The sequence below is a fragment of the Mesorhizobium sp. L103C105A0 genome, from assembly GCF_000502215.1.
Taxonomy (GTDB): Bacteria; Pseudomonadota; Alphaproteobacteria; order Rhizobiales; family Rhizobiaceae; genus Mesorhizobium.
Genome location: NZ_AYXF01000006.1, coordinates 333,642 through 444,604 on the forward strand (window position 1 = coordinate 333,642; position 110,963 = coordinate 444,604).

Below are 110,963 nucleotides of genomic sequence, written 5' to 3' on the forward strand. Positions count from 1 at the left end.
GGCGCCGCCTGATACGAGGCGATGCGCGGGAAGGACGCTGCGGCTCCCCTTGCACCCCGGCAACCGGTCTGCTAAATACTGAACCGTATGGTTCAGTATACCGACTTGGATTCCTCGTTCGCCGCGCTCTCGGACGCCACCCGGCGTGGCGTTCTGGAGCAGCTCGGACGCGCAGACGCTTCGATCACCGAGCTTGCCGGAAAGTTCCACATGACCCTCACGGGCATGAAGAAGCACGTCGGCGTCCTGGAGCAGGCGGGGCTCGTCACCACGCAGAAGGTTGGCCGCGTGCGGACCTGCAAGCTCGGCCTGCGCGGACTGGAGGAAGAGGCGGCCTGGATCGAGCGGCACCGCCTGCTCTGGGACGCACGCTTCAACGAGTTGGACAAGGTTGTCGAGGAATTGAAACGGAAGGAGAAAGCCGATGCGCCAAAGAACCGAGAGTGAGCCCACGAACAGCCGCACCACGGTCGAACGGAAGTCCGAACGGGAGCTGGTCGTCACGCGAACGGTCAACGGTCCGGCGCGCATCGTGTTCGAGGCGTGGACCAAGCCCGAGCTGTTCAAGCAGTGGTGGGTGCCGAAGTCGATGGGCATGTTCCTGCGTTCATGCGAGATGGATGCTCGTACCGGAGGCACGTACCGCCTGGTGTTCGGCCACGACGCCTCGGACCTTCACGAATTCTTCGGCAGGTATATCGAAGTGACACCCCACTCACGCCTCGTCTGGACCAATGAGGAAGGTGGTGACGGTGGACCCGTCACCACGCTGACCTTCGAGGAAAAGGGTGGCAAGACGCTGCTGGTCATGCACGAACTCTATCCCTCGAAGGAGGCTCTCGACGCGGCCGGTACCGGGGCGGCGGATGCGATGGGCGAGACGTTCGAGCAATTGGACGAGCTTCTCGTCGTCTTGGGCGAGGGCGTGAGGCGGTCATGACGTCATCGGTCTCGCGGACGGGGTAGCTGCCGCCCTCGACGACGAAAAGACCGGGACAGTGATCCGCAAGCGCCGCACCGAGGCGAAGAAACGCGGCGTCATCGCTTGATCGGGATCACGCTGCCCTCAACCCTTCCCATGCCGTAAACACCGAGACAGCAAACAGCAGCAGTCCGGCCGCCCGGCCCGCAAAAGCGGTCGCCCGCGGATTGGCCACCAGCAGATTGCGGCTGCGGCCGGCGGTGATGGCGAGCCCGCCATAGATGGCGGCCTGCGTCAGCATCGTCAGCAAGCCCATGACCGTCGCCTGCATCCAGATCGGGCCGTAATCCGGCTTCAGGAACTGCGGATAGACGGCAAATATGAAGAGATAGGCCTTCGGGTTGATCAGGCAGGTCACCAGTCCCTGGCGAAAGGCCTTCCAGGCCGTACGGCTGCCGGCGGGCCCGTCGTGGCCGACGGTGATGGAACTGCGCATCAGCGAGATGCCGATGAAGGCCATGTAGGCGGCGCCGGCTATCAGCAGCGGCTTGTACAGGATCGGTACGAAATGCATCAGCAGGCCGACGCCGATGGCGCCGTTCAGCGTGTGCACGATGCCGCCGACCATGATGCCACCGGTGGCGGCGAGGCCCCGGTCGCGGCCGCCGGTGAGCGCATTGGCAAGCACGAACAGCATGTCCATCCCGGGTACGATGATGATGCCGTACAGCAGGATAAAGAACAGCCAGAGATTTTCCGCGTAGCTCATGTCAGTTGCCTGTCGCTTCCTGCTGGGGTGCCGTGGAGGAATTTGTTGATTTTCAACCCGATAGGCAGTCCAATAAATCATCCCAACTGACGGGGATGTGTCAGTAGCGTTCATCAGGGAGAGGAAATGCGCAAGGCGTCGCGGCTGTTCGAGATTATCCAGATCCTGCGGCTGGCGCGGCAGCCGGTGACGGCAGCCATGATCGCCGGGCAGCTGGAAGTCACGATGCGTTCGATCTATCGCGACATCGCCGCACTGCAGGCAATGCGCGTGCCGATCGAAGGCGGGCGCGGTATCGGCTACATATTGCGGCCCGGCTTCGACCTGCCGCCGCTGATGTTTTCGATCGAGGAGATGGAAGCGATCGTCCTGTCGCTCGCCCTGCTGGAGCGCACGGGAGACAGCGAACTCAAGCAGGCGGCCAAGCGCGTCAGCGCCAAGATCGCCAGCGCCGTGCCGCCGCCGTTGCGCCAGGCGTTCGACGCCAACGCGCTGCATGTCTGGGGGTTCGCAGCACCGGCAATCGGCACCATCGATCTGGCGCTTGTGCGCCGCGCCATCCGCGACGAGGAAAAGCTCGACCTGTCCTATCGCGACGAAATCGGCCGCGCCTCCGAGCGGCTGATCCGTCCAATCGCGCTGATCTACTATTCAGAAACCGCCAACATCGTCGCCTGGTGCGAATTGCGCCAGGCCATCCGCAATTTCCGCAGCGACCGCATCGCGGATTGCCGGGCGACCGGCCTGCGCTTCAAGGGCGAAGGCGATCGCCTGCGCCAGGTCTGGGTCAGTGGCTGGGAGGCGAACGCTGTCGCTGGCGGCTGAAGCGAGCGGGTTTACCGCACATCCACCCAGCGCTCTTCCTCGAACGACCTCGCCATCGCGTGCACGGTGCGCTCGATCTCCAGCCCTTCGGCAAATTCGATGACCCGTGCCGGCTTGCCGGCAAGCCGCGTCAGCAATTCGTGGCACTCGATGATCTTGAGGTCGTTGAAACCGAGCCCATGGCCCGGCGCCGGGAGGAAGGCGTCGTAAGGCTTGTGGTGCGGCGCCACCAATATGGTGCGGTAGCCCTGTTCGGTCGGGCGATCGGCGGTGACGTAGAGCTGGATTTCGTTCATCCGCTCCTGGTCGAACAGGATCGATCCCTTGGAGCCGAAAATCTGTATGGCGATGCGGCCCTTGCGGCCCCAGGCCGAGCGGTTGACCAGCAGCGTGCCGGCAATGCCGTTTTCCAGATGCATCAAAACGCTGGCGATGTCGTAGGTCTCCACCGCACGGCGGCCGCCGCTGGCCAGCTTGCGGTCGACATAGGGTTTGGCCATGTCGCAGATGACTTTTGCGACGCGGCCGAACAGCGTCGAGACCAGCGACAGCGGATGCACGGCGAAATCGTCGAGCGCGCCATAGCCGGATGCGGCCTCATGCTTCCAGAAGAACAGCGCTTCGGGGTCGGCCATGAAGTCCTCGTCCATCTCGATGCGCAGATGGTTGACCTCGCCGATGATCTTTTCCTCGAGCAGCGCGCCGATGTGGCGGATGGCCGGGCTCTGTATGTAGTTGTAACCAAGCGCTGCGACCTTGCCGGACTTCTTCGCCGCGGCCGCCATCGCCGCTGCTTCGGCAAAGCTCGGCGCCATCGGCTTCTCGCACCACAGATGCTTGCCGGCTTCGAGAATAGCGATGGCCATCTCCGGATGGAACTGATTGGGCGTGGTCAGCGAGACGATATCGACCTCGGGGTCGTTGACGACGGCACGCCAGTCGCCCGACGCCTTGGCGAAGCCGAACTCACCGGCCTTGCGCTTGGCCAGCTCCTCGTTGACCTCGCCGAGATGGACCAGCTTCGGCTTGGCGACATCGGGAAAGACGGCACCGACGGCGCTCCACGCAATGGCGTGGCATTTGCCCATGAAACCCGTGCCGATAAGACCAACGCCGACCATTTCTTTCTCCCAATACCTGAAGCGATCGATGGATGAATTAGTCCATTTCTTCTCCGAATGGAATGTCTGCCTCATTTTTTATGGCCTTCTTGCGCAGGCTCGCTATGATGGGGCAGAGAGGACGTCACTTGAGTTAAAGAGAGCATGATGTCGTCCGAAAACCGCTGCACACTTTTCGGCATCATGCTCTAGATGAGCTTGGACGGGGCGACGATGGACGAACGGGTACCTCGCGACTTCGAGACGCTGCGCGCCACGATCCTCGATCGCCGTGAAACCTTGCCCAAGCGCATCGCCCAGATCGCCGCCTATGCGCTCGACAATCCCGATGACATCGCCTTCGGCACCGCCGCCAGCATCGCCGCTTCGGCGGGCGTGCAGCCGTCCACCTTGATCCGCTTTGCCCAGCAACTAGGCTTCGACGGCTTCACCAGCCTGCAGCAGGTGTTTCGCGAGCGGCTGCGCGAGCGCAATTCCTCTTATGACGAACGCCTGCAGGCGCTGCGCGCCAAGGCCGATGCGGGTGCTGGACACCGCGCCATCTTCGACGGCTTCGTCGCCGCCGCCAGCACTTCGCTCAACGACATCTCACGCTCGCTGGACGAGGCCCATCTGGAAGACGCAATTGCGCTGCTGGCCAAGGCCGAGACCATCTATGTCCTGGCCAAGCGCCGCTCCTATCCGGTGGCGAGCTACATCGCCTATGCGCTGGGCAAACTGAAGATCCGCAACCAGCTGATCGAATCCGCCGCCGGCCTCAATGCCGAAATGGTCGCCTTCGCCACCCCGGCGGACGCCGTCATCGCCATCAGCTTCTCGCCCTACGCACCGGCCACCATCGAGGAGGCCCGCACCATTTCCGAACAGGGCGTGCCGATCGTCGCCATCACCGACAGTTCGTTTTCGCCACTCGCCCAGTTCGCCAAGGTCTGGTTCGAGGTCGCCGAGGCCGATTTCGCCGGCTTCCGCTCGCTGTCGGCCACCATGGCGCTGGCCATGGCGCTCACCGTCGGCGTCGGCGAGAAGCGGCGCAGCACCGGAAAGAAGCGTAAGGCCTAGGCCGGCGCCCGGCGCTCGAATTCGCGGAGGAATGCTCATTCCATATTGACTATGGATTGGAATTATTATTTCATATTCCCGGCGCCACGCTGCCGCTCGCGCGTGTCCCCCAACTACGTTGCTCAAGACAACAAGACCGACGGGAGGTTCCAATGAGCGAAGCCATGGACGCCAAACAGGCGACGCTCGATGTCATCACCATCGGTCGCGCTTCCGTCGACCTTTACGGCCAGCAGATCGGCTCGCGGCTGGAGGACATCACCTCCTTCGCCAAATCGGTCGGCGGCTGCCCGGCCAACATCTCGGTTGGCACGGCGAGACTAGGCCTGCGCTCGGCGCTGCTCACCCGCGTCGGCGACGAGCAGATGGGCCGCTTCATCCGCGAGCAGCTCAGGCGCGAAGGCGTCAATGTCGATGGGCTCAAGACCGACCAGGAACGGCTGACGGCCCTGGTGCTGCTTTCGGTCGAGAGCGAAGGCGTCTCGCCAATGATCTTTTATCGCAGCGACTGCGCCGACATGGCGCTCGCCGAAGAAGACATCGATGAAGCCTTCATCGCCTCGGCCCGTTCCATCGTCGTCACCGGCACGCATTTTTCCCGGCCCAACAGCGACGCCGCCCAGCGCAAGGCGATCCGCATCATCAAGGCCAGGGGCGGCAAGGTGGTGTTCGACATCGACTACCGCCCCAACCTCTGGGGCCTCGCCGGCCATGCCGAAGGTTTTGAGCGCTATGTCAAATCCGACCGCGTCTCAGCCCAGCTGAAGACGGTGCTGCCCGATTGCGACCTCATCGTCGGCACCGAGGAAGAGATCATGATCGCCTCGGGCGCCGACGATTGCCTGAGCGCGCTGAAGACGATCCGCGCGCTGTCCAAGGCAACCATCGTACTGAAGCGCGGCGCCATGGGCTGCATCGTCTATGACGGGCCGGTCAGCGACGATCTGGAAGACGGTATCGTCGGCAAGGGCTTTCCGATCGAGATCTACAATGTGCTCGGCGCGGGTGATGCCTTCATGTCCGGTTTTCTGCGCGGCTGGCTCGGTGGCGAAAACCTGGCAACGGCGGCGACCTGGGCCAATGCCTGCGGCGCCTTCGCCGTGTCGCGGCTGCTCTGCGCGCCGGAATATCCGACCTTCGAGGAATTGCAGTTCTTCCTCAAGAACGGCAGCAAGCACTTAGCGTTGCGCAAGGACGAGGCGATCAACCACATCCATTGGGCGACGACCCGCCGCCGCGATATCCCCTCGATGATGGCGCTCGCCTGCGACCACCGTGTGCAGCTTGAGGACGTCGCGGCAAAGACCGGCGCCGATCCGGCGCGCATCCGCGATTTCAAGGTGCTGGCGGTCAAGGCTGCGGCGAAAGTCGCCGCCGGCCGCGACGGCTATGGCATGCTGATCGACGAGAAGCATGGCCGCGAAGCGATGTTCGAATTCGCCCGCCACCCCTTTGCCTGGCTCGGCCGTCCCGTCGAACTGCCGGGCTCGCGGCCGCTGCGCTTCGAGTTCTCGCAGGACATCGGCTCGCAACTGGTGGAATGGCCGGTCGACCACTGCATCAAATGCCTGTGCTTCTATCACCCCGACGATCCGGCAGCGCTCAAGGATGAGCAGCAGCAGAAGCTGCGCTCGCTGTTCGAAGCCGCGCGGAAGGTCGGCCGGGAGCTTCTGGTCGAGATCATCGCCGGCAAGCACGGCAAGCTCGACGAAACGACCATCCCGCGCGCCCTGGAAGAACTCTATGCGCTTGGCATCAAGCCGGACTGGTGGAAGCTCGAACCGCAGGCGTCGGCCGGCGCCTGGGCCAAGATCGAAGCGGTGATCCTGAAGCACGATCCCTGGTGTCGTGGCGTCGTGCTGCTGGGTCTCGAAGCGCCGCAGGACGAACTGGAAGCGGCCTTTGCCGCCACCGCCAAGGCACCGATCGTCAAGGGCTTTGCCGTCGGCCGCACCATCTTCGTCCACGCCGCCGAACAATGGCTGGCGGGCAAGATGACGGATGACGAGGCTATCGCCGACATGGCCGCGCGCTTCGAACAGTTGACCGAAGCGTGGCTTGCCGCGCGTGGCCGTAAAGCAGCATAAAGGCGCGGCAAGAGGACTGCGGAGGAAAACACCATGAGCAAGACAATCCGCCTGACGATGGCGCAGGCGCTGACCCGCTTTCTGAGCAAGCAGATNCCGAGATCGACGGCAGACGAGTGCCCATCTTCGGCGGTGTGTGGGCGATCTTCGGTCACGGCAATGTCGCCGGCATCGGCGAGGCGCTGTACCAGCTGCGCGACGAATTGCCGACCTTCCGCGCCCACAATGAGCAGGCGATGGCGCATGCGGCGATCGCCTATGGCAAGGCCAATTTCCGCCGCCGCTTCATGGCCGCGACCTCTTCGATCGGCCCCGGTGCGCTCAACATGGTGACGGCGGCGGCGCTCGCCCATGTAAACAGGTTGCCCGTCCTGTTTTTGCCGGGCGATGTCTTCGCCAACCGCATTCCCGACCCGGTGCTGCAGCAGGCCGAGGACTTTTCCGACGGCACCGCGACGGTCAATGACTGCTTCCGTCCGGTGTCGCGCTATTTCGACCGCATCACCCGTCCCGAGCAGATCATCCCGGCATTGGCGCGGACCATGCAGGTGCTGACCGATCCGGCGGAATGCGGCCCGGTGACGCTGTCGCTCTGCCAGGACGTGCAGGCCGAGGCCTATGACTATCCCGAGAGCTTTTTCGCCGAGCGCGTCTGGCACCAGCGCCGTCCGCGTCCGGACCGGCATGAATTGGCGGCGGCGGTCACCGCGCTGAAGGGTGCGAAAAAACCGCTGATCATCGCCGGCGGCGGCGTGCTGTATTCGCAGGCTTCGGATGAACTGGCGAAATTCGCCGAGAGCGCCGGCATTCCGGTCTGCGAGACGCAAGGCGGCAAATCCTCGCTGCCCGACACACATCCGCTCAACATGGCGGCGGTCGGCGTCACCGGCACGTCCGCGGCCAACCGGCTGGCGGAAGAAGCCGATGTCGTGCTCGCCATCGGCACCCGCCTGCAGGATTTCACCACCGGCTCGTGGGCGCTGTTCAAGAACTCCGGCAAGACCATCATCGGGCTCAACGTGCAGCCTTTCGACGCCGGCAAGCACCGCGCGCTGCCGCTGGTCGCCGATGCGGCCGAAGGGCTCGCCGAACTCGGTGCTGCGCTGGGGAAGTGGAAAGCACCGGCGACATGGACCGACAATGCGACCCAAGGAAAGAAGGCCTGGCAGGCCGAAGCCTCCAAGGTGACGGCGTCGACCAACGCCGCCTTCCCTTCGGACGCGCAGGTGATCGGCGCCGTGCAGCGCGCGCTCGGGTCCGGCGTAACGCTGCTGAATGCGTCGGGCGGCCTGCCGGGCGAGTTGCACAAGCTCTGGCAGGCAGGCGCGCCCGGCTCGTACCATGGCGAATATGGCTTCTCGACCATGGGCTACGAGATTGCCGGCGGGCTCGGCGCCAAGATGGCCAAGCCCGACCAGGAGGTCGTCGTCATGGTCGGGGACGGCTCATACCTCATGATGAATTCCGAAATCGCCACGTCGGTGATGCTCGGCCTGAAGCTGACCATAGTGGTGCTCGACAACAGGGGTTATGGCTGCATCAACCGGCTGCAGATGGCCACCGGCGGCGCCAACTTCAACAACCTCCTGAAGGACGCGCGCCACGAGATCCTGCCCGACATCGACTTCGCCGCGCATGCGGCGAGCATGGGCGCTATTGCCGAGAAGGTGCCGTCGATCACCGGCCTGGAGACCGCGCTGCAAAAATCGAAAACCAACGACCGCACCACCGTGCTGGTCATCGACACCGACCCGCTGATTTCCACCGATGCCGGCGGCCATTGGTGGGATGTCGCGGTGCCGGAAGTCTCCGCACGGCCGCAGGTCAACGCAGCCCGCAAGGCCTATGACGAAAAGCGGCAGATGCAGACTATTGGCGATTGATGTAAATGCACCCGCCCCCTACCTCCCCCTTGTGGAGGTCGGACCGAAGGTCCGGTGGGGGTCTGGCGCCGCACCCCACCCCGCTGCTTCGCAGCGACCCTCCCCACAAGGGGGAGGGTGAACAAGAAACCGGAGCTAAAACTTGAAAGCCAAACTGGGCATGTCCCCCATTGCGTGGTGGAACGATGATCTTGCCGAACTCAGCGACGACGTCTCGCTGGAAGAGTGCCTGCGCCAGTCGCGCTCTGCCGGCTTCACCGGCATGGAAATGGGCCGGCGTTTCCCAAACGACCCCGAAATCATGCTGCCGATCCTGAAAAAGGCCGACGTGACGCTGTGCGGCGGCTGGTTCTCCGGCACGCTGGTCGATGAGGATATGGGCAAGAACAGGGATCGCATCCAGCCGATGATCGACCTGTTCAAGGCGGTGAATGCGCCTTGCATCGTCTATGGCGAGGTCGGCCGCTCGATCCAGGGTGATCGCTCCAAGCCTCTCGCCACCAAGCCGAAATTGTCGAACGACGAAATGAAGGCCTATGCCAGGCGCCTCACCGAGTTCGGCGAATGGTGCGCAGAGCAAGGCATGCCGCTGTCCTATCACCATCACATGGCGGCGGTGGTCGAGACCGAGCCGGAGCTCGATGCCTTCATGCGCCATTCCGGCGAAGGCATTCCGTTGCTGCTCGATGCAGGGCATCTCGCCTTTGCCGGTGGCGATGTGCTGCGCGCCATCGACAACCACCACAAGCGCATCAGCCATGTCCATGTGAAGGATGTGCGCATGGGCGTGATCGACGGGCTCGACCGCACGAAGCAGTCCTTTCTCGACGCCGTGGCGCTCGGTGCCTTCACGGTGCCTGGCGACGGTTCGCTCGATTTCGGCGCCATCGTGCAGCGCTTCGCCGACCATGGCTATGAGGGCTGGTTCGTCGTCGAGGCCGAGCAGGACCCGAAGAAGAACCCGCCGCTGAAGATGGCCCAAGTGGGTTACAAGGAGCTGATGCGGGTGATGACGGCGGCCGGCTACACGGTGGAAACGCAAGGCTTTCCCAATGCCTGAGGCGATCCGATGAAGGATTACGAGCACCCGTTCTTCCGGCCGCTGTGGCGGCGCGTTGCCGTCGTCGCCGTCTGCGTGATCTGGGCCGGAATAGAATTCGCCTCCGGCACCCCATTCTGGGGCATCATTGCGCTCGGCTTTGCCGCCTACGCCGTCTGGCAGTTCTTCTATCTTTACAAGCCGGTGGAGGAGAGCAAGGCTGCGCCTGATCGACCGAAGACCGGCGAAGCGAAGGCGGACGCCGAACCGAAGGAATGAAGCGGCCGTGGCTCGGAAGGGCTTGCGGGTCGGACACTGGACACCTGTGATTGGCCGGAACGTCCCTCGCTTCGTCATCCTAGGGTCTTCGCGACGGAGCTTCGCTCCTGCTTCGCCCCAGGATGACGAAGTTGAGAGGCCGACCTCGAAGACTTGCGATAGGAGAGACAAAACATGTCGAAACTGCTCGTCAAAGCCGACAAGGGCCATGGCCGCGTCGCCCATGTCACGCCCAAAAGCGCCGGATGGACCTATGTCGGCTTCGACCTGCACCGCCTGAAGCCGGGCGAGACCGCATCCGGCAAGACGCAGGATCGCGAAGTCTGCCTGGTGTTCGTCACCGGCAAGGGCACGGCAAGGGCCGGCGGCCAGGAACTCGGCCTGCTCGGCGAGCGCATGTCGCCCTTCGAGGGCAAGCCGTGGTCGGTCTATATTCCGGAGGGTTCGGACTGGTCGGTCACCGCCGACACCGATCTCGAACTCGCGGTCTGCTCGGCGCCGGGCCTGGGCGGCGGCTTGCCCGTTCGCGTCATCGCACCCGACGACCTCGGCCAGGAGACTCGGGGCAAAGGCACCAACACGCGCTACGTCACCAACATATTGCCCGAGGGCAAGCCCGCCGACTCGCTGCTGGTGGTCGAGGTCATCACGCCCGGTGGCCACACATCGAGCTACCCGCCGCACAAGCACGATCAGGACAATCTGCCGGCCGAATCCTATCTTGAGGAAACCTATTACCACCGCCTCAACCCGCCGCAGGGCTTTGCCTTCCAGCGCGTCTACACCGACGCCGACAAGTCGGGCGCCCGCGAACTGGACGAGGCGATGGCGATCGAGGACGGCGATGTCGTGCTGGTGCCCAAGGGCTATCATCCGTGCGCGGCCTGTCACGGCTACGACCTCTATTACCTTAACGTCATGGCCGGGCCGAAGCGGACGTGGAAGTTCCACAACGCGCCCGAGCACGAATGGCTCATGAAGGCCTGATCGGCCTTCGCTTGCGCCGGAAGAAAAATCGTCGGCTAACGATCCATGGGGTCGATTTGCCTTCGAAAACTCGCATAAGCTTCGTCAATCCGTCATGGAAATCACCTATGGCAGCGGGCTGACGAGGATTTTTTTCGATGCGCTACGCCATCTATTTCACCCCGAGGCAGGACGAGCCGTTGGCGCGGATCGCCGCCAACTGGCTGGGTCGCGACCCCTTTGGCGCCGCCACCAGGCCGGTCGAGGCGGTGGGCGAGCTGTCGGCGGCCGAAGTCGCCTTTCACACCGCATCGGCGCGGCGCTACGGTTTTCATGCGACGCTGAAAGCGCCCTTCCGGTTGGCCGCCAACGAAACCGAAAGCTCGTTGCGCGCGGCGCTGGACGCCTTTGCCAAAGCAACGCCGACGGTCACCATCCCGCGCCTGGTCGTCAGCCAGATCGATGGTTTCTTCGCTTTGGTGCCGGAAGGTCCGCTGCCGCCGCTCAACCGTTTCGCCGATGATGTCGTGCTTAGCTTCGACCGTTTTCGCGCGCCGCTCACCGAAGCGGAAATCGAACGGCGCAGCCCGGATTCGCTGAAACCGGCCGAGTTCCGCAATCTCTGTCAGTGGGGCTACCCCTACGTGTTCGAGACCTTTCGCTTCCACATGACGCTGTCCGGCCGGGCCGGGCCGCAGGAAAGCCAACGTCTGCGCGCGGCAATCGACAGCCTGTTCGCCGATGTGCTGCAGCAGCCGGTGCTGGTGGATGCGCTGACGCTGTTCGTCGAAACCGAACCGGGCGCTCCGTTCATGGTGCTTTCGCATCATGCGCTCGGCCGCCGCGCTGCCCGAAAAACCGCCTGACCGCAATTCGTCCGAGTAACCAGGTACCGCCTGAAATGACCGCCGAAACTGTTCTCCACAACGCCCGCATCGTGCTTGCCGACGAGATCGTCGAAGGGTCGCTCGTGCTGCGCGACGGTTTTATCTCCGGCGTCGACGCCGGCACCGGCCACACCGGCGGGGGCATGGGCGGCGAGGACATGGGCGGCGACTACATCATTCCCGGCCTGGTCGAGCTGCACACTGACCATCTCGAAGGCCACTATGCGCCGCGCCCGAAAGTGCGCTGGAACCCGATCGCCGCCGTCCTTGCCCATGACGCGCAGGTGGCCACCGCCGGCATCACCACCGTGCTCGACGCTTTGCGTGTCGGCATGGACGAGGACGCGGATATTACCTCCGACGACATCCGCAAGCTCGCCGGCGCGATCGAGGACAGCGTCGCGAAAGACCGGTTGCGGGCCGACCATTTCCTGCATCTGCGCTGTGAGGTCTCGGCGCCGGATTGCTTGCGGGCTTTCGCCAATTTCGATGGCGACGAGCGGGTCAAGCTGGCCTCGCTGATGGACCATGCGCCGGGACAGCGTCAGTTCGTCAATCTCGAGACCTACGCCTATTACTATCAGCGCAAGCTGAAGTTGACCGATCGCGACTTCCAATTGTTCTGCGAAAAGCGGATGTCGGAATCAGCGAAGAATTCGGGACCGAACCGGGTGGCGATATCAGCCGCCTGCAACGAGCGGGGCATTGTGCTGGCGAGCCATGACGACGCCACATCAGGCCATGTCGACGAGGCGATCGAACAAGGCGTGCGCGTCGCGGAATTCCCGACCACGCTGGAAGCCGCCAAGGCCTCGAAGGATGCCGGGCTCGGCGTACTGATGGGCGCGCCCAACGTCATGCGCGGCTCCTCGCATTCGGGCAATGTCTCGGCCCGCACGCTGGCCGGCGACGGCCTGCTCGACATATTGTCGTCCGACTACATTCCCTTCAGCCTGATCCAGTCGGCCTTCTTCCTCGGCGACGTCGTCGAGGGCATTTCCCTGCCGCAGGCGGTTGCGATGGTGTCGAAGAATCCGGCCGAGGCGATCGGCCTCAACGACCGCGGCGTCATCGAACAGGGCCGCCGCGCCGATCTGGTGCGTGTGCGCGTCGACGACCATGTGCCGGTCGTGCGCACTGTCTGGCGCCAAGGGCGCCGGGTCGCCTGATGGTCTCGGCGTCGATCGACCGCGAACTCAGCAGCGAGGCCTTTCCGCTCCGCAACGGCGTGTTTGTCGCCGTCGTCGGCCCGAGCGGCGCCGGCAAGGATACGGTAATCGGCTATGCCCGCACCTTGTTTGCCGACGAGACGAGGCTGGAGTTCGTCCGCCGGGTCATCACCAGGCCGAGCGACGCCGCAAGCGAGGATCACGACACGCTGGCCGACGCAGCCTTTGCCGAAGCCGAGGCCGACGGCGCCTTCGCCATTTCCTGGGAGGCGCACGGGCTGCGCTACGGCATTCCGGCCGATGTCGACTGGTCCATCGCCAATGGCCATGTCGCGGTCGCCAATGTCTCGCGCGCAGTCATCCCGGTGCTGCGGGAGCGCTATGCCAATCTGGCTGTCGTCGAGATCACCGCCTCGCCGGAAATCCTCGCCGAGCGTCTCGCCCAGCGCGGCCGCGAATCGCGCGGCGAAGTGCTGGCTCGGCTCGCCCGCAGCGCCAATATCGCTTTGTCCGGCTCCGGCGTCACCTCGATCGACAATGGCGGCCGGCGCGAAGCCGCCGGAGAACGCTTCGTCGAGGTGCTGCGCAAGGCGATGGCCTTCTCGGATATATCCGGCGTGATGTAGCGCTACTCCGCCGCGACAGTCTTCCGGCTGGCATCGAGCATCAGCCGCCTTGCGCGGAACACGCCCCATTGCTGGTCGACCAGCACGCCGATCAGGATCACGCCGCCCATCACCGCGAAGTTGAGCGAGGACGGGATGCCGAGCAGATTGACCAGGTTCTGCAACTCCTGCAGCAGCACGGTGCCCAGGATGACGCCGACCAGCGAGCCTTCGCCGCCGCGCAGCGAGAAGCCGCCGAGAACTGCGGCGGCAATGGCGTAGAGTTCGTAGAATTGGCCGTGGCTGGCCGGCGAGATCGAGCGCGTGTACATGGCGAAATAGATCGCCGACAGCGCCGTCAGAACGCCGCAGATGACATAGGCGGCCATCACGACGCGGCCGGTGCGGATGCCCGAATATTTAGCCGCCTCTTCGTTCTTGCCGATGGCATAGAGGTAGCGTCCGAACACCGAGCGGTGCAGCACCACCCACATGACGATCGAAATGACGATCAGTGCGATGAAACTGTTGGGCACGCCATAGCTGCGGCCCGCGGTGAGGAATTCGAGCTCGGGAAAATTCTGGCCGAAGGCGAAGCCGGCGGTGCCGTCGGCGGTATAGAAACGGGCGACCCCGCGATAGATCAAAAGGCCGCACAGCGTCACCACGAAGGCCTGCAATTTCAGCCTTGTGATCAGCCAGCCATGCGCCAGCCCGATGATGCCGCCCAGCACCAGGATCAGCGGCAGCGCCAGCGGCCATGGCATGTCGCGCACAGCGATGAAATCGATGAACAGCGTGCCGAGCAGCGCCACCAGCGACCCCACCGACAATTCGATGCCGCCGGTGATGATGACGAAGGCCTGGCCGATGGCGAGGATCCCGAACAGGCCGATCAGGTTCGAGGTGTTGGCGAGGTTGATCGGCAAAAGGAAGCGCGGGTTGATGGCGGTCACCACGGCGCCGACCACCAGGATCAGGATCAGCAGGCCGAGATCTTTTTTGCTCATCGTCTTCTCCCCAATGCGCCGGACCGGCAATCGCCTGAAGCCCGCTAGTTTGCCGGCTTGCCGACCGCCAGCAACAGCACGTTTTCCTGGCTGAATTGTTCCTTGTCGAGAATGCCCGAGATCTGGCCCTCATGCATGACGGCGATGCGGTCGGACACGCCGATCACCTCTTCCATGTCGCTGGAGATCATCAGCACGGCGACGCCGGCATCGGCCAAGGCTCGCATCAGCCCGTAAATCTCGGCCTTGGCGCCGATATCGATGCCGCGCGTCGGCTCATCGAGGATCATCACCTTCGGGTTCATCGCCAGCCATTTGCCCAGCACCACCTTCTGCTGGTTGCCGCCCGACAGCGTGCCGGTTCGCGTCTGCACCGACGGCGCTTTGATGCCGAGATTCGTCTTCTGCTTCTCCGCGGTGGCGGCCTCGGAGCTTGGCGACACCAGTCTACGCTTCGCATGCGCCGGCAGGTTGGGCAGCGAGATGTTCTGCGCGATCGACAGGTCAAGCAAAATGCCGGTCAGCTTGCGGTCTTCCGGAACCAGGAAAATGCCATGCGCGACCGCATCGGCCGCCGAACCCAGTACAAGCGGCTTGCCGTCGAGTTCGAGCCCACCGCCAAGCGTGCTGTCGATGCCGAAGAACACCCGCGCCAGTTCGGTGCGGCCGGAGCCGACAAGGCCGGCGAGGCCGAGGATTTCACCGCGCCTGATGTCGAGGTCGACCGGCCGGGCAGGGTAGGCGGGGGTGCGGATGGCTTTGGCCGAGAGAGCCGTGGCGCCCGGCGCCCGCGCCGCCTCGGAGGCCTTCTCGCGCTCCTTCAGCATGCGGCCGATCATCAGCTTGACCATCTGGTCGTGGTTGATGGCGCTCTTCGGCAAGGTGCCAGCCAGCATGCCGTCGCGCAGCACCACGACGCGGTCGGCGACGCGCTCGACCTCATGCAGCCGGTGCGAAATGAAGATGACGCTGATGCCATCGGCCTTCAGCGCCTTGATGACGTCGAGCAGCTTGTCGGTTTCGGCGAGCGGCAGGCTCGACGTCGGCTCGTCGAGGATCACCAGCCGCGCCTTGATCGACAGTGCCTTGGCGATCTCGACCATCTGCTGCTGCGCCAGCGACAGCGAGGCAACCGGCGTATCGGCGGAGAAATTGGCGCCGACGCGCTTCAGCAGTGGCGCCACCATTTCGCGCAGCTTGGCGCGGTCGACCAATCTCAGCGGCCCGCCGCGCAACGGCTCGCGGCCGAAGAAGATATTGGCGGCAACATCGAGGTTTTCGAAGAGATTGAGTTCCTGGTGGACGAAGGCGATGCCCGACCCCAGGCTGCCTTCGACGGTGAGCCCGTCATGCGCAACGCCGTCGACGGTGATGGCGCCGCTGTCCGGCCTGGTGACGCCGCCGAGGATCTTCATCAAGGTCGATTTGCCGGCGCCGTTTTCGCCGACCAGGCCGATCACCTCGCCCGGCCTGACCTCCATGGAAAAGCCGTCCAGCGCCACCACGCCCGGATAGGTCTTGCGCACGTTCTCGAGGCCGAGGAACGGGGTGGTTGCGACGATGGATGGGTCGGAATAATTCATCACGCCATATTTGATCAGGCTTGCCAGCAGCCGGTGGGCTACAGACTGACGGGCCTTGGCCGACCCGTCAACACGATCGCCGGCTCAAGGCGAACCCTGAGCCGGCGCAACTGCTCGTGGTCTCAGTTTCCGGACATCGCCTTCAGATTGGCGGCATAGGTGTCGACATCGTCCTTACCGATGATCTTGGTCGGGATGATGATCAGGCCGCCTTCCGGAATGCCTGATTTGTCGCCCTTGAGATAGGCGGCCATCAGCTTCATGCCCTGATAGGCCCATTCGAAGGGCTGCTGCACGACGGTGGCCGCCACGGTGCCTTCCTTGACGCCGCCCAGCGTGATCGGATCGTCATCGAAGCCGACGACGGTGATCGAGCCGAGCTTGCCGGCGTCGCGCAGCGCTTCATAGATGCGCGGCGTGTTGTAGGAATAGAAGCCGACCATGCAGGTGATGTCGGGGCTGGCGACCAGCGCGTCCTCGACATTCTTCTTGGCGCGCGCCTGGTCGATGTCGTCGCCGCGCACGTCCACCAGTTCGATCTTGCTGCCGGCGAGGCCGTCCTTCATGCCCTGGATGCGCTCCTTGGCATTGTCGGCGCCGAGCAGGCCGACGAAGCCGAGGCATTTGCCGCCGTCCGGCATCGCCTTCTTGGCGATCTCGGCCGCCTGCTTGCCGGCGTCGACATTGGACGAGCCGATATAGGCGACGCGCTTGGTCTGCGGGGCATCGGAGTCGGTGGTGAACAGCGCCGTTTCCGACGCGATCTTGTTCAGGCCGTCGGTCGAGGTCTTGGGGTCGACGGCCGAGACCATGATGCCCTTGACGCCGGCGGTCACCAGATCGTCCATCAGCCGCTGCTGGATGGCGACCGAGGACTGCTCGGGATATTTGAGTTCGAGATTGTAGTCGGGCAATTCGGCCTGCGCCTTCTTGACGCCGGCTTCGGCGGCCTTCCAGAAATCGGAAGCGCCGTTGACGACGAAGGCAAGCGTCGGCTTGTCGTCGGCGCGCGCAATGGCTGTCGCGGTCAGGCCAAGCAGCAGGGCTGCGGTGGCCACGGATGCATGTCGTATCAAGGATTTCATGTTCAACCTCCCGTTTTGGCTCAGTCGTCGGACTGAACCGATCTGAATTCACTGACTTGCCGCTCGCGATTTGGACGCCCTCCTCCTCAGGGGTTCCCGGCGCTGAAGAATGGCGTCGTCGGTCGCGATCACGGACTTTAGAGACTCATCCCATGCTCGTAAATAGTCTGATTTGTCTGACATATCACATGTCCGAGACCAGGCTTGCGGAGGCAAACCCCGCTCGCCATCGGGCCATTCACGTGCACTTCTCGCCGCACGGGGTCCCACCTGACCGGACACGGCGGATTGACGTTACAGCGTCGTTTTGTATTAGTAAACACTATTAGCAGAGGTCTCGCGCGGACACTCGGCGGTGGCCCTAGGTCTAGTTTGCCCGAACAGGTGCAGCACGGCTTCGCGCAAGCTGATGCCTTGCAGTCCTCGAATTTCACGCGGCCCGAAGCGGCATGGCGGCGAACTTCAAAGCTGCTAATAAAGATAAACGCCTTCGACTATTTCCATTGGTCGACGGCGCGACACCATCTTGTCGGTGTGGCAGGCTTGCGACTAGACAGGCTGGGGATTGGGACGCAATGCCATGAGCGAGACGAGGGATCCGGACGACACGGCGAAGCGGCGCAAGGCGCCGGCGAGAGCTGCCAAGGGCGGCCGCGTCACCATGACCGACATTGCCAGGGCAGCCGGTTGCTCGCAGGCGACCGTCTCTTTCGTGCTCAACGATTCGCCCGGCATCCGGCTGTCGCAGCAGACGCGCGAGCGGGTGATCGACGCCGCGCGCTCGCTCGGCTACGCAGCACCCGCCTTCTCGGCGCTGCGCAAACCTGTTCCCGCCTTCGATGGACTTGACGGTGTCATCGGTTTCGCTGTCGACCAGCTGGCGACAAGCCCGGAAGCCGTTGTCGCCATCGAGGGCGCGCGCCAGGCATCGTGGAACGCCGGCAATGTGTTGCTCGTGGCGCAGACCATGGGCGACGCCGTCATGGAGCCGCGCGCCATTGCGGCGCTCACCAGGCGCGGCATCTCGGCGCTGATCTACATGACCATCTTCACCCGCGAGATCACGGCGCCGGATTTCCTCTACGGCCTCGACATACCGGTCATCCTGCTCAACTGCTACACGGCCGATTATGCCTTCCCGGCCGTGGTGCCTTCCGAGATCGCCGGCGGCCAGAACTCGACCCGGCATCTGATCGGCCACGGCCACCGCCGCATCGCCATCATCACCGGCGAGCCGTGGATGCAGGCCGCGCAGGACCGGCTGAAAGGCTACCGCAGGGCGCTCGCCACCGCCGACATCCCGTTCGATCCCGAACTGGTGGTCGAGGGCGACTGGTCGGCGAGCGCCGGCTATGCCGCGACCGTGAAGCTTTTGGCGCTGAAAGAGCGCCCGACCGCCATCTTCTGCCAGAACGACCGCACGGCCATCGGCTGCTACGAAGCGCTGAAGGAGGCAGGCCTGCACATCCCGCAGGACATCTCCGTCGTCGGCTATGACGACGAGGAGATCGCCCGCCATCTGTTCCCGCCGCTGACGACATCGATCCTGCCGCACATGGCGATGGGCCAATGGGCGATCGAACAGCTCGAAGTGCCGCCGCCTGCCGGCCGCGGCCGCTATCCCATCACCAAGCTGGAATGCCCGCTGGTGCAGCGGGAGTCGGTGGCAGCTGTGGCTGGATAAAGTTGAACCAGCCCATCCCGATGCAAATCGGGATGGGTCTGTTTGGTGTTTGCGCCTCAGGGCAGGGTCTATCCGGGAACGTGCCGCGGTTAGAACCGCAAGACGACAAAGGAGCGCCTGCGATAGCAGCGCCGGCGCAGCCGGCCATGCCGCCAGAACGTGCGGCAGTGCCGTCTCCAGACATGCCGCCTGTGGTGGCGACGATGGTGCCATCGCCGATGCGAGATCTGCTCGACATCGCCAGCGCCTTCGTCGTCATCAAACGAATTGGCATCCTGCTTGTCGAGTTCATCGAGAATGCCGTTACCGACATTGGGAACCCCGGCCACGGCCTCGAGAGGCCGAACCGCGGTAGCAAGCGCCGCGGCCCCCGCAACGCCAAACAATGCTGTCAAGAATGATCGCCGATCCATCAAAACCTCCATCAGCAAGACAAGGCTAACATGACGAGCCTAACACAAAGCAGCTAGAGCGGGTGATACAAAAGGCCAGAGGCGAATCTTCGAGCCGGCCCAAACGGGTGACCGGACGGACGGCAGAGGTCAGATTAAGGCCGCAACCGGGCGGCGCGCTTCCTTCGGCTCGGCGACCAAGCCATGCGGAATGCCGCCGATGAAAGCGCACAGCCTGAGCGGTTCCGCCTTTCCGCGAAACGCTGAACCGCTCGGCAAAACTCTCTCCCTAAGAATGCCCGCCACCTTGCGGCATTGGGGCTGGCTGAGAGACTGACGCCCCACGGCAGATGCGATGTTGCGGTACTCAGCGCCGCGCCAATATCCGGCAGAGCTCCTTCAGGTCCCGGTCGTAGGTGCCCTTGCCGCTGAGCACGCTGGCGCAGCGTTTTTTCATCTTGGCGATCTGGCCGGCCGACATGGCGCTGATGGCAACCACCGCCGGCCGCGCCGGCACCGCCGGCGTGTTGGGATCCCTAGGGCTGGTGGTCGTTGTCTGTGTGCCAATGCCGACGCCGACCCCGGCCGTCACTCCACTGCCCACCCCGACCCCGGCGCCGACCCCGCTGCCGACGGTTGCGCCGACCCCGACCCCGACGCCCGTGCCGACCGATACGCCGGCGCCGGCGGTAACGCCGCTGCCAACCGAGGCGCCGACACTGGCGGTGGTGCCGCTGGTGCCTCCGACCGTCGCTCCGGCATTGACGCCCTTGCTCCCGCCGACCGAGACACCGACGCCAAGCCCGCCGCCACTGCCGCCGACCGAAACACCCACCCCACCGCTGCCGCCGATGCCCACACTGAGCCCGCCCGCGCCAGCCGGAAAGCACAAAGCTACGGAAACCGCGCCGCCGGCCAAGACCTTTGTTAAACTTTTAAAGAAATCCATAACGCCGCTCCCCGTGCTGGTTGCCTGGACGCAGGTTGAACAGCATCCGTTACCAATATGATTACGCGAGTGTAGCGTTTTTAGTTTCTGCAAGAATAGGTAGTATTGGAAGTCGTTGTTATGGCTTCTTGCGGCGACCGGAATATATATGTTGGAATTGGCGGAAAAAATCGAGGATTTGCGGTTAGACTCGGAACCTTAGACAGGCAGGACGAGTGCTCGCATGCGGGAATTTACCGGGCGCATGCCTCAGGCCATCTTGCGACGCCGCTTCCCTAGGCTGCGGTGGAGAATGGACCCTCGAGAATGGGGCTCGTACTGCAGAAAAGGGGACGATCCAAGAAACCCGCGACGATCTCCACCGATGTCGGGCGCGTTGTGCGCCACATCGTTCCGCTGCTCGCAGTCGACGGCGTCAGCGCTACCCTTGCGGGCATACCTTCGCCCCGTTTGGCGTTTCTGCCCTTTGGATCGGATGCCGATCGTCCGCTGGCGTTTCGAATCTCTTCAACTTACGCCGAGTTTCGCAAATCCACTTTAATCCCGGCTAACGTTCGAAGGGTTCGCCAAGCGAGGCGACACCGTTCAGCCTGAGCAAGCGGCGGTCCGCCGAGATGACACCGAGCACGACGATCGTAACGAGATAGGGAAGGCTGGAAAGCAGTTGCGATGGCAGGTCCAGACCGGTCGCCTGGGCGGCGAGGCTCATCAGCGAAACCGCGCCGAAGAGGCAGGCACCCAGGAAGATGCGGCCAGCGAGCCACGTACCAAAGACAACGAGTGCGATCGCGATCCAGCCACGTCCGGCAATCATACCGTCCGCCCAAAGGGGCGTGTACACCGCCGCCGCATAGGCGCCGGCAAAACCCGCCATCATGCCACCAAAAGCTATGGCCGCGACACGGATAGCGATGACCGGATAGCCGATGGCGTGGGCTGCCTTGGGATTCTCGCCGATTGCCCTCACGACAAGGCCGACTCTCGTATAGGCAAACATCGCCCAGATCGCAAACGTCACGGCAAGGGAAAGCCATACGACGACGTCCTGGACAAACAGCCTGCCGACTACCGGGATTTCCGAGAGGCCGGGAAAGGCAAGTTTCGGGAGCCCCTTCACCGTCAAGCTCTCGTAGCTTTTGCCGAACAGCGCCGAAAGGCCTTGGCCGAGAATGCCGATCGCAAGGCCTGTCGCGACCTGGTTTGCCCGGAATCCGAGTGCCAGCACTGCAAAGACGAGCGACAGGACGGCGCTACCGAGGCCGGCGGCAACGAACCCCAGCAGGTGTCCACCGCCGTGGTAGACGACGATGAACGCGAGCACCGCGCCGAGGGCCATCAGGCCCTCTACGCCGAGGTTAAGAACACCGGCGCGCTCGACCACCAACTCGCCGAGTGCGGCAAGGAGAAAGGGGGTTGCCGCTGCGAGCATGCCCGAAATAATGAACTCGACGGCGTTCATGGCTGGCTCAGGTGATGGGGGCGGCGCCACTCGATGCGGTAGCGCACGAAGGCCACAGCGCCGAGATAGGCGAGCAGCAAGCTGCCTTGGAAGACGCGGACGGCGGCGATCGGCAGGTTTGCCGACACCATCGCATTGTCGCCGCCGATATAGAGGACAGCCATGAAGAGCGCGGAAAAGATGATGCCGACTGGATGCAAGCCGCCGAGATATGCGACAATAATGGCCGCATAACCGTAGCCGGTCGAGATCGAGCGCTGCAACTGGCCGAGCGGACCCGCGACTTCCGCGGCGCCTGCCAGTCCCGCCGCCAAGCCACCGATCAGAAGCGATAGCCAAATCGCACGCCCTTCGCTGAAGCCGGCGTAACCGGCCGCGCGCGGGGCAAGGCCGCCGACCTTGAGCTTATACCCCATGAAGCTTCGCTGCATGAAAACCCAGGCCACCAGCGAGAGCGCAAGTGTGATGAGCAGCGAGACGTTGACACGGGTACCGGTGATCAGGGTCGGCACCATCGCGTCGTTCTGAAACATGACGGATTGTGGGAAATTGAAGCCGGCCGGGTCCTTCCATGGGCCGAGCAGCAAGTAGTTGAGGACTTGCGCCGCAACGAGGCTCAGCATCAGGGAGACCAGGATCTCGTTCGCATTGAGCCTGACGCGCCAGAAGGCGGTGATAGATGCCCAAAGCGCACCGCCGAGGGCACCGAGAAGCAGCATCAGCGGCCAGATCCACTGCCCGGTCGCCTGCGGAAACCAGACGGGGATCGCCGAGGCGAAAATAGCGCCCAGGATAAACTGGCCCTCCGCGCCGATGTTGAACACTTTTGCGCGGAAACCGATCGCCAGCCCCTGGGCAATGAGGAGAAGAGGCCCCGCCTTCAGCAGCACCTCCGCGAACGATGCCCAGGAGAGGAACGGCTCGAGAAGCATCGCGTACAGGACGGCCGCCGGATCTCGGCCTATCAGCACATAAAGGCCCAGATTGAGGATGATCGCCATGCCAAGCGCGACAGCCGGGGCCAGCATGGCCGCGACGAGCGAGGCATGCTCCCGGCGGACGAGCGCGGGGAGGAACGTCGCGGCCCAAACGCTCATGCAGGAACCTTCTCTGGCGAGGCATGTGCTCCGATCATGTATCTGCCGATGTCTTCGGGGCGCGTGTCCCGCGTGACCAGAGGCGGACTCAGCATCCCATGATGCAGCACCTGGATGAAATCGCAGAGTTCGAAAAGTTCCTCGAGTTCCTCGGAAATTACGAGGATCGCCACGCCCAGGTTGCGCAACGCGATGAGCCGCCTTCTGATGGCGGATGCAGCGCCAATGTCTACACCCCAGGTCGGTTGCGCCACGAAAAGCAGTTTTGGCGACAGCATCATCTCGCGACCGACGATGAATTTCTGCAAGTTGCCGCCGGACAGCGAGCCCGCTTCGGCATCCGGGCCGGAGGCGCGGACGTCGTACCGACGGATGCATTCGTTGGTGAAAGCCGTCGCTCCGGCGCTGTTGATGAGGCCGCGCCTCACGAGATCGAAAGGATGGGCGGTAAGAACGGTGTTGAGCACGAGCGACATTTCAGGGACCGCGCCGCGTCCCAGCCGGTCTTCGGGCACGAAGGCGAAGCCAAATCTCCTGCGCGCGGCCGCATCGAGTGTGCCTACGTCGCGGCCCATCATGTAAATCCGGTCGCGTTGTTCCTTCAGCAGCATCGCTTCGCCCGAGATAAGCGCGGCAAGCTCGCCTTGGCCATTGCCCGATATTCCGGCTATGCCAAGAATCTCGCCTGATCGTACCGTGAGGCTGATGCCGGAGAGCGGCGTGGCAAAGGGGTCGTCCGGCGTGTAGTCCATGTCGATTAGTTCCAGCCGCTTCTCCCCCTCGGGCATGGCCAACGCGGGCATCACCTCGGGCATGTCGCGGCCGATCATCATCCGGGCGAGGTCGTGCGCATCATAGTCGCGCGGGTCGACGGTGCCGATAACGCACCCTCCACGCAAGACCGTCGCCTGGTCACAGATCGTGCGAATTTCCTCCAGTTTGTGGGAGATGAACAGGATGGACACGCCGCGGTCGCGAAGGCGCCTGAGCGTGTCGAACAGCTTCTTCACCGCCTGCGGCGGCAAGACCGAGGTCGGCTCGTCGAGAATGAGCAGCTTCGGGTCCGTCATCAGGCAGCGGATGATCTCCACCCGCTGCCGTTCGCCGACCGAGAGCGCGTGCACATCGGCGAGAGGATCTACTTCAAGGCCGAAATCCTGGCCGAGGCTGCGGATGCGCCCCGCCAGCTCCGCCTTGCCGCCGGGGACGACGAGCTGGATGTTCTCGACGACAGTCAGCGTCTCGAACAGCGAGAAATGCTGAAAGACCATGCCGATGCCCCTGCGCCGTGCCTCAGCCGGCGAGGCAAGGCGCAGATGCTCTCCGTTCCAGACGACGGTGCCTTCGTCCGGCTGTTCAACGCCATAGATGAGCTTCATCAGCGTCGATTTGCCCGCCCCATTCTCCCCGAGGATCGCATGGATCGATTGGGGCGCCACGTCCAGATCGATGGCTTCGTTAGCCCGGATCTGGCCGTAGCTCTTCGAGATGCCGCGGAGCGACAGAAGGGGCGGGGTCATGACTTACTTCGGCAGTGGTGTGGTGACACCCTTGACGTGCCAGTCCATCGCGACGATCTCGGGATCCGCTATCGTCGCACCGGCGGCGGCGGCTTCGCTGCCGTCGGCCTTGGTGATTGGACCTGTGAAGGGCGAGAAGCTGCCGTCGGCGATCTTCGCCGCTACTTCCTTGATCTTCGTCATCGTGTCGGCTGGGATATCTGAGTTCCAGTCCACGACCTCCACCACCTTTTCGGCGACGCCGAGGAAGGTGTTGGCGCCCTTGAAGGTTCCGGCCAGATGGGCATCCACGGAAGCCTTGAAGAAGGGCGACCAGTCCGTCGCGATGCAGCCGAGATATTTCTTCGGTGCATATTTCTTCATCGACGAATTGAGGTTGAACGCGTAGACGCCAGCCTCCTCGCAGGCCGAGATCACGGAGGGTGTGTCCTGCGCGTTCGAGAAGATCACGTCGCAGTTCTGTGCCATCAGCGCCTTGGCGGCTTCCTGTTCCTTGGCCGGGTCGAACCAGGAGTTCACCCAGACGACCGATACCTCGATATCGGGATTTACAGTCTGCGCGCCGAGCGTAAATGCGTTGATCGAGGTGATCAGCTCCGGAATGGCGAAGGCCGAGACGGAGCCGAGCTTGCCGGTCTTGGAAAGAGCTGCGGCGGCTATGCCGAGCAGGTAAGTGCCCTGGAAATACTTCGCCGCGAAGGGCGAGAAATTCGGCGCGGTCTGGAAGCCGGAGGCATGCAGCACGGTGACCGCAGGATCGCGGCGGGCGATCTGTAGTGCACCATTCTGGTAGCCGAATGAGCCGGCGATCAGGAACTTGTTACCGTCGGCGACGGTCTTGTTCATGATCCGGTCGGCGTCCGGCCCTTCGGCGATGTTCTCGATGACGGTGATCTTCACCTTGTCGCCGTATGCGGCCTTGACCGGCTCGAGGCCGGCGGCGAGCGCATGGCCCCAGCCGACATCGCCGACCGGCGACGGGAGCACGAGCGTGATACCGAGCGGCTCGTCGGCCGCAAAGGCGGGACGGCTGCCAAGCGCGCCGGCAAGCCCTGTCGCGGCAAGGCCCTTCATCAGAGTTCTGCGGGTCAGATAGTTCAGCATGTCAGTTCCCCTGTCTTAAGTTGTTAGAATTCCACCGCGGCAAAAGCGGCTTCCGCGTCCGCAGCAAGCCGGGTCTCGTTCAGCCCGGTAAACGCACCCTTCTCCCAGACGATGCGGCCGTTGATCATGGTCATGTCGGTGGGCATGCCGATGCCGACCTTGGCGATCAGGCTCAATGGATCGTGGCGCGTGCCGACATAATCCATGCGGCGCGTGTCGATCGCGAAGAGGTCGGCGGCCATACCGGGCGACAGTCGGCCGATGTCATTGCGGCCCAGAAGCGCGGCCCCGCCCGTTGTCGCATAGCCGAGGAAATCGACCGGCGCAGGCACGGGATGAGCGCGCGTCGAGGCCGCCAGGCATTGCAGCATGTAGGCGGAATGGATGCAGTGCATGAGGTTGGAGTTGTCGTTCGAGGCAGCACCGTCGCAGCCGAGACCGACGCGCAGGCCAAAGGCGGACATGGCGGGAATATCAGTCACCTCCGCACCCACCAGATAGACCGGCTCCGGGCAATGCGAGACACCGGTGCCGCTCGCCGCCATCAGCCGCAGTTCGTCATGCGTCAGCTCCCAGCAATGGGCATAGAAAGTGTCTCGGCCGGCAAATCCGAGGTCCTCGAGATAGTCCACCGTACGCATGCCATGGCGGGCCTCGATGATCGGGCTTTCGCCCTCGCCGACATGGGTGTGCATCCGCACCCCGCGATCACGCGCCAGCGAAACCGATTCCACGAAGGTCTCGCGGTAGCAGTTGACCGGCTGGCAGGGAGCGACCACGACCTGACGCATGCTGAAGGGACTGGTGTCGTGATAAGTGTCGATGAGGCGTGCGCAGTCGGCAATGAATTCGTCCGTGGTCTCCAGCATCTCGTCTGGAATGGTCGAGCCTTCCGATTTTGGCAGCGTGTTGCCGCCGCGGCCGGCGTGGAAACGCATGCCGAGAAGGTCGGCCGCTTCGAACTGCCGGTCGATGAGCCGTTTTCCGGCATGGAGCGGAAAATTGTACTGGTGGTCGAAGGCCGTCGTGCAACCGTGCTTTATCAACTCTGCCATCGCCGTGATCGAGGCGTGGTAGAAACAATCCTCGTTGAGCCGGGAGAAGATCGGATAGATCCGGTCGAGCCATTCGATGACCGACAGCTTCGTCCAGTCGAGGTCGGCACGGTTGCGCACAAAGCACTGAAAGAAGTGATGGTGCGTGTTGACGAGGCCGGGATAGACGAACCAGCCGTCGGCGTCCTGCACGATAGTACCGGCCGGCAACTCGCTTCTGTGCAGGCCTTGCCCGATTGCCTCGATCTGCGGGCCATTCGTCAGCACATCGACATTGCGCCGGACGCTCGGACCCCTGCCCTCGTCGGTGATGACCGCTGCGCAATTCTTCAGGAGATAGCCGGTCACCTCACGCCTCGTCCGGTATGGGTCGCGGTTCGGGCTTCAACTCGTGCAGCCGGTGGATACCGGGCATCTCGATGAAATTGTCGAGGCTGCGGAGCGCTCGCGACCAGAGCCGGATCGTGGGATACGGATCGAGGGAAACGCCACCGTCGGGCGCGAGCGCGACATAGGGAAAGCAAGCAATGTCGGCAATCGTCGGCCGGTCGGATGCGAGAAACCGATCGCCACGCATTTTTTGTTCGAAGAGGCCGGCTTCCAGCTCACGTAGTGCCGCTATGCCATTGGCCTGAAGCGCACCGATGTCACCGGGGCGCAGCAGCATCTCATGCAGGCGCGCGCCGCCGAGGTTGGCGGTCAGCCTGTGCGAGAAGGAAAGCCATTGCCGGATGCGCGCCGTCTCCTTGGGGGCGCCGCTGCCGAGCCAGGCCGGTGCTGCCTTCGCGGCGAGATAGCCAAGCATGGCGGAAGACTCGGTCAGGATCAGGTCGCCGTCTTCAAGGATCGGGATGGAGCCTCCCGGATTAAGCGCCATAAGCTCGGGGCCACGATGCTCGGCGCCGGGATGGAAGTCGACCGGGCGGATTTCGAGCTTCACACCTGACAGCGTCGCCATCAGGCGCACCTTGTAGCAACTTGGGGAGAGGATGTAGTCGTAAAGCTTCACTGTGCCACCAATTGCGCGCCGTAGGTATAATTGTGGCGCTTCAGCCAGCGGCGATAGGCGACCGAGGTCAGGTCGGCGCGCGTCGGGATTTCCATGCCGGGATCGAGCGGCAAAAGACGCGGGATCTGGTTTTCGAGGATCGAGCGGTCCTGCAGGAAAATCGTCTGCTGGAAATGGATGAGGTCGGTCTGTGGCGTCTCGTCATCGAAAAGCGCCATCCACGGCCAGACGTCGCAGAGATCCTCGGCAAGCGGCTGGACGAATAGCGCAATGACATCCCATTCGCCCGGGCGCGGCGGGCAGGTCTTGTAGAGGACTGAGCAGGTCGGAGCCGGCACGCGGTACATGTATTCCGTCGTGATACCTCCGCTCGCGGATTTCGCCGCCTGCGGCTGGTAGAACTTCACCTGGGTCGCCCAGACCTCGTCCTCTTCCTCGCGGATCTCGACCTTGTAGTTTTCGACCTCGGTATGCGGCTCCGAGCCGAGAATGTCGGTATGGACGAAGGGGAAGTGTGCGATGTCGAGGAAGTTCTCGACGGCGCGGAGCGGCGAGCAGCGCACCCGCACCACGCCGACATCGACGAAGCGGCGCCCGGGCTGGTCTGCCTCGGGAATCGGGAAGACCGGTTTATTCGGTTCGCCGAGCGACGACCAGATATGGCCATAGCGCACCGAAACCGGCAGCACGCGCCCGTTTTCGCCTGTCACTTTCGCCGCGCCATTGGCGTCGAGCGCAACCTTGATCGGCTCGTCCATCAGGGTGGTCTCGCGCCCATAGCGGTCGAGCCGGCTGAAAAGCCCGACCGGATACCATTCATCGCGCATCGCATCGTCGATCATGGCACAGCCCCTTTCGCCTCGATCCCTTCGGCCATGCGCCGAAGGCTCTCGGCGGCTCGCGAGGCGGCGATGCGCTCGGACGCATCGCAATCGGCTGGAACAAGGACGTGGATCAGCGTCTCGCCGGCTTCCTGCGGGATAGGCAGCAGGCGAATTGCCGGCGCGCCGGGCGCCTGCCAGACGTATCCTTCAACGGTGGCCTTCGTACCGGCAGCGACCGAGAGCGCCGAATGTCCGGCACGGGCCGTCAATGAACGGAGCGGGACGTAACCCTCAAAAAGGGGTGGCTTGCCGTCAGGCTCTCCATCAGCGACCCAGATGATCCCGCCGGCCTCTTCGACCAACCGGGTCGTGACGCGAATCGTCTCCGGCGGCGTGAGGCTGGGATGGGCAGGAATGCGCAGACACTGACCGGCCTGCGAATAGGTCCAGCCGTGATAGATGCAGGAGAGCGCCTCGCCGCGCACGAAGCCATGGGAGAGGCGCATACCGCGATGCGGACAGCGATCCGCCGATGCCGCCAAGCGCCCCGATTGGCTTCGCCAGAGGGCAATGGGACCGGCGGGCGTCCGCGCCGGCATTACCTGTCCTGTTGGCAGATCCTGGGTAAGGGCGACCGGCACCCAGGTGTCCGTCTTGTCGGACAGCATGACCTTACTTTCCGTACTGATACTACTGTTTCCCGACCAGAGAGATGCCGGCGCAAGGAGTTGGCGAACCGCTCGATGCGGCTGACGTATGCATAATTATTTCGCAATTGCAATATTGATTAAATTAAGTGCAAACGGAGGGTAACCACACGCAAAGCTATATGTTTTTTTGCTCGACAGGCGCGCGGTCGATCGTCTCGACCCAGACTTCAATGGGCCCAAGCGAACATCCCATCTCCATCATGTCGATCAGTTCCGCCGCACCGGCAATATCGAGTTCGATGCGATCGGTGCTTGCATGAGCGATGTGGTGCGCGAGACCGAGCTTGGCCGCATGGCGCATGATCCAGGGCAGGAAGGACGCGGGTTCGAGGTGGCCGCGAATGGTCATCCGCTCATGCAAGCGGTGTTGACTTTGCTTCATCACGAACGCGCGCCTTGGTGTCACGGTCAGCAGCATAGCGTCTGACTGAACGGGCGGAAGTGGTAATCGACGCGCCAATAACACCGAATATCGACTGATCGCCCGTGCCTAGACCCGGGCACTCATGCATGTCGCCCAGAAGTGCCGCGGTTGTGGGACAACGACATGCATTAAACAAAGACTTTAAAGCGCGTCGCATGAATCCGTTTCAGCGCGACGCGCTTTAGGGTTATCTGAGCTATTGTAATGCATCGTGCCCTTCCCGAGAGATGGGTGACAGTTCATTCCGGAGACATGGGTTACACTTTCGGCCCTTTGCAAGGAGAGCAAGGTGCCTTGGAAGGAGTGTAACGTCATGGAAGAGCGGCTGAAGTTCATTGCCCGGCTGCTGGACGGCGAGAAGATNGTGCCTTGGAAGGAGTGTAACGTCATGGAAGAGCGGCTGAAGTTCATTGCCCGGCTGCTGGACGGCGAGAAGATATCGGTGCTTTGCCGTGAGTTCGATATCTCGCGCAAGACCGGCTACAAGATCCTCACACGCTACAATGACAGTGGCCTTGAGGGGCTGACGGATCGATCACGCCGACCCTACCGCCACGCCAATCAGCTTCCGTTTCAAATCGAGAAGCTGATTGTGCGCCTCAAGCAAGACAAGCCGACCTGGGGTGCGCCAAAGATACGCGAACGGTTGGCCCGGCTGTATCCTGACGTTCACCGGCCTGCGATCTCGACGGTGCATGCGGTTCTCGACCGCCATGGCCTGGTCGAGCGCCGCAAGCGAAGGCGCAACAGGGCGATGGGAACACCACTTTCAAACGGCTATCGGCCCAACGATCTGTGGTGTGCCGACTACAAAGGCGAGTTCATGCTCGCCGATCGGCGCTATTGCTATCCGCTGACGATCACCGACTTCGCCAGCCGCTATCTCATCGCCTGCGAGGCGTTGTCGACTACCAAGGAAGCCTATGCCTNGGCGCCATGAGCGCATGCACCTGACTCTCAAGAAGGAAACCACCAAACCGGCTGGCGCCAATTTCCTGCAGCAGCAGGCCAGGTTCGATGACTTCATCGATGAGTTCAACTCAGAACGCCCACATCAGGCGCTCGACATGGCCTGTCCAGCCGAGCGCTACACCCCGTCACCGCGCATCTATGCCGGCCTGCCGGATCTCGATTATCCGTTTCACGACAAGGCCGTCACCGTCACCACCTGCGGCCGCATCTGCTACAATCGCAAGAAGATCAACCTCAGCCTCGTCTTTGCCGGCCAGACCGTCGGCATCAAACAGGTCGAGGACCATATCTGGCTGGCTTCCTTCATGGATTATGATTTGGGCTACTTCGATGATGAGACATGCAGGCTCGAACCACTCCAAAACCCCTTCGGGCCAAAAGTGTTACCCATGTCTCCGATATAAACCGTAACCTATGTGTCCGGAATGGACCGGCGTAGGGTGGCGGAGAGGGAGGGATTCGAACCCCCGATGGGCTTGCACCCATGCCGCATTTCGAGTGCGGTGCATTCGACCACTCTGCCACCTCTCCGCGGTCATGGTCGGCCGTTGCCGGCGCGGCGCACTAGATAACGGCTGGGCGGGCAGGTTACAAGGCCAAATCCGCGGGGGAATTCAGCTTCCTGTGCGGGCTCTGTCTGGAGGGCTGCGTTGCGGCCACGTCGGCAGATGGGGCCAACCGGTCCTCGACTGGAGAGATCGGGGGCGGCAAGGAGGCGGCGTGGCCAAGGATTCCGCCCGTTTGCCTTGACTCGTACCGAACCTTCGGTTAGGGGAAGCGCGCAATCGGCGTGGAGGGTTCTTCCACGCCGCTTGTTTTTCGAACCCGCAGACTGACAAAAAGACGGCCGAACCGCGTGACGCGGCTCATCGAGGCCGACCGAACAGCGAAAGGCAAAAAATGTTCGCAGTCATTAAAACGGGCGGTAAGCAGTATCGCGTTGCCGCCAACGATCTCCTGAAGATCGAGAAGCTCGAAGCCAATGTCGGCGATATCGTCGAAATCGGCAGCGTCCTCGCCCATGGCGAAGGCGAAAATGTCACCTTCGGCGCCCCGTTCGTCGATGGCGCTCTGGTCACGGCGGAAGTCGTCGAGCAGGGCAAGAACCGCACCGTCATCGCTTTCAAGAAGCGCCGCCGGCAGAATTCGCGCCGCAAGATCGGCCACCGCCAGCTTCTGACCACCGTGCGGATCGCCGAGATCCTGCTGGGTGGCGCCAAGCCTTCCAAGAAGGCCGCAGCCAAGGTGGAAGCCAAGGAAGTCAAGGCTGACGTAGCGCCCGAGGCGAAGGCCGAGGCCGCGCCGAAGGAAGCCAAGGCGAAGAAGGAAGCCAAAGCCGAGGCTGCTCCGAAGGATGAAGCCAAGACGGAGACCGCCGTCGCCGCGCCGCTGTTCAAGGCGCCGAAGGGCGAGCCGGACGATTTGGCCGTGATCAAGGGCATCGGCCCGGTTGCCGCCGGCCAGCTGCACGAGCAGGGCATCACCACCTTCGCCCAGCTTGCCAAGCTGTCGGACAAGGACGTGGCCAAGATCGACGCGCACATGCCCTTCAGCACCGACCAGATCAACGACTGGCGCGAGCAGGCCAAGGAACTGGCGAAGAAGTAAAACGAACCGGCGACAAGGTCGCCGGATCGGACTTGAAACGGAACGCGAACGCGTTCATAAGACCATTCAAGCGCCCCAGGGCGCATCGGAGTTAGTTAGATGGCACACAAGAAAGCTGGCGGCTCGTCGCGCAACGGTCGCGACTCGCATTCCAAGCGTCTGGGCGTGAAGAAGTTCGGCGGCGAAGCCGTCATCCCGGGCAACATCATCATCCGTCAACGCGGCACCACCTGGCATCCCGGCGTCAATGTCGGCATGGGCACGGACCACACCCTTTTTGCGCTCGAGACCGGCGCAGTCACCTTCAACAAAAAAGCCAACGGCCGAACCTACGTATCGGTCAACCCGATTACCAAAGCCGCGGAGTAGCCGGTTCCGCACTATAAAACCGGCGCCCATCTCGGGAACCGGTGTCTGGCCAAACCAGTGAATGGAGCCAGGAAAAGGATCAGGGGAGATGGGTTTTCCATCTCCCCTTTTTCTTGCCTGGAGGACGTCGAATGGTTGCCGAAGCGGAAGACACCGAAGACGAAAGTTACGCGATAGATTGCCCGGTGCTGGCCACGGAGCGGCTGGTGATGCGCGCCCCGTGTGAAGCCGACATCGCGCAACTGGTCGAGCTTGCCGACAACCGTCATGTCGCCGAGATGCTGGCCCGCATGCCGCACCCCTATGGCGAGGCCGAGGCACGCGCCTTCCTGGCCATGACCCGGTCGCGCCGGGCCGGCATCGCCTACGCCCTGACGCTCGCCGGCACCGACATTTTCGTCGGCTGCGCCGGCCTCAACATGACCGATCGCGGGCTGGAACTCGGCTACTGGATCGGCGAGCCCTATTGGAAGCGCGGCTATGCGACGGAGGCCGCGCACGCGTTGGTCGACCTCGCCTTCCAACGGACGTCGATCCAGGTGCTGCAGGTTTCGACGCGGGTGATCAATCCGGCCTCGCGCCGGGTCATCCACAAATGCGGCTTCCAGTATGCCGGCCAGGGCATGCTGAACTCGATCGTCGCCGGCCAGGTGCCGGTCGAGCGGTACCGGCTGGACAGAAAGACCTGGATCAGCCTGCGCAACTGGGTCCACTTCTGATGGTTTGTTCCGATCAAGCCGATGGCCGATTATAGCAACCATATCGAAGCAGTCACGATTGCGCCGATGACGCCGCGCGATGTCGAGAGTTTTCACCAGGCGCTCGACATCGTTGCGCGTGAGCGGAAGTACCTGTCTTTCCTGGAAGCGCCGCCGCTCGATCAAACCCGAACATTCATAGTGGACCGCATCGGGAGAGGCGACCCAGGGTTCGTGGCGGTTGTTCGTGGCGAGGTTGTCGGTTGGTGCGATATCTCACGGCATGACCGGCAGATACATGCTCATCGCGGCACCCTTGGAATGGGAATTGTGCCGGACTATCGAGGACGTGGTCTGGGACTGCGGCTTATCAATGCCGCCTTGACGGAAGCACGCAACATCGGCTTCGTCCGCATCGAGCTTTCCGTGCATTCCGACAATGCCCGCGCCATCTCCCTCTACTACAAGGTCGGGTTTGTCACCGAGGGTGTGCAGCGTGACGCGGTCAAGATCGACGGCCGATACGTCGATGCGATCATGATGGCGATCGTCGACCGCAAAAACGCCGGCAGATGAACAATCGCCGGTCAGCCCATCTCGACCCAAATCGGGAGATGGTCCGAGCCGACCGCTTCACGGTCGACCCACAGGCGCTTCAGCGATCCGGCGAGCGAGGCCGAGGTGAAGATGTAGTCGATGCGTTTGTGGCGGCTTGTGTCTTCGGGTCGCGTGGGATCGACCCAGGTGACGACGTCTGGTGTGTTCAGGCGCTGGGCGACGTCGACGGCGAGATCGGCGGTCAGCGGCATGCCGAATTCATGGTCCGGGCGGCCGACGAGTTCGACATATTCGGGCGAGCCGGGCAGCATGTTGAAGTCGCCCATGACTATGAAGGCTTCGGGATAGGGCAGGTCCGGCAGGCCGATCTCGGGAATGCCGGAGAGACCGCCGCCCTCGAAGGCATAGTTCAACAGGCGCTGGCGCAGGAACCGGATCTGGCTGGCGCGCTCAACCGGACTGCGATGGTCAAGATGCGTGGAATAGAAGCGGATGAAGCCGAGCGGGGTCTCGACCAGCGCCTCGAGTGCGCCGCGCTGGAAGTTCATCGCCTCAAGGCTGCGGCTGCGCGGCAAAAGCAGATTGCGCGACAGATGGATCGGCGTCTTCGACAGCACCATGTTGCCGAGCTGGAAAGTGGTGGTGATGGCGCGGCCGGCCTCTAGGCGCGAGCCGACATTGACCTCGAAATTGCTGCCGTAGGCGGCAAAATATTCGGGCAGCGCCTCGCCGATCTCGGCGACCATGTCGCGGTTGCCGTTCCTCGGATTGTTGCGGGTCACTTCCTGCAGCGCGATCACGTCGGCGCCGCGAACCGCCGCGGTGATGCGGCCGAGATCGTAGCGGCCATCCAGACCGATACCGTACTGGATGTTGTAGCTTACAACCTTCATTCCCGCGCCCCTCAAGCTCCGTCCGCGAACACTGCTACCGCGTCCCCGGCAAAAGGGCATCCGGCGCTTTAGTCGCAAAACGGCCTCGCCCTTGGCCGCGCCTTGGTTTAGAGCAAGGCGCAAGATCTAAAGCAAAGCCGCAAGGCCAACAGAAACTGCGTAGTCCAATGAAATTTCTCGATCAAGCCAAGGTTTATATCCGCTCCGGCGACGGTGGCGCCGGCTCTGTGTCGTTCCGGCGCGAAAAATTCATCGAGTTCGGCGGCCCGGATGGCGGCGACGGTGGCCGCGGCGGCGATGTCTGGCTGGAAGCGGTCAATGGGCTGAACACGCTGATCGACTATCGCTACCAGCAGCACTTCAAGGCCAAGACCGGTGTCCACGGTATGGGCCGCAACATGACCGGCGCCAAGGGCGCCGATGTGACGCTCAAGGTGCCGGCCGGAACCCAGGTGTTTGCCGAGGACAATGAGACGCTGATCTGCGACCTGACCGTGGTCGGCCAGCGCTTCTTGCTGGCCAAGGGCGGCAATGGCGGTTTCGGCAACCAGCATTTCAAGACCTCGACCAACCAGGCGCCTCGCCGCGCCAATCCCGGCCAGCCCGGCGAAGAGATGAATGTCTGGCTGCGGCTGAAGCTGATTGCCGACGCCGGCCTGGTCGGGCTGCCCAATGCAGGCAAGTCGACTTTTCTGGCAACCGTCACCGCAGCCAAGCCAAAGATCGCCGACTACCCCTTCACCACGCTGCATCCAGGTCTCGGCGTTGCCCGCATCGATGCGCGCGAATTCGTCATCGCCGACATTCCGGGCCTCATCGAGGGCGCGCATGAGGGTGTCGGCATCGGCGACCGGTTCCTCGGCCATGTCGAGCGCACGCGTGTGCTTTTGCATCTGGTTTCGGCGCAGGAGGAAAATCCGGGCAAAGCCTATAAGACCGTGCGCGCCGAGCTCGACGCCTATGGCAATGGGCTGATCGAGAAGGTCGAGATCGTGGCGCTCAGCCAGGTCGATATCCTCGATGCCGATGAGCGCAAGAAGAAGGTTGCGTCGCTCAAACGCGCTGCCGGCCGCGCGCCGATGCTGCTGTCGGCGGCCACCGGCGAGGGCGTCGAAGCGGTGCTGCGGGCGCTGATGGCGGTTGTCGGCGAAGCGCGCGACAGGGCTGCCGCTCCCGTCGAGACCCGCTGGGACCAATAGCGATGACGGCGCAATCGCTGACAAAATACCGGCGCATCACAGTCAAGATCGGTTCGGCCTTGCTGGTCGACCGCACCAGCGGCCTGAAGCGCGACTGGCTTGCCTCGCTTGCCGAGGATATTGCGGTGCTCGCCAATGGCGGCGCCGAGATCCTGGTCGTATCGTCCGGCGCCATTGCGCTCGGCCGCACCATTCTCGGTCTCGGCAAACGGGCGCTGAAGCTGGAAGAAAGCCAGGCGGCTGCGGCCGTCGGCCAGATCGCGCTGGCCGGCGCGTGGTCGGATGCGCTGGGCAAGGGTTCGCTGAAATCGGGCCAGATCCTGCTGACGCTGGGCGACACCGAAGAGCGCCGCCGCTATCTGAATGCCCGCGCGACGATCTCGACGCTGCTCAAGATGAAGGCGGTGCCGGTCATCAATGAGAACGACACGGTGGCGACCTCCGAAATCCGCTATGGCGACAATGACCGGCTGGCGGCCCGGGTGGCGACGATGATGGGCGCCGACCTGCTTGTGCTGCTCTCCGACATTGACGGGCTCTATACGGCGCCGCCGGCGCGCGATCCCGATGCAAAATTCATTCCGGTGGTCGACCGCATCACGCCCGATATCGAGGCTATGGCCGGGGCGGCCGCATCCGAACTGTCGCGCGGCGGCATGCGCACCAAGCTCGATGCCGGCAAGATCGCCACCGCCGCCGGCACCGCCATGATCATCACCTCGGGCACCAGGCTGTCGCCACTGATGGCGATCGAACGTGGCGAGCGCGCCACCTTCTTCAGGCCGAGCGCCAATCCGGTGAAAGGCTACAAGACCTGGATCGCCGGCCAGCTCGAACCGGCCGGGCGGCTCACCGTCGACGCCGGCGCCATCGGTGCGCTGCTGTCCGGCAAATCTTTGCTGCCGGCCGGCGTCAGGCTGGTCAGCGGCAATTTCTCGCGCGGCGACACGGTGGCCATTCTGTCGCCGGAAGGGCGCGAGATCGCGCGCGGGCTTGTTGCCTACGATGCCGCCGATGCCGTAAGGATCGCAGGCCTGAAGACCGCCGAGATCGAAACCGTGCTCGGCTACGAGGCGCGCTCGGCGATGATCCACAGGGACGATCTGGTGGTGAGCGATCCGGGTGACCAGATACGGCCTGCCGGCCAGCTATGGGCCGGGGGCGAGGTAAGCGGAGGATGAGACATGCTGAAGTTGCATGAACAATCCGGGGATGACACCGTCGCGCTGATGGCTGATATCGGCCGCCGCGCCCGCGCGGCCGCCCGACCGTTGGCGATTGCGACCGCCGCCGCCAAGGATGCCGCACTTCTCGCCATGGCCGACGCGATCATCGCGCGCCAGCAGCAGATTCTCGATGCCAACGCCATCGATGTCTCTAACGGACACGAATCGGGCTTGTCCGGCTCCTTCATGGACCGGTTGAAGCTCGATCCGGCGGGCACCCGTGCCATGGCGGATGGCATCCGTGAAATCGCCGAGCTCAGGGACCCGGTCGGCGATGTGATTGCCGCCTGGGATCGCCCCAACGGCCTGCAGATCGAGCGCGTGCGCACGCCGCTCGGCGTTGTCGGCGTCATTTATGAAAGCCGGCCGAATGTGACGGCGGATGCCGGCGCGCTCTGCCTCAAGGCCGGCAATCCGGTGATCCTGCGCGGCGGCTCGGATTCGCTCAATTCGTCCGCCGCCATTCATGCCTGCCTGGTCGAGGGGCTGAAGGCCGCCGGCCTGCCGGAAGACGCCATTCAGCTGGTGCCGACCACCGACCGCGCCGCCGTCGGCGAGATGCTGAAAGGGCTTGGCGGCAATCTCGACGTCATCATTCCGCGGGGCGGCAAGAGCCTGGTCGGGCGCGTCCAGAGCGAGGCGCGGGTGCCGGTCTTTGCCCATCTTGAAGGCATCTGCCATCTCTACATCGACCGCTCGGCCGATCTCGACATGGCGGTCAGGATCGCCGTCAACGCCAAGATGCGGCGCACCGGTGTCTGTGGCGCTGCAGAGACTTTGCTGGTCGACCGCGCGGTGGCCTCCACACATCTGGTGCCGATCCTCGACGCGCTACGCGCCGCCGGCTGCGAGATCCATGCCGATCAGGAAGTGATGAAGCTGTTCTTCGACGCCAAGCCGGCGACCGATGCCGACTGGATGACCGAATATCTCGAGGCCATCATCGCGGTAAAGCTGGTAGACGGAATTGCCGGTGCCATCGACCATATCGAGACGTTCTCCTCACACCACACCGAGGCGATCATCGCCGAGGATACCAAAGCGGTCGAGCGGTTCTTCAACGAGATCGACTCGGCGATCCTTTTGCACAATGCCTCGACGCAGTTCGCCGATGGCGGCGAATTCGGCATGGGCGCCGAGATCGGCATCGCCACCGGCAAGATGCACGCGCGCGGACCGGTTGGTGTCGAACAGCTGACCTCGTTCAAATACCGCGTGCGCGGGTCGGGACAGGTGAGGCCTTGAATCATTCGCGTCAGGGCTTGAGGCATTGAGCCCAGACACCCCCCTCTGTCCTGCCGGACATCTCCCCCGCAAGGGGGGAGATCAGCTTTTTCTTCCGCTTTCGCCAATCACTAACGTTGCAAGAAAAGTGCCTTTGCCGAAGCTACTGATCTCCCCCCTTGCGGGGGAGATGCCCGGTAGGGCAGAGGGGGGTGCCTAGCACCATGCTGTCGTCCCTTCAGCCCGCCATCCCCTCGCACTACCTCCGTATGCCGCATGCCGAGAAAGGCCTCGCCGTCGGCCTGTTCGGCGGATCGTTCAACCCGCCGCATGCCGGCCATGCGCTGGTGGCGGAAATCGCGCTCAGGCGGCTGGCGCTCGACCAGCTATGGTGGATGGTGACGCCAGGCAATCCGCTGAAGAGCACCAGGGAATTGGCGCCGCTGAGCGACCGGCTGCTCCAGTCGGAGCAGATCGCCAAGAACCCGAAGATCAAGGTCACCGCCTTCGAGGCGGCGCATCATATTCGCTTCACCGCCGACACGCTGGCGCTGGTCAAGGCACGCAATCCCGGCGTCGACTTCGTCTGGATCATGGGCGCCGACTCACTCCGCGATTTCCACCGTTGGCAGCGCTGGCGTCAGATCGTCATGACCTTCCCCATCGCGGTCATCGACCGCCCGGGCGCGACGCTGTCCTTCCTGTCCTCGGTCGTGGCCAAGACCTTCGACTATGCCCGCGTCGACGAGGGTGACGCGCCCCGGCTCGCCCGCATGAAGGCGCCGGCCTGGACTTTTATTCACGGCCCGCGTTCGTCGCTGTCATCGAGTGCTATTCGCAAGCAAGCCAAGGGGTAACTCGTAAGGCCAGATCGCCGATGTCGCTTTTACGGCGGCCTTTCGCGATCCGCTGGGCGATGCTGCGCTGGATATGGCCAATTCAGTGAACCAGACCGACATCGACCCCAATCATGGCGCCCCGCCGACGCCCGTGATCGCCATTGCCAGCGTAATCGTGTCGATGGCGCTGATCGCGGTCGGCAACGGGTTGATGTTCGCCTATATCCCGGTCCGGCTTGGCGTCGAGCGCTTCGATCCGACCTGGGCCGGGCTGATCATCACCGGCCTTTCCGCCGGCGGCCTTGCCGGCTGCATCCTGACCGGGCCGCTGGTGCGCCGCGTCGGGCACGCCCGCGCCTTCATGGTGCTGTCGGCGCTGATAGCGCTGTCGAATGCTGCCATTGGCGCCGGCACCTACCCGCTGCTTTGGATCGCGGCGCGCGCGCTTTACGGTTTTGCAATATGCGGCCTGTTCATCGTCGCCCAGAGCTGGCTCAACGATGCCGTCGCAAACGCCATTCGCGGCCGGGTGATGGCGGTGTTTTACGTCGCCTATGTCGCCGGACTTGGCGTCGGCTATGCCCTGCTGGCGGCGGTCGACATCGCGACGGCGCAGGCGCCGCTGATCGGCATTGCCTTCACCGCAGTGTCGATCCTGCCGGTCGGCATGACGCGGTTGGCTCAACCGCCGCCACCTCGCGCAGCCTCCGTGGCGCTTGGCCGCGCCTGGCGGATCTCGCCGGTCGGCGTGGCCGGCATGCTGGCCGTCGGCGGTCTGTCGATGGCGATCGCCGGGTTCGCACCGATCCATGCCACGGCCAAAGGCTATAGCCAGGCCGATGTGGCGCTGCTTTTGTCGGCGATGCCCGTCGGCACGCTGATCCTGCAGATACCGCTCGGCTGGATTTCCGACCGTACCGATCGCCGTTACGTGCTGGCCGGCGCTGCGGCACTGGCCATCGTCGCCGGTATTCTGGCCATCGGCTTCGACGGCGGCGCGCTGATGGTGCTCGTGGTGATCTACATCGTCTGGGACGGCGCCTCGGAATCGATCTATTCGCTGGCCAGCGCGCATGCCGCCGACCGCGCCGGCAAGGACGACATGGTGGCGCTGTCGAGTTCGTTGCTGTTTGCCTGGTCGCTGTCGGGGTTCATCGTGCCGGGTATCGTGACGGCCCTGTCGGCTGTCTATGGCACGCAGGCCTTCATTTATGTGGCCATCGTCATCGCCACTGTCTTCTGCCTGTTCGTGCTGTGGCGAGTGGCCACCACGCGCGCCGTCCCCGCTACGGAGACCAGCAGTTTCGCGCCGATGTCGGCGCAGGCGCCGCTGCCGGTGGAGCTCGCCTACGCCCCGGAAGATAAGCGCTGAACGGTTTCACAGCTCCTACTGCCTGGTAGCGGCAGTTTCCTGTCGAGCCTCCGGCGGAGGTGCGGGAACCGAAATGGCTTCGGCGTCGAACGCCTGCTTGACGCGTTTGGTGAGATCGATCTGGGTGGCGAAGAAATCCGCCGCCGTGGTCCAGTAGCGCAAGGTGATGGCGACGCTGGCATCGCCCACCGTGGCGACGAAGGCGATCGGCGCCGGCTCTCGCTTGACGCGGCGCTCGCCGCCGGCAACGCCCAGCATGGTTTTCTGCGCCAGGTCGATGTCGTTCCAGGAGCCGATGCTCAGCGTGATGTCTCCGCGGCGCACACCGTTGCGAGTAAAATTGCGCACCGGCTGGTTCCACAGCGTCGAATTGGGCGCCAGCACATAGACGCCGTCTGTCGTGCGGAGCTTGGTGGCGAACAGGCCGATTTCCTCGACGGTGCCGGAAATGGCGCCGACCTCGACATATTCGCCGATGCGGAATGGCCTGAGCGCCAGAAGCATGATGCCTGCGGCGATGTTCTGCAGCGTGCCTTGCAGCGCCAGGCCGATTGCCAGCCCGATGGCGCCGNGATGGCGCCGATGGCGGCGATGATCGAGGCCGTCTGAACGCCGAACTGGCCGAGCACCATGATGACCACCAGGATCAGGATGGCGTAGCGCACGATCTTCGAGAAGAAATGGCGCAGCGTCGCGTCGAAACCATGGATATGGCCGAGGCCGGCTGAGATCGATCGTTCTGCGAGCCCGGCGACGAGATAGCCGACGACCAGCAGGATGATGGCGCCGATGGCGGAGAAGGAATAGGAAACGATCAGTGTGCTGAGTTGCGCAAGGCCAGCCTGCACGGTGAGCAGCGTGTTCTGGGGGTCGATTGGCATCAGGAAAATCCGTTTGGGGGGTGTGTCGATAACCCCTGCCGCGGCCATGGGTTCCGATTTTTCTCAAGGCTCCGGAACCGGAAGTCGTGCACTGCGTTCGCGGTGGCAGGGCCTCCCGTCTTGAAACTGCAAGGGAACTCTGCCTATCTATAGGGTGTCACCTGATTTCGTGGGTGATTTGGTTGTTCTTGCTGCGAAAGGAAATACACTGAGAACAGCATTGCGGAAGAAGGCTGACGTCATGCCTTCGCCGGCCAGGATCAGCGTAGATGACGCCGTGTCCCGTGCCATCAAGACAGTCCTTGCCAGTCTGGAAGACTCCAAGGCCGAAAATATTGTCTCAATCGACATTCAGCGGAAATCGAGCCTCGGCGACTATATGGTCATCGCGTCGGGCCGGTCGCACCGTCATGTCTCGGCTGTCGCCGACCACCTGCTCAAGGCGCTCAAGGATGCCGGTCTCGGCACGGCGCGCGTCGAGGGGCTGTCCGGCGCCGACTGGGTCCTGATCGATTCAGGCGACATCATCGTCCATGTCTTCCGCCCAGAAGTCCGCGAATTCTACAATCTTGAAAAGATGTGGCAGGCGCCGGACCTTGAGGAAGAGACCTTGCACTGAGCTCCGTCTCATGTCGTAACCATCCGGGGTGCGACATGGATTGAAAGCTCGCCGAGGCAGGGATGAAGATAGCAGTTCATGCCGTGGGCCGGATGAAGGCCGGCCCCGAGAGAGAACTCGCCGACCGCTATTTCGAGCGTTTCGCCAAGAGCGGCCCGGCGATCGGGTTCGAATTCTCTGGTGTCGCCGAGATCGCCGAGGGACGAGCCCAGAACGCCAATGAGCGCCGCCGCGAGGAAGGCCAGAAGCTGCAGGCACAGCTGCAGCCGGGCACGGCGCTGTTCCTGCTCGACGAACGCGGCAAAAACCTGTCCTCAGACGATTTCGCCAGCCGTATCGGCCAGCTGCGCGATGGCGGACGCAAGGCGTTGGTCATCGGCATTGGCGGCGCCGACGGGCACGACCAGTCGATTCGCGATCAGGCTGAGCTGATAGTCTCGTTCGGCGCGGCGACCTGGCCGCACCAACTGGTGCGCGTCATGCTGGGCGAGCAGCTCTATCGGGCGGCAACGATTCTTTCGGGACATCCCTACCACCGTTCGTAAATCAGTGGGTCGAGGATCAATCGTCCGGATTTCCGCCCCAATGCGCGGCTGTTTTGTGCTAGGCTTCGGTTCGATCATGGTTGATGGTTCGTTAACGAAGCCACGCATAGAGTCGGGCTTCAATGGCTGACAACGGGAAATCACGAACGGGCTTCCGGCACGCGCGCTGCGGCATCGCTGCAGCAGTGGTTTTGCTGTCGCTCGGGCTTGCGCGGGCCGAAAATACGCTGGACGTGGCGCCCGACCCCGATCTGAGCCGTGCCGAATATGAGAAGGTGTCGGCCGAGATCACGCTGTCGTCCGAACGGCTGGCCAAGCTCGCCGCCGACATTGCTTCGGTCAAGAAGGACCATGCCTCGATCACCGCGGCGCTTATCCAGTCGGCGATGACCGAGCAGAAGCTCGGCCAGGACATCGAGGATATCGGCGCCAGGCTCGAAGGACTGAAGGGCGAGGAACAGAAGATCCGTGTCTCGCTGGCGGCGCGGCGCGACGTGCTGGCCGAGGTGCTGGGGGCGCTGCAGCGCATGGGGCTCAATCCGCCGCCGGCGATCCTGGTCAAGCCGGAAGACGCACTGTCGTCGGTGCGCAGCGCCATCCTGCTCGGCGCAGTGGTGCCGGAACTGCGCCAGCAGACCGACAAATTGCTGGCCGACCTCAGGGAACAGACCCGGGTGACGGCCTCGATCGAGGCCGAGCGGACGCGGCTGACAGCGGCGGTCGGCGAGCAGACGGCGGAAAAGAAACGCCTCTCCATGCTGCTCGAAGCCAAGCAGAAGCTCGAGGCGGACACCTGGACGGCGATGGCCGCTGAAAAGCAGCGGTCCCAGGCGCTTGCGGCCAAGGCCGGCAGCCTGAAAGAGCTGATCGCTTCGCTTGAAGCCGACAAGAGCCGCAAGGCGGCGGATGCCGTCAAGGCAGGCGAACAGAAAGCGGCCGACAGCGATAAGCCGGACGCCGATAACGCCGATGCAGGCACAACCGCGTCGACGGAGCTGGCTTCGCTGCCCGTGCCGGAAGGCAACCGCCTCACCGCCGCCGCGCCGTTTTCGGCACTTCAGGGACAAGTCTCGCTGCCGGTCACCGGCAAGATCAAGCTGCGTTTCGGGGCCGATGACGGTAACGGCGCGGTGATGCTTGGCGACATGGTTGCGACACAATCGGGAGCCATCGTCACGGCACCGGCGGACGGAAATGTGCTTTATGCGGGGCCTTTTCGCTCCTATGGTCAACTCTTGATCCTCAATGCGGGAGACGGCTATCATGTCGTCCTGGCGGGGATGAGCAGAATCAGCGTCGCGTCTGGCCAGTCGGTGCTCGCAGGAGAGCCGGTCGGCGCGATGGGAGAGGCCCGGGTGGCAAGCACCTCGGCCTCGAAGAATGGAAATGCCACGCCGGAACTCTATGTCGAGTTCCGCAAGGATGGAAAACCCGTCGATCCGACCCCATGGTGGGCGGACCGCTTCTCTGGAAGGACGTGAAATGATGCGGAAACTGTCGCTTCTTATTGCCGGTGCGCTGATGGGCGCGTCAGCGATGAGCCTGGTCTATGGCGCCCCCGGCTCGACGGCGAACGCTGCAGGCTCCGAGACCTACAAGCAACTGGCGATCTTCGGCGACATCTTCGAGCGCGTGCGGGCGCAGTATGTGACGCCGCCGGACGACAAGTCGCTGGTCGAAAACGCCATCAACGGCATGCTCACCTCGCTCGACCCGCACTCCTCCTACATGAATGCCGAGCAGGCGCAGGACATGCGCGTGCAGACCAAGGGTGAGTTCGGCGGCCTCGGCATCGAGGTCACCATGGAGAACGACCTGGTCAAGGTGATCACGCCGATCGACGACACCCCGGCTGCCAAGGCAGGCGTGCTGGCCGGCGACTATATCGCCAAGATCGACGGCCAAGAGGTTCGCGGCCTGACGCTCAACGATGCAGTCGAAAAGATGCGCGGCCTGGTCAACACGCCGATCAAGCTGACCATCCTGCGCCAAGGCGCCGACAAGCCGATCGAGCTGACGGTGGTGCGCGATATCATCAAGGTCAAGGCGGTCAAGTTCCGGGTCGAGAACGACATCGGCTACATGAAGATCACCTCCTTCACCGAAAAGACCTATGACGACCTCGAGAATGCCATCGACACCATCAAGAAGCAGGTGCCGAACGACAAGCTCAAGGGCTATGTGCTCGATCTCAGGCTCAACCCGGGCGGCCTGCTCGACCAGGCGGTGAGCGTGTCCGACGCCTTCCTCGACCGTGGCGAGATCGTCTCGACCCGCGGCCGCGACCCGAAGGACGTCACACGCTTCGACGCCAAGGCAGGCGACGACATCGGCGCCAAGCCGCTGATCGTGCTCGTCAATGGCGGTTCGGCCAGCGCCTCCGAGATCGTCGCCGGCGCGCTTCAGGACCTGCGCCGCGCCACAGTGGTCGGCACGCAGTCGTTCGGCAAGGGCTCGGTGCAGACCATCATCCCGCTTGGCGAGAACGGCGCGCTGCGCCTGACGACGGCGCTCTATTACACGCCGTCCGGCAAGTCGATCCAGGGCAAGGGCATCACGCCCGACATCAAGGTCGACCAGCCGCTGCCGCCCGAACTGCAGGGCAGGGACCTGACGCGCGGCGAATCGGACCTCAAGGGCCATATCAAGGGCGCCGACGAGAGCGATACCGGCTCGGGCTCGGCTGCCTATGTGCCGCCGGATCCGAAGGACGATCTGCAGCTGATCTATGCCGAACAGCTGCTGCGCGGCCAGAAGACCGATCCGGCATTCCCGCCGAATCCGGAGAAGGCAGTGCTCAACCAGTAAAATCGACTGGTAGCTCTGGCTGCCCAATCGAAGCGATGCAATGCTGCCGGGACCGTGAGGTTCCGGCAGTTTGATTCGGGGACCGCTGGGCGCTGCGCCTCAAAAGGCGCAGGGGACGCGCCGTCAGTTTTGGATCTGCGCATGGCGAAAAGATTTCGCTGATCACGCGCCCGGGGGATGCGGCTTGGCTGACGTCGGCAAGGACATCGAACGCCCGCTCGGACAGACCGTCCGACCGCGTGCCGCGTCGCGCGGGATCAGCGCTGGCGCCGTCGCGGCGACGCTGGTCGTGCTGGCCGCGGTCGGCATCTCCGGTGCGATCGCGCTGCGCGAGAAGCCGTTCCGCAAACCGGAAGCAATCGCGCTCTCGACGCCGAAGGTGACGGCGGCGGCCGAGCCCGCGGCCGCAGCGCCCACTGCTCAAGCGACGGCGGCAGCGCCGAAGGCGGAAACGCCCAAGGCCAGCGGTCCGCAGATCATCCATGTGCAGTCCCAGGAGGGTGATGGCCCGCCCAATGCAGCCATCGTCATCCACGACCCGTCGACGATCGGCCAGAACCTGAAGATCGCGCATATCCCCGACAGGGCGCTGATCGAGGCCAGCGACACCGGCCCGTTGCCGGTTCGCGCCGCTGACGGCCGGCGGCCGTTCGATGTCTATGCGCGGCCGTGGTCGGGTTCGCGTGGCGCTCGAGTGGCAATCGTCATCGGCGGGCTTGCCGTGTCGCAGACCGGCACGCAGGCCGCGATCGCCAAGCTGCCGGCCGAAGTGACGCTGGCTTTTGCGCCGCAAGGCAACAGCATCGGCCGCTGGATGCAGGCGGCACGGCAGAGCGGGCATGAGGTGGTCATGCAGGTGCCGCTCGAACCGTTCGACTATCCCAATGTCAATCCCGGCCGCAACACGCTGACGGTGGCGGCAAGCCCGGACGACAATCTGAAGAATCTGCGCTGGGCGCTGTCGCGGACCACCAACTATACCGGCGTCATGAACTATATGGGGGCGCGCTTTTCGGCCGACGCGACGGCGATGGGGCCGTTCATGGCCGAGCTTGGCAAGCGCGGCCTTGCCTATGTCGATGACGGCTCGTCCGCGCGGAGCCTGGCGTCCGATCTCGCCTTGAAGGACGGTGTGCCATTCGTCGCCGGCGATACGGCAGTCGACGCCGTGCAGGACCGCGGCGCCATCCTGAAAAAGCTCGACGCGCTGGAAGCGACCGCGCGTGCCAAAGGCTCCGCCGTCGGCATCGGCTCGGCCTTCGACCTCACCGTCGATACCGTGGCGTCCTGGGTGGTCGAAGCAAAAAAGCGCGGCATCGAGATCGTGCCGATCTCGGCGGTGGCCATCGACCCGGAAAAAGGCTGATCATGACGAAGAAACCTGTCGACCCCGAGACGCTGCCTTACCGCCCTTGCGTAGGACTGATGATCCTCAATGGCGACGGGCTGGTCTGGGTCGGGCACCGCATCGCCGAACCGGACAGCGAATTTGCCGGGACCACGCAGCTCTGGCAGATGCCGCAAGGCGGCATCGACGAGGGCGAGGAGCCGCTGCAGGCGGCCGGGCGCGAGCTCTATGAAGAGACCGGCATGCGCTCGGTCACGCTGCTCGACGAGGCGCCGCACTGGATCAACTACGACCTGCCGCGCGATCTGGTCGGCATCGCCCTCAAGGGCCGCTATCGCGGCCAGACGCAGAAATGGTTCGCCTACCGCTTTCACGGCGAGACCAGAGAGATCCAGATCAATCCGCCGCCGGGCGGCCACACCGCCGAATTCGATGAATGGGCATGGCGGCCAATGCAGGACCTGCCCGATCTGATAGTGCCGTTCAAACGCAAGGTCTATGAGGACGTGGTGACGGCGTTCCGGCATTTGGCTTAGGCGGCTCGCTGTTGCGACGTCCATGATCTGTCCTTACTGATAGGGTTTGTTTCGTGCTCTGGTCAGGAGCGGGGATGAGCAGCGCCTCAGGGAAGTCATTGCATTCTGCACCGGAAGCCGGCTTGCAGCCGATCAGCGAAGCGGCGGCCGGCGCCATTCTCACCATCGATCTCGGCGCGGTCAGGGAGAATTACCGGCGGCTCAAGGCAAAGCTCGGCGGCGTACGCTGCGCCGGCGTCGTCAAGGCCGACGGCTACGGGCTTGGCGCGCGGCAAGTGGCGGCGGCACTGGTTGCCGAAGGCTGCGACAGCTTCTTTGTGGCGCATCTCACCGAGGGTGTAGCGCTGCGCGACGCACTCGGACCGAAGCTGGAAATCCATGTGCTGAACGGGCTGCCGCCGGGCTCGGAACCCGAAGCGGTGGCTGCCGACCTTGTTCCCGTCATCAACAGTAGCGGACAATTGAAGGCGTGGAGCAAAGCCGGCCAGAAGGCCGGCCGCAAGCTCAAGGCCGCCATCCAGGTCGACAGCGGCATGTCGCGGCTGGGCATGGCGCCGGCAGAGGTCGAGGCGCTTACGGCCGATGCTTTCGCCGGCGTCGATGTCGTTCTCGTCATGAGCCATCTGGCCCGTGCGGACGAACCGACCAATGCGGCCAATGACGCGCAACTCAGGGAGTTCGAACGGCTGCGCAAAATGCTGCCCAAGGCGCCGGCGTCGCTCGACAATTCCTCCGGCATCTTTCTTGGGCCGCGCTATCAGTACGACCTCGCGCGTCCGGGCGCTGCGCTCTACGGCATCAATCCGACGCCTGATGAGGCGAACCCGATGCTGCCGGTGGTGCGGCTCGAGGCAAAGATCATCCAGACACGCGGCATCGATAAGGGCGCGGGCGTCGGCTACGGACATGCGTTTCTGGCCAGCGGTCCCTTGCGCGCGGCCACGATCTCGCTCGGCTATGCCGATGGCTGGCACCGGCGCGCGGCTTCGGCTGCCTGGCTCGACGGCGTGCGACTGCCCTTTGTCGGGCGGGTGTCGATGGATTCGATCATACTCGACATCTCGGCCCTGCCGGCCGGCCGGCTGCGCGAGGGCGACCTTGTCGAACTCCTAGGCCCCTCGCAGAGCGTCGATGACGCCGCCGGTCATGCCGGCACGATCGGTTATGAAATCCTGACCAGTCTCGGCCCCCGCTTCCACCGCCGCTATATCAACGAATAGAGCCGCGACACGCCGCCCCTTGGCGGACGCCGCAGAATCCGGCAGACAGGAGGCGGCGGCCCTCTGACGGAAGTCGTCGTGGAGAGTGATGCGATGAAGATCTTCGTGTTGGGCGGCGGCGTTATCGGGGTCACCACTGCCTATTATCTCGCTGAGGCCGGCCACGAGGTGACGGTGTTCGACCGCCAGAAAGGGCCGGCGCTGGAAACCAGCTTCGCCAATGCCGGCGAGATCTCGCCGGGCTATGCTTCGCCCTGGGCCGGCCCCGGCATTCCGCTGAAGGCAATCAAGTGGCTGTTGATGAAGCACGGCCCGCTGGTGGTGCGGCCGGCCTTCGATCCGTATATGTGGACATGGCTCATCAAGATGCTGCGCAATTGCACCGCGGATCGCTATGCCATCAACAAGGCGCGCATGGTGCCGCTCGCCGAATACAGCCGCGACACGCTGAAGGCGCTGCGCGAGGCGACCGGCATCGCTTATGATGAGCGGACCAAGGGCACGCTGCAGCTGTTTCGCACGCAAAAGCAGCTCGACGGCACCGGCGGCGATGTAGAGGTGCTGAAGAAATATGGCGTTCCCTACGAGTTGCTCGATCCCGAAGGCTGCATTGGGGCCGAGCCGGCGCTGGCCGGCGTGCGGGAAAAGTTTGTCGGCGGGCTGAGATTGCCCGGCGACGAAACTGGCGACTGCAAGATGTTCACCGATCGGCTGGCCGAGCTCTGCGTGGCGCGCGGCGTCACGTTCGAGTACGGCACGCAGATCCGGCGCTTCTCCAAGAACCGCAATCGCATCGTCAGCGTCGGCACCGACCAGCGCTCGCGCGCGGCCGACGCTTATGTGCTGGCGCTGGGCAGCTATTCGGCGCGCTTCATGCGCCTGCTCAGGCGCCCGATCCCGGTCTATCCGGTCAAGGGCTATTCGATCACCGTTCCGATCAAGGACGCGGTCGCCGCCCCGGTGTCGACGGTAATGGACGAAACCTACAAGGTGGCGATCACCAGGCTCGGCGACCGCATCCGCGTCGGCGGCACGGCGGAGATTTCCGGCTTCGATCTCAGGCTGCACGAATCGCGTCGGCGCACCCTCGAACATTCGGTCGGCGATCTGTTCCCGGATGGCGGCGACCTCAAGGCGGCGTCCTTCTGGTGCGGGCTGCGGCCGATGACGCCGGACGGGCCGCCGCTGGTCGGCCGCACCGAGTTCTCCAACCTCTATCTCAACACCGGGCACGGCACGCTTGGCTGGACGATGGCCTGCGGCTCGGCCAAGGTGCTGTCCGACATCATCTCCAGCAAGGTGCCTGATATCGATGTGCGGGAGCTGGGGCCGGAGCGGTATTTGAGGTAGGGGTGCTTTTTAAAGCTCGCGGCCAGCACCCCTCTGTCGCACCGGACAGAGGGGGTGTAAAGGATCGCTACAGAACGGCATTCCTTCAGCCTCAGATCGGAAGAGCACACGTCTNATTCCTTCAGCCTCGCCAGCCCCTCAAAACGCCTCCTTCACCCATCCCTTCGAGAACAGCCATCGGTAGGCCCACGGTATCGTCACCTTGGTCGATACCGGGTTCGAATGGGCGACATAGTCGTCATAGACCGGCTGCATCCTGGCGTAGAAGGCAGGGTCGAGCACCGTGATGCCGTTCTCCAGATCGTGGAAGAAACTGCGGTTGTTGAGATTGACCGACGAGATCGTCACCAGCCTTTCGTCGATCATCATGATCTTGGAGTGCAGCACGACATCGGGCGCCTTGAATTCGCGGATGTTGATGCGGTCGCCATATTTCTCGACGAACAGCTTGTTGAGCGCGGTCAGCAGCTTGCCGCCAATATCGCCCTTGAGGTCGATGCGGCCGACAATGTCGATCCTGACGCCGCGCGCCAGCGCCCGCTCGATGGCCAGGCTGAGCTTCGGCGTCAGATTAAGGTAGGGATTGACGATCTCGATATGGTGCCGGGCAGTGTCGATCAGCTCGACGAAATAGGTCTCGAGCGCATGGTTGTCCTCGTAGGGCACGGAAATGAAATGGCGCACCGTGCCCGGCGGGCGCCGGCTGTCGGAGCGCACCGGAATGGAGAAGGGTCTTGCGACGTTGGTGTCGGCGTCGCGCAGCCACAATGTCGAGAGATGCGTGGCCAGCGTCTCGACCGTGGCCGGGTCGGCAAACTCGATGTCGAAATCGCTCCAGTTCGAATAGTAGTTGAGCGAGAGGCCGTCGGTCTTGCCGTATTGCTCGAGGTTCGGATAGCGCGACAGGTCGATCGGCTTGTGGAACAGGAAGCCGTCATGAATGTTGCGGCCGCCGATGATGACGCGCGACCGGGCGGGATCCTCGGCAAGTGTCGCCAGCATCTTGACGTGATGGGTCTTGTGCAGCTGGTGACAGTTGCTCGTCGACCGGCGCGCCGTGGTCGGCCCGCCAACGATATTCCTGCAACTCGACATTGGGATAATCGGCCGCCAGCCGGTGCAGCAGCGCGTCGTCCTTGTCGCGCTCCAGCACGTCTGTGACCATGATGCGCACTTTGGTGCCGAGGGCTGCGTGATGGCGGATCAGCCGCTCGATGACGCGGCCGGAAAAATCGGCCTTGAACTCCAGCGACGACAGATAGACCAGCTTGAGTTTCGGCGCGCGCGAGAAATCGAGCGGCAGTTCGGGGTCGGCCTTGTCGAAGGCGCTGTCGGGTAAAGGCGCGCCGAGCAGCGCTTCGACCTTGGCGTTAAAGCCGTCGCGCGACTTGCGTAACAGGCGCGGTGACCCGAGCGGCAGCGAACAGCTCTGCGACAGCCAGCGGCCGGCGTAAAGACGCTGGCAAGCTTATCCAGGCGGGATGGATCGGGCACTGGACAACGCTCGTAGCGGCTGTCGAGCGCGGCTATCGCCGGATAGGCAACCTCTTCGCGCAGGATGGTGAGCGGGGCGCCTGCCGGCGCCAGACTGGAGCTGAGCTTGAGGCTGCAACGGTTCAAACCATCGCTGGGGAACAGGCTGGCGGTTTGCCCGGCCGACAGGCGGAGCCGGAAGGCGGCGCCGCTCGCCACGCTGCGCGAGCCACCGCCGGCGCGAATCGCCAGCGCGCCGTCGCAGGCGCCTAATATGTCGACTGGCTGCTGGCCCGACTGGTGCAGCACGACCTCGACCGAGCGCGCCTGCAGGCCGGAAAAGCTGAACGTCTTTGGCGCGGAGGGCCGCGCGGCGGCGTTGACATAGAGCGTCTGCCGCGACACGCGCCAACGGCCGTTGAAATGGCCTTCGCCGGTGCCCCTACCTGCCGGCATCTGTTCGGCGCTAACCGGCTTCGCCAGCTGTTCCAGCGTCCGGTAGGTGGCCTGGAAATCGCGGTTGGCGATGGCGTGGCGGTCATGGCCGAACGGACCGGTGCCGTTCGCCCTGTCGATGGCGCCGATCTGGTTGTGGGCGAGCAGCGCCAGAAACTGCCTTTCATAGTCGCTGGCACCGGCATCGCCGAAAAACGCTGCTGCTGCAGTCTGCGGTCCGGGCGTGCCGGCCGATACCGACGGCCGGCCGCAATCCTTCGCATCGGGGAAGAAATCGCAGCTGTGCCGGATCGGGGCGGCGCAAGCGGCAAGGGCCGCCAGCCCCAGCCCGGCCAGAGCCAGGCAGATGGCGCGGTTCATCCCGTGGCCCCGTTCATCGTCTTCAGCTCAGCCGGGTCGCGCGGCGGCATAAAGCCTTGCGGAAAGACCTTGCAGACGGGAAGTGCGAAAGTGGCGATCAAAAGCTCGGCCTCGCCGCGCTCCTTTTTCGGCGCTGTCTTGTCATCACGGATCGCCTTTGCCGAGGCGACGAGCGCGCCGTCGCAGTCGCAATGATTATGGCGCGCGATGTAGCAGGCGTCATGGATTTGGCAGGCGCTGTCGAGGCGATTGACAGGGCGAGCCGAGAGGTCGCCGGTGCGGGTGCCGGGACCGCAATAATTGCCGAAGACGAAAGGCGACGGGCGGGCCATTGCGATGCGGACCGGCTTGGGCAGTTCGGCTTCCGGAACTTCGGTCCATGGATTGGCGCAGGCGGAAAGCGCGACAAGCGGCAAGATGGCGAGCACCGCTCGCATTTTGATCCGCACCAGCTTTGCAAAAAAGTGTCCCACCCCGCGCAGCCAATCCTTAATGATAGGCGACATCGCGCTTGTTGCCACACTGGCCGATTTTGTGGCGAGGGCAAGGCGGCGCGGCCATCAGACAAACAGCCCGCGCTCTCTCTCGACTGCCTTGGTGATGAAGTTGGCGACGATCTGCACGCGGCGCAGCGGCCGGACCGATTCATGATAGACCAGCCAGTAGGCGCGGCGGATCGGCGTCACGATGTCGACGGGGATCAGCTCCGGCATCGAGCGGGCGACAAAGGTGTGCAAGATGCCGATGCCGGCGCCCGACCGCACCGCTTCGGCCTGGCCCAGCGCTGAGGAGATGGCGAAGCTGGTGCGCCAGTCCGGGCTGAACTCCGCCGCATAGTCGAGCGAAGGGCTGACGATCAGGTCCGGGACGTAGCCGATCAGCGTATGGTGGCCGAGTTCGGCAGCGGTCTCGGGTAAGCCGTGCGCCTGCGCATAGTCCCGCGAGGCAAACAGGCCGAGCGTGTAGTCGACCAGCTTTCCCGCCACCAGCCTGCCTTCGCTCGGCCGCTCGACGGTGATGGCGATGTCGGCCTCGCGCCGCGACAGCGAGAAGGAACGCGGCACCGGCACCAGCTGGATGGTGAGTTCGCGGTGCAGCGCGGTCAGCGCGCCAAGACGCGTGGCGAGGAATGCAACGCCAAACCCGTCGGGCGCGCCGATGCGCACCGTGCCTGAGATATCGTCGCCTTCGCCCGACACGGCGGAGCGCGCGGCGATCATGTCGCTCTCCATGCGCTCGGCAATGTCGAGAAAGCGCTGGCCGGCCGGCGTCAGCTCGCTGCCGGTGGTAAGCCGGCGAAACAGTTTTGTCCGTAACGCATCCTCAAGCGCTGCGATGCGGCGCGAGACGGTGGCGTGATTGAGTTCCAGCCGCTTGGCGGCGCCAAGGATCTGCCCGGCGCGGGCCACGGCGAGGAAGATGCGGACATCATCCCAGTTCATGGGGGTGGTCCGGGCTAGCGGCGAACGCGGCGTTCCCGCCCACCCCCCTCTGGCCTGCCGGCCATCTCCCCCGCAAGGAGGGAGATTGGCAGCTCCGCCGACGGCACCTTTTTTGCAGCGTTGAAGATTTGCGAAGGCGGCAGCCACATCTGATATCCCCCCTTGCGGGGGAGATGTCCGGCAGGACAGAGGGGGGTGTGACGGAGCGCAACCTTCGGGCCTTTCAGCAATCTGTAATTTGCGGCAATTAATGCACACTCGTCCTTGGTTGTCTATTTCCCGCACAACGGTTGCGTTTCCCCTCGCGTTGCCTTCGCGCCTGCAAAGGGGTTGAATGCGCCATCACAAACTCAGGGAGAGAAACCATGATCGAATACGGTCATTTCATCGGCGGCAAGCATGTCGCCGGGACCAGCGGGCGCAAGCAGGACGTCATGCAGCCGATGGACGGCTCGGTGCGCGGCACGGTGGCGCTGGCTTCGCCGGCGGAACTCCGTGCGGCTGTCCTGAACGCCAAGGAAGCACAGATCAAATGGGCTGCGACCAACCCGCAGCGGCGTGTGCGCGTGCTGATGAAGTTTCTTGAACTCGTTGCCCGCGACTATGACGAACTGGCCGATCTCCTGGCGCGCGAGCACGGCAAGACCATTGCCGACGCCAAGGGCGACATCCAGCGCGGCCTCGAAGTGGTCGAAGTCTGCATCGGTGCGCCGCACATGATGAAGGGCGAGTTCACCGACGGCGCCGGCCCCGGCATCGATGTCTATTCGATGCGCCAGCCCCTCGGCGTCGTTGCCGGCATCACCCCGTTCAATTTCCCGGCGATGATTCCGCTGTGGAAGATTGCCCCGGCGCTGGCCTGCGGCAATGCCTTTATCCTGAAGCCTTCCGAGCGTGACCCTGGAGTGCCGATGCGCATCGCCGAACTGTTCCTCGAGGCTGGCCTGCCGGCTGGCGTCCTCAACGTCGTCAATGGCGACAAGGACGTCGTCGACGCCATCCTCGACGATCCTGATATCAAGGCCATCGGCTTTGTCGGCTCGACGCCGATCGCGCATTACATCTACTCGCGCGGCACGGCCGCGGGAAAACGCGTGCAGTGCTTCGGCGGCGCCAAGAACCACATGATCATCATGCCCGATGCCGACATGGACCAGACCGTCGATGCGCTGATCGGCGCCGGCTACGGCTCGGCCGGCGAGCGCTGCATGGCGATCTCGGTTGCCGTTCCCGTCGGCAACGACACCGCCAACCGACTGATGGAAAAGCTGATCCCGCGTGTCGAAAGCCTCAAGGTCGGCCCGTCGACGGATTCGTCCGCCGATTTCGGCCCGCTGGTGACGGCGCAGGCGTTGGAACGCGTCAAGGGTTATGTCGACACCGGTGTCAAGGAAGGCGCCAAGCTGGTCGTCGATGGCCGCGGCTTCTCCATGCAGGGCTACGAGGATGGCTACTATATGGGCGGCTGCCTGTTCGACAATGTGACCGCTGACATGCGCATCTACAAGGAAGAGATTTTTGGCCCGGTGCTGTCGGTGGTGCGTGCGCCGACCTATGAGAGCGCCATCAAGCTCGCCAACGATCATGAGATGGGCAATGGCGTCGCCATCTTCACCCGTGACGGGGATGCTGCTCGTGATTTTGCTTCGCGCGTCCAGGTCGGCATGGTCGGCATCAACGTGCCGATCCCGGTTCCGATCGCTTACTACACGTTCGGCGGCTGGAAGGCGTCGTCCTTCGGCGACCTCAACCAGCACGGCCCGGACGCGTTCCGCTTCTACACCAAGACCAAGACGGTGACCTCGCGCTGGCCCTCCGGCGTCAAGGACGGTGCCGAGTTCGTCATCCCGACGATGAACTGACCGGACGATTTCGAAGATCGGCAAGAAGGCCTGGGTTCAACGTCCCGGGCCTTTCTTTGTACGAAACCGACATTGGCCATCACGTTCAAGCGATGGAACCAAGAGCCTGTCATCTGCCTTAAATTGCATTCCTGCCGTGGTGCAGGCCATCAAAGTAGCGCCGGTTGCAGCCGGGGTTCTCGTCTGGCGCAAGGAGGTGTCAGATGACACGACGTCTTGTGGCGGCGATGTTCTTTGCGGTGTTCGCGATGTCCGGCATCGCTCATGCCAAAGCCGATCAATGCGCGGCGCGGACCGACCTGGTCAAGGCGCTCGGCGAGAAGTTCCATGAAAACCAAGCCGCACGTGGCCTGGTGAACCCGAATGTGGTGCTTGAGATCTTCGTCTCCGACCAGGGCACCTGGACCATCCTGGCCACCGACACGCACGGCCAAAGCTGCATCATCACGGCTGGCGAAGGCTGGGACGGGGCGACCATGGCCGCAGTCTTGCCGGGCACCTGATAAAGACCGGTCGGAAGTCTGGAGCAGAGACGGAGTTCAGCGTGTGGCGGCCACTTCGGCATGGCCGCGCAGCAGTGCCATAAGGCGTTTGGCGTCCTTGGCGGCAGCCTCTTCGTCACCAGCCAGGATCGAGCGGATTAGCGCGACGTGGTGCTCAGCCGATTCGGCCAGTCCTGTGTCGGCCTTGTAGCGGAACCAGAAGCGGCGGCTGTGGGTCTGCAGGGGCGCGGCCAGGCGGGCCGCAAACGGGTTGTCGGCGGCCATCGCCAAGGCCTCGTCGAGCGCCTTGTCGGCCTGGATGAAGGCCAGCACATTGCCCGAGATGACGGCCTTCTGCATGGCAAGGGCTGCCTCATGAAACAGGTCGGCGGCCTCGCGGGTGACGAAGCGGGCGGCCGAGCGCGCCAGCACCACCTCGACGCCGCGCCTGGCATCCAGCACGCGCAGCCAGTCGCCGGGATGAAGCGGGGCAATGGCGATGCCGGCGCGTGGCCTGACATCCAGCAGTCCTTCCCAGGCGAGGCGCTGGATCGCTTCGCGCACCGGCGTGCGTCCTAGCGCCAGCTTCTCGATGAGGGCGCCTTCGGTGACAAAGCTCGCCGGCGCCAGTTCCAACGTCACGATCATATGCTCGAGTACATGGTAGGCCTTGGCGGCAGCCGGCTCGGGGTATGCTGTCTCACTGGATATCAAAGGTGGGCTCCTGATATATCTTCCATATATCACAACGGAGTCCGCGTTGACAGCCGGTCTTCCAACAGATATACGGCTGATATATCAGATGGAGAGACGATCATGTGGACCGGAGTTTTCCCCGCCGTCACGACCAAGTTTACTGATGACGACCGCCTCGACCATGCCGAGATGGAGCGCTGCTTTGCGTTGCAGATGGAGGCAGGCTGCGACGGTATCATCGTCTGCGGTTCGCTCGGCGAAGGGCCGATGCTGTCGCATGACGAGAAGATCGAGGTGCTGAAGACTGCCCAGAAAGTTGCCGGCAGCAAGCCGGTTCTGCTGACGGTCAACGAGGCAGGCACCCGGGAGGCGGCGAGCATCGCAAAGCGCGCGAGCCGGGAAGGCGCCAACGGGCTGATGGTGGTGCCGAGCCCGATCTATCACACCAACCCGGAAGAGACGGTCGCCGCCTTGCGCGCCGTCGCTCAGGCCGGCGACCTGCCGGTGATGATCTACTCCAACCGCCTCGCCTACCGCGTCGACGTTACCGTCGGCCAGATGGAAGAACTGGCCGCCGACAAGCGCTTCGTCGCCATCAAGGAGTCCTCCGACGACATCCGCCGCTCGACAGAGATCATCAACCGCTTCGGCGACCGCTACGATCTGTTCACCGGCGTCGACAATCTCGCCTTCGAGGCGCTGTCGGTGGGCGCCATCGGCTGGGTGGCGGGTCTGGTCGTCGCCTTCCCGCGCGAGACAGTCGCCATCTACCAGTTGATGAAGCAGGGCCGCCGCGAGGAGGCGCTTTCGATCTATCGCTGGTTCCGGCCGCTGCTCGATCTCGATGTCTCGACCTATCTGGTCCAAAACATCAAGCTTGCCGAAGTGCTCGCGATCGACACAAATGACCGCGTGCGCATGCCGCGCCAGCCGCTGTCGGGCGAGCGCCGCAAAGCGGTCGAGAAGATCGTCAAGGACGCGCTGGCGGTACGGCCGAAGCTGCCGCAGTTCTGAAGGCTTTCTTCTCCCCGTGCACGTGCACGGGGAGAAGATGGCGGCAGCCAGATGAGGGGCAGCGCCGACGTGCAAGGAAATTCCAGGGACACAGAGGAGGGCCGCCGCCCCTCATCCGCCCTTAGGGCCCCTTCTCCCCGTGAACGGGGAGAGAGGGTAGATATCGCCATTGTCGGTGGCGGCATTGTCGGCATCTGCGCGGCGGCCATGCTGGCCGAGGCCGGGCGCAGCGTCACGGTCTTCGACCGCACCGGCATCTGCAAGGAGACGAGCTCCGGCAATGCCGCCGCCTTCGCCTTCTCCGACGTGCTGCCGCTGGCGCATAAGGGCATGATGCGGCACTTGCCGAAATGGCTTGCCGATCCGCTCGGGCCACTCAGCATCCCGCCGGCCTACTTGCCGAAGCTGTTGCCTTGGCTGTTGCGCTTCTGGCGCGCTGGCGCACCAGAAAAATATGAGGCGAGCCTTGCTGCTCAGGCAGGCATGATGAAGCTCGCCGAGGCTGAATGGATGGGACTTCTCGACCGTTCAGGCACGCGACCGATGCTGCGCGAAGACGGCTCGCTGGAGCTCTATGAAAGCGAAGGCGAGTTTCAGGCCGGCCTGCCGGGCTGGGCGGCGCGCCAGCGCTTCGGCATCGACTTTCGCCATGTCGAAGGCGACGAACTGGCGCGGCTGCAGCCGGGACTGTCGCCGCGCTTCATCAAGGGCACCTTCGTGCCGGGCTGGAAGACCGTCGCCGATCCGAAACTGCTCGGCAAGGCGGTGTGGGCCTATGCCGAAAGGCTGGGCGCCCGTTTCGAAAAGGCGCGCATAGAGCGCGTCGCCGCCAATCCTGATGGCGCGACGCTGACGCTGACCGACGGCACGACCAGGCAGGCAAGACATCTTGTCGTGGCCGCCGGGGCATGGTCGCACCTGCTGGCGAAGGCGCTCGGCGACACCATCCCGCTCGAAACCGAGCGCGGCTACAACACCACACTGCCGAAGACCGCTTTCGACGTGCAGCGAATGCTGATCTTTTCCGGCCATGGCTTCGTGATCACGCCACTCGACACGGGCTTGCGCGTCGGCGGCGCCGTCGAGTTGGGCGGTCTCGACCGGCCGCCGAATTTTGCGCGCTCGAAGGCCATGCTGGAAAAAGCCAGACAGTTCCTTCCGGGGCTGGACGCGTCAGGCGGCCGCGAGTGGATGGGCTATCGCCCGTCGCTGCCGGATTCGCTGCCGGTGATCGGCACGGCGCGAACCGCGCCCAACGTTGTCTACGCCTTCGGCCATGGCCATCTCGGCCTGACCCAGGCGGCGGCCACCGGCCGCTTGATCCGCGATCTTGTTCTCGGGCAAACTTCGCCGATCGATCTTGCTCCCTTCAGCCCGCAACGGTTTTGAGTTCGAGGAAATCATGGCCAAAAAATCCTTCTTTTGCATCGACGGCCATACCTGCGGCAATCCGGTGCGGCTGGTCGCCGGCGGCGGCCCTTTGCTTCAGGGGTCGACGATGATGGAGCGGCGGGCGCATTTCCTGGCGGAGTATGACTGGATCCGCACCGGGCTGATGTTCGAGCCGCGCGGCCACGATGTCATGTCGGGCTCGATCCTCTATCCGCCGACGCGCGAGGATTGCGACATAGCCATCCTGTTCATCGAGACGTCGGGCTGCCTGCCGATGTGCGGCCACGGCACGATCGGCACGGTGACGATGGCCATCGAACATGGGCTGATCAAGCCGAAGACACCCGGCGTGCTCCGGCTCGACACACCGGCCGGGCTGGTTATCGCCGAATACAAACAAGTCGGCGACTATGTCGAGGAGGTGCGCATCACGAATGTGCCGTCCTTCCTTTATGCCGAGGGACTGACGGTCGACTGCCCGCAGCTTGGCGAGATCACTGTCGATGTCGCCTATGGCGGCAATTTCTACGCAATCGTCGAGCCGCAGGCGAATTTTCGCGACATGGCTGATTATTCCGCCAGCGATTTCATCGCCTGGAGCCCCGTGGTGCGGCAGCGGCTCAACGAGAAGTACTCGTTCGTGCATCCGGAAAACCCCGGCATCAACCGGCTGTCCCACATGCTGTGGACGGGCGAGCCGACAGTGGAGGGGGCCGACGCACGCAACGCCGTCTTCTATGGCGACAAGGCGATCGACCGCTCACCTTGCGGCACCGGCACCTCGGCGCGCATGGCGCAGCTCCATGCCAAGGGCAAGCTCAAGGCCGGCGACAGTTTTGTCCACGAATCGATCATCGGCTCGCTGTTCAAGGGCAAGGTCGAGAAGGACGTCACTGTTGCCGGCAAGCCGGCCATCATTCCCTCGATCGGCGGCTGGGCGCGGATGACCGGCCTGAACACCATCTTCATCGACGACCGCGATCCGTTCGCGCACGGTTTTGTGGTTAAGTGATACGGTAGGCTGCCGATCATCCACCGAGACCAGGACTTGGGCCCAGGGCGGGACCTCTTGGCGAAACCAGTCAGCGAAAGGTTAGCGCGTTGGGCGAGGCATCCACCGCCATAGTCGGAAGTAACCCATGTTGCAGCTGGTCAGTACGGAATGTGGCTAAAAAACGAAGCCCGCCAACAACGCAAAGATTCGTCTCATCACCTAATTTTGACCGGGATTTCTTCGAAATGAGGTCGCTGGTCCGGCTGAATCGTCAAAGACATTGCGTTATGCCAATGATAGGGTCCGCGATAGTCCAGGGGTCGGGAGCAAAAAAACGGGCAATCGGAAGGCGTGCCGGCAAAACACGCTCAACGTTTGAAAAATCACGTTGCAATCCGGGCTCGAAACTTTACGACTAGGGGAAATACGAAAAGGAATGCGTCTGCATGGGCGACATTCCAGGGGAGCCATGTACACATGCAGTACTTTGTCCAGCAGCTTATCAATGGGCTGACGCTGGGATCGATCTATGGGCTGATCGCAATCGGCTACACGATGGTCTACGGCATCATCGGCATGATCAACTTCGCCCACGGCGACATTTTCATGGTCGGGGCATTCGCCGCCCTCGTCGTCTTCCTCATCCTCGGCTCCTTGTTCTATTCAGTGCCGGTCGTCCTGGCGCTGCTGATCATGATGATCGTGGCGATGCTGCTCACCAGCCTCTACAACTGGACGATCGAGAAGGTGGCCTACCGGCCGCTGCGCGGTTCGTTCCGGCTGGCGCCGCTGATCACGGCCATCGGCATGTCGATCGCGCTGTCGAACTTCATCCAGGTGACGCAAGGCCCGCGCAACAAGCCGATCCCGCCGATGGTCAGCCAAGTCTACAACATCAACGGCATCAGCGTGTCGCTGAAGCAGATCATCATCGTCGTCGTCACCGCCCTGCTGCTGGCGCTGTTCTGGTACCTGGTCAACAGGACTTCCCTCGGCCGGGCGCAAAGGGCGTGCGAGCAGGACCGCAAGATGGCGGCGCTGCTCGGCGTCGATGTCGACCGTACGATCTCGATCACCTTCATCATGGGTGCAGCGCTTGCGGCCGTCGCGGGCACGTTATTCCTGATGTATTACGGCGTCATCGCCTTTTCCGACGGCTTTGTGCCGGGGGTCAAGGCCTTCACTGCGGCCGTTCTCGGCGGCATCGGGTCTCTGCCGGGCGCGGTGCTTGGCGGGCTTTTGATCGGCTTCATCGAGAGCATGTGGTCGGCGTATTTCTCGATCGACTACAAGGACGTCGCGGCGTTCTCGATCCTGGCGATCGTGCTGATCTTCCTGCCTTCCGGCATTTTGGGCCGGCCAGAAGTCGAAAAGGTCTGAGACAATGGCGGTTTCCGTATCCTCGGAGCGCGACACCGTCGCCTCCCCCGTGCAGCGTGCATTGCGCGAAGCGTTCTATGCCGGCGCCATCTCGCTGGGGTTGTTCATTCTCTTCATCGGCCTGAAGACCGACCAGAACATCAGCAACCAGCTGATCCTGGTGCAGCGCTGGTTGCTGCTCATCACCGTGGTCGTGCTGACCATGCTTGGCCGCTTCTTCTACATTGCCTATGGCCAGCCGTTCATGGCCAATCAGAAGATCACCAATGTCGCCACCGGCCTGTTGCCGGCGAGCGTCGCGTCGCGCTTCTTCCTGCTTCCGGCCTTCATCGTCGCCGTCGTGTTGGCGGTTGTCCTAGTTGCGTTCGGCAGCGCCCTGCCGGCGTTGGTGGGGCCCGATCTGGCCGGCTACCTTCAGTTCCTGCGCGCATTGGCCGTCATTTACGCGCTCGCTTGCGTGATCTTCTATTTCCGCTCCTTCATCCACGCCAATTTCACCAAGCTCGGCATTGCGGCGCTGGTGCTATACCCGATCCTCGTCGTCGTGGTGCTGTCGATCTACGCGTGGTCGATAACCGGCGGCCTGCAGGGCTCGTTGAAGTGGGTCGACAATTTCGGCATCCAGATCCTGATCTATGTGATGCTGGCCTGGGGGCTGAACATCGTCGTCGGCCTCGCCGGCCTGCTCGATCTCGGCTACGTCGCCTTTTACGCGGTCGGCGCCTATGCCTATGCGTTGCTCGGTTCGCAATACGGCCTGTCGTTCTGGATCCTGCTGCCCGCCGCCGGCGCCATGGCCGCCTTCTGGGGCGTTATGCTCGGCTTTCCGGTGCTCAGGCTTCGTGGCGATTACCTGGCGATCGTGACGCTGGCCTTCGGCGAGATCATCCGCCTGGTGCTGATCAACTGGCGTGAAGTCACCAACGGGTCGGCCGGCATCTCCGGCATCCCGAAGGTCACCTTCTTCGGCCTGATGACGTTCAATTCGACGGACCCGAACTACATCGGCAAGGTGCTGCACATCGCCCAGTCAAGCGCCTACTACAAGATCTTCCTCTACTATCTCATTCTCGGCCTGGCGCTGCTGACCGCCTTCGTCACCATCAGGCTCAGGCGCATGCCTGTCGGCCGCGCCTGGGAGGCGCTGCGCGAGGACGAGATTGCCTGCCGCTCGCTTGGCATCAACACCACCACCACCAAGCTCACCGCCTTTGCCACCGGCGCCATGTTCGGCGGTTTTGCCGGCGCCTTCTTCGCCGCACGGCAAGGCTTCGTCAGCCCTGAATCCTTCGTCTTCCTCGAATCGGCGATCATCCTGGCCATCGTGGTGCTCGGCGGCATGGGCTCGCTGGTCGGCATCGCGGTCGCCGCGCTGGTGATGATCGGCGGCACCGAGGCGCTGCGCGAACTCGATTTCCTGAAAAGTGTCTTCGGAAAAGATTTCACCCCGGAGCTTTACCGCATGCTTTTGTTCGGCATGGCGATGGTCATCGTCATGCTGTGGAAGCCGCGCGGCTTTGTCGGCAGCCGTGAACCGACGGCCTTCCTCAGTGAACGAAAAGCGGTCTCCTCCTCCTTCACCAAGGAAGGGCACGGCTGATGAGCGCGACCTCCATTCAGAAGACCAATCCGGGTATGAAAGACGCCATCCTCCAGGTCGAGCATCTTTCGATGAAGTTCGGCGGCCTGATCGCCATCGGCGACCTGTCGTTCCAGGCCAAGCGCGGCGAGATCACCGCTCTGATCGGACCCAATGGCGCCGGCAAGACCACCGTCTTCAATTGCATCACCGGCTTCTACAAGCCGTCGGAAGGCATGATTACGCTCAACCGGGCCGACGGCTCGAGCTTCCTGCTCGAACGGCTGCCCAATCATGAGATCCCGGCGCGCGCCAAGGTGGCGCGCACCTTCCAGAACATCCGCCTGTTCTCGGGCATGACGCTGCTGGAGAATCTGCTGGTTGCCCAGCACAACAAGCTGATGAAGGCATCCGGCTATACGATCCTGGGCCTGTTCGGGATCGGCGGCTACCGCAGGGCCTCGGCTGAATCGGTGGAGCTTGCCAAGCACTGGCTGGAGAAGGCCGATCTTGTCGATCGCGCCGACGATCCGGCCGGCGACCTGCCCTATGGCGCGCAGCGGCGCCTCGAGATTGCGCGCGCCATGTGCACAGGGCCCGAACTTCTGTGCCTCGACGAGCCTGCGGCCGGTCTCAATCCGAAGGAGTCGGCTGCGCTGAATTCGCTGCTGATGGACATCAAGAGCAGTACCTCGATCCTGCTGATCGAACATGACATGTCGGTGGTCATGCAGATTTCCGACCATGTCGTGGTGCTTGAATATGGCCGCAAGATTTCCGACGGCAGCCCGCAATCGGTGCGTACCGACCCGCGCGTCATCGCCGCCTATCTCGGCGTCGACGACGAGGAGGTCGAGACGGTGCTGACCGAGGTTGGCGATGAAGACGTCATCGAGCAGCTGGACATCGGGCCGGATTCGGCTCACGGACCAGGCACATCGTCTTCCTATCTCGCCGGCCCGGTAAGCGACACGATCGGCCACAGCCAGGGCGAGCGGGTCACGGTGTCGAAGGGAGCTTCAAAGGCCACCCAATACGATACAAGAGCCAACTCCGCGCCAAGAGCACCGTCCGAGCGTCTAACGGCCAAGTCCAAGCCGGCGGCCACCAAATCCCCGACAGGCAAGCCGCGCGGAGGGCGTAAGTGATGGCCGAGACAACGCTGCTCGACATCAAGGGCGTCGAGACCTACTACGGCAACATCAAGGCGCTGAACGGCGTCGATGTCCACGTCAACCAGGGCGAGATCGTCGCGCTGATCGGCGCCAACGGCGCCGGCAAGTCGACGCTGATGATGACCATCTTCGGTGCGCCGCGCGCTCGTGCCGGCTCAATCACTTTCGCCGGCACCGACATCACCCAGATGCCGACGCACGAGATCGCCCGCATGCGCATTGCGCAGTCGCCGGAAGGCAGGCGCATTTTCCCGCGCATGACGGTGATGGAAAACCTGCAGATGGGCGCCGGTCTCGACAATCTCAAGCACTATGACGAAGATGCTGAGAAGGTGTTCGCGTTGTTCCCGCGCCTCAAGGAGCGCATTGCCCAGCGCGGCGGCACGCTGTCGGGCGGCGAGCAGCAGATGCTGTCGATCGGACGTGCGCTGATGGCGCGGCCGAAGCTGCTGCTGCTCGACGAGCCGTCGCTGGGTCTGGCGCCGCTGATCGTCAAGCAGATCTTCGATGCCATCCGCGAGCTGAACCGCACGCAAGGGCTGACCGTGTTCCTGGTCGAGCAGAACGCCTTCGGCGCGCTCAAACTCGCTACGCGCGGCTATGTCATGGTCAACGGCAACGTAACCATGAGCGGCACAGGCAAGGAATTGCTCGCCAATCCGGAAGTGCGGGCGGCCTATCTCGAAGGCGGCCATCACTGATTTTGGAGCGGAATGTATGCATACGGTATTCCGCTCCAACTTGTTTGTTTGTCGCAGGACCTTTGTCCGAAAAGTCTGCAACTTTTCGGGATCATGCTAGGGAGTCTTCATCATGCAAGGCATTCTTCACGAGGAACCTTCCATCTGGCAGTTCTTCTTCGTCACCTGTCTGCTCGGCGGCTGGGCGGCATGGATGACCGGCAAGGCCAGCGCCCAGACATGGCGCAGCCTGCCGGCGCTGTTCGCCTATCTGCTGGGCCTCGGCATCGGCATCAGGTTCATCCATCATGCCCTGTTCGGCGGCACGATGTTTTCGCTGCAATACTATGTCGTGGACACAATCGTGCTCATGATATTGGGATTTGTCGGCTATCAATACACGCGTACGAACCAGATGGTGACGCAGTATAATTGGCTTTACGAACGGGCTTCGATCTTAAGCTGGAAACCGAAAGGTTGACGTTCATCATTAACGCCGTTCCGGGGATGAATCGGCGTGACAAGGGCCTGAAAATCGGCAAAGTACGCTTTCTGCGATAAGGGTGGGCATCGCATGAAAGTTTCATCCACGCCCACCTCGTAAATGGGAGCGTTTAAATGAAGAAATCACTTTTGTCCGCCGTTGCCCTGACCGCGCTTGTCGCGTTCGGTGGCAATGCATGGGCTGACGTTATCGTCGGCGTCGCAGGTCCGATCACCGGTCCGAATGCGGCCTTCGGTGCGCAGCTGCAGAAGGGTGCGGAAGCGGCCGTTGCCGACATCAACGCAGCAGGCGGCATGAACGGCGAGCAGATCAAGCTCGAAGTCGGCGACGACGTCTCGGATCCGAAGCAGGGCATTTCGGTCGGCAACAAGTTCGTCGGCGACGGCGTGAAATTCGTGATCGGCCACTTCAACTCGGGGGTCTCGATCCCGGTTTCGCAGGAAGTCTACGTCGACAACAACATCGTCGAAGTGACGCCTGCGGCGACCAACCCGAAATTCACCGAGCGCGGCCTGTGGAACGTGTTCCGCACCTGCGGACGCGATGACCAGCAGGGCGGCATCGCCGGCGGCTATATCGCGACCAACTTCAAGGACGCCAAGGTTGCCGTCATCCACGACAAGACCCCCTATGGTCAGGGCCTTGCCGACGAGACCAAGAAGGCGATGAACGCAGCCGGCCTGACCGAAGTCATGTACGAAGGCGTCAATGTCGGCGACAAGGACTTCTCGGCGCTGATTGCCAAGATGAAGGACGCCGGTGTTACCCTGATCTATTGGGGCGGCCTGCATACCGAAGCCGGCCTGATCATCCGCCAGTCGGCGGACCAGGGCCTCAAGGCTACCCTGATGTCGGGCGACGGCATCGTCACCGACGAGCTGGCTGCGATCGCCGGCGATGCGGTTATCGGCACGCTCAACACCTTCGGTCCCGATCCGCGCCTGATCCCCGAGAACAAGGCACTGGTCGAGAAGTTCCGCGCTCAGGGCTTCGAGCCGGAAGCCTACACTCTCTACTCCTACGCCGCCATGCAGGTGATCGCCGAGGCTGCTGCCGTGGCCAAGTCGAACGACCCCGTGGAAGTGGCCAAGGCGCTGCACGAGAAGGGCCCGTTCAAGACCGTTCTGGGCGATCTCGCCTATGACGCGAAGGGCGATCCGAAGCTCCCGGGCTACATCATGTACGAATGGAAGAAGGGTCCGGACGGCAAGATCTCCTGGTTCCCGAAGTCGTAATTCGGAACGCAGCTCTATGGAATGCCCGGCGCTCGCGCCGGGCATTTTTGTTGGTGACAGGGCGGCAGCGAGGGTGGCTGGACAAGCCGTTAGCCGGGGTCGACTTTGTGCGGGCACGACAATTAGCGTCACCTCGCGGCGCCAATCGCACGCAGCTTTTCGAGCCGTGGTGCTAGAATCGCATTTAAATCGGTTTAGTCTCTCCTCGATTTTGGTTGCACTGCAGCATTTTCGCGTTAATCATGCCTCCGCCCCATCCCTCCCTGTCCGGAGCCTCCTTCCTTGGCCATCACGAAGATCCTCGTCGCCAACAGGTCCGAAATTGCCATCCGCGTCTTTCGCGCGGCCAACGAGCTCGGCCTCAAAACCGTGGCGATCTGGGCCGAGGAGGACAAATATTCGCTTCATCGGTTCAAGGCCGATGAAAGCTACCAGGTCGGGCGCGGGCCGCATCTGGCCAGGGACATGGGGCCGATCGAAAGCTATCTGTCGATCGAGGAAGTGATCCGGGTCGCCAGACTGTCCGGCGCCGACGCCATCCACCCGGGCTATGGCCTCCTGTCGGAAAGCCCTGAATTCGCAGATGCCTGCGCCGAGGCCGGCATCACTTTCATAGGGCCGAAGCCCGACACGATGCGCCGGCTCGGCAACAAGGTCGCCGCGCGCAATCTGGCCATCGAGGTCGGCGTGCCGGTGGTGCCGGCAACCGAACCGCTGCCGGACGACATGGAAGCAGTCAAGCAGCTCGCCAAGACAGTCGGCTATCCGGTGATGCTCAAGGCATCGTGGGGCGGGGGCGGGCGCGGCATGCGCGCCATCCGCACGGAAGCCGACCTCGCCCGCGAGGTGATGGAAGGCAAGCGCGAGGCCAAGGCCGCCTTCGGCAAGGACGAGGTCTATCTCGAAAAGCTGATCGAGCGCGCCCGCCATGTCGAAGTCCAGGTGCTCGGCGACACGCATGGCAACGCTGTACATCTGTTCGAGCGCGACTGCTCGATCCAGCGCCGCAACCAGAAGGTCGTCGAACGGGCGCCGGCGCCCTATCTCAGCGAGGTATTGCGCCAGGAGCTTTGCGGCTATGCGCTCAAGATCGCGCGGGAGACCAGCTATATCGGCGCCGGCACGGTGGAATTCCTGCAGGACGCCGACACCGGCAAGTTCTACTTCATCGAGGTCAATCCGCGCATCCAGGTCGAGCACACCGTGACCGAGCAGGTGACCGGCATCGACATCGTCAAGGCGCAGATCCACATACTGGACGGCTTTGCCATCGGCACGAAAGAGTCGGGCGTGCCGGCGCAGGCCGACATCAGGCTGAACGGTCATGCGCTGCAGTGCCGCATCACGACCGAGGATCCGGAGCATAGTTTCATTCCGGACTACGGCCGCATCACCGCTTATCGCGAAGCCGCCGGTTTCGGCATCCGCCTCGACGGCGGCACCGCCTATTCGGGCGCGGTCATCACCCGCTTCTACGATCCGCTGCTGGAGAAGGTGACTGCCTGGGCGCCGACACCGGCCGAGGCGATCGCCCGCATGAACCGGGCCTTGCGCGAGTTCCGCATCCGCGGCGTGGCGACCAACCTCACCTTCCTCGAGGCAATCATCAACCACCCGCGCTTCGCCGACAATTCCTATACGACCAGGTTCATCGACACGACGCCGGAGCTGTTCGCGCAGGTGAAGCGGCAGGACCGCGCCACCAAGCTGCTCAACTATCTGGCCGACGTCAGCGTCAACGGCCATCCCGAAACCCGCGGCCGTCCGATGCCCAAGGCCGATGCGGCAGCGCCTGTCGTGCCCTATCTCAACGGCAACGTGCCTGATGGCAGCAAGCAGAAGCTCGACGCGTTGGGGCCGGAGAAATTCGCTGCCTGGATGCGTGAGCAAAAAGAGGTGCTTGTCACCGACACGACGATGCGCGACGGCCACCAGTCGCTGCTCGCCACCCGTATGCGCACGCATGACATTGCCGGCATCGCCGGCACATATGCGCGGGCGCTGCCGCGGCTGCTGTCGCTGGAATGCTGGGGCGGCGCCACTTTCGACGTCGCCATGCGCTTCCTGACCGAGGATCCGTGGGAGCGGCTGAGCAAAGTGCGCGAAGCCGCCCCCAACCTTTTGCTGCAGATGCTTCTGCGCGGCGCCAACGGCGTCGGCTACACCAACTATCCCGACAATGTGGTGCAACATTTCGTCAGCCATGCGGCGGCCGGCGGCGTCGACCTGTTCCGCGTATTCGACTGCCTGAACTGGGTCGAGAATATGCGCGTCGCCATGGACGCGGTGGGCGCCGAGGGCAAGCTGGTCGAAGCGGCGATCTGCTACACCGGCGACATCCTCGATCCGGCGCGCGCCAAATACGACCTTAAATACTATGTCGGGCTGGCGAAGGAATTGCAGGCCGCCGGCGCCCATATCATCGCCGTCAAGGACATGGCCGGGCTTTTGAAGCCGGCTGCCGCCCGCGTGCTGTTCAAGGCGCTGCGCGAGGCCACCGACCTGCCGATCCATTTCCACACCCACGACACGTCAGGCCTGTCGGCGGCGACGGTGCTGGCCGGCGTGGAAAGCGGCGTCGACGCCATCGACGCGGCGATGGATTCCTTCTCCGGCAACACCTCGCAGCCTTGCCTGGGCTCGATCGTCGAGGCGCTGAAGGGAACCGAGCGCGATCCCGGCCTCGATCCGCAATGGATCCGCAAAATCTCCTTCTACTGGGAAGCGGTGCGCAACCAGTATGCCGCCTTCGAAAGCGACCTCAAGGGGCCAGCCTCGGAAGTCTATCTGCACGAAATGCCGGGCGGCCAGTTCACCAACCTCAAGGAACAGGCGCGTTCGCTGGGGCTGGAAACGCGTTGGCACGAGGTGGCACAAGCCTATCACGACGTCAATTTGATGTTCGGTGACATCGTCAAGGTGACGCCGTCGTCCAAGGTGGTCGGCGACATGGCGCTGATGATGGTGAGCCAGGATCTGACCGTTGCCGACGTCGAAAACCCAGCCAAGGACATCGCCTTCCCGGACTCGGTCGTCTCGATGCTGCGCGGGGATCTCGGCCAGTCGCCCGGCGGCTGGCCTGCGAAGCTGCAGAAGAAGGCATTGAAGGAAACCAAGCCGATCACCGTACGGCCGGGCTCGCTGCTCAAGCCAGCCGACCTCAAGGCCAGCCGCAGGGAGATCGAGCAGAAGCTGGAGCGCAAGCTCTCGGAGTACGAATTCGCCTCCTGGCTGATGTATCCGAAGGTGTTCACCGACTTCGCCGCCGCGCAGGAAACCTACGGGCCGGTCAGTGTGCTGCCGACGCCGACCTATTTCTACGGCATGAAGTCCGAGGATGAGATCTTCCTGGACATCGAAAAAGGCAAGACGCTTGTAGTGCGCTGCCTTGCGATCGGCGACGTCGATGAGAAGGGCATGGTCACCGTGTTCTTCGAGCTCAACGGCCAGCCGCGCCGTGTCCGGGTGCCGGACAGGGCGCATGGCGCCTCGGCGGCCAAGGCTCGGCGCAAGGCCGAGCCCGGCAACGAGGCGCATGTCGGCGCGCCGATGCCGGGCGTGGTCTCCGCCCTTTCGGTTGCCGCCGGCCAAGCTGTCAAGGCCGGCGACGTGCTGTTGTCGATCGAAGCCATGAAGATGGAGACGGCCCTGCATGCCGAGCGCGACGGCACAGTGGCCGAAGTGCTGGTCAAGGCCGGCGATCAGATCGATGCGAAGGATCTGTTGATCGCGTTTGGCTGACGCGCGGATCCATCACACTGGGGACGGCTGGCAGCAGCCGTTCACGAAGCGCCGATAATGGCTTGACCCGCCGCGCCTGCTCGGGCATCGAACCCGCTCCAATTTACCGCGCCAGAATCGCGGTGCGAAAAAGTAGCGGAGAAAAAACATGGCCGACGACATCACAGATACCAGCCAGACTGTTGCCGCCGGCCAGTTGCGCGCCTTCATCGAGCGCATCGAGCGGCTCGAGGAAGAAAAGAAGACCATCGCCGACGACATCAAGGAAGTGTTCGCCGAGGCCAAGGGCACCGGCTTCGACACCAAGGCGATGCGGTCGATCATCCGGCTGCGCAAGAAGGACCAGGCCGAGCGCCAGGAAGAGGAAACCATCCTCGATCTCTACAAGGCCGCGCTCGGCATGGTGTAAGGCTGTCTGGAAATTCTACTCCGGCTGATATCGCCAGAGCGAATTTCGAAACAGTCTCGGGCCAAGGAATGATGCTGGAACGGGCATCGAACCATGAGCGAATTCGACTTCGGCGCCCGCCGCGCCTCTGAATTCCGCCAACGCAGCTTCTGGGCGCTGTTCGCCGAACGGCATCCGGAGGAACGCGCTTCCATGGCGCGGCGCGGACCCTGGTTCTGGCAGCGCGGGCTGCCCGACTTCGCTCTGGTCCTGTCCATGTATGTCGCGCCGGCGCAAAGCCAAGTTGGCGTCTTTTTCGGCCGTAACGAGAAGTTCGGCGCGACCGGGGTCTGGTCGCGGCTGAAGCCGTTCCAACCGGCAATCGAAGACTGGCTGAAGCTCAGGCCGGAGCAGAGCTGCGAGGGCCTCGGCATCAATTCGATGTGGCGGGTGAACTGCTATGCCGAGGACAACTGGCCGGCCATGGCCGACTGGCTGGTGACGGAATGCTCGCGCTTCGAGCGCGCCGTCACCGACGTGCTGGGAGAGGGATAGCTATCAGGTGTTGGTGCAAAGCATCGGATCCTTCTTCGGCTCGCGCTGGCAAGGCGCGGTGCCGGTCGAGCGGTTGTTCTGGCGCGATCTAGTCCTTGTCGGCACGGCGATCAACATCGCCTCGTCGGTGGCCGCGCTCATTCTGCTCGGCTTGAAGCTGCCGCTCGCCGTCGTCCTGGCGGTGCATTTCGCGCCCGTGCCCTACAACATCTTTCTGACCTTTGCCGTCTGGCGAACCACGGAAAAATCCAGTGGCGCCAAGGCTTCGTTGATGACGCTCGGGGCTACGCTTTGGCTGATCCTGGTGGTGGTTGTCTGAGAAGATTGACACGAAAAAGGGCGGCCGAAGCCGCCCTTTGAAGATGGTGGTCAAGCTGCGGCTTAAGCCGCCGGCTCGAATTTCAGCGCCACGCCGTTGATGCAATAGCGCAGGCCGGTCGGCGGCGGGCCGTCCTCGAAGACATGGCCGAGATGGCTGCCGCAGCGGGCGCAGTGGCATTCGGTGCGGACCATGCCGTAGCTGCGGTCGACGGTGTTTTCGACCGAACCGGGCACCGGATCATTGAAGCTCGGCCAGCCGGTGCCGCTCTCGAACTTGAGCTTGGATTCGAACAGCGGCTGGTCGCAGCCGACGCAGGAAAAGGTGCCCGCGCGCTTTTCGTAGAGCAGCGCGCAGCTTCCGGGCCGTTCGGTGCCATGGCCGCGCATGACCGCATATTGCTCGGGCGTCAGGCGGGCGCGCCATTCGGCGTCGGTGCGGGTGACAGGGTAGGTGTGGGTGTCCATTTGATCTCCTCAGCCTTGGCGGCTTGTTGTTGGTTGCAAGCTATATTCGCTTAGAGATAGGCGTTTGTTACGTGTTTTGCTCGCATTTTCAGCCGAGCTCCTACCCAATCGCCTGAAGATAGCGGGCGATCGACGCATGAAATGCCGTTCTTGCGCCGCCGATGATGTTCTGCTGCCACCACGCGCCGTAGATGTCGTCGAATTCGAAAGGCTCAAGTGCCGCCGCGATGCGTCGCACGGCCGGCGCATTGAGCGGAATGTAGTTCGGATAGCTGTACATGAAGCTGACATGGCGACGCGTCGGCGTCACCTGCAATATGTCGCCGGACAGCAGGGCGTTACCGTCATCGCGTTTCCAATGCAGCACCTGGCCGCCGGCAAAATGGCCACCGCAACGCACGAGTGTCAGCGACGGGTTTATGGCCAGCGTCTCGCCCGCCCAGCTGACGATGGCGTTGTGCGGCCGCATAATCCACTGGCGGTCGTCGGCATGGAGATAGATCGGCACGCCGCCAAACGCCTCGCTCCACTCGACCATCACCGAATAATAGTGGCAGTGCGAAATGGCGATCGCGGCCAGGCCGCCGCGACGGTTGATTTCGGCTACCGCCTCGTCGCTCACCATCGAGATGCAATCCCACAGCACATTGCCGTGCGGCGTCTGCGCCAGCAGCGCCCGCTGGCCGATAGCAAAGCGCGGCTCGATGCCGAAAGCGAGAACGCCGGCATCGTCCTTCATCACAAGCCTATGCCCGGCAGAGAGTTCTTCCCCAGTGATCCAGGCCTGGCCTTCCCAGCGCACATATTGCCGCTCGTCCTCGCAGATCGGGCAATTTTCTGGAGGGGTCTGCGTTGCCGCGAACTGGACGCCGCATTGCGGGCAAAGAAAGCAGGTCATCGGTTTTCCTCTCATATCAATGCTTGCGTGAGAGCTGCTTCGTCGCGGCTTCCAACCCGGCCAGCGTCAGTGGGAACATGCGGCCGCCGAAGAGATCGCGGATCATCGCGATCGAATGGGTGAAGCCCCAGTTTTTCTGGTTTTCGGGGTTCAGCCAGACCGCATTCGGCCATTGCTGGATGAGGCGGCCAAGCCAGACACTGCCGGCTTCCGGGTTCCAATGCTCGACCGAACCGCCGGGATGCGCGATCTCGTAAGGGCTCATCGAGGCATCGCCGACGACGATCACCTTGTAGTCGGGGCCGTATTTGTGAAGCAGATCGAAGGTCGGGATGGTCTCGGCATGCCTGCGCCGATTGTCCTTCCAGACGCCCTCGTAAAGGCAGTTGTGGAAGTAAAAATATTCGAGCTGGCGGAATTCGGCGCGGGCGGCCGAAAACAGCTCCTCGACGCTTTTGATGTGGTCGTCCATCGAGCCGCCGACATCGAAGAACATCAAGAGCTTCACGGCGTTGCGCCGTTCGGGGCGCGTCTGCACATCGAGATAGCCGTGCTCGGCGGTGGCATGGATGGTGCCGGGCAGGTCGAACTCTTCCTCCGCACCCTCGCGCACCCAGCGACGCAGGCGCTTCAGCGCCACCTTGATGTTGCGGGTGCCGAGCTCGACGGCGTCGTCGAAATTTTTGAACTCGCGCTTGTCCCAGACTTTCACCGCACGGCGATTGCGGCTTTCATGCTGGCCGATGCGCACGCCTTCGGGATTGTAGCCATAGGCGCCGAAAGGCGAAGTGCCGCCGGTGCCGATCCATTTCGAGCCGCCCTGGTGGCGGCCTTTCTGCTCCTCCAGCCGCTGCTTCAGTGTCTCCATCAGCTTGTCGAAACCGCCGAGCGCCTCGATCAGTTTCTTCTCTTCCTCGGTCAGGTGCTTTTCGGCGAGCCGGCGCAGCCATTCCTCAGGGATGTTGGCGACACCGACGGCATCGGGGCCGGTGAGCGCCTCGATCCCCTTGAAGACATGCGCAAACACCTGGTCGAAGCGGTCGATATGGCGTTCGTCCTTCACAAGCGCGGCGCGGGCGAGGTAGTAAAAACCCTCGACGTCATAGTCGACCAGCCCGGCCTCCAGCCCTTCCAGCAGCGACAGATATTCCCTGAGCGAAACGGGAACGCGCGCGGCCTTTAGTTCGAGAAAGAAGGGGAGGAACATGGTTTGCCGTTATCTATGCCGAACGGTCACGGCGGAGTCGCCACGGGCACTGTCGATTTCGCCGGATTGCAGAAGATTTGCCACAGTCGTGGGTTGGGCATGGGCAAGTGCTTTGCGATGCGGGCTTCCGCCCATTCGCGCATAGCCGAGGCGGCATCGGCTATCGCTTCCGCCGGGTTTGCGCCGGCCCCGTGGCAGCCGGCGAGATCGGGCATCCGCACTCCCCAAACGCCGTCACTGCCATCCAGGATTCCGACATAGCGGATCATTCGGCTCCTTCCGCGTTATTTCGACCGCGCTCGCATCATAGCAGATCATACTCGATAAAACCTGTCCGCCGCGCGACATGGTCGTAGAGCTTGCGCGCTGTGGCGTTGGTTTCGTGGGTCATCCAATAGACGTTCTTGACGCCGATCTTGCCGGCTTCCTGCTTGACCGCTTCAATGAGGGCCGCACCGATGCCCTTGCCGCGCACATCAGGGTCTGCGAACAGGTCCTGCAGGTAGCAGTTGTTTTTCTCCGACCAGCCGGAGCGGTGATAGAGATAATGGGTCAGGCCGACCGCCTTGCCGTCGAGCGTGGCGATAAACCCCTTCGGTTCGAATTCACCTTCCGTGAACAGTCGTTTCCAGGTGATGTCGTAGACCTCGTCCGGCAGCTTGGTCTCGTAGAAGGTGAGGTAGGCAGTCCACAGCCGCCGCCAGTCGGCATGGTCGGCCAGCGCCAGCGGGCGGACGGTGATCTCGGTCATTTCGGTTCCTCGAAGGCCTTATCGGATTCCGGCGGAATCAGATCGGAAACACCATCGCCTAATCCACCGGCGAATTGTACTCGCGAAATGCGGTCGCCAGCATTTGCAGCGCGTCACGCGCCCGCGGCGCCAGATTGTGCGAATGCAGGACCACTTCGGAGGGGTCAAGCGACGGCAGGCCGAGCTTGCGGCCAACCTCGATCAGGCCGGGCGGAGCGACGCAGTGAGCCAGCGCCGAAACGGCAAAGCCCGCCGATATCGCAATGTTGACGGCCGCGCCGCCGCCGCCGACGAAGGCCTCCTCCCAGGCGATGCCTGCTTTGTCCAGCGCCTCGAGCGCCCGCACACGATCCGGACAGTTGCACACGGTGCTTAAGAGCGCGAGGCGCAACGGCGTTCCGCGCTGCCACTCGAAGGAAGGTGCGGCGAACCAGCCATAGTGGTTGCGCGACAAGGTCCGGCCAGGACGGCTGTCGCCTTCGCGGTGCACGATGACTGCGTCGAGCTCGCCGTGATCGAAAGCTTCCTTGAGCACCGTGCTGGTGTCGATCCTCAAACTGAGCGTCAGCGATGGATCGTGCGCATGGAGCTGGGCAATCAGAATGGACAGCGCCGGACCGGCGGCATGATCGACAAAGCCGAGCGCAAGCCGGCACGGTGCTGACGCAAACTCCGCCATGGCGCGCTCGTGCGCGGCAAGGAAGTCACGCGCGGCGGGGAGGAAGACGGCGCCTCGTGCCGACAGGCTGACGCGGCGCGGCGTTCTTTCGATCAATCGCGCGCCGAGCTTCTCCTCAAGGCGGCGCAGCTTGACGCTGATCGTCGCCTGCGTGCTGCCCAGCGCCGATGCCGCCTGGGTGAAGCTCTGCAGATCGGCCACCATCACAAAGGTTCGTACGGCGTCCACATCAAGACTGGTCATCGCAGCACTCCATTGGCCAACTATTCGATTTTGTCATTTCTGATATAGCCGAGCATAGTCTTTTTTCATGGTCAAGTCTCCTCTATGTCAAACTGGTCGCGGTTTGAAGAGCGCCTCATACTCGGATGGAAAGAGATCGATATGCCAATTCAACGAAACACCATCGCGCTCACCGGCGTGTGCTTGGCGTCGCTCTTGTTCGGGCTCGAAATCTCCAGCGTGCCGATGATCCTGCCGAAACTCGAAAGCGTGCTCGCCGCCGATTTCAAAGACCTGCAATGGATCATGAACGCCTACACCATTGCCTGCACCACGGTGCTGATGGCGACGGGGACATTGGCCGACCGTTTCGGCCGCAAGAGCGTGATGGTGATCACCACCGTCGCCTTCGGCCTCGCCTCGCTGCTGTGCGGCCTGGCTCCGAGTGCGGCGCTGCTGATCGCCGCCCGCTTCCTGCAAGGCCTCGCCGGCGGCGCGATGCTGACCTGCAGCGTCGCCGTGCTGTCGCATCAGTTCCAGGACGGCCGCGAACGCGGCAAGGCTTTTGTTGCCTGGAGCGTCGTCTCAGGCATCGGGCTTGGTTTCGGTCCCGCCATCGGTGGCTTGATCGTGGCGCTGTCGAACTGGCAATGGGTGTTCCTCATCCACGTGCCGCTGGCGCTCCTGGCGCTCGCCTTTATCGGCGCCGGTGTCACGCAATCGCGCGATCACAACGCCCAGAAGCTCGACTGGGCCGGCATGCTGACGCTGTCGGCGGCGGTGTTCGGCTTCTCCTATCTGATTACGCAGGGTGCGGATCTCGGGACCAGCGCCCGCATCGGCGTGATATCAGCCTCCGTGGCTGCGTTCATCGCTTTCCTTGTGGCCGAGAGGGTCAATCCCTATCCGATGTTCGATTTCTCCGTGTTCCGCATCCGCCAGTTTTCCGGCGCGATCATGGGCGCCATCGGCATGAATTTCAGCTACTGGCCGTTCATCATCTATCTGCCGATCTATTATTCCGGCGTTCTCGGCTACGACAGCACGACGACCGGCCTGCTATTGCTCGTCTACACGCTGCCCTTCATGGTGATGCCGCCGATCGCCGAGCGCATTCGCGCGCGCTATCAGGCACGAATTGCCATCCCGCTCGGTCTGCTGACGCTAGGGATCGGTTTCATCGCCATGTGGATCGGCTCCAGGCTCGAGGGCGCCACCTGGCTGACCATGCTGCCGGGCACGCTGATTGCCGGCATCGGCATCGGTCTCACCAATTCGCCGACCACAAACACCACGACCGGCGCGGTATCGCCGGATCGCGCCGGCATGGCGTCCGGCATCGACATCAGCGCACGCCTGATCACGCTTGCCATCAACATCGCGGTGCTCGGCCTGCTGCTGACGCAAGGTATCGTTTCCCACCTGCGGGCCACACTCGGCGCGGCTTTGGAGCCGGATGAGTTGCGGGCACTGGCGGAAAGGGTCGCCACCGGCAATCTGGAGGGCCTTGCGCAGGGGACGCCGAAGCTCGCAGCCCTCGACCCATCCGGCGCCATCGTGCATGCCGCCCTGGTCAACGGTTTCGGCTGGGTCATGCTCTATTGCGGGATCGGCGTTCTCGCCCTGTCGGTCATCGGCTTCGCCATCTTCGGGCCGAAGCGCGTCGCGCCGCAGGAGACAGGGCTTGCGGCGGCCGAGTGATCGGCCGAAGCCCGCTCATAGCGCTCAGCCCGCCCGACGATCCTTATCCCTGCCGCCTGGCCATGAAAGCAAGGCGCTCAAACAGATGCACGTCCTGCTCGTTCTTCAGCAGCGCGCCGTGCAGTTTCGGCAGCGCGTTCCTGGGGTCGGCGCGCAGATCCTCGGGTGCGATGTCGTCGGCGACCAGCAGGCGGATCCAGTCGAGCGCCTCGGAGGTCGACGGCTTCTTCTTCAACCCCTGCACGTCGCGGATCTCGTAGAACTGGGTCAGGGCAGCACGCACCAAATTCTGCTTTATGCCGGGATAGTGCACGTCGACGATTTTGTGCAGCGTGTCGACATCGGGAAAGCGGATGTAGTGGAAGAAGCACCGGCGCAGGAAGGCGTCGGGCAGTTCCTTCTCATTGTTGGAAGTGATGATGACGATGGGGCGCACAGCGGCGCGGATCGTTTCGCCGGTTTCGTAGACGAAGAACTCCATCCGGTCGAGTTCCTGCAGCAGGTCGTTGGGGAATTCGATATCGGCCTTGTCGATCTCGTCGATCAACAGCACGACCTTCTTACCGGCCGCGAAGGCGTGCCAGAGCTTGCCGCGCTTGATGTAGTTTTTGATGTCGTTGAACCTGGCATCGCCGAGCTGGCTGTCGCGCAGCCGCGAGACAGCATCATATTCATACAGTCCCTGCTGCGCACGGGTGGTCGACTTGACGTGCCATTCGATCAGGTCGAGGCCGAGCGCCGATGCCACCTGGCGGGCAAGCTCGGTCTTGCCGGTGCCCGGCTCGCCCTTGACCAGCAACGGCCGCTCCAGCGCGATCGCGGCGTTCACCGCCACCATCAGATCCTTGTCGGCGACATAGGCCGCCGTGCCTTCGAAACGCATACTTGCTCCTCGGTTGGTCAGCGCGAGCGTAAGGACGCTGCTTGACCTGTGCAAGGGCGAGCCGGCTGCGACCAAAGCGTGTGAGATCGAAATCGAAACATCGGCTCATGTCACTAGCGCTTGACCGACCAGCCGCCTATATTGGGCTTGGCGGTCTGCGCTTCCCGGCAGGAGAACATTTTCCCCGGGGCCTTAACGATCCTTAGGGAGCTGTCCCTGGGAAGACCCGTGGGTTTTCTCATACGGCGCCCACCTACTTTGTAGGTTCCCGGGATCGCTCTCTCCACCGGTTGTGTGGATCGTCACTTACCTCTATCCGCCCAGTTTGGCGGATGATGTGGTAGAAAACGTCGCTCATGAAACGTCACCCAGATCCGACCTTTTCTATCGGCCGCGCATGACATCTCCCAAAGACCTGAAAAAGCAGTTGCGCCTCGAGGCACTCGGCCGTCGCGATGCGCTCGATCCGCTGTGGCGGGTGGAGATCGCGCTTGAAATGGCCGAGACGGCGCGCGACCACCTCGCCATCGAGCCGGGTCAGATCGTTTCAGCTTTCTGGCCGATGCGATCGGAAGTCGACGTCAGGCCGCTGATGTTCGCCTTGCGCGAGAACGGGGCCAGGCTTTGCCTGCCGGCCATCCTCGACAAGACCACCATCGTCTTTCGCGAACTGGTGCGCGGCGCGCCGATGGTCGAGATGGGTTTTGGCACGGTCGGTCCGCATGCGGAGGCCGAGGTTCTCGATCCCGCGGTGATGCTGGTGCCGCTCGCGGCCTTCGACAGCCGCGGTCATCGCATCGGGTATGGCGCCGGCTATTACGACCGCGCCATCGCCAGGCTGATCGACAAGGGCCAGCCGCCACGACTGATCGGCATCGCTTTCGATTGCCAGGAGGTGGGTCTGGTGCCGGATGAGGCGCACGACGTCATCATCCCGGAAATACTGACCGAGAGCGGTTTGCGCCGCTTCGACATCGCTTAAAAGACCGCGATCCCGCTTAACGCGTTTCCAAGACGTGCCGGATAGTATTCCGGCAACACAGTCCGAGCCGATGGCGGCCATCATGTTTGTCTTCGCACGCTTCCTGCTGATGCCGTTCGTCCTCATCGCGGTAACGCTGTTCGCGATGGCATTGCACATTTCCGGAACGGCCCTGCACCACCAGTTCGCCTGGCATCAGACGGTTGCCACAGTGACGGATGTCAGTTCCTACAGCGAAGCCCAGGGTAATGGCCTCACCGCGAAAGGCATCAACGTCGCTGTCACCTATGTCGCGAACGATGCACCGATGACGTGGTCCGGCAAGGGAAAGGACATCGGCCTCTACACGGCGTCCAAGGCGACGCGGTGAAGTTGTATTACAACCCTGCCAATCCATCTATCCTCGATACCGCGGCGATGAAGGGCTGGCGCGGCGGGCTGTTGCTCCTGGCCGCTACTGGTGGGTTCACTGGTTTCTACGTCTGGTTCTTCTGGCTGCGCGGACGCGCCGCACCGCCGGCGTCACCAATGATGCCTTCGGCAGTTCGCGTCGCGGGCGCGAGCGCAAAGCCGTCTCAACAGCAGCGTGGTACTTTCGGCCGGCGTTAGCGCCAATCGCCCGGGTAGCGCTTGCCTAGCGTCCGTGCCTCTGGATAGAAGTGGGGATGAGACTTCTCTTCCTCGGCGACATGGTGGGCAAATCGGGACGTACGGCGGTGTGGGAACAACTGCCCGGCCTGATCTCGGATTTCAAACTCGACTTCGTCATCGTCAATGGCGAGAACGCCGCCGGCGGCTTCGGCATCACCGAAGACATTTTTCGCGACACCATCGCCGCCGGTGCCGATGTCGTCACCACCGGCAACCATGTCTGGGACCAGCGCGACGCACTGGTCTTCGCGCCGCGCGAGGAGCGCTTCTTGCGCCCGTCCAACTTCCCCAAGGGCACGCCGGGGCGCGGTTCCGGCGTCTATATCGCCAAAAACGGCGCGCGCGTGCTGGTCGCCAACATCATGGGCCGGGTGTTCATGCATCCCGAGCTCGACGATCCGTTCCAGGCCGGCGAGCGCGAGCTGGCCGCCTGTCCGCTGGGCGAGCAGGCCGATGCCGTGGTCATCGACTTCCATGCCGAAGCGACCTCGGAGAAAATGTGCTTCGCGCATTTCGTCGACGGCCGCGCCAGCCTCGTCATCGGCACCCATACGCACCAGCCGACGGCCGACCACCAGATCCTCAACGGCGGCACCGGCTACATGTCCGATGCCGGCATGTGCGGCGACTATGATTCCTCGCTCGGCATGGACAAGGAAGAGCCGCTCAACCGCTTCCTGTCGAAAGTGCCGAAAGGCCGCTTCGAGGCGGCGACCGGACCGGCGACATTGTGCGGCGTCGGCGTCACTATTTCCGACCGCACCGGCCTGACCGAGAAGATCGCGCCTTTTCGTCGCGGGCCGCGGCTCGAAGAAACCGCGCCATCCTTCTGGTCTTGACATTGATATAGTCGAGTAAAGTACCTAACTGGCGACGAAACTGCTCTAGATCGTTAAAGAGGGGACGACCTCCATGCAGCTGATCGAGTTCTTTGCGCCGCATTTTCAATTTGTTTCCGATCCAACCGCGTGGGTCGCGTTGCTGACGCTGATCGTCCTCGAGGTCGTGCTCGGCATCGACAATCTGATCTTCATCTCGATCCTGACCAACAAATTGCCTGAGGCGCAGCGCGCCCGCGCCCGCCGTCTCGGCATCTCGGCGGCGCTGATCATGCGGCTGGTGCTGCTCGCAACCATCTCCATCATCGTGCAGCTGACGACGCCGGTGTTCACAGCGTTCGGCCATGGCTTTTCCTGGCGCGACCTGATCCTGATTGCCGGCGGCCTGTTCCTGGTCTGGAAGGCGACCAAGGAAATCCACCACACCGTCGATCCCGACGACCACAAGGATACGATGATGGGCGAGACGCTGCAGATCTCGCTTGCCGGCGCCATCTTCCAGATCCTGCTGCTCGATCTCGTCTTTTCGATCGANGGGCGAGACGCTGCAGATCTCGCTTGCCGGCGCCATCTTCCAGATCCTGCTGCTCGATCTCGTCTTTTCGATCGATTCGATCATCACCGCCGTCGGCATGACCGACGAGATTGCCATCATGTACATCGCCGTGATCGTGGCGGTGAGCGTGATGATGCTGGCGGCCGGGCCGCTGGCCAATTTCATCGCCAAGAACCCGAGCATCGTCATGCTGGCGCTGGGCTTCCTGCTGATGATCGGCATGACGCTGATCGCCGACGGCATGGGCTATCATGTGCCGAAGGGCTACATCTACGCCGCGATGGGCTTTTCCGCCCTGGTCGAGGGCCTCAACATGCTGGCGCGGCGAAGGAAGAAATCCAGCGGTGGGCATTGAGGCTGGGCGATCGGGGCGATCCTAGCGCCCCGGCACGCCCTTCGGATAACGGTCGCCGATCAGGCCAAGCGACAGGCCCTGTTCCAGCCATGCCTTTGCGCCGGCAAGAACGAGTGCGAAGCCGTCGGTCGAGCCGACCGCCTGCTTGACCTGCTCGTCGGCGGTGCCGGCGAAGCCGAAATTGCTGACCTCAAGAAAGGTCGCACCGTCAGGCGTTTCGGCGCCGGGCATCTCCGTGAATGTCCAGACCACAGTGGTCGGCGGATCGCTCCATTGCATGACGATCTTCTTGTTCTCGACGATCTCGCTGACATTGACCATCGCCGAGGCCCCGTACATGCGCCACTCCCAGCGAACCTCTTTGCGGCTATCCAGCCGGCCGCTACTGTGGGTAAACCAGAATTTCGTGGTGATGGCCGGGTCGACGATCGCCTCGAAGACCTCGGCGACCGGCCGCCTGATCAGCATGCCGGCTTCGGCAGTCGGCGTTTTGTGAATTTCCATCGATGCTCCTTTCCTTGTCCGGTTTGCGCTCACCAGGCGTAAGGCTCGCGCACCATGTGAACGATGCTGGCCGGGTTGGCGATCCAGAAGCCGCGAAAGCTTTCGCCCAGGGGCTCGACCGCGTCGCAACGGACGACGCCGGCCTTGGCGAGATGATCCGCAATGGCTGCAGAATTGTCGGTGAAAAGCTCAAGCCAGACTTCGGCCTGGCTCAGCATCGGCGCCTCGTCGATCCACAGACGGTTTGGGCCAAGCTCGAAGCCGATGGCCGGCGTCTTGGCGGTGAATGGATTCAAGCCGACGACGTCGCGATAGAAGGCGATCGTCGCCTCGTACTGATGTGACGGGACTTTCATGGCGATGTTGATTCCACCTGTCATTTTCGCGGTTATTGCGGGCTCCGTTGCGCTGTTCATCTGTTTGTCTCGTTGGCCGGCTCGCCCCTCATCTCGCCGCGGTAGTAGCCGTCGCGCAGATTGATGCCGTATTCGACATAGGCCTTCATGCAGGCCAGCATCTGCGACCAGCCCTCGCAATTGAGGTAGGATTTCTGCAGGCCGACCACGCCTTCCGGCCAGCCGGATTCAGCAATGGTCACAAGGGTGCCGCCATCGTCCAGCGGCTCGAAGTTCATCACGATGCGTGTCTTGTAGGCCGGCCTGTCGTCGGCATCTGTGGCATCCCAGCGCAACACGATGCGGCTGTCCTTGACCACTTCATCGACCTCGACCGGCACTTTTCCCCACCAGACGACACCGATGCCGGCTTCCAGCGGGGCGCTGGCGCCGCCGATGGTGGTGAAATAGCCGCTGAGCTTCACCGGATTGACGACTGCGTCGAAGACTTCTGCGACCGGTTTGCCGATGCGCCCGGAAACTCTGAATCCAAGAGACATATCCACAGCTCCTTCCTTGATTGGCTCGACGATATGTTATAGAAACATAACATGTCAAGCCAAACTGCGGACGATCACGTTTTCAAGGCGTTGGCGCATCCGCGCCGTCGCGAATTGCTGGATCGGCTGAAGGATGCGCCGCAGACGACCGGCATGTTGTGCGAGGCGTTTCCCGACATCGATCGCTGCACCGTCATGCTGCATCTCAAGGTGCTGGAAGAAGCCGAACTGGTGGTGGCAAAGCGCGAAGGGCGCGAGCGCTGGAACCATCTCAACGCGTTGCCGATCAAGCACATCCACGACCGCTGGATCAGCCAGTATGCCGGCCATGCGCTCAGCATTATCGACCGGCTGAAGTCCGATCTGGAGGGCTGAACCGGCGCGGCTGGACGAATTGAGCCGATTTATCTATAAGCCGGCCATTCCGACAGAGAACGCCGTGCATCCATCGCGTTGCACCTTGGACGGCTCTGAGAATTTGAATTCGAGTACCCAGGAGGACGAGGTGAGACCACCTCGCTCGGGATGCTCTAGCCGAAGACGACAGGGGTGCCATGGCTGGCCATTCACAGTTCAAGAACATCATGCACCGCAAGGGCCGGCAGGACGCGGTGCGGTCAAAAATGTTTTCCAAGCTGGCGCGCGAAATCACCGTCGCCGCCAAGAGCGGGACGCCCGACCCATCGATGAACCCGCGTTTGCGCCTGGCCATCCAGAACGCCAAGGCGGTGTCGATGCCGAAGGACAACATCCAGCGCGCCATCAACAAGGCGTCAATGGGCGATGCCGAGAATTACGAAGCGGTGCGCTATGAAGGCTATGGGCCGGGCGGCGTGGCGCTGATCGTCGAGGCGCTGACCGACAACCGCAACCGCTCGGCCTCGAATGTGCGCGCCGCCTTCACCAAAGCCGGCGGTGCGCTTGGTGAAACCGGCTCGGTGTCGTTCATGTGGAACCGCGCCGGCGAGATTTACTATCCGGCCTCCGCCGGCAGCGCCGACAAGGTGATGGACGCGGCGATCGAGGCCGGCGCCGATGACGTCGAGTCCGACGAGGAAGGCCACACCATCTACTGTGCGTTCGAGAGTATGGGCGAAGTGTCTAAGGCGCTGGAAGCCTCGCTTGGCGAGGCCGAATCGGTGAAGCCGATCTGGCAGCCGCAGAACAATGTCCCGGTCGACGAAGAGCGGGCGCAATCGCTGATGAAACTGGTGGCAACGCTCGAGGACGATGACGACGTGCAGAGCGTCTACGCCAATTTCGAGGTTGACGACGAGACCATGGCCAAGCTCAGCGCGGCGTAGGTCCGTGCAATACAGTCGGATGCGAATATTGCTGTCTGACGGCGGCCTGCCTATAGATTAGTCAGTTATCACGGGGGGCCGATGACCGACTATAAAGAGGCAAGTTTTGCCGATGCGGTGGCCTGGCCTCGCCGGCCCGGCATATGGCGACGGTTTCTCGCTGCACTCATCGACTACCTTGTAATCCTGATCGCCCTCTATTTGCTCGTAGGGGCTCTATTTCTGCTGACCAACGGTGGCGTAAAAGGCAGCTTTTGGCTGAACTGGAAACTATGCCAGGAGGGTACGGTTCACGGTGCCCCGACACTTGCCCGTTATGATTGGCAGGTGTGTAGAACATCAGTACTCGGTTTGCCGGTCGCCATATGGAGCGTGGGTACGGCGCCGGGCTCAAAGCCTGGAGAAACCTCCTCCATCTCGATCGATCTGGATTCGCAAGGGAATTTCAGGCCTGCAGCATTGGACCTGGGTTTCCTCGAGCTGATCGCTCTGGCGTCTTATCTCCTCATTATGGAGTTGAAGTCCGGCCAATCAATCGGCAAGCGGCTCACGGAGCTCACTGTACATGATGAGGACGACAGACATAGGGTCGGCCTGCCGGCGAGAAAGGCTGTTCGGCGGCAACTTATCAAGTTTCTCGGCGCATTACCGATCGTCCTGACGGGAAGCTGGTATGCTTTTCAGGCTTGGGGCACCGCTCCCGGTGGCGTGCAGGATTACTCCAGCCTGGAAATAGTGGTTGCATCCGCTGCCCTCGTTTTGGTGCTCATCTGGCCGGTCTGGATTGCGATATCCATAGCTCTGGGCGACGACCCGATACACGATCGATTCGCAAATACCACGGTGCGCATACAGGAGGCCCAGACATGAGTGTGCCGGAGAGGCCCCGCGTGGTCATCACCTATTGCACGCAGTGCCAGTGGCTGTTGCGGGCCGGCTGGATGGCGCAGGAACTGCTCTCCACCTTCGGCACGGATCTTGGTGAAGTGACGCTGGTGCCGGGCACAGGCGGCATCTTCACCGTTTCCTGCAACGATGTGCTGGTCTGGGACCGCAAGCGCGACGGCGGCTTTCCCGATGCCGCCAAGCTCAAGCAGCTGGTGCGCGACGTCATCGATCCGGGCCGCGATCTCGGTCATTCCGACCGCAAGGGTCACTCGCAAAAGGACCCCGCTTGAGGCGAGGTCCTTGCGTTTGCGAAGTGTCATTTTTCAGAGCAATGCGAACATGAAGCAGGCCATCGACACGATGGCGGTGATGGTGCGGATGTGGTTCCACATCACCCATTGATTCAGATGGTTCGCCCACACGGCTGCGCCATTGGCGCTGGCCGGGTCGACGGCGGCGAGCGCATCGTTGAGCGGCACATTGAAGACCATGGTCACGATCGGGTTGCCGATCAAATAGATCACGGCGCCGGCAAGCAGCCAGTATGAGCCGGACTGGCTCCACCCCATGAGAACGGCGGCGATAAGCACCAGACAGAGCAGGCCGGTGCCGAACAGCGCCGTCATGAAGGTGGGCGTGATCACAGTGATGTTGATCGAATTCATCGCTGCGATGCCTTGGGGGACCGGCAGCCGGGCAAGCGCCGCCATGATAAAGTTGGAAAAGGCGAAGAACACGCCGCCGACGACGCCCGAGCCGATGGCGGCGATGATGGTGAGGGTGGGAAGAAGCTTGATCATCTCAGTTGCTCCAGATGCCGGTTGCAGCGGTTTCATTTGCGTAGGCGGAAAAGTCTTTCGGCGCGCGGCCGAGCACACGCTGGACGCCGTCGGTCAGCGTCTCGTTGCGGCCGTCAAGCACTTCGGTGAACAGCTCGTTGAGCAGCCAGGCGATTTCGGGCGGCAGTTCGTATGCCGCCGTCGCGGCGGTGAATTCGTCATGCGAGATCTTGATATAGGGATGTCGCGGCCGGTCGCCTTGGCGATCTCGGCAACCGCGTCGGCGAAGCTTAGCAGCCGCGGCCCGGTCAACTCATAGAGCTGGCCGACATGACCCGGTTCGGTCAGCGCAACGAAGGCAGCATCGGCGATGTCGTCGACATCGACGAAGGGCTCGCCAACAGGGCCGACAGGCAAAGCCACTTCGCCTTGCCGCAAGGACTCGACGAGAAAACCTTCGCTGAAATTCTGCGAAAACCAAGCGCAACGCAGGATGGTCCAGTCAGCGCCCGAGGCTTTGACCATCTCTTCGGCGCGCTGGGCTTCGGTCTCGCCGCGGCCGGAGAGCAGCACCATGCGGGTGACGCCATTTGCCACCGCAAGCCTGGCGAAGGCGCCGACGGTCTCGGCGGCGCCCGGCACGGCGATGTCGGGATAGTAACTGATGTAGACGGCGCCCACGCCCTGCATGGCAGGCTCCCAGGTCGCCGGAACCTCCCAGTCGAAGCGGGGGCTGCCGGAACGCGAGCCGATGCGCACGGGAATGCCCTGTGAGGTCAGCCGCTCGGCTAGGCGACGGCCGGTCTTGCCAGTGCCACCGAGGATCAGGACTGGTTTGGTGTTAGTCATTGTGGCTTTCCTTTGTTTACAAATGTGAGGAATCCTCACATTTGCAAAACGTGATAAACCCTCGTATTTTGCGAAGTCAAGTCGTTTGTTGGCAGATTTTGTCGAGGCCGGGGGCCGTCATGGAAGACACAGCAACGCCCGCATCTGCCCAGGAGCAGGTCGCATCGCCGCGACGGGCGCCCACCCAGCAGCGCAGCCGCGAGCGGGTCGAGCGCATGCTGGCCGCAGCCTCGGCGCTGATTGCCGAGCAAGGCAGCGACGCCATGCGCATGGGCGAGGTGGCGGAACGGGCCGCGGTGTCGATCGGCTCGCTCTACCAGTTCTTTCCCGACAAGCGGGCGATCGTCTGGGCGCTGGCCGAGCGCTACACCGCCGAAAGCCAGGCCTGCATCTCCTCGGCGCTCAAGGATGTCGTCGACGCCGAGGGCCTGCGGCAGGCGTTTTCGGAGCTGGTGGATATCTACTATCAGCTGTTCCTGGCCGAGCCGGTGATGCGCGACATCTGGTCGGGCACGCAGGCCGACAAGGCGCTGCGCCAGCTCGAACTCGCCGACAGCCGGGCGAATGCCGAATTCCTGACCATGGTGCTGAAGCGGCTGCATCCCGGCGCCGATCCGGTGGCGCTGGAGACCACAGCGTTTCTGGTCTGGCAGATGGGCGAGGCTGCCGTGCGGCTGGCGATCTCGGTCGACCGGCAGGAGGGCGACAGGCTGGTCGCCGCCTACAAGCGCATGGCGTTGCGGGAATTAGTCGGCGCCTGACCGGTGTCGCCCGCCTTCATTTTGTCTCGCCTGGCAACGGCATGGCCGCGAGATTTCGCTTCGACGGCCGATGCTCCAGCCGCCAAGCCTTCGGGCTCAAGCCTGTCACGCGCAGGAACTCGCGGTTGAAGTTCGATTTGCTGAGAAACCCGGCGTCGAACATGATGCGGGTGATGGGTTCGTCGCTGGCCGCCAGCAGGCGGCAGGCTTCGCCGATGCGCTGGTTGTTGACATATTGCGACACGCTCGATCCGTGGATGCGGTTGACCGCCGACGACACTTGCCGCGCCGACAGGCCGAGGCGCCTGGCGATACGGCCGAGGTTGAGGTCAACGTCCCTGTAGAGTTCTTTTGACTGCATCAGCGCGTCGACGGCCGCTGCGACCGCGGAATCCTCGCTCGTCGCCCGTGGCGTGGCTTGCGGCCCATCGTCTTCATCGTCATCCAGAGGCGCGGTTTCGCTGGCCACCGCGGCTGCACCGCCAAGCAGCAGCAGCGCCAGCACATTGCCGGCGGCAATCACCGCGCCGGAATGGGCACCGCCGGTCCATTCGAGGTCGAGGCTGATGATGATGTCGGTGACCGGCGAGGCCAGGATCGCCAGCGTCGTCACCAGCAGCGCCCGGTAGGAGCGCAAGACACCGTCCAGACGCGACTCGGCAAGGCCGTCCGGCCCGACCCGCGCAAGCCAAAGAAGGGTGACGCCATAACACAGGAAGACCAGCATGATCACGGGGCCTACCGGCTCGCGCCAGAAGATCAGCAGCAGGGCCACAAGACAGGCCGGCAACAGATGCGGCCACAGCGAAGCCAGGCGATGCCGCGAGCGTTCCCTCGCCAGACCGCTAAAAGCTATCCAGGCAAGCGGCGCGATCAATGTCGCCAACACCGCCTGGAAAGGCATGATTGCCCTGACTTCGTAGCCCCAGCGGATACCGATCAGCACCGACTGCAAGGCGTAGGCAGCCATCAGCAGCATGAAAAACATGTTTTCGCGCAGATCGGCCTCGTTTCGGCGGATCATCTGCACGAGCAGGATGACGAGCAGCAGGGCAACGACGAATGGCAAGGGAATGAAGATCATGATCGCAAGCGTGGTCCAAAGCGGCCGACGATGGACCGGGCGGCCGACAATGACCTGGATTGCGTTCACGGTCGTCCCGGATCGTGATCGAGGTCGCGAAAATCGACGTCTCGGATCATCTGGGCAACGCCGCGGTCCTTTCGCGACCGCCCACCCATGATCGGAGACAATGATGAAATCCGCAATTCTCGTCTTGCTGCCCTTTGCCGCAGTTGCCCTGGCACCGCCGGTGGCCGGTGATGCCGCAAAGACGCTCGATCTCGCCGGTGTTACCGCCATCATCATCACCGGCGAGGCAAGCTCGGTCAAGCTGACCACTTCAGGTGCAGAACCCTACCAGGCGACGATCGGCAGCCGCCGCGAGGGCTGGTTTGCCAGCTGGTATTCGTCCTGGTTCGCTAATGACTGCCGCACCGCCAGCGACATGAAGCGAGAGGCCTCGACGTTGCGCATCAATGTCGCTCCGTCGTCCTGGCTGGACCCTTCGGATTGCAGGGTCGAGATCAACGCCAACATTGCGCCCGAGAGTTCGGTGTCGATCGACCAGGCGGCCTTGCTGGCCAGTATGACGGGGAATTTCTCCAGCATCGCCATTACCGGCAAGGCGGCCGATGTTTCGCTCGAAGGGCATGCTTCACGCATCGATCTCAAGGGCGAGGCGCTGAGGGCCAATCTCGCCTATGGCAGCATCCGGAAGGACGAGACTGTCGCCATTGCCGGCAAGGCGCTGGATGCCACGCTGACCTTCGGCAGGCAGGTTCAAATCAGCTACTCGGTGACCGCGTCGGCGTCCTTCGTCGACAGTTCGCTTGCCAACACTGCCGGCGCCAAACCCTCGATCGTGATCAAAGGCGATTTCGTCCGCGCCACGATCCGCTGAACAAAAAACCCGCCACAAGGGCGGGTTCCTGATCTGCGAAAGCCGATAGGCTTAAAGGCCGAACCCTTCGAAGCGCTTCTTGAACTTCGACAGGCGGCCGCCGCGGTCGAGCAGGGTTTGCTGGCCGCCGGTCCAGGCCGGGTGCGTGGTCGGGTCGATATCGAGGTTCATCGTATCGCCTTCCTTGCCCCAGGTCGAACGGGTCGAGTATTCTGTGCCATCGGTCATGACGACCTTGATGGTGTGGTAGTCGGGATGGATATCGGCCTTCATTGTCGTGCTTCCTGGCTTGTGGCGCTACAGACGGGCCCGTGGCCTGCGTCGATGCGCCCCTTTTTAAAACTCGAAGCCGCAGCTATTGAAAAGCCACGGCTTCTAAAACGGTCGGCGAGCCTATACATCAGCCGGAATTGAATCACAAGGCCACGGCAGGCGCATATTGAACGCGCCCACCTGGAAGCGGCCAGAGGAAACGGTCATGGCGGACATCAGCGGCGAGCAAGACGGGCGCAGGCGCTCGCTCGGGCCGCTCAGGCGCTTGTATCCCTATATATTCCGCTACCGCAAACTGGTCATAGGCGCCCTCATTTCGCTCGCCATCGCCGCGGCGACGACGCTGGCGCTGCCGCTGGCCGTGCGGCGCATGATCGACCACGGTTTCAGTGCTTCCGGCACCGTCTTCATCGCCGAATATTTCGCCGCTTTGGTTGCGATGGCAGCCATTCTGGCGGCGGCGTCGGCCGGACGCTACTACTTCGTCATCACGCTCGGCGAGCGGGTCGTCGCCGACATCCGCAGCGACGTGTTTTCGCATGTCACGACGCTTTCGCCGTCCTTCTTCGACACCGCGCAATCGGGCGAGATCGTCTCGCGGCTTGCCGCCGACACGACGCAGGTGAAATCCGCCGTCGGCGCCACCGCCTCGGTGGCGCTGCGCAACGTCATCCTCGGCCTTGGCGCGGTGGCGATGATGGTCGTCACCAGCCCGAAACTGTCGGGCCTGGTGATCGCGGCCATTCCGCTCATCGTGCTGCCGCTGGTCGCGTTCGGCCGTTCGGTGAGGCGCCGGTCACGGCAGGCGCAGGACACGCTGGCGCAAGCGACCGCCTATGCCAGCGAGCAGATCGGCGCGGTGCGTACGTTGCAGGCGTTCACCAACGAGACGCTGGTCACCGGGCGGTTCTCGGCCGCGGTGGAAGCCGCCTTCCAGGCGGCGCGCTCGTCGATCTTCTCCCGCTCGCTGCTCACCTTCTTTGCCATCTTCATGATCTTTTCCTCGGTCGTGGCGGTGTTGTGGTTCGGCTCGCGTGACGTGCTTGCCGGCACGATGTCGCCCGGCACGCTCGGCCAGTTCCTGCTTTACTCCGTGTTTGCCGCAGGCGCGCTGGGCGCACTGTCGGAAGTCTGGGGCGAGCTTGCCCAGGCGGCGGGTGCGGCCGAAAGGCTGACCGAGATACTCGACGAGACGCCGGCGATTCAACCGCCGGCCAATCCGCTGCCGCTGCCCGCCAAGGCGACAGGCGCGATCAGCTTCGACGACGTCTCCTTCTCCTACCCGGCAAGGCCGGACCGTGCCGCCGTCCACGGCTTGAGTTTTCAGGTCAAGCCCGGCGAGACGGTGGCGATCGTCGGCCCGTCGGGCGCCGGAAAGAGCACCGTCTTTTCGCTGATCCTGCGCTTCTACGATCCAGAAACCGGCCGCATCGCCATTGACGGCGTCGACGTGCGCGAAGCCGATCCGGCTGAAGTGCGGGAGCGCATTGCGATCGTGCCGCAGGATGTCACCATCTTTGCGGCAAGCGCGCGCGACAATATCGGCTTTGGCCGGCCGGGCGCGACGAATGCCGAGATCGAGGCCGCCGCCGGGCACGCGCTGGCCGACGAGTTCATCCTCAGGCTCGACAAGGGCTACGACAGCCAGGTCGGCGAGCGCGGCGTCACCTTGTCCGGCGGCCAGCGTCAGCGCGTGGCGATCGCCCGCGCCATCCTGCGCGACGCGCCTATCCTGCTGCTCGACGAAGCCACGTCGGCGCTCGACGCCGAAAGCGAAACGCTGGTGCAGACGGCGCTGGAACGGCTGATGCAGGGCCGCACCACCATCGTCATCGCCCACCGGCTGGCGACCGTGCTGAAGGCCGACCGCATCCTGGTCATGGATGGCGGCCGCATCGTCGAGGAAGGCACGCACCAGAGCCTGGTCGCCAAGGGCGGCATCTATGCAAGGCTGGCCAAGCTGCAGTTCGAAACCGGAGCAAGCGCCTTCAGGGGTGCCGCGGAGTAGCAACCCGCAATCAGGCGGGACCATACCGCTTGCGGAGATGCTCGGTGAAATACCCGGCGTTGAGCTTTTCGCCGGTGGCGCGCTCAAGCAGTTCGGGCGTCGACCAGCGCGAACCCTGCGACCAGATCTTGTCGCGGCGCCAGTCATTGATGGCGGCGAAATTGCCGTTGGCAAGCTCGCTGTCGGCTGAAGGATGGTCGCGCGTCAGCGCAGCCCATTGCTGCGCCGCCATCATGGCGCCCAGCGTATAGGACGGGAAATAGCCGAAGGCGGCGCCCGGCCAATGCACGTCCTGCATCGGTCCGTCGGCTGGGTTGTCGATGGTCGAAAGGCCAAGATACTCCCGCATCTTGGCGTCCCAGGCTTCGGGCAGGTCGGCCGCCTGCAGCCGCCCCGAGACCAGCTCCTGCTCCAACTCGTAGCGCAGGATGACATGCAGCGGGTAGGTGACCTCGTCGGCGTCGACGCGGATCAGCCCGCGCTCTACCCGGTGCACATGCGGCAGGATGTCGTCCAGCGACCAGGCTTCGCCGAGATGCTTTTCGACCACGGGCAGCGCCCAGCGCCAGAATTCGGGGTTGCGGCCGACCTGTTTCTCGACGAACAGGCTCTGGCTTTCATGCACCGCCATGCCGCGCGCCTTGCCGAGCGGCCAGTGCGCCCAGGCCTTCGGTAGGTTCTGCTCGTAGAGCGCATGGCCGGTCTCGTGCAGCACGCCCATCAAAGCCGACAGGAAATCGGACGTTTTGTAGCGGGTGGTGATGCGCACGTCGCTCGGCACGCCGCCGCAGAAGGGATGGTGCGATACGGACAGAGAACCGTGGGTGAGGTCGAAGCCGACCGAAGCCATCATGGCGAGACCAAGCTCGCGCTGTTTGTCGATCGCATAGCTGCCGGAGAGCGGCTTCACGGGATGCCTGGCCAGGCGCGCTTCCTGCGCGGCCAGGGCTTCCGGCACGAAGCCCTTCAGGAATGTCTTCAGCTCGGTGAAGACCGGCGTGATGTCGGCGGCGCGGTTGCCAGGATCGTATTGCTCCATCAGCGCGTCGTAGGGATCGAGGCCGAGCGCGTCGGCGCGCAGGGCGGCTTCCTCGCGCACCAGCGCGATGACACTTTCGAGCGCCGGCAGGAAGCCTGCCCAGTCATTCTTGGCGCGCAGGTCGCGCCAGAGCTGCTCCGAGCGCATGCGCGCTACCGTCTGGCGCTCGACGAATTCGACCGGCAGGCAGGTCAGGTTGGTGTATTGGCGACGCAGTTCGCGGACCGCCGCCTGCTGCTCCTCGTTGAGCGCCTCCTGTTCGGCGGCGGCGAGCCAGTCGGCGATCTCCGGCGCCGTTGCCCTGATATGCAGCATCCCGGCCAGGGACGACATGGCTTCGGCGCGCTTCTCGCCGCCGCCGACGGCCATGTGGGTCGCCTCGTCGGCGCCGAGGATGGCGAGTGCATGTTCCAGCGCTTCGAGCTTGTGGCCGAGATCATCGAGCTTCTGAAAAGACATGACAGGTTCCGCGTTTTGGACCGCGGGAAAAGATACCAACGCGCCAGGATTGGCAACCCTCAAAGGTGGCTATGCAGCTTGCGCCGGTGAGCTGGTGCGTGGAATGCTGGCTGACGGTGGAACACCGCCATGGAGGGGAGACTAAGATGATCGGCAATATCCTGGTCGGGCTGGTGGCCCTGATCCACCTCTTTATCGTCTATCTGGAGATGGTGGCGTGGGACACACCGCGCGGGCACAGGGCGTTCAACCTCAAGCCGGACTTCGCCAGCGCATCGAAGGTGCTCGCCGCCAATCAGGGGCTCTACAACGGCTTCCTTGCCGCCGGGCTGATCTGGGGCCTCTATCTCGGCGCGGCGGGATTCCAGATCAAGGTGTTCTTCCTGCTTTGCATCGCCGTCGCCGGCCTCTATGGCGCGGCGACTGCCAGCCGGAAGATCCTCTATATTCAGACCGTGCCGGCGGTGCTGGCCCTCGCTGCGCTGTGGCTGGGCTGGTGACAAAAAAGACGCCCTCGGAGCCAGATCCGGGGGCGTCAGACAGTCCCTTCCTCATTCCTGGAGATATCAGAGCGGATCTCAGCCGTTCGGATAATTTCCGCCGTCGGAGCCATCACCGATCATGAAGCCGCTGCCGGTGTCGGACATCAGCCTCTGATCGACATTGTCGAGGCGGCGCAGCAGATCGTGATATTGCGCGGCCGGGATCCGGCCATGGTCCGAAGCGGCGACCCGTTCGGCGGCCTGGCCGATATGCGCAGCACGCAGATGCAGCCACTGCTTCCGAGGTCGAGATGCCCTTCGTCTCGCGCGCATCCGTGATGCCCTGTTCGACGCCCCGCACCTGCTCGATCAGGCCGGTCACGCGCGGACCGGTCATGTCGATCGGGTCGCTGGCGTCGAGGGCGCCCTTGTGATGTCCGGCGGCATAGGCGCCGGCGAGTGGAACAGTGATCAGAAGTGTCGTGAGGGTTGCGGTCCTGAGAGTCTTCAAAGAGCGCATGATGTGCGTCTCCTCCTGCTATGGAAGGGGCAAGCGCTTTCGCTCCGCCTTCCGGAAGCGGGCCGTCCGGTTCCGTCGCGTCGCGATGGGAGGCATCGCCGGCGGTTCTCGGCCCTGCGCGTCAAAGTAGGAGCCCGGAAACGCGAAGTGTAATTAAAGAAAGATAATGTTTTCAGGCCTTGCCGACCTGGCGTTGCGCCCTAGAGTTGAGCCGGCAAACAATTTCGCGTGACTGAAAATCACCGTTCGGTGAGCTTCAGTTCAATGCGTCGGTTCTTGTTGCGGGCGTCTTCGGTGTCGGCGGGGTCGAGCGGCTGGAATTCGCCGAAGCCGGCCGCAACCAGCCGGTTGGCGGGCACGCCGTTCTCGATCAGGAACTTGACCACCGAGGTCGAACGCGCCGTCGACAATTCCCAATTGTCGCGATAGCGGCCGGCGCCGGACAGCGGCTTGTTGTCGGTGTGGCCGTCGACGCGCAGCACCCAGTTGATCTCGGGCGGGATTTCCTTTTGCAACTCGATGATGGCATCGGCGAGCTTCTTCATCTCGACTTTGCCGGCATCGTTGATCACTTCCGACCCGGTCGGGAACAGAACTTCCGACTGGAAGACGAAGCGGTCGCCGACGATGCGGATGTTCTCGCGGTCGGCGAGGATTTCGCGCAGGCGGCCGAAGAAGTCGGAGCGATAGCGGTTCAGCTCCTGCACGCGCTGCGCCAGCGCGACGTTGAGCCGACGGCCGAGATCGGCGATCTTGGTGTTGGAATCGCGGTCGCGCGTTTCGGACACATTGAGGGCGTCCTCGAGCGCGCCGATCTGCTTGCGCAGTGCTGCGATCTGCTGGTTCAGGATCTCGACCTGGCTCAGCGCCTGCTGGCTGATCTGGCGCTGGCTGTCGAGTTCGCCGCCGAGTTCCGCGGCGCGCTGGGTGGCGGCGTCGCCGGCGCCGGCACCTTGTGCCATCAGCTGCTCGAGCCGGCTCTTCTCAGCTTCGGCGGCCGACAGCGACGCCTGCAGATTGGCCAGCGAATCGTCCTTGTCCTGCGCGCTCGAGCGCTCCAGCGCCAGCAACTGCGTCAGTTCGTTGATCTGCGAGTTGAGGCGCGTGAGCGCCGTATCCTTGCCGGAGAGTTCGCGTCCGAGCAGGAACTGCGCCAGCACGAAAACGGTGAGCAGGAACATGATGGCGAGCAGCAGCGTCGACAGCGCGTCGACGAAGCCCGGCCAATAGTCGATCCGGCGATCGGTGCGCCGGCCCCTGGCGAGAGCCATGCTAGTGGACCCCGGGTTTCTTCAGCGCGTCGGCGATCTTTTCCAGCGTGTTGCGCATCGCCTTCTGCTCGTCCGATTGGGCCTCGACCCAGTCGCGCATGATCTGCTGCTCGGAGCGCATGTTCTTGACCAGTCCGGAAATGCCGTCGGCGAGATTGGCCATGGCGGTGGCGACGCGCGGATTGGAGCCGCCGCCGCTTTCCTGCATGCTGCGCAGCCGTTCCGACAGGACCCGGATCTCGTCGGAGGATTCAGTCTTGGCCGGGTCGGCGACGGCGATGTCGGAGGAGAGATCGGTGACCGAGGAGAGCCAGTTTTCAAGCTCGGTATAGAAGCGGGTCTGCGCGCGGCCGGCCTGCAGGTCGAGGAAGCCTAGCACCAGCGACCCGGAAAGGCCGAACAGCGAGGACGAAAAGGCCGTACCCATGCCGGCCAGCGGCGCCGACAGCCCCTGCTTCAGCGAATCGAGCACGGCGGCGGCGTCGCCGGTGCCGGGATCGAGCGATTCGATGGTTTCGCGGATCGAGCCGATGGTGTTGAGCAGGCCCCAGAAGGTGCCGAGCAGACCGAGGAACACCAGCAACCCGACGAGATAGCGCGAGGTGTCGCGGCTTTCGTCGAGGCGGGTGGCGATCGAATCCAGCATGGTGCGCATCGAAGACGTCGAGAAGGCGACCGTCGAGGAGCGGCCGATCATCGCCTTCATCGGAGCCAGCAGCACCGGCTCGGTGGTTTCGGAACCGGCGCGGAAGGAATTGACCCAGCGCACTTCGCGAAACAGTCGTCCGACCTGGGCGAAGGCGAGCAGGATGCCGACCACAAGGACGCCGACGATGAGGCCATTGAGGCCGGGATTGCTCCCGAAAGCGGTCGAGATCTGGCGGGTGAGGATGGCGGCGATGAAGGCGACGATGACCAGGAAGATGACCATGGTCAGGAGGAAGACCTGCGGGCTCGACAGTTTGTGCGGATCGTACATCAGGACATCAGAACGCCTGCCCACGCCGAAGGATCTGAGAAAAGCCATCCGTGCCCCGTTTCCGATGCTCTATTTGCCTTGACGCAATTCCGAACGGGAAGCCGCTCATACTTCCCTGGAACCGCTCCAGTGCCGCCGATCACGTAATTCGCGACTCTAAACGGAATTGTGACCAAATTGAATGGCGCTTGGCAATATTGCCCGACTGTCGGGCCGCACCACGCCGTTCAGAGGCGGTTGACGACCAGGCAGTCGACCATGGCGGCAAGATGCAGCCCGGCGCCGGTGACGACAAAGCCGTGCCAGAGGGCATTGTGAAAGCGCAGGCGTTTCCAGGCGAAGAAGATGACGCCGCAGGAGTACACGATGCCGCCGGCGACAATCAGCGCGATCGAGGTCGTCGGCAACGTCGCCACCAGCGGCTTGACCAGGACGACGCCGCTCCAGCCGATGGCGAGATAGAAGACAATGGCCAGACGATCGAAGCGGCCGGGCAGGAACACTTTCATGGCAATGCCGGTCAAAGCAGCGGTCCAGACAAGCACAATCATCGGCAGCGCCAGCGGCGAGCCGTCGAGCTGGGCCAGAAAGGGCGTGTAGGTCGCGGCGATCAGGAGATAGATCGCCGCATGATCGAAGCGCCGCAAGATCCACTTCGCCGGCGACGTCACCGGCCACAGATTGTAGGTCAGCGAAATCGACAGCACAGTCAGCAGCGACACCACGAAGAAGGCGGCGGCGATGTATTCGCCGGGACCGGCATGGAAGGCGGCCAGCGCCAGCAACGCCGAGCCGGCGGCTATCGCCAGCACGATGCCGACCGCGTGGACGATGCCATCGGCGATCATCTCCGCACGCGAGTAGTGCCAACGCCCGACATAAGGGATTTCAACTGGCTGGTCTGGCTGCGCTTCTCGCGAGGATAGTGAAGGTATGCTCGTCATAAAAGATCCTGCGTCACCCTTATCTGGGCGGCCGCCGGGCAGTATTTCAAGCTTTGATTGCGGTCTTGCGACTGCGGCGCTTCAGCGCGCCGCGCCGGCATGCCAAGTGATCAGCGCGCCGAAAGCGGCTTCTTCACGGCCTTGAGCAGCGCGCGCTGGATGACCTCGTTGCCAGCGACGAGCGAACCCGCCTCGAGCATATCCTGGCCGCCATCCATGTCGGAGACGAAGCCACCGGCCTCGCGGATCAGCAGCAGGCCGGCGGCAATGTCCCAGGCCGAAAGGCCGGTTTCCCAAAAGCCGTCCATGCGGCCGGCGGCGACATAAGCGAGATCGAGCGCGGCGGAACCCAGGCGGCGCACGCCCGAGACCTCGGCCATCACATTGCGCAACTCGACGAGGAAATTGCCGTGCTGGCCGCGGCCGAGATGCGGCACGCCGCAGCCGATGACGCAGTCGGTGAGCTTGCTGCGGCCGGCAACGCGCAGCCGGCGATCGTTCATGAAGGCGCCGCCGCCGCGCTCGGCGGTGTAGAGCTCATCCATTGCCGGATTGTAGATGACAGCGGCGACCAACTGGCCCTGTCGCTCCAGCGCGATCGAGATGGAAAAGATCGGAATGCCGTGCAGGAAATTGGTGGTGCCGTCGAGCGGGTCGACGATCCAACGGTGCTGGTCGTCGTCGCCTGCGATCATGCCGCGCTCTTCCATCAGGAAGGCATAGCCCGGCCGCGCCTTCGACAGTTCGGCAAACAGAATGTCCTCGGCCTTGCGGTCGGCTTGGCTGACATAGTCGCCCGGTCCCTTCATCGACACCTGCAGGTTCTGCACCTCGCCGAAGTCGCGCGACAGCGAGCGGCCGGCCTTCATGGCGGCCTGGACCATGACATTGAGAAGTGCGGAGCGTGCCATCGTATCTGTTCCTGCCTACGTGTCAGTCTGCGCGGCGCATGTAGGTGAGTTCGTTGGTGTCGACGACGATGCGTTCGCCGGCGCCGATGAATGGCGGCACCAGCACGCGGATGCCGTTTTCCAGGACCGCCGGCTTGTACGAGGACGCGGCCGTCTGGCCCTTCACCACCGGGTCGGCCTCGGTGATGGTCAGCGTCACCTGGTCGGGCAGCGAAATGCCGATCGGCCTGTCCTCATAGAGCTGGACCGTCACCATCATGCCGTCCTGCAGGAAGGCGGCGCGGTCGCCGACGAAATCCTTCGCCAGCTCGAGCTGCTCGTAGCTCTGCGTGTCCATGAACACCAGTGCGTCGTCCTGGGCGTAGAGGAAGGAAAAATCCTTCAGGTCGAGCCGGATCTGCTCGACGGTCTCGGCCGAGCGGAAGCGCTCGTTGAGCTTGGTGCCGTTGATCAGGTTCTTCAGTTCGACCTGGTTGTAGGCACCGCCCTTGCCGGGCTTGACGGTGTTGGTCCTGACCGCCACCCAAAGGCCGCCATCGTGCTCGATGACATAGCCGGGACGGATTTCGTTGCCATTGATCTTGGCCATGATGAGATTGATCCGGGATGCTACCAACGGCTTGGCCGTTGGTATGGGGATGGTCGCTGGACAAGCGATTTCGGGCCCCCAAGACCACAAATCGGCAGGAGAGGCAAGGGATGCCAGATCGCCCGACAAGGGCCGGTAGCCTCAAACCTGGGCTGCAATGACTTTGCCTACGGCCTCGACTATGGCATCCGCAGCCTCAGTCAGCCGGTTGAGATGAGGCGAACGAAGTGCGGCGACCTGCAAGGAAAGGTCGACATCTTCCGTGTTGACCAGCATGAGGCCGTCGGGAAGTCCGCGCCTTGCAAGACGCAACGGCACTAGCCCAAGGCCGTGCCCCCGACGGACCCATTCCATCTGCAAGGCCGGATCCTGTATCTCCGCCGCGATCTCGAAACAACGCCTTCCGCCGACCAGAACCGACATGAGTTTCTGGCGCGCGTCGCAAGGGGCCGGACTAAGCACCCACGGCATGGGTGTCCGGCCACCGTCTTCCGGATCGGGGACGGTGGACGCAGCTATGACGCCAAGACGTTCAGTGCCAAGCGCTTCCGGGCCTGGCTTATCCGACGATCGCAGAACAATCGTCACATCGAGCTCGCCGCGTTCGAATTGATCGATCAGTTCGGCGCTCCAGCCGGTCTTGAGCCGTAGCGACACTTTCGGGAACGCCGCCGCGGCGTTGCCGATGGCTCCGGCGATGTCGCGGTCCGAGAGGCCATGGGCGAGACCCAGGCGGAACAGTCCTTCCGGCTCGGTCTTTCCGGCGAAGGATTTCAGCGCTTCTACGGAAGCGATGATATCGCGTCCGCGCGCCAGCACTTCCAGCCCCGTCGGCGTCAGTCGCGGCGGCTTTTGCCGGCGGTCGAGCAGCGTCGTGCCAAGCATGTCCTCCAGCCGCTGGATTTGCCGGGTCACAGCCGGCTGCGTCAGCGGCAGGCGCCGGGCGACCTTCTGGATCGAGCCCTCCTCGGCAAACAGGGCGAGCGTGCGCAATTCCTCAAGCATAGCTAGAACCATGTCTCGTAAGCATAATCATTGTAAACATTATGAATTTGAAATCCATCGCCTGGCAAGCAATTTTCCTTTCAAACGAAAGGACGACGACAATGAAGGCAATCGAACTGCAGAAGCCGGGCGGCATCGACAATCTCAAGATGGTCGAACGACCAATGCCGGAGCCCGGCCGTCAGGAGATGATCGTCCGCGTCAAGGCGACGGCGCTCAACTATCGCGATGTCGAGATCGCGCGCGGCAGCTATCACACGACATTCCCCTTGCCGCTGGTGCCGCTTTCCGACGGCGTCGGCGAGGTCGTCGGGCTTGGCCCCGAGGTCAGCCGCTTCAAGGTTGGCGACCGGGTCTGCGGCACGTTCTGGCAGCGATGGGTCGGCGGCAGCTTCGCCATGGCCGAACCTTCCTACCAGCGCGGCGGCCCGATCGACGGTTTGCTGAGCGAATTCGCCCGGCTGGACGAACAGGCGGCTGTCATCGCGCCGGCGCATCTCAGCGACGTAGAGGCGGCGACATTGCCTTGCGCCGCCGTCACCGCTTGGCATGCCTTGTTTACGGAAGGCAACCTCAAGCCGGGCGAGACCGTGCTCAGCCTCGGCACGGGCGGCGTATCGCTGTTTGCCATGCAGTTCGCGAAGGCGGCCGGCGCGCGGGTCGTCGTTACGTCGAGTAGCGATGAGAAACTTGTCCGGGCCAAAGAGCTCGGCGCGCATCACGGCATCAACTACCGCGACAATCCGGACTGGTCGTCGGCCGTGCTGGCGCTGACCGATGGCCGTGGCGCGGACCACATCATCGAAGTCGGTGGTCCCCAAAGTTTCGCGCAGTCGCTCAAGGCGTCGGCGCGCGGCGCCCAGATCAACGTCATCGGCTATCTCGGCGGCAGCGAAGGGGTGATCAATCCGCTCGACATCTTCCGACGCCAGGTGAAAGCACGCGGCATACCGGTCGGCTCGCGCGAGTCCTTCGAAGCGATGAACCGGGCGCTCGCCGTCAATCGGCTGCGGCCGGTGATCGACCGGGTCTTCCCATGGGCAGAGGCAGCGCAGGCCTTTCGCCATCTCGAACACGGCTCTCCCTTCGGCAAGGTTGTGCTGGATCATACACAGTGACGTTGCGTGTCAGGGCAGGCGGTTGGCCTTCTGCAAGGCTTGCTTTGTCTGGTCGTCGGTCAGCCCTTGCAGGAAATCGTCCATCTCCGGATCGATAAGGCCGGCGCGGCGGGCGACCACATACCAGGCCCCAGCCAGGATCAGGTCGGGGTCGGTGCCGATGCCGCCCATATAGAGCTTTGCCAACCGGTTCTGGGCAGCGACATTGCCGCCTTCAGCTGCCTGCTTCATCCAGTTGAAGCCGGATTTCAGGTCGCGAACACCGCCCCGGCCCTCGATCATCCAGGCGGCAAGATCGATCTGAGCGGTGTCGTAGTTCTGCCTGGCAGCCTGTGCCAGCAAGCTGCGGGCCTTTCCATCGTCGCGGGTCTTGCCGCCGACGCCATTGGCATAGACCTGCGCCATCGCATACTGGGCGTCGGCAAGCCCTGTCGCCGCGGCACGCTCATAATAAGGCACAGCCCTGGCGATGCCGGCATCGCCCGGATCCTGCTGCACGAGCAATTGCGCGAAGTTGAACTGCGCCAGCCGGTTGCCGGCCTCGGCGGCGGCCTGCATCAGCGCAAAAGCTCCCTTCTCGTCCTTCTTGACGTAGCGGCCGTCGAGCAGCATCAGCGCATACTGGAACTGCGATTCAGGAATCCCCTGCTCGGCGGCCTGCGCATACCATTTGGCGGCTTCCGCTGGGTTGAGCGGCACGCCCAACCCGCGCGACAGGATCTCGGCCACCAGCGTTTGCGCCGCCGGGTCGCCATTCTGAGCCCGCACCAACGCTAGATTGTAGGCTGTCTTGTAAAGGCCGCGCTGGAAAGCGCCATAGGCGGGGTCCGCCGGCTTGGCGCCGAAACGTTCGGGGTTGATCGCGTCGGCCGACGGCAGCGGCGCGGTTGTCGCGGGCTGCGGCAGCGGCGTGTCGATCGGCTTGTCGATATGGACGCCGGAATCGGTGGCGCCGGCTTTTGGGGCACCCGCATCGGGGGCGACCGCATCCGGCACGCTGAGGGCGGGCGCGCTGGTGTCCGGCCTCGGCTGCGGCAGCGGAACGGTTTCCGCCGCGATCGCTGCCCCGCTCATCAAGGCCGCAACGAGAACCGCGAGAGGAAGTCCAGGTCGGCGCACGTCAGCCCTCGAAGCGCGGCGCGGTTTGGTCGAGCAGCGCATTGGCGGCGGCAATCGCCGCCTTCGGATCGGCGCCTTCGGCAAAGACGGCGCTGGACAGCGCCACGAACTCGGCGCCAGTGGCGGCCACCGCTTCTACCGAAGCGATGGCGGAACCGGCCATGACAATGCAAGGGATCTCAATCACGTCCGCCCACCATTGCCCGAGCGACAGGTTGCGCGGATGCGGTTCCGGCTTGTTGTCGTAGCCGAAGCGGCCGAAGAAGATGTAGTCGGGCCTGGTTTCGCCGAGTTCCAGCGCGTCGTCGCGCGTCTTGGCGCCACCGGCGCCGACCATCATCTTGCCCTGGAAGTGTTCGATGGTCTCGGCGAGCGCGTCCTTGGAAACCTCGACATGAATGCCGTCGGCCTGGACACGGCCGGCAATGCGGGTATCGCCGGCGATGATGACGGCGATGCCGGCCGCTTGCGCGGCCGGTACGATCTGTTCTGCGAAGGCCTGGAAGGCAGCCTCGTCCATGCCGTTTTCAGGCAGGATCAGGGAAGCGATATCACCGCCGTCGAAGGCAGCCGCAATGCGCTGCGCCGGAGCGTCCTTGGGCGCGATCAGCACGATGCGGCAGCGGTTGGGGGGTGTTGCGTCGTTCATTGGCTTTCGATCCCGGGTTTCGCCTATGCCGGGCGAAGATGGTTGCATTGCGGCATAGAACAAAGCGCCCGCCTTGAACAGGCGGGCGGGGAACGATGCGCTGGCTTTGGTTTACGATCGCCGGCGAGCAGACGCTCTGCGGCTCATTTGACGGCTTGCGGGCTTTCGGCCGGCGATTTGGCCCTCCACAAAGTCCAGCCGAGATTCATGCCGGCGGCGGCGATCAGGATGGCGGCTGCGCCAACGAGCTGGGCCGGATGCAGCCGGTGGCCGAAGGCCATCACATCGACCAGGATCGCAACGACAGGATAGATGAAGGACAGCGACCCCTGCAGATGCGTCGGCAGTTTCTGGATGGCGGCGTACATCAATATGTACACCAGGCCGGTGTGAACGACGCCAAGCGTGGCCAGCATGGCCCAGCTCCAGGCATCGGCGGGCAAATGCGAGAGGTTGGCGAAGGGCGCCAGCATGACGACGCCGACGCAGACCTGGATCAGCGCGATCAGATGCGGCGGGGTGCCCTTGAGCTTCTTGGCGACGATTGCCGCGACAGCCCAGAAGAAGGCCGCTCCGAGCGCCATGACGATGCCGATGACATAATCTGTGCCGGTTATGCCGGAACCGACACCCGCATCGGGCCCTGTCTGCACGATCAGCAGCATGCCGGCGAAGGCGATGCCGAGCCAGGTCAGCTTGGCCAGGGTCAGCCGCTCGCCGAAGAACAGCGCACCGAAGCCGACCAGCATGAGGGGCTGCGTGTTGTAGACCGCCGTGGCAATCGAGATCGAGGCGCGGGAGAAGGCGCTGAACAGCAACAGCCAGTTGATGACGATAGCCGCGCCGCCAAGAGCGGCGATGGCAACAATGCGCAGCGTCAGCCTGCCGCGCAGCAGCCCGAGTGCCGCGCAGGTGATCAGCAGCGCCACCGCGCCGAAGGCGCAGCGCCAGAACACCACGTCCATAACGGGCTGGCCCGACATGACGACAAACCAGCCGATCGTGCCGACGATTGTCATCGCCGCCGTCATCTCGATCGTGCCGCGTACCGTGTTGTCCATGACAATACCTCTATCTGTTGAGGCCATAATCTCATGCCGTCTTGAGGGTTTATATACCCTATGAAAGGTGATAGGGGGGCAGGACCTTATTTAATAAGGCGCGCGCTGCCCTTTTGCGAGGAGATGAAAATGCTGGACGAGTTGGACAGAAAGCTTCTCGACATCCTGATCCTGGATTCGCGGACTTCGTTGAAGGATCTGGCGCAGCAGGTCGGGCTGTCATCGCCGAGCGTCTCGGAACGGCTGCGGCGGCTCGAGGAACGCGGCGTCATCCGCGCCTTCACCATCGAGATCGACCCGGAGGCGCTGGGGTTTCCGTTGCAGGCGATCGTGCGGGTGCGGCCACTGCCGGGCAAGCTGCATATTGTCCAGAAGCTGATCGAGGAGATCCCGGAATTCGGCGAATGCGACAAGGTCACCGGCGACGACTGTTTCGTGGCCCGGCTCTACGTACGCTCCATCGGCGAGCTCGACAAGCTTCTCGACCGCATCGCCGACAAGGCGGAGACCAGCACCGCCATCATCAAGGCGCAGCCGATCCGGCGCCGTCCGCCGCCACTGAATTAAGCTCCAGCTTGTAGCCGATGTGGCTGGCCTTGAAGCCGAGCCGGTCATAGAAGCGATGCGCGTCCTGGCGGCTCTTGTTGGTGGTCAGCTGGACAATCTTGCAGCCGCGTTCGCGGCACTGTTCGACCGCCCATTCCAGCAAACGCTGCCCCAGCCTTTCCCCGCGCCGGTCCGCGGCGACGCGCACAGCCTCGATCTGGCCGCGCAAGGCGCCCTGCAGCGACAGCCCGGCGAGATAGCTGATCTGCAACGTGCCGATGACGCGGCCGCTATCCGTCATCACGGCAAGAAACTGGTTGGGGTCGGCGTCGATGGCGGCAAAGGCGTCGCGATAGGCCTTGGCGAGTGGCTCGGTCGCATCCTCGCGGCTGCGGCCAAGCGGATCGTCGGCGAGCATGGCTACGATGGCAGGCAGGTCGGCCGCTTCGGCGCGGCGGATGTGGGGTTCGCTCATTGTCAAAAACCTGGGGTCAAAAACCTGGGGTCAAAACCTGGGGTCAAAACCTGGGGCCAAAACCTGGGGCCAAAACCTGGGGTCAAAACCTGATGCATCGGACGGCGCCCTTATGCATCGGCGGCGATCTTGCCGTAAATCCGGAACCGTCGCTTTACGCACAGTTGATCGACACGGCCGGCATTTTCCCGGTCGCGGCGCAAGGGTTTCTGGGCTATTGCAGGGCAACCGTCTTCCCTCCAGCATTTCCAGTTCATGTCAGGTCTGCTCGCCGATCCGTGGTTTTATGCCGCCGCCATTCCGGCGGTGATACTTGTCGGGCTGTCGAAAGGCGGCTTCGGCGGCGCTGTCGGCTTCGTTGGCGTGCCTTTGATGGCGCTGGCCATGCCGCCGGTGCAGGCGGCGGCCATCCTGCTGCCGATCCTGTGCCTGATGGACATCGTTTCGGTGTGGACGTGGTGGGGCGTCTACGACAGAAAGATGCTGGTCGACATGATGCCGGGCGCGGTGATCGGCATTGGGCTCGGCTGGCTGACGGCAGCGCTCGTAACCGAAGAGATGGTGCGGCTGATCGTCGGCGCTGTCGCGCTGATCTTCGTGCTGCGCTGGCTCTATCTCCAGTTCCGCCACGGTTCCGACCATGCGGCGGCGCCCAACCGCATCGCCGCCGCCTTCTGGGGCACCGTCGCCGGCTTCACCAGCTTCGTCGCCCATGTCGGCGGGCCCCCCTTCCAGGTCTATGCGCTGCCGATCCGGCTCGATCCGAAGGTGCTGTCGGGGACATCGGCGATCTTCTTTGCCGCCACCAACGCGCTGAAGCTGATCCCCTACTTCGCGCTTGGCCAGTTCGACACCGCCAACCTGACGGCGTCGGCCGTGCTGATGCCGCTGGCGCCGCTGGCCACCATCGCCGGCGCCTGGCTGGTGCGGCGCATGCGGCCGGAGATTTTTTATCCCTTCACCTACGCGACCGTGGCCGTGGTCGCGGTCAAGCTGCTTTGGGACGGGATCGCCGGCCTGCTCTAAATCCCGCTCAGGCGGCTGCCGGTTTGGTTCGCGGGGCGCTCGCAAAGGTCAGCGATGCACCACCAACGACCACGACCGCCATGGCGCCGAGAGTGGCGATGTCGTGCGCGGTCGGCTTCAGCACCATGTCGGCGACGACGACGATCATGATGACGAAATCGAACTTGACGATCCGTATCATGCGGCGCCCAAACGCTATGGCAGCCGGGGTCATGCCGTCCGCGGCAAGCATTGTGGCAAGCTTTTCGAACGAAGGCTTCAGCACGAGGATACCGGTCAGAAACGCGGCGGCGTAGCCGCAAAGGCCGATGACGACCCAAAGGTCGGAGAAGCCGGTCCATAGCGAAGTCAGCACCAGACCAGAAGCCAGGGTCGCGATAGACGCCGGCACGAACAGACGCAAGCCGAGTTTGTCCGTCGTTCTCAGCATGACCATCAGCGTCTCGTCGTCGCCGTCGCGATCGGCGAGTATCGAAACCAGCAGCATGGCGAAACCGCCGCCGAGCCAGAGGATCGCTGCCATGACATGCAGGAATTTGAAGAGAGAATACCAGTCCATTGCCGCTCCTTGTGCATCGTTCCGGGGGTAAACGCTGCTTTCGCGCGTCTGCTTCCGAAGGAGGGCGGATTATCTCCGTACATGTATCCAGAAGATGCCGCGTGGGTGCCGGCTTGTTGCGGTGGCGCCGTCGCCGGATTTTACCGCAGCCCGCACAATACCCGGCATTTGCCGGATGGACGCCGTGTCGGCATTGGCTGGTTTCGCGGCATGATCCTGAAACCTGCGGGGACTAAGCCGCTCGCGACCGACGCTCCATTTTGGCCGCGCGCGGTCGGACCAAGTCTGCAACAACCATCGAGGGTATCCCATGCAAGGCGTAGCACGAAATTTCTTCACCCTGGCCGTCATCTATTCCCTGTGCGGCATGGCGCTCGGCCTGCATATGGCGATCTCCAATGACCATGGGCAGATGCCGACCCACGCGCACACCATGGTGGCGGGCTGGCTGATGTCGGCGGTGTTTGCCTTCTTCTACCACCTGTTTCCAGCGGTCGGGCAAAAGACGATTGCCGTCGTGCATTTCTGGCTGACGGCAATCTGCGGCATCGCACTGATGATCGGGCTTTACTTTGAACTTGCCGGCCATCCGGAGATCGAGCCGGTGCTGGCTTCCTCCTCGATGGGGTTTTATGCGGCAATGCTGCTGTTCGCCTTCATTTCCTTGCCGGCTGTGTGGAAGAAGGCATGAACAAGCTGACGATCAGGCTTCGGGGGCCGTTGTGCTGATACGGCACAGAAGGGCAGCGGTCGATCAAGAAATATCCGCGCCGTTAAGGGTTCATTAAGCTTTACAGGTGTTTACTATGTCCATCCAGTGATCTGGATTCTTACCGAGTGGTTGGAGCCACTTCGTTTGACGCCTCCCTGTTAAACTCCTGAGAGCCGCCTTATCCGCGGCTCTTTTTTTGTCTGCTTTTGGTCCGCTTGGCGCCCCTGCGCAGGCGTTAACCGTTTGTTAAACATGTGCTTGCCTTCGCCGGCGGCGAAGCGCATTTTCAAGCTTCAGTCATCTAGGGTGCCGGCGTGACGGCGATGAAGCCGAATCAGCCGACGGGGCAGTGCAGGGGCGTATCGATGAACGAGCCTTCGAAGGGCAGCGCGAAAACCATCAAGCTGGCGGAACGCCGGGTTTTCTCCCAATCCTTCAAACCGCTCTACCAGGAAGGCATGGGCCTGGTTGAGCAAGCAGCGGAATATCTCGACGGCAAGGGCCGGGCCGAGGCCAAGAAGCTGTCCAGATTGGCGGCGACGCTCTATGCGGCCGAATCGATGCGGCTGACCACAAGGCTGATGCAGGTCGCCTCCTGGCTGCTTTTGCAGCGGGCGGCAAATTCCGGCGAGATGACCCGCGACCAGGTCGCCTCGGAAAAATCCAAGGTGCGTCTCGACACCGCCTCGGCGCATGACGAAGCGGTCGGCTGGGGCGAACTGCCGAAGGATTTCCTCGACCTCGTCACCCGCTCGCTGCGCCTGCAGGCGCTGGTGCGCCGCATGGACGAAGAGATCTATGGCGGCGCGTTTGCCGAGACGCCGGTAACAGGCCGCCGCGCCAATCCGGTTTCCGACCAGATCACGCTGCTGAATACGGCTTTCGCTCGAGGTTAAACGCTTCCCGTTTCCGGTTTGTTCACATTTCCCTGACATCGCTGTGCGCCGGAGGTAGACTTCGCGCATGAGGGAAGCGATTCGCATTATCGGTATCGATCCGGGGCTGAGGCGCACCGGATGGGGCATCGTCGAGAGCCTCGGCAACTCGCTGCGCTTTATCAGTTCCGGCACTGTACGCTCCGACGACAAGGCGGCGCTGGCGACACGGCTCTGCCAATTGCATGACGGGCTGGCCGAGATCCTGCATGCGGCCATGCCGCAGGAAGCGGCCGTCGAGCAAACCTTCGTCAACAAGGATGCGGTGGCGACACTGAAGCTCGGCCAGGCGCGCGGCATAGCCATGCTGGTGCCGGCGCGCGCCGGCCTTGTCGTCGCCGAATATGCCCCCAATGCCGTCAAAAAGGCGGTGATCGGCGTTGGCCATGGCGACAAGAAGCAGATTCACATGATGGTCAAGGTGCTGTTGCCGAAAGCCGTTTTCGACACCGAACATGCCGCCGACGCGTTGGCTATCGCCATCTGTCACGCGCATCACCGGCAAAGCGTCGCCTACAGGATGGCGCTGGCCGGTTAGGCGCGTTCTTGACTTGTTCACGGTAAGGCAGTAAGTAATACCTGAGAGGTATTACCATGCGTGTCACCACCAAAGGGCAGGTCACCATACCCAAGCAGATAAGGGACCATCTGGGCATCGGGCCTGGTTCCGAGGTGGAATTTGTCGCCACCGACGATGGCGCCCGTCTTGTGGCCGTCACCGAAAATCTGTCTGAAGAGGAGGCAGCCCGCAGGTTCAGCGAGGTGCTTGACCGGATGGAGGGATCTCTGGATCTGGGTGGCATGACTGCCGACGAATATATGGAATGGTTGAGGGGGCCGCGTGAAGATCTCGACGTTGATTGACACCAATGTCCTCATCGACGTCTGGGGCCCGGCCGGACCCAATACAAAATGGTCGGCGTCGGCGATTGTTTCCTGCCGCCGCGACGGCGCATTGGTGGTCAACACGATTGTCTGGTCCGAACTGGCACCGCTGATCGCGACGGAGACGGCGCTTCGAAAGGCAATCGAAACGCTCGAGATCGGTCGCGAGCCTCTGCCTTGGGACGCGGCTTTTCTTGCCGGTGTTACGCATTCGCGCTACCGCCGGGCGGGCGGCTTGCGGGAGCGTACCTTGCCCGATTTCTTCATTGGCGCCCATGCGACCGTTGCCGGGCACCGCCTCTTGACCCGCGACGCTGCTCGCTACCGCAGCTATTTCCCGGAGCTCGACATCATCTCTCCGGAAACACACCCATGAAAGCCCTTCTTCCATGAAAGATCTGGCATGATCGGCAAATTGAAAGGCACGCTGGACGAGATCGACGAGGATTTCTGCCTCGTCGATGTGCACGGCGTCGGTTATGTCGCCTATTGCTCGGCGCGCACGCTGGCCGCGCTGCCTTCGCCCGGCGAGGCGGTGGTGCTGTTCATCGAGACCTATGTGCGCGAGGACATGATCCGGCTCTACGGTTTCCAATCGGTGCTTGAGCGCGAATGGTTCCGGCTGTTGATGAGCAATGTGCAAGGCGTCGGCGCCAAGGTGGCGCTGGCCATCCTGTCGACGCTGGCGCCGGCCGACCTCGCCAATGCGATCGCGCTGCGCGACATCGCCATGGTCAGCCGCGCGCCCGGCGTCGGCAAGAAGGTGGCCGAGCGCATCGTCACCGAATTGAAGAACAAGGCGCCGGCCTATGCCGGAACCGCCTCCGGCGCCATCGGCCTGAAGCAGGAACTCGGGGAAGGCGTGGCGCCGGCGCCGATCACCGACGCCGTCTCGGCGCTGGTCAATCTCGGCTATTCGCGCGACACCGCAGCCAATGCTGTCGCGGCGGCGCTGAAGACGGCCGGCGAGGACGCCGATGCCTCGAAGCTCATTCGTTTCGGGCTGAAGGAACTGGCGCGGTGAGTGATTGCTTGTCCGGTCCTTTGCCCTGTGCGAGGAAGGCCGCATGAGCCTTTCACCCCGCCTCATTGCCCCGGAAAAGCGCGGCGAGGATGCTGAGCAGACCTTGCGGCCGCAGACGCTCGCCGATTTCGTCGGCCAGGCCGCGGTGCGGGCCAATCTCAAGGTCTTCATCGAGGCCGCCAATGGCCGCAGCGAGGCGCTTGACCATGTGCTGTTCGTCGGGCCGCCGGGGCTTGGCAAGACAACGCTGGCGCAGATCATGGCGCGCGAGCTCGGCGTCAATTTCCGCTCGACCTCCGGTCCGGTGATCGCCAAGGCCGGCGATCTCGCCGCACTTCTCACCAATCTGGAAGACCGCGATGTACTGTTCATCGACGAGATCCACCGGCTCAATCCGGCAGTCGAGGAAATCCTCTATCCGGCGATGGAGGATTTCCAGCTCGACCTGATCATCGGCGAAGGTCCGGCGGCACGCTCGGTCAAGATCGATCTTGCCCGCTTCACGCTCGTTGCCGCCACCACCAGGCTCGGCCTTTTGACCAACCCGCTGCGCGATCGCTTCGGCATTCCGGTGCGGCTTAATTTCTATTCGGTCGAGGAACTGGAGCAGATCGTGCGCCGCGGCGCCCGCATCCTGCAAATGCCGCTCGGCGACGATGGCGCGTTGGAGATTGCGCGCCGAGCCCGCGGCACGCCGCGCATCGCCGGCCGGTTGTTGCGCCGCGTGCGC

At 63.3% G+C, this 110,963-nt stretch carries 116 protein-coding genes, 1 tRNA gene, 1 other RNA gene and 6 pseudogenes (2 of these 124 cut by a window edge); 73 read left to right on the top strand and 51 right to left on the bottom strand.

Annotation, left to right across the window (positions count from 1 at the left end; all coding sequences use genetic code 11):
* The 3 genes from X727_RS145765 to X727_RS145755 form a co-directional block, all read left to right on the top strand.
* On the top strand, positions 1-12 hold the 3' end of the coding sequence (locus X727_RS145765) for a 3-deoxy-7-phosphoheptulonate synthase (protein WP_023834614.1). The gene continues 1,080 nt to the left of window position 1, outside the view; the window shows 12 of its 1,092 coding nt (coding positions 1,081-1,092); the start codon falls outside the window, past its left edge; the stop codon is at positions 10-12.
* 75 nt (positions 13-87) lie between these two features.
* Positions 88-447, top strand: a complete 360-nt coding sequence (locus X727_RS145760) for a helix-turn-helix domain-containing protein (protein ID WP_023672338.1) — start codon at positions 88-90, stop codon at positions 445-447.
* Complete coding sequence (locus tag X727_RS145755; RefSeq protein ID WP_023672339.1) at positions 425-940, top strand: SRPBCC domain-containing protein; 516 nt, start codon at positions 425-427, stop codon at positions 938-940. Before X727_RS145760 ends, X727_RS145755 begins: the two co-directional genes overlap by 23 nt.
* 115 nt (positions 941-1,055) lie before the next feature.
* On the opposite strand, the gene X727_RS145750 is transcribed toward X727_RS145755, so the two are convergent.
* Positions 1,056-1,691, bottom strand: coding sequence for a LysE family translocator (locus tag X727_RS145750; RefSeq protein ID WP_023834615.1), 636 nt, complete (start codon positions 1,689-1,691; stop codon positions 1,056-1,058).
* 126 nt (positions 1,692-1,817) lie between these two features.
* On the opposite strand from X727_RS145750, the gene X727_RS145745 reads away from it, so the two are divergent.
* Positions 1,818-2,516, top strand: a complete 699-nt coding sequence (locus tag X727_RS145745; protein WP_023672341.1) for a YafY family protein — start codon at positions 1,818-1,820, stop codon at positions 2,514-2,516.
* An 11-nt stretch (positions 2,517-2,527) separates the two neighbouring features.
* On the opposite strand, the gene X727_RS145740 is transcribed toward X727_RS145745, so the two are convergent.
* Complete coding sequence (locus X727_RS145740; protein WP_023687403.1) at positions 2,528-3,637, bottom strand: Gfo/Idh/MocA family oxidoreductase; 1,110 nt, start codon at positions 3,635-3,637, stop codon at positions 2,528-2,530.
* A 213-nt stretch (positions 3,638-3,850) separates the two neighbouring features.
* Here X727_RS145740 and X727_RS145735 point away from each other — a divergent pair, with 213 nt between their 5' ends.
* From X727_RS145735 to phnN, 9 genes and pseudogenes are all read left to right on the top strand, one after another.
* Complete coding sequence (locus tag X727_RS145735; RefSeq protein WP_023672343.1) at positions 3,851-4,696, top strand: MurR/RpiR family transcriptional regulator; 846 nt, start codon at positions 3,851-3,853, stop codon at positions 4,694-4,696.
* A 152-nt stretch (positions 4,697-4,848) separates the two neighbouring features.
* Entirely contained in the window at positions 4,849-6,783 is a 1,935-nt protein-coding gene (iolC, locus tag X727_RS145730; protein WP_023808065.1) for a 5-dehydro-2-deoxygluconokinase, read from the top strand.
* 33 nt (positions 6,784-6,816) lie between these two features.
* Positions 6,817-8,666, top strand: a pseudogene (gene iolD / locus X727_RS01000000164860) (3D-(3,5/4)-trihydroxycyclohexane-1,2-dione acylhydrolase (decyclizing)).
* 142 nt (positions 8,667-8,808) lie between these two features.
* A complete protein-coding gene (gene iolE, locus X727_RS145725; RefSeq protein WP_023823973.1) occupies positions 8,809-9,726 on the top strand; it encodes a myo-inosose-2 dehydratase in 918 nt (305 codons plus the stop codon).
* Positions 9,727-9,735: 9 nt separating this feature from the next.
* Positions 9,736-9,984 carry a hypothetical protein gene (locus tag X727_RS145720; protein ID WP_023672345.1) on the top strand — a complete coding sequence of 83 codons (249 nt, stop codon included), beginning with the start codon at positions 9,736-9,738 and terminating at the stop codon, positions 9,982-9,984.
* Between the two features lie 174 nt (positions 9,985-10,158).
* Positions 10,159-10,971 carry a 5-deoxy-glucuronate isomerase gene (iolB, locus tag X727_RS145715; protein ID WP_023672346.1) on the top strand — a complete coding sequence of 271 codons (813 nt, stop codon included), beginning with the start codon at positions 10,159-10,161 and terminating at the stop codon, positions 10,969-10,971.
* A 137-nt stretch (positions 10,972-11,108) separates the two neighbouring features.
* Entirely contained in the window at positions 11,109-11,816 is a 708-nt protein-coding gene (locus X727_RS145710) for a DUF1045 domain-containing protein (protein ID WP_023739734.1), read from the top strand.
* Positions 11,817-11,851: 35 nt separating this feature from the next.
* Positions 11,852-13,006 (top strand): alpha-D-ribose 1-methylphosphonate 5-triphosphate diphosphatase, encoded by a 1,155-nt coding sequence (locus tag X727_RS145705; protein WP_023814494.1) that lies wholly within the window; start codon positions 11,852-11,854, stop codon positions 13,004-13,006.
* Entirely contained in the window at positions 13,003-13,632 is a 630-nt protein-coding gene (gene phnN, locus X727_RS145700) for a phosphonate metabolism protein/1,5-bisphosphokinase (PRPP-forming) PhnN (protein ID WP_023741263.1), read from the top strand. Before X727_RS145705 ends, phnN begins: the two co-directional genes overlap by 4 nt.
* 2 nt (positions 13,633-13,634) lie before the next feature.
* On the opposite strand, the gene X727_RS145695 is transcribed toward phnN, so the two are convergent.
* The 3 genes from X727_RS145695 to X727_RS145685 form a co-directional block, all read right to left on the bottom strand.
* Positions 13,635-14,621, bottom strand: coding sequence for an ABC transporter permease (locus tag X727_RS145695; RefSeq protein ID WP_023834616.1), 987 nt, complete (start codon positions 14,619-14,621; stop codon positions 13,635-13,637).
* Positions 14,622-14,665: 44 nt separating this feature from the next.
* Positions 14,666-16,204, bottom strand: coding sequence for a sugar ABC transporter ATP-binding protein (locus X727_RS145690; RefSeq protein ID WP_023834617.1), 1,539 nt, complete (start codon positions 16,202-16,204; stop codon positions 14,666-14,668).
* A 122-nt stretch (positions 16,205-16,326) separates the two neighbouring features.
* Positions 16,327-17,289 (bottom strand): sugar-binding protein, encoded by a 963-nt coding sequence (locus X727_RS145685; protein ID WP_023672352.1) that lies wholly within the window; start codon positions 17,287-17,289, stop codon positions 16,327-16,329.
* Between the two features lie 580 nt (positions 17,290-17,869).
* Here X727_RS145685 and X727_RS145680 point away from each other — a divergent pair.
* Positions 17,870-18,973: a LacI family DNA-binding transcriptional regulator gene (locus tag X727_RS145680; protein WP_031204422.1), complete on the top strand. Its 1,104-nt coding sequence runs from the start codon at positions 17,870-17,872 to the stop codon at positions 18,971-18,973.
* A 2-nt stretch (positions 18,974-18,975) separates the two neighbouring features.
* Positions 18,976-19,374 carry a hypothetical protein gene (locus X727_RS1000000168585; RefSeq protein ID WP_196815005.1) on the top strand — a complete coding sequence of 133 codons (399 nt, stop codon included), beginning with the start codon at positions 18,976-18,978 and terminating at the stop codon, positions 19,372-19,374.
* 358 nt (positions 19,375-19,732) lie between these two features.
* Here X727_RS1000000168585 and X727_RS145670 read toward each other — a convergent pair whose 3' ends face one another.
* The 10 genes from X727_RS145670 to X727_RS145625 all read right to left on the bottom strand — a co-directional run bounded on the left by X727_RS145670 (position 19,733) and on the right by X727_RS145625 (position 29,474).
* Positions 19,733-20,314: a hypothetical protein gene (locus X727_RS145670; RefSeq protein WP_023834618.1), complete on the bottom strand. Its 582-nt coding sequence runs from the start codon at positions 20,312-20,314 to the stop codon at positions 19,733-19,735.
* A gap of 547 nt (positions 20,315-20,861) precedes the next feature.
* Entirely contained in the window at positions 20,862-21,773 is a 912-nt protein-coding gene (locus X727_RS145665; protein ID WP_023744942.1) for an ABC transporter permease, read from the bottom strand.
* On the bottom strand, positions 21,770-22,870 hold the full coding sequence (locus tag X727_RS145660; RefSeq protein WP_023744943.1) for an ABC transporter permease: 1,101 nt from the start codon (positions 22,868-22,870) through the stop codon (positions 21,770-21,772). The genes X727_RS145665 and X727_RS145660 overlap by 4 nt, the downstream gene beginning before the upstream one ends.
* Positions 22,867-24,390, bottom strand: a complete 1,524-nt coding sequence (locus X727_RS145655; RefSeq protein ID WP_023834619.1) for an ABC transporter ATP-binding protein — start codon at positions 24,388-24,390, stop codon at positions 22,867-22,869. The genes X727_RS145660 and X727_RS145655 overlap by 4 nt, the downstream gene beginning before the upstream one ends.
* 3 nt (positions 24,391-24,393) lie before the next feature.
* On the bottom strand, positions 24,394-25,491 hold the full coding sequence (locus X727_RS145650) for a BMP family ABC transporter substrate-binding protein (RefSeq protein WP_196815006.1): 1,098 nt from the start codon (positions 25,489-25,491) through the stop codon (positions 24,394-24,396).
* 26 nt (positions 25,492-25,517) lie between these two features.
* The gene (locus tag X727_RS145645; RefSeq protein WP_023744946.1) at positions 25,518-26,897 is read right to left on the bottom strand and encodes an amidohydrolase; all 1,380 of its coding nucleotides are present in this window, start codon (positions 26,895-26,897) and stop codon (positions 25,518-25,520) included.
* A 1-nt stretch (position 26,898) separates the two neighbouring features.
* The gene (locus tag X727_RS145640) at positions 26,899-27,558 is read right to left on the bottom strand and encodes a glutathione S-transferase family protein (RefSeq protein ID WP_023744947.1); all 660 of its coding nucleotides are present in this window, start codon (positions 27,556-27,558) and stop codon (positions 26,899-26,901) included.
* The gene (locus tag X727_RS145635; protein WP_023744948.1) at positions 27,555-28,400 is read right to left on the bottom strand and encodes an aromatic ring-hydroxylating dioxygenase subunit alpha; all 846 of its coding nucleotides are present in this window, start codon (positions 28,398-28,400) and stop codon (positions 27,555-27,557) included. Before X727_RS145635 ends, X727_RS145640 begins: the two co-directional genes overlap by 4 nt.
* The gene (locus tag X727_RS145630; protein ID WP_023744949.1) at positions 28,397-29,050 is read right to left on the bottom strand and encodes a Rieske 2Fe-2S domain-containing protein; all 654 of its coding nucleotides are present in this window, start codon (positions 29,048-29,050) and stop codon (positions 28,397-28,399) included. Before X727_RS145630 ends, X727_RS145635 begins: the two co-directional genes overlap by 4 nt.
* Positions 29,051-29,207: 157 nt before the next feature.
* Positions 29,208-29,474 (bottom strand): acylphosphatase, encoded by a 267-nt coding sequence (locus X727_RS145625; protein WP_023689148.1) that lies wholly within the window; start codon positions 29,472-29,474, stop codon positions 29,208-29,210.
* Positions 29,475-29,904: 430 nt separating this feature from the next.
* Here X727_RS145625 and X727_RS01000000164865 point away from each other — a divergent pair.
* A pseudogene (locus X727_RS01000000164865) lies at positions 29,905-30,892 on the top strand (helix-turn-helix domain-containing protein).
* A gap of 37 nt (positions 30,893-30,929) precedes the next feature.
* Here the strand turns inward: X727_RS01000000164865 and X727_RS145620 are convergent.
* Positions 30,930-31,019, bottom strand: a tRNA-Ser gene (locus tag X727_RS145620).
* Between the two features lie 369 nt (positions 31,020-31,388).
* Here X727_RS145620 and X727_RS145615 point away from each other — a divergent pair.
* The 4 genes from X727_RS145615 to X727_RS145600 all read left to right on the top strand — a co-directional run bounded on the left by X727_RS145615 (position 31,389) and on the right by X727_RS145600 (position 33,739).
* Positions 31,389-32,096, top strand: coding sequence for a 50S ribosomal protein L21 (locus tag X727_RS145615; protein WP_023700236.1), 708 nt, complete (start codon positions 31,389-31,391; stop codon positions 32,094-32,096).
* 99 nt (positions 32,097-32,195) lie between these two features.
* The gene (gene rpmA / locus X727_RS145610) at positions 32,196-32,465 is read left to right on the top strand and encodes a 50S ribosomal protein L27 (RefSeq protein WP_015315190.1); all 270 of its coding nucleotides are present in this window, start codon (positions 32,196-32,198) and stop codon (positions 32,463-32,465) included.
* 131 nt (positions 32,466-32,596) lie between these two features.
* Positions 32,597-33,184, top strand: a complete 588-nt coding sequence (locus tag X727_RS145605; protein ID WP_023834620.1) for a GNAT family N-acetyltransferase — start codon at positions 32,597-32,599, stop codon at positions 33,182-33,184.
* A gap of 21 nt (positions 33,185-33,205) precedes the next feature.
* The gene (locus X727_RS145600; RefSeq protein WP_023744951.1) at positions 33,206-33,739 is read left to right on the top strand and encodes a GNAT family protein; all 534 of its coding nucleotides are present in this window, start codon (positions 33,206-33,208) and stop codon (positions 33,737-33,739) included.
* Between the two features lie 11 nt (positions 33,740-33,750).
* On the opposite strand, the gene X727_RS145595 is transcribed toward X727_RS145600, so the two are convergent.
* Positions 33,751-34,614, bottom strand: a complete 864-nt coding sequence (locus X727_RS145595) for an endonuclease/exonuclease/phosphatase family protein (RefSeq protein ID WP_023728671.1) — start codon at positions 34,612-34,614, stop codon at positions 33,751-33,753.
* 167 nt (positions 34,615-34,781) lie between these two features.
* Here X727_RS145595 and obgE point away from each other — a divergent pair, with 167 nt between their 5' ends.
* The 5 genes from obgE to X727_RS145570 all read left to right on the top strand — a co-directional run bounded on the left by obgE (position 34,782) and on the right by X727_RS145570 (position 40,474).
* Positions 34,782-35,813, top strand: a complete 1,032-nt coding sequence (gene obgE, locus X727_RS145590; RefSeq protein ID WP_023693164.1) for a GTPase ObgE — start codon at positions 34,782-34,784, stop codon at positions 35,811-35,813.
* Between the two features lie 2 nt (positions 35,814-35,815).
* Positions 35,816-36,994, top strand: a complete 1,179-nt coding sequence (gene proB, locus X727_RS145585) for a glutamate 5-kinase (protein WP_023744952.1) — start codon at positions 35,816-35,818, stop codon at positions 36,992-36,994.
* Positions 36,995-36,997: 3 nt separating this feature from the next.
* Positions 36,998-38,284, top strand: a complete 1,287-nt coding sequence (locus X727_RS145580) for a glutamate-5-semialdehyde dehydrogenase (protein WP_023834621.1) — start codon at positions 36,998-37,000, stop codon at positions 38,282-38,284.
* 203 nt (positions 38,285-38,487) lie between these two features.
* Entirely contained in the window at positions 38,488-39,120 is a 633-nt protein-coding gene (locus X727_RS145575; protein WP_023700240.1) for a nicotinate-nucleotide adenylyltransferase, read from the top strand.
* 73 nt (positions 39,121-39,193) lie between these two features.
* The gene (locus X727_RS145570; protein WP_023834622.1) at positions 39,194-40,474 is read left to right on the top strand and encodes an MFS transporter; all 1,281 of its coding nucleotides are present in this window, start codon (positions 39,194-39,196) and stop codon (positions 40,472-40,474) included.
* A gap of 15 nt (positions 40,475-40,489) precedes the next feature.
* Here the strand turns inward: X727_RS145570 and X727_RS1000000169820 are convergent, their stop codons facing one another.
* Together X727_RS1000000169820 and X727_RS1000000169825 are read right to left on the bottom strand one after the other, a co-directional pair.
* On the bottom strand, positions 40,490-40,978 hold the full coding sequence (locus X727_RS1000000169820) for a mechanosensitive ion channel family protein (protein WP_245263581.1): 489 nt from the start codon (positions 40,976-40,978) through the stop codon (positions 40,490-40,492).
* A 269-nt stretch (positions 40,979-41,247) separates the two neighbouring features.
* Positions 41,248-41,403, bottom strand: a pseudogene (locus tag X727_RS1000000169825) (hypothetical protein); the annotation flags it as partial.
* Between the two features lie 193 nt (positions 41,404-41,596).
* On the opposite strand from X727_RS1000000169825, the gene rsfS reads away from it, so the two are divergent.
* The 8 genes from rsfS (at position 41,597) to X727_RS145530 (ending at position 49,781) form a co-directional block, all read left to right on the top strand.
* Entirely contained in the window at positions 41,597-41,974 is a 378-nt protein-coding gene (gene rsfS / locus X727_RS145565) for a ribosome silencing factor (RefSeq protein ID WP_023668698.1), read from the top strand.
* A gap of 62 nt (positions 41,975-42,036) precedes the next feature.
* Positions 42,037-42,519 (top strand): 23S rRNA (pseudouridine(1915)-N(3))-methyltransferase RlmH, encoded by a 483-nt coding sequence (gene rlmH, locus X727_RS145560; protein WP_023834623.1) that lies wholly within the window; start codon positions 42,037-42,039, stop codon positions 42,517-42,519.
* A gap of 122 nt (positions 42,520-42,641) precedes the next feature.
* The gene (locus X727_RS145555) at positions 42,642-44,000 is read left to right on the top strand and encodes a murein hydrolase activator EnvC (protein WP_023668700.1); all 1,359 of its coding nucleotides are present in this window, start codon (positions 42,642-42,644) and stop codon (positions 43,998-44,000) included.
* 1 nt (position 44,001) lies between these two features.
* Positions 44,002-45,327, top strand: coding sequence for a S41 family peptidase (locus tag X727_RS145550; protein WP_023668701.1), 1,326 nt, complete (start codon positions 44,002-44,004; stop codon positions 45,325-45,327).
* A gap of 184 nt (positions 45,328-45,511) precedes the next feature.
* Positions 45,512-46,693 (top strand): divergent polysaccharide deacetylase family protein, encoded by a 1,182-nt coding sequence (locus X727_RS145545; RefSeq protein WP_023834624.1) that lies wholly within the window; start codon positions 45,512-45,514, stop codon positions 46,691-46,693.
* Positions 46,694-46,695: 2 nt separating this feature from the next.
* A complete protein-coding gene (locus X727_RS145540) occupies positions 46,696-47,211 on the top strand; it encodes an RNA pyrophosphohydrolase (protein WP_023737900.1) in 516 nt (171 codons plus the stop codon).
* A 74-nt stretch (positions 47,212-47,285) separates the two neighbouring features.
* Positions 47,286-48,431: an alanine racemase gene (gene alr / locus X727_RS145535; RefSeq protein WP_023834625.1), complete on the top strand. Its 1,146-nt coding sequence runs from the start codon at positions 47,286-47,288 to the stop codon at positions 48,429-48,431.
* A 93-nt stretch (positions 48,432-48,524) separates the two neighbouring features.
* Positions 48,525-49,781 (top strand): D-amino acid dehydrogenase, encoded by a 1,257-nt coding sequence (locus X727_RS145530; RefSeq protein WP_023668705.1) that lies wholly within the window; start codon positions 48,525-48,527, stop codon positions 49,779-49,781.
* 138 nt (positions 49,782-49,919) lie between these two features.
* Here X727_RS145530 and X727_RS1000000169105 read toward each other — a convergent pair whose 3' ends face one another.
* The 4 genes from X727_RS1000000169105 to X727_RS145520 all read right to left on the bottom strand — a co-directional run bounded on the left by X727_RS1000000169105 (position 49,920) and on the right by X727_RS145520 (position 53,512).
* Positions 49,920-50,876, bottom strand: a complete 957-nt coding sequence (locus X727_RS1000000169105) for a phosphatidylserine/phosphatidylglycerophosphate/cardiolipin synthase family protein (RefSeq protein WP_245274186.1) — start codon at positions 50,874-50,876, stop codon at positions 49,920-49,922.
* A 108-nt stretch (positions 50,877-50,984) separates the two neighbouring features.
* Positions 50,985-52,070, bottom strand: a complete 1,086-nt coding sequence (locus X727_RS1000000169110) for a hypothetical protein (protein WP_245274187.1) — start codon at positions 52,068-52,070, stop codon at positions 50,985-50,987.
* Positions 52,067-52,507 (bottom strand): hypothetical protein, encoded by a 441-nt coding sequence (locus X727_RS145525; RefSeq protein WP_023737897.1) that lies wholly within the window; start codon positions 52,505-52,507, stop codon positions 52,067-52,069. The genes X727_RS1000000169110 and X727_RS145525 overlap by 4 nt, the downstream gene beginning before the upstream one ends.
* Positions 52,508-52,630: 123 nt before the next feature.
* Positions 52,631-53,512 carry a LysR family transcriptional regulator gene (locus X727_RS145520; RefSeq protein ID WP_023834626.1) on the bottom strand — a complete coding sequence of 294 codons (882 nt, stop codon included), beginning with the start codon at positions 53,510-53,512 and terminating at the stop codon, positions 52,631-52,633.
* A 365-nt stretch (positions 53,513-53,877) separates the two neighbouring features.
* Between X727_RS145520 and X727_RS145515 the strand changes: the two genes are divergently transcribed.
* Both X727_RS145515 and X727_RS145510 read left to right on the top strand, forming a co-directional pair.
* Positions 53,878-55,374: a CoA-acylating methylmalonate-semialdehyde dehydrogenase gene (locus tag X727_RS145515; RefSeq protein ID WP_023684131.1), complete on the top strand. Its 1,497-nt coding sequence runs from the start codon at positions 53,878-53,880 to the stop codon at positions 55,372-55,374.
* A gap of 203 nt (positions 55,375-55,577) precedes the next feature.
* Entirely contained in the window at positions 55,578-55,877 is a 300-nt protein-coding gene (locus tag X727_RS145510) for a hypothetical protein (RefSeq protein ID WP_023834627.1), read from the top strand.
* A 36-nt stretch (positions 55,878-55,913) separates the two neighbouring features.
* Here the strand turns inward: X727_RS145510 and X727_RS145505 are convergent, their stop codons facing one another.
* A complete protein-coding gene (locus X727_RS145505; protein ID WP_023668711.1) occupies positions 55,914-56,570 on the bottom strand; it encodes a GntR family transcriptional regulator in 657 nt (218 codons plus the stop codon).
* Between the two features lie 102 nt (positions 56,571-56,672).
* On the opposite strand from X727_RS145505, the gene X727_RS145500 reads away from it, so the two are divergent.
* From X727_RS145500 to X727_RS145440, 13 genes and pseudogenes are all read left to right on the top strand, one after another.
* Complete coding sequence (locus X727_RS145500; RefSeq protein ID WP_023834628.1) at positions 56,673-57,566, top strand: dihydrodipicolinate synthase family protein; 894 nt, start codon at positions 56,673-56,675, stop codon at positions 57,564-57,566.
* A gap of 51 nt (positions 57,567-57,617) precedes the next feature.
* Positions 57,618-58,955: an FAD-binding oxidoreductase gene (locus tag X727_RS145495; RefSeq protein ID WP_031204426.1), complete on the top strand. Its 1,338-nt coding sequence runs from the start codon at positions 57,618-57,620 to the stop codon at positions 58,953-58,955.
* A gap of 13 nt (positions 58,956-58,968) precedes the next feature.
* Entirely contained in the window at positions 58,969-59,970 is a 1,002-nt protein-coding gene (locus X727_RS145490; RefSeq protein ID WP_023752640.1) for a 4-hydroxyproline epimerase, read from the top strand.
* A 459-nt stretch (positions 59,971-60,429) separates the two neighbouring features.
* The gene (locus tag X727_RS145485) at positions 60,430-61,332 is read left to right on the top strand and encodes a branched-chain amino acid ABC transporter permease (protein ID WP_023668715.1); all 903 of its coding nucleotides are present in this window, start codon (positions 60,430-60,432) and stop codon (positions 61,330-61,332) included.
* A gap of 4 nt (positions 61,333-61,336) precedes the next feature.
* Positions 61,337-62,932: a high-affinity branched-chain amino acid ABC transporter permease LivM gene (livM, locus tag X727_RS145480; RefSeq protein WP_023684138.1), complete on the top strand. Its 1,596-nt coding sequence runs from the start codon at positions 61,337-61,339 to the stop codon at positions 62,930-62,932.
* A pseudogene (locus tag X727_RS145475) lies at positions 62,932-63,939 on the top strand (ABC transporter ATP-binding protein); the annotation flags it as partial. The gene livM and the pseudogene X727_RS145475, both read left to right, overlap by 1 nt.
* Positions 63,940-64,058: 119 nt before the next feature.
* Positions 64,059-64,787: an ABC transporter ATP-binding protein gene (locus X727_RS145470; protein ID WP_023668718.1), complete on the top strand. Its 729-nt coding sequence runs from the start codon at positions 64,059-64,061 to the stop codon at positions 64,785-64,787.
* A gap of 112 nt (positions 64,788-64,899) precedes the next feature.
* Positions 64,900-65,247: a DUF6867 family protein gene (locus X727_RS145465; RefSeq protein ID WP_023668719.1), complete on the top strand. Its 348-nt coding sequence runs from the start codon at positions 64,900-64,902 to the stop codon at positions 65,245-65,247.
* A gap of 137 nt (positions 65,248-65,384) precedes the next feature.
* Entirely contained in the window at positions 65,385-66,506 is a 1,122-nt protein-coding gene (locus X727_RS145460; protein ID WP_023668720.1) for a branched-chain amino acid ABC transporter substrate-binding protein, read from the top strand.
* Between the two features lie 282 nt (positions 66,507-66,788).
* Positions 66,789-70,247: a pyruvate carboxylase gene (gene pyc / locus X727_RS145455; RefSeq protein ID WP_023834629.1), complete on the top strand. Its 3,459-nt coding sequence runs from the start codon at positions 66,789-66,791 to the stop codon at positions 70,245-70,247.
* A gap of 148 nt (positions 70,248-70,395) precedes the next feature.
* Positions 70,396-70,656 carry a DUF2312 domain-containing protein gene (locus tag X727_RS145450; RefSeq protein ID WP_023668722.1) on the top strand — a complete coding sequence of 87 codons (261 nt, stop codon included), beginning with the start codon at positions 70,396-70,398 and terminating at the stop codon, positions 70,654-70,656.
* Positions 70,657-70,749: 93 nt separating this feature from the next.
* The gene (locus X727_RS145445; protein WP_023668723.1) at positions 70,750-71,190 is read left to right on the top strand and encodes a hypothetical protein; all 441 of its coding nucleotides are present in this window, start codon (positions 70,750-70,752) and stop codon (positions 71,188-71,190) included.
* A 7-nt stretch (positions 71,191-71,197) separates the two neighbouring features.
* Positions 71,198-71,509, top strand: a complete 312-nt coding sequence (locus X727_RS145440) for a hypothetical protein (RefSeq protein WP_023688926.1) — start codon at positions 71,198-71,200, stop codon at positions 71,507-71,509.
* Positions 71,510-71,571: 62 nt separating this feature from the next.
* Here X727_RS145440 and msrB read toward each other — a convergent pair whose 3' ends face one another.
* The 6 genes from msrB to X727_RS145415 all read right to left on the bottom strand — a co-directional run bounded on the left by msrB (position 71,572) and on the right by X727_RS145415 (position 75,754).
* Complete coding sequence (msrB, locus tag X727_RS145435) at positions 71,572-71,976, bottom strand: peptide-methionine (R)-S-oxide reductase MsrB (protein WP_013529102.1); 405 nt, start codon at positions 71,974-71,976, stop codon at positions 71,572-71,574.
* A 100-nt stretch (positions 71,977-72,076) separates the two neighbouring features.
* A complete protein-coding gene (locus X727_RS145430; RefSeq protein ID WP_023684142.1) occupies positions 72,077-72,874 on the bottom strand; it encodes a hypothetical protein in 798 nt (265 codons plus the stop codon).
* A 16-nt stretch (positions 72,875-72,890) separates the two neighbouring features.
* The gene (locus X727_RS145425; protein ID WP_023815246.1) at positions 72,891-74,081 is read right to left on the bottom strand and encodes a VWA domain-containing protein; all 1,191 of its coding nucleotides are present in this window, start codon (positions 74,079-74,081) and stop codon (positions 72,891-72,893) included.
* Positions 74,082-74,107: 26 nt separating this feature from the next.
* Positions 74,108-74,350, bottom strand: a complete 243-nt coding sequence (locus X727_RS1000000165675) for a type II toxin-antitoxin system HicB family antitoxin (RefSeq protein ID WP_031204429.1) — start codon at positions 74,348-74,350, stop codon at positions 74,108-74,110.
* Between the two features lie 35 nt (positions 74,351-74,385).
* Positions 74,386-74,832, bottom strand: a complete 447-nt coding sequence (locus X727_RS145420; RefSeq protein ID WP_023668728.1) for a GNAT family N-acetyltransferase — start codon at positions 74,830-74,832, stop codon at positions 74,386-74,388.
* A gap of 58 nt (positions 74,833-74,890) precedes the next feature.
* Positions 74,891-75,754, bottom strand: a complete 864-nt coding sequence (locus X727_RS145415; RefSeq protein ID WP_023824273.1) for a LysR family transcriptional regulator — start codon at positions 75,752-75,754, stop codon at positions 74,891-74,893.
* A gap of 141 nt (positions 75,755-75,895) precedes the next feature.
* On the opposite strand from X727_RS145415, the gene X727_RS145410 reads away from it, so the two are divergent.
* The gene (locus tag X727_RS145410) at positions 75,896-77,434 is read left to right on the top strand and encodes an MFS transporter (protein ID WP_023834630.1); all 1,539 of its coding nucleotides are present in this window, start codon (positions 75,896-75,898) and stop codon (positions 77,432-77,434) included.
* A gap of 43 nt (positions 77,435-77,477) precedes the next feature.
* Here X727_RS145410 and X727_RS145405 read toward each other — a convergent pair whose 3' ends face one another.
* A complete protein-coding gene (locus X727_RS145405; protein ID WP_023694573.1) occupies positions 77,478-78,317 on the bottom strand; it encodes a MoxR family ATPase in 840 nt (279 codons plus the stop codon).
* A 149-nt stretch (positions 78,318-78,466) separates the two neighbouring features.
* Between X727_RS145405 and ssrS the strand changes: the two genes are divergently transcribed.
* The 6 genes and pseudogenes from ssrS (at position 78,467) to X727_RS01000000164885 (ending at position 81,700) form a co-directional block, all read left to right on the top strand.
* Positions 78,467-78,622, top strand: a non-coding RNA gene (gene ssrS, locus X727_RS1000000166730) — 6S RNA.
* Positions 78,623-78,714: 92 nt separating this feature from the next.
* Positions 78,715-79,299 (top strand): 5-formyltetrahydrofolate cyclo-ligase, encoded by a 585-nt coding sequence (locus tag X727_RS145400; protein ID WP_023698428.1) that lies wholly within the window; start codon positions 78,715-78,717, stop codon positions 79,297-79,299.
* Between the two features lie 82 nt (positions 79,300-79,381).
* Positions 79,382-79,669, top strand: a complete 288-nt coding sequence (locus X727_RS145395; RefSeq protein ID WP_155923591.1) for a hypothetical protein — start codon at positions 79,382-79,384, stop codon at positions 79,667-79,669.
* On the top strand, positions 79,666-79,908 hold the full coding sequence (locus tag X727_RS1000000168035; RefSeq protein WP_155923592.1) for a hypothetical protein: 243 nt from the start codon (positions 79,666-79,668) through the stop codon (positions 79,906-79,908). The genes X727_RS145395 and X727_RS1000000168035 overlap by 4 nt, the downstream gene beginning before the upstream one ends.
* 56 nt (positions 79,909-79,964) lie before the next feature.
* Positions 79,965-80,789, top strand: a complete 825-nt coding sequence (locus tag X727_RS145390) for a YmdB family metallophosphoesterase (RefSeq protein WP_023668734.1) — start codon at positions 79,965-79,967, stop codon at positions 80,787-80,789.
* Positions 80,790-80,862: 73 nt separating this feature from the next.
* Positions 80,863-81,700 (top strand): annotated as a pseudogene (locus X727_RS01000000164885) (TerC family protein).
* Positions 81,701-81,721: 21 nt separating this feature from the next.
* On the opposite strand, the gene X727_RS145385 reads toward X727_RS01000000164885, so the two are convergent.
* Genes X727_RS145385 through X727_RS145375 form a run of 3 tightly spaced genes read right to left on the bottom strand, consistent with a single transcriptional unit; the run spans position 81,722 to position 83,099 of the window.
* Complete coding sequence (locus X727_RS145385; RefSeq protein ID WP_023698429.1) at positions 81,722-82,204, bottom strand: SRPBCC family protein; 483 nt, start codon at positions 82,202-82,204, stop codon at positions 81,722-81,724.
* A gap of 29 nt (positions 82,205-82,233) precedes the next feature.
* Positions 82,234-82,596: a glyoxalase/bleomycin resistance/dioxygenase family protein gene (locus X727_RS145380; RefSeq protein ID WP_023668737.1), complete on the bottom strand. Its 363-nt coding sequence runs from the start codon at positions 82,594-82,596 to the stop codon at positions 82,234-82,236.
* Positions 82,597-82,616: 20 nt separating this feature from the next.
* Entirely contained in the window at positions 82,617-83,099 is a 483-nt protein-coding gene (locus X727_RS145375; RefSeq protein WP_023744975.1) for an SRPBCC domain-containing protein, read from the bottom strand.
* 51 nt (positions 83,100-83,150) lie between these two features.
* Here X727_RS145375 and X727_RS145370 point away from each other — a divergent pair, with 51 nt between their 5' ends.
* The 4 genes from X727_RS145370 to X727_RS145355 all read left to right on the top strand — a co-directional run bounded on the left by X727_RS145370 (position 83,151) and on the right by X727_RS145355 (position 85,581).
* The gene (locus X727_RS145370) at positions 83,151-83,474 is read left to right on the top strand and encodes a helix-turn-helix domain-containing protein (protein ID WP_023744976.1); all 324 of its coding nucleotides are present in this window, start codon (positions 83,151-83,153) and stop codon (positions 83,472-83,474) included.
* 179 nt (positions 83,475-83,653) lie between these two features.
* Complete coding sequence (locus tag X727_RS145365; protein ID WP_023668740.1) at positions 83,654-84,403, top strand: YebC/PmpR family DNA-binding transcriptional regulator; 750 nt, start codon at positions 83,654-83,656, stop codon at positions 84,401-84,403.
* 81 nt (positions 84,404-84,484) lie between these two features.
* Positions 84,485-85,273 carry an RDD family protein gene (locus X727_RS145360; RefSeq protein ID WP_023700267.1) on the top strand — a complete coding sequence of 263 codons (789 nt, stop codon included), beginning with the start codon at positions 84,485-84,487 and terminating at the stop codon, positions 85,271-85,273.
* Positions 85,270-85,581: a SelT/SelW/SelH family protein gene (locus X727_RS145355; RefSeq protein ID WP_023700268.1), complete on the top strand. Its 312-nt coding sequence runs from the start codon at positions 85,270-85,272 to the stop codon at positions 85,579-85,581. The genes X727_RS145360 and X727_RS145355 overlap by 4 nt, the downstream gene beginning before the upstream one ends.
* 33 nt (positions 85,582-85,614) lie before the next feature.
* Here X727_RS145355 and X727_RS145350 read toward each other — a convergent pair whose 3' ends face one another.
* On the bottom strand, positions 85,615-86,091 hold the full coding sequence (locus tag X727_RS145350) for a DUF1772 domain-containing protein (protein WP_023834632.1): 477 nt from the start codon (positions 86,089-86,091) through the stop codon (positions 85,615-85,617).
* 1 nt (position 86,092) lies between these two features.
* Positions 86,093-86,919: pseudogene (locus tag X727_RS01000000164890) on the bottom strand (NAD(P)H-binding protein).
* A 119-nt stretch (positions 86,920-87,038) separates the two neighbouring features.
* Between X727_RS01000000164890 and X727_RS145345 the strand changes: the two are divergent.
* Complete coding sequence (locus tag X727_RS145345; protein ID WP_023668745.1) at positions 87,039-87,680, top strand: TetR/AcrR family transcriptional regulator; 642 nt, start codon at positions 87,039-87,041, stop codon at positions 87,678-87,680.
* A gap of 16 nt (positions 87,681-87,696) precedes the next feature.
* Here the strand turns inward: X727_RS145345 and X727_RS145340 are convergent, their stop codons facing one another.
* Positions 87,697-88,833: an AraC family transcriptional regulator gene (locus X727_RS145340; RefSeq protein ID WP_245274189.1), complete on the bottom strand. Its 1,137-nt coding sequence runs from the start codon at positions 88,831-88,833 to the stop codon at positions 87,697-87,699.
* A 103-nt stretch (positions 88,834-88,936) separates the two neighbouring features.
* Between X727_RS145340 and X727_RS145335 the strand changes: the two genes are divergently transcribed.
* Positions 88,937-89,644, top strand: coding sequence for a hypothetical protein (locus X727_RS145335; RefSeq protein ID WP_023834633.1), 708 nt, complete (start codon positions 88,937-88,939; stop codon positions 89,642-89,644).
* Positions 89,645-89,695: 51 nt separating this feature from the next.
* Here the strand turns inward: X727_RS145335 and rpmE are convergent, their stop codons facing one another.
* On the bottom strand, positions 89,696-89,917 hold the full coding sequence (gene rpmE, locus X727_RS145330; protein ID WP_023668748.1) for a 50S ribosomal protein L31: 222 nt from the start codon (positions 89,915-89,917) through the stop codon (positions 89,696-89,698).
* Between the two features lie 205 nt (positions 89,918-90,122).
* On the opposite strand from rpmE, the gene X727_RS145325 reads away from it, so the two are divergent.
* The gene (locus tag X727_RS145325) at positions 90,123-91,925 is read left to right on the top strand and encodes an ABC transporter transmembrane domain-containing protein (protein WP_023834634.1); all 1,803 of its coding nucleotides are present in this window, start codon (positions 90,123-90,125) and stop codon (positions 91,923-91,925) included.
* A 10-nt stretch (positions 91,926-91,935) separates the two neighbouring features.
* On the opposite strand, the gene X727_RS145320 is transcribed toward X727_RS145325, so the two are convergent.
* Positions 91,936-93,423: a carboxypeptidase M32 gene (locus X727_RS145320; RefSeq protein WP_023834635.1), complete on the bottom strand. Its 1,488-nt coding sequence runs from the start codon at positions 93,421-93,423 to the stop codon at positions 91,936-91,938.
* A gap of 146 nt (positions 93,424-93,569) precedes the next feature.
* Between X727_RS145320 and X727_RS145315 the strand changes: the two genes are divergently transcribed.
* Entirely contained in the window at positions 93,570-93,923 is a 354-nt protein-coding gene (locus X727_RS145315; protein ID WP_023668751.1) for a DUF1304 domain-containing protein, read from the top strand.
* A gap of 78 nt (positions 93,924-94,001) precedes the next feature.
* Here the strand turns inward: X727_RS145315 and X727_RS1000000169830 are convergent, their stop codons facing one another.
* The 7 genes from X727_RS1000000169830 to X727_RS1000000165680 form a co-directional block, all read right to left on the bottom strand.
* Positions 94,002-94,238 (bottom strand): hypothetical protein, encoded by a 237-nt coding sequence (locus tag X727_RS1000000169830; protein ID WP_348524530.1) that lies wholly within the window; start codon positions 94,236-94,238, stop codon positions 94,002-94,004.
* A gap of 426 nt (positions 94,239-94,664) precedes the next feature.
* Complete coding sequence (locus X727_RS145310; RefSeq protein WP_023834636.1) at positions 94,665-95,696, bottom strand: peptidoglycan -binding protein; 1,032 nt, start codon at positions 95,694-95,696, stop codon at positions 94,665-94,667.
* A gap of 1 nt (position 95,697) precedes the next feature.
* Positions 95,698-96,723: a MotA/TolQ/ExbB proton channel family protein gene (locus X727_RS145305; protein ID WP_023668754.1), complete on the bottom strand. Its 1,026-nt coding sequence runs from the start codon at positions 96,721-96,723 to the stop codon at positions 95,698-95,700.
* Positions 96,724-96,902: 179 nt separating this feature from the next.
* Entirely contained in the window at positions 96,903-97,523 is a 621-nt protein-coding gene (locus X727_RS145300) for a hemolysin III family protein (protein WP_023694587.1), read from the bottom strand.
* A gap of 206 nt (positions 97,524-97,729) precedes the next feature.
* Entirely contained in the window at positions 97,730-98,530 is an 801-nt protein-coding gene (locus X727_RS145295; protein WP_023684166.1) for an inositol monophosphatase family protein, read from the bottom strand.
* A 22-nt stretch (positions 98,531-98,552) separates the two neighbouring features.
* Complete coding sequence (gene efp, locus X727_RS145290; RefSeq protein ID WP_023668757.1) at positions 98,553-99,119, bottom strand: elongation factor P; 567 nt, start codon at positions 99,117-99,119, stop codon at positions 98,553-98,555.
* Positions 99,120-99,260: 141 nt separating this feature from the next.
* Positions 99,261-100,136 (bottom strand): LysR family transcriptional regulator, encoded by an 876-nt coding sequence (locus X727_RS1000000165680; protein ID WP_081726162.1) that lies wholly within the window; start codon positions 100,134-100,136, stop codon positions 99,261-99,263.
* 89 nt (positions 100,137-100,225) lie between these two features.
* On the opposite strand from X727_RS1000000165680, the gene X727_RS145285 reads away from it, so the two are divergent.
* On the top strand, positions 100,226-101,242 hold the full coding sequence (locus X727_RS145285) for an NAD(P)-dependent alcohol dehydrogenase (RefSeq protein WP_023834637.1): 1,017 nt from the start codon (positions 100,226-100,228) through the stop codon (positions 101,240-101,242).
* Positions 101,243-101,251: 9 nt separating this feature from the next.
* Here X727_RS145285 and X727_RS145280 read toward each other — a convergent pair whose 3' ends face one another.
* The 3 genes from X727_RS145280 to X727_RS145270 form a co-directional block, all read right to left on the bottom strand.
* On the bottom strand, positions 101,252-102,316 hold the full coding sequence (locus tag X727_RS145280; RefSeq protein WP_023698442.1) for a tetratricopeptide repeat protein: 1,065 nt from the start codon (positions 102,314-102,316) through the stop codon (positions 101,252-101,254).
* A 46-nt stretch (positions 102,317-102,362) separates the two neighbouring features.
* Positions 102,363-103,010, bottom strand: coding sequence for a thiamine phosphate synthase (locus X727_RS145275; RefSeq protein WP_023668761.1), 648 nt, complete (start codon positions 103,008-103,010; stop codon positions 102,363-102,365).
* 143 nt (positions 103,011-103,153) lie between these two features.
* Positions 103,154-104,071, bottom strand: coding sequence for a DMT family transporter (locus X727_RS145270; protein WP_023834638.1), 918 nt, complete (start codon positions 104,069-104,071; stop codon positions 103,154-103,156).
* Between the two features lie 129 nt (positions 104,072-104,200).
* Between X727_RS145270 and X727_RS0134265 the strand changes: the two genes are divergently transcribed.
* Entirely contained in the window at positions 104,201-104,638 is a 438-nt protein-coding gene (locus X727_RS0134265) for an Lrp/AsnC family transcriptional regulator (protein ID WP_023704892.1), read from the top strand.
* Here X727_RS0134265 and X727_RS145265 read toward each other — a convergent pair.
* Complete coding sequence (locus tag X727_RS145265; protein ID WP_023728625.1) at positions 104,595-105,092, bottom strand: GNAT family N-acetyltransferase; 498 nt, start codon at positions 105,090-105,092, stop codon at positions 104,595-104,597. The two genes, X727_RS0134265 and X727_RS145265, sit on opposite strands and share 44 nt — an antisense overlap.
* A gap of 255 nt (positions 105,093-105,347) precedes the next feature.
* Between X727_RS145265 and X727_RS145260 the strand changes: the two genes are divergently transcribed.
* On the top strand, positions 105,348-106,118 hold the full coding sequence (locus tag X727_RS145260) for a sulfite exporter TauE/SafE family protein (protein WP_023668765.1): 771 nt from the start codon (positions 105,348-105,350) through the stop codon (positions 106,116-106,118).
* A gap of 7 nt (positions 106,119-106,125) precedes the next feature.
* Here X727_RS145260 and X727_RS145255 read toward each other — a convergent pair whose 3' ends face one another.
* On the bottom strand, positions 106,126-106,677 hold the full coding sequence (locus X727_RS145255) for a DUF2269 family protein (protein WP_023694595.1): 552 nt from the start codon (positions 106,675-106,677) through the stop codon (positions 106,126-106,128).
* Positions 106,678-106,987: 310 nt separating this feature from the next.
* On the opposite strand from X727_RS145255, the gene X727_RS145250 reads away from it, so the two are divergent.
* The 7 genes from X727_RS145250 to ruvB form a co-directional block, all read left to right on the top strand.
* Entirely contained in the window at positions 106,988-107,368 is a 381-nt protein-coding gene (locus tag X727_RS145250) for a hypothetical protein (protein WP_023668767.1), read from the top strand.
* Between the two features lie 386 nt (positions 107,369-107,754).
* Positions 107,755-108,285: a DUF1465 family protein gene (locus tag X727_RS145245; RefSeq protein WP_023688956.1), complete on the top strand. Its 531-nt coding sequence runs from the start codon at positions 107,755-107,757 to the stop codon at positions 108,283-108,285.
* A 67-nt stretch (positions 108,286-108,352) separates the two neighbouring features.
* A complete protein-coding gene (ruvC, locus tag X727_RS145240; protein WP_023834639.1) occupies positions 108,353-108,862 on the top strand; it encodes a crossover junction endodeoxyribonuclease RuvC in 510 nt (169 codons plus the stop codon).
* A 56-nt stretch (positions 108,863-108,918) separates the two neighbouring features.
* The gene (locus X727_RS145235; RefSeq protein WP_023737866.1) at positions 108,919-109,188 is read left to right on the top strand and encodes an AbrB/MazE/SpoVT family DNA-binding domain-containing protein; all 270 of its coding nucleotides are present in this window, start codon (positions 108,919-108,921) and stop codon (positions 109,186-109,188) included.
* Positions 109,166-109,585, top strand: a complete 420-nt coding sequence (locus X727_RS145230) for a type II toxin-antitoxin system VapC family toxin (protein WP_023834640.1) — start codon at positions 109,166-109,168, stop codon at positions 109,583-109,585. Before X727_RS145235 ends, X727_RS145230 begins: the two co-directional genes overlap by 23 nt.
* Before the next feature lie 27 nt (positions 109,586-109,612).
* Positions 109,613-110,233 (top strand): Holliday junction branch migration protein RuvA, encoded by a 621-nt coding sequence (gene ruvA, locus X727_RS145225; protein ID WP_023684176.1) that lies wholly within the window; start codon positions 109,613-109,615, stop codon positions 110,231-110,233.
* Positions 110,234-110,276: 43 nt separating this feature from the next.
* A protein-coding gene (ruvB, locus tag X727_RS145220) for a Holliday junction branch migration DNA helicase RuvB (RefSeq protein ID WP_023834641.1) crosses the window boundary here: on the top strand, positions 110,277-110,963 show its 5' portion. It continues 351 nt past the right edge of the window; 687 of the gene's 1,038 nt are visible here — the first part of the coding sequence; the start codon lies at positions 110,277-110,279; its stop codon lies off the right edge, out of view.

Coding starts and splice junctions, on each gene's coding strand:
- X727_RS145605 (WP_023834620.1), top strand. CDS start 32,597: ATGGTTGCCGAAGCGGAAGACACCGAAGACGAAAGTTACGCGATAGAT.
- rpmE (WP_023668748.1), bottom strand. CDS start 89,917: ATGAAGGCCGATATCCATCCCGACTACCACACCATCAAGGTCGTCATG.
- ruvA (WP_023684176.1), top strand. CDS start 109,613: ATGATCGGCAAATTGAAAGGCACGCTGGACGAGATCGACGAGGATTTC.
- X727_RS145460 (WP_023668720.1), top strand. CDS start 65,385: ATGAAGAAATCACTTTTGTCCGCCGTTGCCCTGACCGCGCTTGTCGCG.
- X727_RS145280 (WP_023698442.1), bottom strand. CDS start 102,316: ATGAGCGGGGCAGCGATCGCGGCGGAAACCGTTCCGCTGCCGCAGCCG.
- X727_RS145275 (WP_023668761.1), bottom strand. CDS start 103,010: ATGAACGACGCAACACCCCCCAACCGCTGCCGCATCGTGCTGATCGCG.
- X727_RS145575 (WP_023700240.1), top strand. CDS start 38,488: ATGCTGTCGTCCCTTCAGCCCGCCATCCCCTCGCACTACCTCCGTATG.
- X727_RS145750 (WP_023834615.1), bottom strand. CDS start 1,691: ATGAGCTACGCGGAAAATCTCTGGCTGTTCTTTATCCTGCTGTACGGC.
- X727_RS145540 (WP_023737900.1), top strand. CDS start 46,696: ATGACGAAGAAACCTGTCGACCCCGAGACGCTGCCTTACCGCCCTTGC.
- ruvC (WP_023834639.1), top strand. CDS start 108,353: ATGAGGGAAGCGATTCGCATTATCGGTATCGATCCGGGGCTGAGGCGC.
- X727_RS145600 (WP_023744951.1), top strand. CDS start 33,206: ATGGCCGATTATAGCAACCATATCGAAGCAGTCACGATTGCGCCGATG.
- rpmA (WP_015315190.1), top strand. CDS start 32,196: ATGGCACACAAGAAAGCTGGCGGCTCGTCGCGCAACGGTCGCGACTCG.
- X727_RS145685 (WP_023672352.1), bottom strand. CDS start 17,289: ATGAAATCCTTGATACGACATGCATCCGTGGCCACCGCAGCCCTGCTG.
- X727_RS145570 (WP_023834622.1), top strand. CDS start 39,194: ATGGCCAATTCAGTGAACCAGACCGACATCGACCCCAATCATGGCGCC.
- X727_RS145450 (WP_023668722.1), top strand. CDS start 70,396: ATGGCCGACGACATCACAGATACCAGCCAGACTGTTGCCGCCGGCCAG.
- X727_RS145720 (WP_023672345.1), top strand. CDS start 9,736: ATGAAGGATTACGAGCACCCGTTCTTCCGGCCGCTGTGGCGGCGCGTT.
- X727_RS145705 (WP_023814494.1), top strand. CDS start 11,852: ATGACCGCCGAAACTGTTCTCCACAACGCCCGCATCGTGCTTGCCGAC.
- X727_RS145255 (WP_023694595.1), bottom strand. CDS start 106,677: ATGGACTGGTATTCTCTCTTCAAATTCCTGCATGTCATGGCAGCGATC.
- X727_RS145245 (WP_023688956.1), top strand. CDS start 107,755: ATGAACGAGCCTTCGAAGGGCAGCGCGAAAACCATCAAGCTGGCGGAA.
- obgE (WP_023693164.1), top strand. CDS start 34,782: ATGAAATTTCTCGATCAAGCCAAGGTTTATATCCGCTCCGGCGACGGT.
- X727_RS145285 (WP_023834637.1), top strand. CDS start 100,226: ATGAAGGCAATCGAACTGCAGAAGCCGGGCGGCATCGACAATCTCAAG.
- X727_RS145425 (WP_023815246.1), bottom strand. CDS start 74,081: ATGTTCCTCCCCTTCTTTCTCGAACTAAAGGCCGCGCGCGTTCCCGTT.
- X727_RS145710 (WP_023739734.1), top strand. CDS start 11,109: ATGCGCTACGCCATCTATTTCACCCCGAGGCAGGACGAGCCGTTGGCG.
- X727_RS145260 (WP_023668765.1), top strand. CDS start 105,348: ATGTCAGGTCTGCTCGCCGATCCGTGGTTTTATGCCGCCGCCATTCCG.
- X727_RS145635 (WP_023744948.1), bottom strand. CDS start 28,400: ATGATCGACGATGCGATGCGCGATGAATGGTATCCGGTCGGGCTTTTC.
- X727_RS145510 (WP_023834627.1), top strand. CDS start 55,578: ATGACACGACGTCTTGTGGCGGCGATGTTCTTTGCGGTGTTCGCGATG.
- X727_RS145345 (WP_023668745.1), top strand. CDS start 87,039: ATGGAAGACACAGCAACGCCCGCATCTGCCCAGGAGCAGGTCGCATCG.
- X727_RS145300 (WP_023694587.1), bottom strand. CDS start 97,523: ATGATCGCCGATGGCATCGTCCACGCGGTCGGCATCGTGCTGGCGATA.
- iolC (WP_023808065.1), top strand. CDS start 4,849: ATGAGCGAAGCCATGGACGCCAAACAGGCGACGCTCGATGTCATCACC.
- X727_RS145580 (WP_023834621.1), top strand. CDS start 36,998: ATGCTGAAGTTGCATGAACAATCCGGGGATGACACCGTCGCGCTGATG.
- X727_RS145655 (WP_023834619.1), bottom strand. CDS start 24,390: ATGACCCCGCCCCTTCTGTCGCTCCGCGGCATCTCGAAGAGCTACGGC.
- X727_RS145470 (WP_023668718.1), top strand. CDS start 64,059: ATGGCCGAGACAACGCTGCTCGACATCAAGGGCGTCGAGACCTACTAC.
- X727_RS145445 (WP_023668723.1), top strand. CDS start 70,750: ATGAGCGAATTCGACTTCGGCGCCCGCCGCGCCTCTGAATTCCGCCAA.
- X727_RS1000000165680 (WP_081726162.1), bottom strand. CDS start 100,136: ATGGTTCTAGCTATGCTTGAGGAATTGCGCACGCTCGCCCTGTTTGCC.
- X727_RS145735 (WP_023672343.1), top strand. CDS start 3,851: ATGGACGAACGGGTACCTCGCGACTTCGAGACGCTGCGCGCCACGATC.
- rlmH (WP_023834623.1), top strand. CDS start 42,037: ATGAAGATAGCAGTTCATGCCGTGGGCCGGATGAAGGCCGGCCCCGAG.
- X727_RS145410 (WP_023834630.1), top strand. CDS start 75,896: ATGCCAATTCAACGAAACACCATCGCGCTCACCGGCGTGTGCTTGGCG.
- X727_RS1000000169105 (WP_245274186.1), bottom strand. CDS start 50,876: ATGTCGAGTTGCAGGAATATCGTTGGCGGGCCGACCACGGCGCGCCGG.
- X727_RS145690 (WP_023834617.1), bottom strand. CDS start 16,204: ATGAATTATTCCGACCCATCCATCGTCGCAACCACCCCGTTCCTCGGC.
- X727_RS145500 (WP_023834628.1), top strand. CDS start 56,673: ATGTGGACCGGAGTTTTCCCCGCCGTCACGACCAAGTTTACTGATGAC.
- X727_RS145465 (WP_023668719.1), top strand. CDS start 64,900: ATGCAAGGCATTCTTCACGAGGAACCTTCCATCTGGCAGTTCTTCTTC.
- msrB (WP_013529102.1), bottom strand. CDS start 71,976: ATGGACACCCACACCTACCCTGTCACCCGCACCGACGCCGAATGGCGC.
- X727_RS145415 (WP_023824273.1), bottom strand. CDS start 75,754: ATGACCAGTCTTGATGTGGACGCCGTACGAACCTTTGTGATGGTGGCC.
- X727_RS1000000169110 (WP_245274187.1), bottom strand. CDS start 52,070: ATGAACCGCGCCATCTGCCTGGCTCTGGCCGGGCTGGGGCTGGCGGCC.
- rsfS (WP_023668698.1), top strand. CDS start 41,597: ATGCCTTCGCCGGCCAGGATCAGCGTAGATGACGCCGTGTCCCGTGCC.
- X727_RS145760 (WP_023672338.1), top strand. CDS start 88: ATGGTTCAGTATACCGACTTGGATTCCTCGTTCGCCGCGCTCTCGGAC.
- X727_RS145385 (WP_023698429.1), bottom strand. CDS start 82,204: ATGGAAATTCACAAAACGCCGACTGCCGAAGCCGGCATGCTGATCAGG.
- X727_RS145755 (WP_023672339.1), top strand. CDS start 425: ATGCGCCAAAGAACCGAGAGTGAGCCCACGAACAGCCGCACCACGGTC.
- X727_RS0134265 (WP_023704892.1), top strand. CDS start 104,201: ATGCTGGACGAGTTGGACAGAAAGCTTCTCGACATCCTGATCCTGGAT.
- X727_RS145365 (WP_023668740.1), top strand. CDS start 83,654: ATGGCTGGCCATTCACAGTTCAAGAACATCATGCACCGCAAGGGCCGG.
- X727_RS145745 (WP_023672341.1), top strand. CDS start 1,818: ATGCGCAAGGCGTCGCGGCTGTTCGAGATTATCCAGATCCTGCGGCTG.
- X727_RS145485 (WP_023668715.1), top strand. CDS start 60,430: ATGCAGTACTTTGTCCAGCAGCTTATCAATGGGCTGACGCTGGGATCG.
- X727_RS145530 (WP_023668705.1), top strand. CDS start 48,525: ATGAAGATCTTCGTGTTGGGCGGCGGCGTTATCGGGGTCACCACTGCC.
- alr (WP_023834625.1), top strand. CDS start 47,286: ATGAGCAGCGCCTCAGGGAAGTCATTGCATTCTGCACCGGAAGCCGGC.
- X727_RS145420 (WP_023668728.1), bottom strand. CDS start 74,832: ATGACCGAGATCACCGTCCGCCCGCTGGCGCTGGCCGACCATGCCGAC.
- proB (WP_023744952.1), top strand. CDS start 35,816: ATGACGGCGCAATCGCTGACAAAATACCGGCGCATCACAGTCAAGATC.
- X727_RS1000000169820 (WP_245263581.1), bottom strand. CDS start 40,978: ATGCTTCTGGCGCTCAGGCCATTCCGCATCGGCGAATATGTCGAGGTC.
- iolB (WP_023672346.1), top strand. CDS start 10,159: ATGTCGAAACTGCTCGTCAAAGCCGACAAGGGCCATGGCCGCGTCGCC.
- X727_RS145325 (WP_023834634.1), top strand. CDS start 90,123: ATGGCGGACATCAGCGGCGAGCAAGACGGGCGCAGGCGCTCGCTCGGG.
- X727_RS145250 (WP_023668767.1), top strand. CDS start 106,988: ATGCAAGGCGTAGCACGAAATTTCTTCACCCTGGCCGTCATCTATTCC.
- X727_RS145595 (WP_023728671.1), bottom strand. CDS start 34,614: ATGAAGGTTGTAAGCTACAACATCCAGTACGGTATCGGTCTGGATGGC.
- X727_RS1000000169830 (WP_348524530.1), bottom strand. CDS start 94,238: ATGCGCGCGAGACGAAGGGCATCTCGACCTCGGAAGCAGTGGCTGCAT.
- X727_RS145740 (WP_023687403.1), bottom strand. CDS start 3,637: ATGGTCGGCGTTGGTCTTATCGGCACGGGTTTCATGGGCAAATGCCAC.
- livM (WP_023684138.1), top strand. CDS start 61,337: ATGGCGGTTTCCGTATCCTCGGAGCGCGACACCGTCGCCTCCCCCGTG.
- X727_RS145490 (WP_023752640.1), top strand. CDS start 58,969: ATGGCCAAAAAATCCTTCTTTTGCATCGACGGCCATACCTGCGGCAAT.
- X727_RS145370 (WP_023744976.1), top strand. CDS start 83,151: ATGTCAAGCCAAACTGCGGACGATCACGTTTTCAAGGCGTTGGCGCAT.
- X727_RS145665 (WP_023744942.1), bottom strand. CDS start 21,773: ATGAACGCCGTCGAGTTCATTATTTCGGGCATGCTCGCAGCGGCAACC.
- X727_RS145265 (WP_023728625.1), bottom strand. CDS start 105,092: ATGAGCGAACCCCACATCCGCCGCGCCGAAGCGGCCGACCTGCCTGCC.
- X727_RS145660 (WP_023744943.1), bottom strand. CDS start 22,870: ATGAGCGTTTGGGCCGCGACGTTCCTCCCCGCGCTCGTCCGCCGGGAG.
- X727_RS145295 (WP_023684166.1), bottom strand. CDS start 98,530: ATGGCACGCTCCGCACTTCTCAATGTCATGGTCCAGGCCGCCATGAAG.
- X727_RS145305 (WP_023668754.1), bottom strand. CDS start 96,723: ATGGCTTTTCTCAGATCCTTCGGCGTGGGCAGGCGTTCTGATGTCCTG.
- X727_RS145235 (WP_023737866.1), top strand. CDS start 108,919: ATGCGTGTCACCACCAAAGGGCAGGTCACCATACCCAAGCAGATAAGG.
- X727_RS145670 (WP_023834618.1), bottom strand. CDS start 20,314: ATGGATTTCTTTAAAAGTTTAACAAAGGTCTTGGCCGGCGGCGCGGTT.
- X727_RS145355 (WP_023700268.1), top strand. CDS start 85,270: ATGAGTGTGCCGGAGAGGCCCCGCGTGGTCATCACCTATTGCACGCAG.
- X727_RS145310 (WP_023834636.1), bottom strand. CDS start 95,696: ATGGCTCTCGCCAGGGGCCGGCGCACCGATCGCCGGATCGACTATTGG.
- X727_RS145495 (WP_031204426.1), top strand. CDS start 57,618: ATGAGGGGCAGCGCCGACGTGCAAGGAAATTCCAGGGACACAGAGGAG.
- X727_RS145520 (WP_023834626.1), bottom strand. CDS start 53,512: ATGAACTGGGATGATGTCCGCATCTTCCTCGCCGTGGCCCGCGCCGGG.
- X727_RS145630 (WP_023744949.1), bottom strand. CDS start 29,050: ATGCTGTCCGACAAGACGGACACCTGGGTGCCGGTCGCCCTTACCCAG.
- X727_RS145695 (WP_023834616.1), bottom strand. CDS start 14,621: ATGAGCAAAAAAGATCTCGGCCTGCTGATCCTGATCCTGGTGGTCGGC.
- X727_RS145615 (WP_023700236.1), top strand. CDS start 31,389: ATGTTCGCAGTCATTAAAACGGGCGGTAAGCAGTATCGCGTTGCCGCC.
- X727_RS145375 (WP_023744975.1), bottom strand. CDS start 83,099: ATGTCTCTTGGATTCAGAGTTTCCGGGCGCATCGGCAAACCGGTCGCA.
- X727_RS145390 (WP_023668734.1), top strand. CDS start 79,965: ATGAGACTTCTCTTCCTCGGCGACATGGTGGGCAAATCGGGACGTACG.
- X727_RS145515 (WP_023684131.1), top strand. CDS start 53,878: ATGATCGAATACGGTCATTTCATCGGCGGCAAGCATGTCGCCGGGACC.
- X727_RS145400 (WP_023698428.1), top strand. CDS start 78,715: ATGACATCTCCCAAAGACCTGAAAAAGCAGTTGCGCCTCGAGGCACTC.
- X727_RS145680 (WP_031204422.1), top strand. CDS start 17,870: ATGAGCGAGACGAGGGATCCGGACGACACGGCGAAGCGGCGCAAGGCG.
- X727_RS145395 (WP_155923591.1), top strand. CDS start 79,382: ATGTTTGTCTTCGCACGCTTCCTGCTGATGCCGTTCGTCCTCATCGCG.
- X727_RS145315 (WP_023668751.1), top strand. CDS start 93,570: ATGATCGGCAATATCCTGGTCGGGCTGGTGGCCCTGATCCACCTCTTT.
- X727_RS145335 (WP_023834633.1), top strand. CDS start 88,937: ATGAAATCCGCAATTCTCGTCTTGCTGCCCTTTGCCGCAGTTGCCCTG.
- X727_RS145405 (WP_023694573.1), bottom strand. CDS start 78,317: ATGCGTTTCGAAGGCACGGCGGCCTATGTCGCCGACAAGGATCTGATG.
- X727_RS145350 (WP_023834632.1), bottom strand. CDS start 86,091: ATGATCAAGCTTCTTCCCACCCTCACCATCATCGCCGCCATCGGCTCG.
- X727_RS145360 (WP_023700267.1), top strand. CDS start 84,485: ATGACCGACTATAAAGAGGCAAGTTTTGCCGATGCGGTGGCCTGGCCT.
- X727_RS145430 (WP_023684142.1), bottom strand. CDS start 72,874: ATGACCTGCTTTCTTTGCCCGCAATGCGGCGTCCAGTTCGCGGCAACG.
- efp (WP_023668757.1), bottom strand. CDS start 99,119: ATGGCCAAGATCAATGGCAACGAAATCCGTCCCGGCTATGTCATCGAG.
- X727_RS145320 (WP_023834635.1), bottom strand. CDS start 93,423: ATGTCTTTTCAGAAGCTCGATGATCTCGGCCACAAGCTCGAAGCGCTG.
- X727_RS145550 (WP_023668701.1), top strand. CDS start 44,002: ATGATGCGGAAACTGTCGCTTCTTATTGCCGGTGCGCTGATGGGCGCG.
- X727_RS145555 (WP_023668700.1), top strand. CDS start 42,642: ATGGCTGACAACGGGAAATCACGAACGGGCTTCCGGCACGCGCGCTGC.
- X727_RS145525 (WP_023737897.1), bottom strand. CDS start 52,507: ATGCGAGCGGTGCTCGCCATCTTGCCGCTTGTCGCGCTTTCCGCCTGC.
- X727_RS145270 (WP_023834638.1), bottom strand. CDS start 104,071: ATGGACAACACGGTACGCGGCACGATCGAGATGACGGCGGCGATGACA.
- X727_RS1000000165675 (WP_031204429.1), bottom strand. CDS start 74,350: ATGATCCGCTATGTCGGAATCCTGGATGGCAGTGACGGCGTTTGGGGA.
- X727_RS145625 (WP_023689148.1), bottom strand. CDS start 29,474: ATGAAGCAAAGTCAACACCGCTTGCATGAGCGGATGACCATTCGCGGC.